Origin of the sequence: Rhizobium sp. PP-F2F-G48 (genome assembly GCF_004342335.1) — a bacterium.
Lineage (GTDB): Bacteria > Pseudomonadota > Alphaproteobacteria > Rhizobiales > Rhizobiaceae > Ferranicluibacter.
The window spans coordinates 420,063-532,851 of record NZ_SLVH01000002.1 but is presented as its reverse complement, the minus strand read 5'-3'; the positions used below and the strand labels follow the sequence as shown (position 1 = coordinate 532,851).

103 protein-coding genes, 1 pseudogene and 1 other annotated feature (1 of these 105 running past the window's edge) are annotated in these 112,789 nt (G+C 65.3%); of the genes and pseudogenes, 50 read left to right on the top strand and 54 right to left on the bottom strand.

What is annotated here, in order from left to right; genetic code table 11:
* A protein-coding gene (locus tag C8J36_RS07135; protein ID WP_132533663.1) for a type II toxin-antitoxin system ParD family antitoxin crosses the window boundary here: on the bottom strand, positions 1–261 show its 5' portion. The gene continues 15 nt to the left of window position 1, outside the view; 261 of the gene's 276 nt are visible here — the first part of the coding sequence; it begins with the start codon at positions 259–261; its stop codon lies off the left edge, out of view.
* Positions 262–357: 96 nt separating this feature from the next.
* A complete protein-coding gene (locus C8J36_RS07130) occupies positions 358–2,370 on the bottom strand; it encodes a bifunctional 2',3'-cyclic-nucleotide 2'-phosphodiesterase/3'-nucleotidase (RefSeq protein WP_132533662.1) in 2,013 nt (670 codons plus the stop codon).
* 290 nt (positions 2,371–2,660) lie between these two features.
* Between C8J36_RS07130 and rarD the strand changes: the two genes are divergently transcribed.
* On the top strand, positions 2,661–3,590 hold the full coding sequence (gene rarD, locus C8J36_RS07125) for an EamA family transporter RarD (protein ID WP_132533969.1): 930 nt from the start codon (positions 2,661–2,663) through the stop codon (positions 3,588–3,590).
* Between the two features lie 51 nt (positions 3,591–3,641).
* On the opposite strand, the gene C8J36_RS07120 is transcribed toward rarD, so the two are convergent.
* A complete protein-coding gene (locus tag C8J36_RS07120; protein ID WP_082477116.1) occupies positions 3,642–4,262 on the bottom strand; it encodes a TIGR00730 family Rossman fold protein in 621 nt (206 codons plus the stop codon).
* Between the two features lie 255 nt (positions 4,263–4,517).
* On the opposite strand from C8J36_RS07120, the gene C8J36_RS07115 reads away from it, so the two are divergent.
* Together C8J36_RS07115 and C8J36_RS07110 are read left to right on the top strand one after the other, a co-directional pair.
* The gene (locus C8J36_RS07115; protein WP_132533661.1) at positions 4,518–6,650 is read left to right on the top strand and encodes an Ig-like domain-containing protein; all 2,133 of its coding nucleotides are present in this window, start codon (positions 4,518–4,520) and stop codon (positions 6,648–6,650) included.
* A 178-nt stretch (positions 6,651–6,828) separates the two neighbouring features.
* Entirely contained in the window at positions 6,829–8,715 is a 1,887-nt protein-coding gene (locus tag C8J36_RS07110) for an ABC transporter ATP-binding protein/permease (protein ID WP_132533660.1), read from the top strand.
* 87 nt (positions 8,716–8,802) lie between these two features.
* Here the strand turns inward: C8J36_RS07110 and C8J36_RS07105 are convergent, their stop codons facing one another.
* On the bottom strand, positions 8,803–9,669 hold the full coding sequence (locus C8J36_RS07105) for a glycosyltransferase family 8 protein (RefSeq protein ID WP_132533659.1): 867 nt from the start codon (positions 9,667–9,669) through the stop codon (positions 8,803–8,805).
* A gap of 212 nt (positions 9,670–9,881) precedes the next feature.
* Between C8J36_RS07105 and C8J36_RS07100 the strand changes: the two genes are divergently transcribed.
* Together C8J36_RS07100 and pssA are read left to right on the top strand one after the other, a co-directional pair.
* Positions 9,882–10,580, top strand: coding sequence for a phosphatidylserine decarboxylase (locus C8J36_RS07100; protein ID WP_062594824.1), 699 nt, complete (start codon positions 9,882–9,884; stop codon positions 10,578–10,580).
* Positions 10,581–10,730: 150 nt separating this feature from the next.
* A complete protein-coding gene (pssA, locus tag C8J36_RS07095) occupies positions 10,731–11,579 on the top strand; it encodes a CDP-diacylglycerol--serine O-phosphatidyltransferase (RefSeq protein ID WP_062594825.1) in 849 nt (282 codons plus the stop codon).
* 46 nt (positions 11,580–11,625) lie between these two features.
* Here the strand turns inward: pssA and C8J36_RS07090 are convergent, their stop codons facing one another.
* Positions 11,626–12,549: a LysR family transcriptional regulator ArgP gene (locus C8J36_RS07090; protein WP_132533658.1), complete on the bottom strand. Its 924-nt coding sequence runs from the start codon at positions 12,547–12,549 to the stop codon at positions 11,626–11,628.
* A 102-nt stretch (positions 12,550–12,651) separates the two neighbouring features.
* On the opposite strand from C8J36_RS07090, the gene C8J36_RS07085 reads away from it, so the two are divergent.
* Positions 12,652–13,272 (top strand): LysE/ArgO family amino acid transporter, encoded by a 621-nt coding sequence (locus C8J36_RS07085; RefSeq protein ID WP_132533967.1) that lies wholly within the window; start codon positions 12,652–12,654, stop codon positions 13,270–13,272.
* A gap of 3 nt (positions 13,273–13,275) precedes the next feature.
* Here C8J36_RS07085 and C8J36_RS07080 read toward each other — a convergent pair whose 3' ends face one another.
* The 5 genes from C8J36_RS07080 to alr form a co-directional block, all read right to left on the bottom strand.
* Positions 13,276–14,022: an SDR family NAD(P)-dependent oxidoreductase gene (locus C8J36_RS07080; RefSeq protein WP_132533657.1), complete on the bottom strand. Its 747-nt coding sequence runs from the start codon at positions 14,020–14,022 to the stop codon at positions 13,276–13,278.
* A 3-nt stretch (positions 14,023–14,025) separates the two neighbouring features.
* Positions 14,026–15,543, bottom strand: a complete 1,518-nt coding sequence (gene purF, locus C8J36_RS07075) for an amidophosphoribosyltransferase (RefSeq protein WP_062594828.1) — start codon at positions 15,541–15,543, stop codon at positions 14,026–14,028.
* Between the two features lie 234 nt (positions 15,544–15,777).
* Positions 15,778–16,395 carry a CvpA family protein gene (locus tag C8J36_RS07070; protein WP_062594829.1) on the bottom strand — a complete coding sequence of 206 codons (618 nt, stop codon included), beginning with the start codon at positions 16,393–16,395 and terminating at the stop codon, positions 15,778–15,780.
* A gap of 198 nt (positions 16,396–16,593) precedes the next feature.
* Positions 16,594–17,997 carry a DNA repair protein RadA gene (radA, locus tag C8J36_RS07065; protein WP_062594830.1) on the bottom strand — a complete coding sequence of 468 codons (1,404 nt, stop codon included), beginning with the start codon at positions 17,995–17,997 and terminating at the stop codon, positions 16,594–16,596.
* 87 nt (positions 17,998–18,084) lie between these two features.
* Positions 18,085–19,230 (bottom strand): alanine racemase, encoded by a 1,146-nt coding sequence (alr, locus tag C8J36_RS07060; RefSeq protein WP_132533655.1) that lies wholly within the window; start codon positions 19,228–19,230, stop codon positions 18,085–18,087.
* A 142-nt stretch (positions 19,231–19,372) separates the two neighbouring features.
* On the opposite strand from alr, the gene C8J36_RS07055 reads away from it, so the two are divergent.
* The 3 genes from C8J36_RS07055 to C8J36_RS07045 all read left to right on the top strand — a co-directional run bounded on the left by C8J36_RS07055 (position 19,373) and on the right by C8J36_RS07045 (position 21,385).
* Positions 19,373–20,230: an AraC family transcriptional regulator gene (locus tag C8J36_RS07055; protein ID WP_132533965.1), complete on the top strand. Its 858-nt coding sequence runs from the start codon at positions 19,373–19,375 to the stop codon at positions 20,228–20,230.
* A gap of 112 nt (positions 20,231–20,342) precedes the next feature.
* Positions 20,343–21,056 (top strand): AzlC family ABC transporter permease, encoded by a 714-nt coding sequence (locus C8J36_RS07050; RefSeq protein WP_132533653.1) that lies wholly within the window; start codon positions 20,343–20,345, stop codon positions 21,054–21,056.
* On the top strand, positions 21,053–21,385 hold the full coding sequence (locus C8J36_RS07045) for an AzlD family protein (protein WP_132533651.1): 333 nt from the start codon (positions 21,053–21,055) through the stop codon (positions 21,383–21,385). Before C8J36_RS07050 ends, C8J36_RS07045 begins: the two co-directional genes overlap by 4 nt.
* A gap of 15 nt (positions 21,386–21,400) precedes the next feature.
* On the opposite strand, the gene C8J36_RS07040 is transcribed toward C8J36_RS07045, so the two are convergent.
* The gene (locus C8J36_RS07040) at positions 21,401–22,903 is read right to left on the bottom strand and encodes a replicative DNA helicase (protein WP_062600827.1); all 1,503 of its coding nucleotides are present in this window, start codon (positions 22,901–22,903) and stop codon (positions 21,401–21,403) included.
* A 311-nt stretch (positions 22,904–23,214) separates the two neighbouring features.
* Here C8J36_RS07040 and C8J36_RS07035 point away from each other — a divergent pair, with 311 nt between their 5' ends.
* The 3 genes from C8J36_RS07035 (at position 23,215) to C8J36_RS07025 (ending at position 26,467) form a co-directional block, all read left to right on the top strand.
* Complete coding sequence (locus C8J36_RS07035) at positions 23,215–23,664, top strand: MarR family transcriptional regulator (protein ID WP_132533649.1); 450 nt, start codon at positions 23,215–23,217, stop codon at positions 23,662–23,664.
* A gap of 155 nt (positions 23,665–23,819) precedes the next feature.
* Positions 23,820–25,355, top strand: a complete 1,536-nt coding sequence (locus C8J36_RS07030) for an MFS transporter (protein WP_132533963.1) — start codon at positions 23,820–23,822, stop codon at positions 25,353–25,355.
* A 44-nt stretch (positions 25,356–25,399) separates the two neighbouring features.
* Positions 25,400–26,467, top strand: a complete 1,068-nt coding sequence (locus tag C8J36_RS07025) for an HlyD family secretion protein (RefSeq protein WP_132533647.1) — start codon at positions 25,400–25,402, stop codon at positions 26,465–26,467.
* A gap of 111 nt (positions 26,468–26,578) precedes the next feature.
* Here the strand turns inward: C8J36_RS07025 and rplI are convergent, their stop codons facing one another.
* From rplI to C8J36_RS07000, 5 genes are all read right to left on the bottom strand, one after another.
* Positions 26,579–27,154 (bottom strand): 50S ribosomal protein L9, encoded by a 576-nt coding sequence (rplI, locus tag C8J36_RS07020; RefSeq protein ID WP_062594838.1) that lies wholly within the window; start codon positions 27,152–27,154, stop codon positions 26,579–26,581.
* A gap of 36 nt (positions 27,155–27,190) precedes the next feature.
* Positions 27,191–28,177, bottom strand: coding sequence for a DUF2232 domain-containing protein (locus C8J36_RS07015; protein ID WP_132533645.1), 987 nt, complete (start codon positions 28,175–28,177; stop codon positions 27,191–27,193).
* 184 nt (positions 28,178–28,361) lie between these two features.
* Positions 28,362–28,610: a 30S ribosomal protein S18 gene (rpsR, locus tag C8J36_RS07010; protein WP_062468866.1), complete on the bottom strand. Its 249-nt coding sequence runs from the start codon at positions 28,608–28,610 to the stop codon at positions 28,362–28,364.
* A gap of 21 nt (positions 28,611–28,631) precedes the next feature.
* Complete coding sequence (gene rpsF, locus C8J36_RS07005) at positions 28,632–29,072, bottom strand: 30S ribosomal protein S6 (protein WP_062468864.1); 441 nt, start codon at positions 29,070–29,072, stop codon at positions 28,632–28,634.
* A gap of 368 nt (positions 29,073–29,440) precedes the next feature.
* On the bottom strand, positions 29,441–30,484 hold the full coding sequence (locus C8J36_RS07000; protein WP_132533643.1) for an aldo/keto reductase: 1,044 nt from the start codon (positions 30,482–30,484) through the stop codon (positions 29,441–29,443).
* Between the two features lie 242 nt (positions 30,485–30,726).
* Here C8J36_RS07000 and fabD point away from each other — a divergent pair, with 242 nt between their 5' ends.
* The 7 genes from fabD (at position 30,727) to gmk (ending at position 37,984) form a co-directional block, all read left to right on the top strand.
* Positions 30,727–31,668 carry an ACP S-malonyltransferase gene (gene fabD / locus C8J36_RS06995; RefSeq protein ID WP_132533641.1) on the top strand — a complete coding sequence of 314 codons (942 nt, stop codon included), beginning with the start codon at positions 30,727–30,729 and terminating at the stop codon, positions 31,666–31,668.
* A gap of 77 nt (positions 31,669–31,745) precedes the next feature.
* Entirely contained in the window at positions 31,746–32,483 is a 738-nt protein-coding gene (gene fabG, locus C8J36_RS06990) for a 3-oxoacyl-[acyl-carrier-protein] reductase (protein ID WP_062594962.1), read from the top strand.
* Between the two features lie 346 nt (positions 32,484–32,829).
* Entirely contained in the window at positions 32,830–33,066 is a 237-nt protein-coding gene (locus C8J36_RS06985) for an acyl carrier protein (protein ID WP_062468856.1), read from the top strand.
* Positions 33,067–33,321: 255 nt separating this feature from the next.
* Entirely contained in the window at positions 33,322–34,581 is a 1,260-nt protein-coding gene (gene fabF, locus C8J36_RS06980; RefSeq protein WP_062594842.1) for a beta-ketoacyl-ACP synthase II, read from the top strand.
* 467 nt (positions 34,582–35,048) lie between these two features.
* Positions 35,049–36,251 (top strand): endolytic transglycosylase MltG, encoded by a 1,203-nt coding sequence (mltG, locus tag C8J36_RS06975; protein WP_132533639.1) that lies wholly within the window; start codon positions 35,049–35,051, stop codon positions 36,249–36,251.
* Positions 36,252–36,425: 174 nt separating this feature from the next.
* On the top strand, positions 36,426–37,313 hold the full coding sequence (locus tag C8J36_RS06970) for a YicC/YloC family endoribonuclease (RefSeq protein ID WP_132533637.1): 888 nt from the start codon (positions 36,426–36,428) through the stop codon (positions 37,311–37,313).
* A 2-nt stretch (positions 37,314–37,315) separates the two neighbouring features.
* On the top strand, positions 37,316–37,984 hold the full coding sequence (gene gmk, locus C8J36_RS06965) for a guanylate kinase (protein ID WP_132533961.1): 669 nt from the start codon (positions 37,316–37,318) through the stop codon (positions 37,982–37,984).
* On the opposite strand, the gene rsmA is transcribed toward gmk, so the two are convergent.
* The 6 genes from rsmA to lptF form a co-directional block, all read right to left on the bottom strand.
* Positions 37,981–38,820, bottom strand: a complete 840-nt coding sequence (gene rsmA / locus C8J36_RS06960; protein ID WP_132533635.1) for a 16S rRNA (adenine(1518)-N(6)/adenine(1519)-N(6))-dimethyltransferase RsmA — start codon at positions 38,818–38,820, stop codon at positions 37,981–37,983. The genes gmk and rsmA overlap by 4 nt on opposite strands.
* Positions 38,820–39,872 carry a 4-hydroxythreonine-4-phosphate dehydrogenase PdxA gene (gene pdxA, locus C8J36_RS06955; protein WP_132533633.1) on the bottom strand — a complete coding sequence of 351 codons (1,053 nt, stop codon included), beginning with the start codon at positions 39,870–39,872 and terminating at the stop codon, positions 38,820–38,822. Before pdxA ends, rsmA begins: the two co-directional genes overlap by 1 nt.
* Before the next feature lie 10 nt (positions 39,873–39,882).
* On the bottom strand, positions 39,883–40,848 hold the full coding sequence (locus tag C8J36_RS06950; RefSeq protein WP_062594848.1) for a peptidylprolyl isomerase: 966 nt from the start codon (positions 40,846–40,848) through the stop codon (positions 39,883–39,885).
* A 192-nt stretch (positions 40,849–41,040) separates the two neighbouring features.
* Positions 41,041–43,374 carry an LPS-assembly protein LptD gene (locus tag C8J36_RS06945; RefSeq protein ID WP_132533631.1) on the bottom strand — a complete coding sequence of 778 codons (2,334 nt, stop codon included), beginning with the start codon at positions 43,372–43,374 and terminating at the stop codon, positions 41,041–41,043.
* Positions 43,374–44,450: an LPS export ABC transporter permease LptG gene (gene lptG / locus C8J36_RS06940; RefSeq protein WP_062594850.1), complete on the bottom strand. Its 1,077-nt coding sequence runs from the start codon at positions 44,448–44,450 to the stop codon at positions 43,374–43,376. Before lptG ends, C8J36_RS06945 begins: the two co-directional genes overlap by 1 nt.
* 4 nt (positions 44,451–44,454) lie before the next feature.
* Positions 44,455–45,624 carry an LPS export ABC transporter permease LptF gene (gene lptF / locus C8J36_RS06935; RefSeq protein WP_132533629.1) on the bottom strand — a complete coding sequence of 390 codons (1,170 nt, stop codon included), beginning with the start codon at positions 45,622–45,624 and terminating at the stop codon, positions 44,455–44,457.
* Positions 45,625–46,024: 400 nt separating this feature from the next.
* Here lptF and C8J36_RS06930 point away from each other — a divergent pair, with 400 nt between their 5' ends.
* Genes C8J36_RS06930 through C8J36_RS06920 form a run of 3 tightly spaced genes read left to right on the top strand, consistent with a single transcriptional unit; the run spans position 46,025 to position 48,440 of the window.
* Positions 46,025–47,512, top strand: a complete 1,488-nt coding sequence (locus tag C8J36_RS06930) for a leucyl aminopeptidase (RefSeq protein WP_132533627.1) — start codon at positions 46,025–46,027, stop codon at positions 47,510–47,512.
* Between the two features lie 26 nt (positions 47,513–47,538).
* On the top strand, positions 47,539–48,000 hold the full coding sequence (locus tag C8J36_RS06925) for a DNA polymerase III subunit chi (protein ID WP_132533625.1): 462 nt from the start codon (positions 47,539–47,541) through the stop codon (positions 47,998–48,000).
* Complete coding sequence (locus C8J36_RS06920) at positions 47,997–48,440, top strand: OsmC family protein (protein WP_132533623.1); 444 nt, start codon at positions 47,997–47,999, stop codon at positions 48,438–48,440. The genes C8J36_RS06925 and C8J36_RS06920 overlap by 4 nt, the downstream gene beginning before the upstream one ends.
* A 58-nt stretch (positions 48,441–48,498) precedes the next feature.
* Here the strand turns inward: C8J36_RS06920 and C8J36_RS06915 are convergent, their stop codons facing one another.
* The gene (locus C8J36_RS06915) at positions 48,499–49,428 is read right to left on the bottom strand and encodes a Gfo/Idh/MocA family oxidoreductase (RefSeq protein WP_132533621.1); all 930 of its coding nucleotides are present in this window, start codon (positions 49,426–49,428) and stop codon (positions 48,499–48,501) included.
* A gap of 168 nt (positions 49,429–49,596) precedes the next feature.
* Here C8J36_RS06915 and C8J36_RS06910 point away from each other — a divergent pair, with 168 nt between their 5' ends.
* On the top strand, positions 49,597–50,451 hold the full coding sequence (locus tag C8J36_RS06910) for a GNAT family N-acetyltransferase (RefSeq protein WP_132533619.1): 855 nt from the start codon (positions 49,597–49,599) through the stop codon (positions 50,449–50,451).
* 6 nt (positions 50,452–50,457) lie between these two features.
* On the opposite strand, the gene C8J36_RS06905 is transcribed toward C8J36_RS06910, so the two are convergent.
* The 3 genes from C8J36_RS06905 to C8J36_RS06895 form a co-directional block, all read right to left on the bottom strand.
* Positions 50,458–52,521, bottom strand: coding sequence for a prolyl oligopeptidase family serine peptidase (locus tag C8J36_RS06905; protein WP_132533617.1), 2,064 nt, complete (start codon positions 52,519–52,521; stop codon positions 50,458–50,460).
* A 55-nt stretch (positions 52,522–52,576) separates the two neighbouring features.
* The gene (locus C8J36_RS06900) at positions 52,577–54,460 is read right to left on the bottom strand and encodes an ABC-F family ATP-binding cassette domain-containing protein (protein WP_132533615.1); all 1,884 of its coding nucleotides are present in this window, start codon (positions 54,458–54,460) and stop codon (positions 52,577–52,579) included.
* A 76-nt stretch (positions 54,461–54,536) separates the two neighbouring features.
* Positions 54,537–55,622 carry a GGDEF domain-containing protein gene (locus tag C8J36_RS06895; RefSeq protein WP_165914975.1) on the bottom strand — a complete coding sequence of 362 codons (1,086 nt, stop codon included), beginning with the start codon at positions 55,620–55,622 and terminating at the stop codon, positions 54,537–54,539.
* Between the two features lie 301 nt (positions 55,623–55,923).
* On the opposite strand from C8J36_RS06895, the gene C8J36_RS06890 reads away from it, so the two are divergent.
* Positions 55,924–56,688: a class I SAM-dependent methyltransferase gene (locus C8J36_RS06890; protein WP_132533611.1), complete on the top strand. Its 765-nt coding sequence runs from the start codon at positions 55,924–55,926 to the stop codon at positions 56,686–56,688.
* 4 nt (positions 56,689–56,692) lie between these two features.
* Here C8J36_RS06890 and C8J36_RS06885 read toward each other — a convergent pair whose 3' ends face one another.
* The gene (locus tag C8J36_RS06885; RefSeq protein ID WP_132533609.1) at positions 56,693–57,193 is read right to left on the bottom strand and encodes a DinB family protein; all 501 of its coding nucleotides are present in this window, start codon (positions 57,191–57,193) and stop codon (positions 56,693–56,695) included.
* A 155-nt stretch (positions 57,194–57,348) separates the two neighbouring features.
* Here C8J36_RS06885 and C8J36_RS06880 point away from each other — a divergent pair, with 155 nt between their 5' ends.
* Together C8J36_RS06880 and ndk are read left to right on the top strand one after the other, a co-directional pair.
* On the top strand, positions 57,349–58,056 hold the full coding sequence (locus C8J36_RS06880; protein ID WP_132533608.1) for a glutathione S-transferase family protein: 708 nt from the start codon (positions 57,349–57,351) through the stop codon (positions 58,054–58,056).
* 113 nt (positions 58,057–58,169) lie between these two features.
* Complete coding sequence (gene ndk, locus C8J36_RS06875; RefSeq protein ID WP_062594862.1) at positions 58,170–58,592, top strand: nucleoside-diphosphate kinase; 423 nt, start codon at positions 58,170–58,172, stop codon at positions 58,590–58,592.
* A gap of 107 nt (positions 58,593–58,699) precedes the next feature.
* Here the strand turns inward: ndk and C8J36_RS06870 are convergent, their stop codons facing one another.
* Positions 58,700–59,215, bottom strand: coding sequence for a hypothetical protein (locus C8J36_RS06870; protein ID WP_132533606.1), 516 nt, complete (start codon positions 59,213–59,215; stop codon positions 58,700–58,702).
* A complete protein-coding gene (locus tag C8J36_RS06865; RefSeq protein WP_132533604.1) occupies positions 59,212–59,757 on the bottom strand; it encodes a CGNR zinc finger domain-containing protein in 546 nt (181 codons plus the stop codon). Before C8J36_RS06865 ends, C8J36_RS06870 begins: the two co-directional genes overlap by 4 nt.
* 62 nt (positions 59,758–59,819) lie before the next feature.
* Between C8J36_RS06865 and C8J36_RS06860 the strand changes: the two genes are divergently transcribed.
* The gene (locus tag C8J36_RS06860) at positions 59,820–60,713 is read left to right on the top strand and encodes a branched-chain amino acid ABC transporter permease (RefSeq protein WP_132533602.1); all 894 of its coding nucleotides are present in this window, start codon (positions 59,820–59,822) and stop codon (positions 60,711–60,713) included.
* 21 nt (positions 60,714–60,734) lie between these two features.
* Here C8J36_RS06860 and C8J36_RS06855 read toward each other — a convergent pair whose 3' ends face one another.
* Genes C8J36_RS06855 through pgsA form a run of 3 tightly spaced genes read right to left on the bottom strand, consistent with a single transcriptional unit; the run spans position 60,735 to position 62,045 of the window.
* Entirely contained in the window at positions 60,735–61,193 is a 459-nt protein-coding gene (locus C8J36_RS06855; RefSeq protein ID WP_132533600.1) for a molybdenum cofactor biosynthesis protein MoaE, read from the bottom strand.
* A 4-nt stretch (positions 61,194–61,197) separates the two neighbouring features.
* Complete coding sequence (moaD, locus tag C8J36_RS06850; RefSeq protein WP_132533598.1) at positions 61,198–61,458, bottom strand: molybdopterin converting factor subunit 1; 261 nt, start codon at positions 61,456–61,458, stop codon at positions 61,198–61,200.
* Positions 61,455–62,045: a CDP-diacylglycerol--glycerol-3-phosphate 3-phosphatidyltransferase gene (gene pgsA, locus C8J36_RS06845; RefSeq protein ID WP_062468772.1), complete on the bottom strand. Its 591-nt coding sequence runs from the start codon at positions 62,043–62,045 to the stop codon at positions 61,455–61,457. Before pgsA ends, moaD begins: the two co-directional genes overlap by 4 nt.
* 292 nt (positions 62,046–62,337) lie before the next feature.
* Between pgsA and C8J36_RS06840 the strand changes: the two genes are divergently transcribed.
* Entirely contained in the window at positions 62,338–62,853 is a 516-nt protein-coding gene (locus C8J36_RS06840; RefSeq protein ID WP_132533596.1) for an acyl-CoA thioesterase, read from the top strand.
* Positions 62,854–62,869: 16 nt separating this feature from the next.
* Here the strand turns inward: C8J36_RS06840 and uvrC are convergent, their stop codons facing one another.
* Positions 62,870–64,933, bottom strand: coding sequence for an excinuclease ABC subunit UvrC (uvrC, locus tag C8J36_RS06835; RefSeq protein ID WP_132533594.1), 2,064 nt, complete (start codon positions 64,931–64,933; stop codon positions 62,870–62,872).
* Positions 64,930–65,712 carry an SDR family oxidoreductase gene (locus tag C8J36_RS06830; protein WP_132533959.1) on the bottom strand — a complete coding sequence of 261 codons (783 nt, stop codon included), beginning with the start codon at positions 65,710–65,712 and terminating at the stop codon, positions 64,930–64,932. Before C8J36_RS06830 ends, uvrC begins: the two co-directional genes overlap by 4 nt.
* 384 nt (positions 65,713–66,096) lie before the next feature.
* On the opposite strand from C8J36_RS06830, the gene C8J36_RS06825 reads away from it, so the two are divergent.
* The 7 genes from C8J36_RS06825 (at position 66,097) to C8J36_RS06795 (ending at position 74,086) form a co-directional block, all read left to right on the top strand.
* A complete protein-coding gene (locus C8J36_RS06825) occupies positions 66,097–66,735 on the top strand; it encodes an outer membrane protein (protein ID WP_132533592.1) in 639 nt (212 codons plus the stop codon).
* A gap of 141 nt (positions 66,736–66,876) precedes the next feature.
* Complete coding sequence (locus tag C8J36_RS06820) at positions 66,877–67,347, top strand: DUF1284 domain-containing protein (protein WP_132533590.1); 471 nt, start codon at positions 66,877–66,879, stop codon at positions 67,345–67,347.
* Between the two features lie 94 nt (positions 67,348–67,441).
* Positions 67,442–69,235 (top strand): sensor histidine kinase, encoded by a 1,794-nt coding sequence (locus C8J36_RS06815; protein ID WP_132533588.1) that lies wholly within the window; start codon positions 67,442–67,444, stop codon positions 69,233–69,235.
* Positions 69,235–70,602: a sigma-54 dependent transcriptional regulator gene (locus C8J36_RS06810; RefSeq protein WP_132533586.1), complete on the top strand. Its 1,368-nt coding sequence runs from the start codon at positions 69,235–69,237 to the stop codon at positions 70,600–70,602. Before C8J36_RS06815 ends, C8J36_RS06810 begins: the two co-directional genes overlap by 1 nt.
* 202 nt (positions 70,603–70,804) lie before the next feature.
* A complete protein-coding gene (locus C8J36_RS06805; RefSeq protein ID WP_062594875.1) occupies positions 70,805–71,782 on the top strand; it encodes a tripartite tricarboxylate transporter substrate-binding protein in 978 nt (325 codons plus the stop codon).
* Positions 71,783–72,106: 324 nt separating this feature from the next.
* Positions 72,107–72,568: a tripartite tricarboxylate transporter TctB family protein gene (locus tag C8J36_RS06800; RefSeq protein WP_062594876.1), complete on the top strand. Its 462-nt coding sequence runs from the start codon at positions 72,107–72,109 to the stop codon at positions 72,566–72,568.
* Between the two features lie 12 nt (positions 72,569–72,580).
* Positions 72,581–74,086, top strand: a complete 1,506-nt coding sequence (locus tag C8J36_RS06795) for a tripartite tricarboxylate transporter permease (RefSeq protein WP_132533584.1) — start codon at positions 72,581–72,583, stop codon at positions 74,084–74,086.
* Positions 74,087–74,213: 127 nt separating this feature from the next.
* On the opposite strand, the gene C8J36_RS06790 is transcribed toward C8J36_RS06795, so the two are convergent.
* The 5 genes from C8J36_RS06790 to C8J36_RS06770 all read right to left on the bottom strand — a co-directional run bounded on the left by C8J36_RS06790 (position 74,214) and on the right by C8J36_RS06770 (position 78,918).
* Positions 74,214–75,818, bottom strand: a complete 1,605-nt coding sequence (locus tag C8J36_RS06790) for a methyl-accepting chemotaxis protein (protein ID WP_132533582.1) — start codon at positions 75,816–75,818, stop codon at positions 74,214–74,216.
* On the bottom strand, positions 75,819–76,088 hold the full coding sequence (locus C8J36_RS06785; protein WP_132533580.1) for a hypothetical protein: 270 nt from the start codon (positions 76,086–76,088) through the stop codon (positions 75,819–75,821).
* A gap of 257 nt (positions 76,089–76,345) precedes the next feature.
* The gene (locus C8J36_RS06780; protein WP_062594880.1) at positions 76,346–76,936 is read right to left on the bottom strand and encodes a glutathione S-transferase; all 591 of its coding nucleotides are present in this window, start codon (positions 76,934–76,936) and stop codon (positions 76,346–76,348) included.
* 55 nt (positions 76,937–76,991) lie between these two features.
* Positions 76,992–77,795, bottom strand: a complete 804-nt coding sequence (locus C8J36_RS06775; RefSeq protein WP_245506476.1) for a ribonuclease — start codon at positions 77,793–77,795, stop codon at positions 76,992–76,994.
* A gap of 244 nt (positions 77,796–78,039) precedes the next feature.
* A complete protein-coding gene (locus C8J36_RS06770) occupies positions 78,040–78,918 on the bottom strand; it encodes a 23S rRNA (adenine(2030)-N(6))-methyltransferase RlmJ (RefSeq protein ID WP_132533578.1) in 879 nt (292 codons plus the stop codon).
* A gap of 68 nt (positions 78,919–78,986) precedes the next feature.
* On the opposite strand from C8J36_RS06770, the gene C8J36_RS06765 reads away from it, so the two are divergent.
* Both C8J36_RS06765 and C8J36_RS06760 read left to right on the top strand, forming a co-directional pair.
* Positions 78,987–81,182 carry a molybdopterin oxidoreductase family protein gene (locus C8J36_RS06765; protein ID WP_132533576.1) on the top strand — a complete coding sequence of 732 codons (2,196 nt, stop codon included), beginning with the start codon at positions 78,987–78,989 and terminating at the stop codon, positions 81,180–81,182.
* Positions 81,179–81,772: an NUDIX domain-containing protein gene (locus C8J36_RS06760; RefSeq protein WP_132533574.1), complete on the top strand. Its 594-nt coding sequence runs from the start codon at positions 81,179–81,181 to the stop codon at positions 81,770–81,772. Before C8J36_RS06765 ends, C8J36_RS06760 begins: the two co-directional genes overlap by 4 nt.
* Position 81,773: 1 nt before the next feature.
* Here the strand turns inward: C8J36_RS06760 and dcd are convergent, their stop codons facing one another.
* The 4 genes from dcd to purM form a co-directional block, all read right to left on the bottom strand.
* The gene (dcd, locus tag C8J36_RS06755; RefSeq protein WP_132533572.1) at positions 81,774–82,307 is read right to left on the bottom strand and encodes a dCTP deaminase; all 534 of its coding nucleotides are present in this window, start codon (positions 82,305–82,307) and stop codon (positions 81,774–81,776) included.
* Positions 82,308–82,328: 21 nt separating this feature from the next.
* Positions 82,329–82,583 (bottom strand): hypothetical protein, encoded by a 255-nt coding sequence (locus C8J36_RS06750; protein ID WP_132533570.1) that lies wholly within the window; start codon positions 82,581–82,583, stop codon positions 82,329–82,331.
* Positions 82,584–82,717: 134 nt separating this feature from the next.
* On the bottom strand, positions 82,718–83,335 hold the full coding sequence (purN, locus tag C8J36_RS06745; RefSeq protein WP_132533568.1) for a phosphoribosylglycinamide formyltransferase: 618 nt from the start codon (positions 83,333–83,335) through the stop codon (positions 82,718–82,720).
* Positions 83,332–84,414: a phosphoribosylformylglycinamidine cyclo-ligase gene (gene purM / locus C8J36_RS06740; protein WP_132533566.1), complete on the bottom strand. Its 1,083-nt coding sequence runs from the start codon at positions 84,412–84,414 to the stop codon at positions 83,332–83,334. The genes purN and purM overlap by 4 nt, the downstream gene beginning before the upstream one ends.
* Positions 84,415–84,720: 306 nt before the next feature.
* Here purM and C8J36_RS06735 point away from each other — a divergent pair, with 306 nt between their 5' ends.
* The 4 genes and pseudogenes from C8J36_RS06735 to ppx all read left to right on the top strand — a co-directional run bounded on the left by C8J36_RS06735 (position 84,721) and on the right by ppx (position 90,442).
* Entirely contained in the window at positions 84,721–85,851 is a 1,131-nt protein-coding gene (locus tag C8J36_RS06735) for an AI-2E family transporter (protein ID WP_132533564.1), read from the top strand.
* On the top strand, positions 85,848–86,555 hold the full coding sequence (hdaA, locus tag C8J36_RS06730) for a DnaA regulatory inactivator HdaA (RefSeq protein ID WP_132533562.1): 708 nt from the start codon (positions 85,848–85,850) through the stop codon (positions 86,553–86,555). The genes C8J36_RS06735 and hdaA overlap by 4 nt, the downstream gene beginning before the upstream one ends.
* A gap of 194 nt (positions 86,556–86,749) precedes the next feature.
* A pseudogene (locus C8J36_RS06725) lies at positions 86,750–88,909 on the top strand (RNA degradosome polyphosphate kinase); the annotation flags it as partial.
* 12 nt (positions 88,910–88,921) lie between these two features.
* Positions 88,922–90,442 (top strand): exopolyphosphatase, encoded by a 1,521-nt coding sequence (ppx, locus tag C8J36_RS06720; protein WP_062594888.1) that lies wholly within the window; start codon positions 88,922–88,924, stop codon positions 90,440–90,442.
* Between the two features lie 73 nt (positions 90,443–90,515).
* On the opposite strand, the gene C8J36_RS06715 is transcribed toward ppx, so the two are convergent.
* Together C8J36_RS06715 and C8J36_RS06710 are read right to left on the bottom strand one after the other, a co-directional pair.
* Complete coding sequence (locus C8J36_RS06715; protein WP_245506488.1) at positions 90,516–91,829, bottom strand: esterase-like activity of phytase family protein; 1,314 nt, start codon at positions 91,827–91,829, stop codon at positions 90,516–90,518.
* A gap of 229 nt (positions 91,830–92,058) precedes the next feature.
* Positions 92,059–92,952, bottom strand: a complete 894-nt coding sequence (locus C8J36_RS06710) for an AraC family transcriptional regulator (protein WP_245506474.1) — start codon at positions 92,950–92,952, stop codon at positions 92,059–92,061.
* Here C8J36_RS06710 and C8J36_RS06705 point away from each other — a divergent pair.
* A complete protein-coding gene (locus C8J36_RS06705; RefSeq protein WP_132533556.1) occupies positions 92,951–93,358 on the top strand; it encodes a DUF2000 family protein in 408 nt (135 codons plus the stop codon). The genes C8J36_RS06710 and C8J36_RS06705 overlap by 2 nt on opposite strands.
* Before the next feature lie 30 nt (positions 93,359–93,388).
* Here the strand turns inward: C8J36_RS06705 and rnd are convergent, their stop codons facing one another.
* Positions 93,389–94,534: a ribonuclease D gene (gene rnd, locus C8J36_RS06700; protein WP_132533955.1), complete on the bottom strand. Its 1,146-nt coding sequence runs from the start codon at positions 94,532–94,534 to the stop codon at positions 93,389–93,391.
* Between the two features lie 114 nt (positions 94,535–94,648).
* On the bottom strand, positions 94,649–96,067 hold the full coding sequence (locus C8J36_RS06695; protein WP_132533554.1) for a multicopper oxidase family protein: 1,419 nt from the start codon (positions 96,065–96,067) through the stop codon (positions 94,649–94,651).
* A 258-nt stretch (positions 96,068–96,325) separates the two neighbouring features.
* On the opposite strand from C8J36_RS06695, the gene aspS reads away from it, so the two are divergent.
* Complete coding sequence (aspS, locus tag C8J36_RS06690; protein WP_062594889.1) at positions 96,326–98,116, top strand: aspartate--tRNA ligase; 1,791 nt, start codon at positions 96,326–96,328, stop codon at positions 98,114–98,116.
* A gap of 156 nt (positions 98,117–98,272) precedes the next feature.
* Positions 98,273–98,330 (top strand) — a sequence feature (sul1 is cis-regulatory element that is thought to sense ions involved in sulfur or methionine metabolism; They are found in Alphaproteobacteria).
* A 74-nt stretch (positions 98,331–98,404) separates the two neighbouring features.
* A complete protein-coding gene (locus C8J36_RS06685) occupies positions 98,405–99,886 on the top strand; it encodes a SulP family inorganic anion transporter (protein ID WP_132533552.1) in 1,482 nt (493 codons plus the stop codon).
* 99 nt (positions 99,887–99,985) lie between these two features.
* Here the strand turns inward: C8J36_RS06685 and C8J36_RS06680 are convergent, their stop codons facing one another.
* Positions 99,986–101,179, bottom strand: coding sequence for a hypothetical protein (locus tag C8J36_RS06680; protein ID WP_062594891.1), 1,194 nt, complete (start codon positions 101,177–101,179; stop codon positions 99,986–99,988).
* Between the two features lie 215 nt (positions 101,180–101,394).
* Here C8J36_RS06680 and parC point away from each other — a divergent pair, with 215 nt between their 5' ends.
* Complete coding sequence (gene parC, locus C8J36_RS06675; RefSeq protein ID WP_062594892.1) at positions 101,395–103,647, top strand: DNA topoisomerase IV subunit A; 2,253 nt, start codon at positions 101,395–101,397, stop codon at positions 103,645–103,647.
* Between the two features lie 38 nt (positions 103,648–103,685).
* On the opposite strand, the gene C8J36_RS06670 is transcribed toward parC, so the two are convergent.
* The 5 genes from C8J36_RS06670 to hemB form a co-directional block, all read right to left on the bottom strand.
* A complete protein-coding gene (locus tag C8J36_RS06670) occupies positions 103,686–104,078 on the bottom strand; it encodes a type II toxin-antitoxin system death-on-curing family toxin (protein ID WP_132533550.1) in 393 nt (130 codons plus the stop codon).
* Positions 104,075–104,296: an AbrB/MazE/SpoVT family DNA-binding domain-containing protein gene (locus C8J36_RS06665; protein WP_132533548.1), complete on the bottom strand. Its 222-nt coding sequence runs from the start codon at positions 104,294–104,296 to the stop codon at positions 104,075–104,077. Before C8J36_RS06665 ends, C8J36_RS06670 begins: the two co-directional genes overlap by 4 nt.
* Positions 104,297–104,399: 103 nt before the next feature.
* On the bottom strand, positions 104,400–105,173 hold the full coding sequence (locus tag C8J36_RS06660) for an arginyltransferase (protein ID WP_132533546.1): 774 nt from the start codon (positions 105,171–105,173) through the stop codon (positions 104,400–104,402).
* A gap of 274 nt (positions 105,174–105,447) precedes the next feature.
* Complete coding sequence (locus C8J36_RS06655; protein ID WP_132533544.1) at positions 105,448–105,921, bottom strand: RDD family protein; 474 nt, start codon at positions 105,919–105,921, stop codon at positions 105,448–105,450.
* 123 nt (positions 105,922–106,044) lie between these two features.
* Positions 106,045–107,061, bottom strand: coding sequence for a porphobilinogen synthase (hemB, locus tag C8J36_RS06650; RefSeq protein ID WP_132533542.1), 1,017 nt, complete (start codon positions 107,059–107,061; stop codon positions 106,045–106,047).
* Between the two features lie 322 nt (positions 107,062–107,383).
* On the opposite strand from hemB, the gene C8J36_RS06645 reads away from it, so the two are divergent.
* Positions 107,384–107,611: a hypothetical protein gene (locus tag C8J36_RS06645; RefSeq protein WP_132533540.1), complete on the top strand. Its 228-nt coding sequence runs from the start codon at positions 107,384–107,386 to the stop codon at positions 107,609–107,611.
* Positions 107,608–107,901, top strand: a complete 294-nt coding sequence (locus tag C8J36_RS06640) for a type II toxin-antitoxin system RelE/ParE family toxin (RefSeq protein WP_132533538.1) — start codon at positions 107,608–107,610, stop codon at positions 107,899–107,901. Before C8J36_RS06645 ends, C8J36_RS06640 begins: the two co-directional genes overlap by 4 nt.
* Positions 107,902–108,283: 382 nt before the next feature.
* Here C8J36_RS06640 and C8J36_RS06635 read toward each other — a convergent pair whose 3' ends face one another.
* On the bottom strand, positions 108,284–108,706 hold the full coding sequence (locus C8J36_RS06635) for a hypothetical protein (protein ID WP_132533536.1): 423 nt from the start codon (positions 108,704–108,706) through the stop codon (positions 108,284–108,286).
* Here C8J36_RS06635 and C8J36_RS06630 point away from each other — a divergent pair.
* The 3 genes from C8J36_RS06630 (at position 108,686) to C8J36_RS06620 (ending at position 111,748) form a co-directional block, all read left to right on the top strand.
* Positions 108,686–109,123, top strand: coding sequence for a DUF6163 family protein (locus C8J36_RS06630; RefSeq protein WP_062596753.1), 438 nt, complete (start codon positions 108,686–108,688; stop codon positions 109,121–109,123). The genes C8J36_RS06635 and C8J36_RS06630 overlap by 21 nt on opposite strands.
* Before the next feature lie 130 nt (positions 109,124–109,253).
* Positions 109,254–109,790, top strand: a complete 537-nt coding sequence (locus C8J36_RS06625) for a MarR family winged helix-turn-helix transcriptional regulator (RefSeq protein ID WP_062596705.1) — start codon at positions 109,254–109,256, stop codon at positions 109,788–109,790.
* Between the two features lie 635 nt (positions 109,791–110,425).
* Positions 110,426–111,748, top strand: a complete 1,323-nt coding sequence (locus tag C8J36_RS06620; RefSeq protein ID WP_062596704.1) for a L,D-transpeptidase family protein — start codon at positions 110,426–110,428, stop codon at positions 111,746–111,748.
* Positions 111,749–112,789: the final 1,041 nt, after the last annotated feature.

Below are 112,789 nucleotides of genomic sequence, written 5' to 3'. Positions count from 1 at the left end.
AAAACTGGACCGGGCGATGTGGTCCTTGATTGCCGCCCAGGAGTCGTCTGCATTCAGCGCGCGATCTGGATTCCGCTCAAGAGCATCGACGGTCGGCAGAACCTCGTCCTGCAGCCATGTTTCGAATGCCGCATCTTGTAACGCGATGGTCATCAGGCCCTCACGGACGACATCGCTTTCGCTCGCAAATTCGCCTGAGGCAACCTTCTCCTTCACCAGGGTCGCCATGTCGTCCGGAAGCGTGATGCGAAATGCCTGCATGTTCTCGGCCTCCTGATGTTCCGATGATACTCTATCGCATGTCATCTCGAACCGGAATTGGTTTCGCGGCCGACGAGGTCTCGGATGGATTTGGCCTCACAGCACCAATCGGAATGTCGCAAACCCGTCGGCGCCATCGCCGGCATCCTCGATCTTTGCGGCCTTGACCTCGCCGAGCAGCGGCCGCGCCTTCGGCCCCGTCTCGAACAGCGCCGTCGTTCCGGGCATCGGCTTGAAACGCCAGTTGGCATCGGCCGCGGGGTTGATCGTGCCCTCCGCGTGGATGTAGCGGACGATGACGTCGCGGTTGGTGTCGGGGGCGGCGAAGACGACCTTGTCGCTGGCGATATCGGGGAATTTGCCGCCGCCGCCGGCGCGGTAATTGTTGGTGGCGACCACGAATGTCCGTGCGGGATCGATGGGTTGGCCGTCGAACGTCAGATCCGTGATCCGGTGGGCGGTTTCATCGGCGAGCTTCCCGTCCGTGTCGAATCGCGGCGGCTGGGAAAGGTCGATCTCGTAGGTCACGCCGTCGATCACGTCGAAATTATAGGATGGGAAACCGGCGCTGAGCAGCGGCTGGTCTTTGCCGCCCGGCGTCAGCCGGTTGAACATGCCGGCCGACATTTCCAGCCAGTTCTTCACCTGCGCGCCGGTGATGACCACGGCCTGCACGGTATTGGGATAGAGGTAGAGATCGGCCACGTTCTTGATGGCGATGTCGCCCGCGGGAACGTCGGTGTAGTAATCCGCGCCGCCGCGCCCGCCCGCCTTGAAGGGGGCTGCGGCGGAGAGCACGGGCAGGTCCTTCCACGCCGTCTCCTTCAGCATGCCCTTGATGTACCAGGTCTGCGCCTGGGAGACGATCTGCACGGAGGGATCGTCGGCCACCAGCGCGAAGTAGGAGTAGAGCGGCGCCGAGGTCTTGCCGACGGGGGTGCGGACATAGGCGAGCGTCGCCTCGTGCTCGTCCTTGGCGGCGGTCAGGATGTCGGCCCGATCGTTGACGTCGGCCACGACCTTCTTGTCCTCGCGGTGGTAGATCGGCCGCGCCTCGGTGGTGAAATCGACGATCTTCCAGCGCTTGCCGTCCTTTTCCAGCAGCAGATCGATCAGCCCGAGATGCGAGCCCCAGAAACCCGCCATGACCGCCGGCTTTCCTTGCAGCGTGCCCTTGACCGGATCCACGCCCGCAATGCCGTCGAAGCTTTTGGGGCCGGGGAAGACCAGATGCTGGTGCCCGGTCAGCACCGCGTCGATGCCCTCGACGCCGGCGAGATAGAGCGAGGCATTTTCCATGCGATCGGTCTGGCCTGTGCCGTCGATGCCGGAGTGCGAGAGGGCGACGATGATGTCGGCGCCGTCTTCCTTCATCACCGGCACCCAGGCGCGGGCGGCTTCCACGATGTCGCGCGTCTGCGCCTTGCCTTCGAGGTTCTTCACGTCCCAGAGCATGATCTGCGGCGGCACGAAGCCGATCAGCCCGATCTTGAGCGGGCTCGCCGCGCCGCTTCCGTCCGTCACGGTCTTTTCGATGATCGTATAGGGCTTGAAGAACAGCGCGTCCCTGGTCGGGTCCGTGGCCAGCGTTCCCTTCGTCAGGTTGGCGCAGACGTAAGGAAAGTTCGCGCCGGCCAGCGCCTTCGCCATGAAGTCGAGCCCGTAGTTGAACTCGTGATTGCCGAGCGTGCCCGCCTCGTAGCCGAGCAGGTTCATCGCCTTGATGACCGGGTGCACGTCGCCGTCCTTCAGGCCTTTCTGGTAGGCCATGAAGTCGCCCATCGGGTTGCCCTGCAGAAAGTCGCCATTGTCGACCAGGAAGGTGTTGCCCGCTTCGGCGCGGATCGCGTCGATGATCGAGGCCGTGCGCGACAGGCCCAGCGTCTCGTTCGGCTTGTCGCCGTAATAGTCGTAAGGGTAGACGTGGACGTGGATGTCGGTCGTTTCCATGATGCGCAGATGGGCCTGATTGGCGCCCGCGCGGGCGGCAAACGGATGCAGCATCACCAGCCCGGAGGCCGAGGCGAGGCCGCCGAGAAAGGCGCGCCGGGAGACGGTCAGGGCGGAAGGGCGCTGGGACGGGAGGACGGGCGCTGAGGGGGAGGACATGACGTTCCTTTCGTGCCGGATCTTCTGAAGCCGGTATCCTATACCAGATGCGGATCCTTGCGACCCTTGAGGCACGCAGGATGCCGGCTTCCTCTCGGCAGCGAACCTTGCAGGCAAAAGCGACCGTCGTGTGTCACCAGAATTCGTTGATCGTTCAGGGAAATGAATTGGAGTGGCCCTGCCTTTTCGCGTAAGCCGCAGCCATGACGTGAAGCGGGGAAACGCGCGCCCGTCAGCAGGACAAAAGGCCGGAGGAGGGCCGCGATATGGCCGACGTGACACCCAAGCCGATGGCTGCAGCCGCCGTGCCCGGCAATGGCGACAGCCCCCGCGGGTTCCTGCTTGCCACCATCGCCTATCTTTTCTGGGGCGTTCTGCCGCTCTTCATGAAGGGCATCGGGCATATTCCGGCAGCCGAAGTCGTGGCGCATCGCATCGTCTGGTCGGTGCCGCTCGTCGGCGGCTTCATCCTGTGGCTCGGCCGCACCGCGGATCTGAAACTGGCCTTGCGCTCGCCCCGCATGCTGATCATGGCGTCGCTCACGGCGACGCTCGTCACCTTCAACTGGGGCGTCTACGTCTGGGCGATCAGCGTCGGGCGGACGCTCGAGGCGGCGCTCGGCTACTATATCAACCCGCTCTTTTCGATCTTCCTCGGCGCCGTGCTCCTGAAGGAAAAGCTGAACCGGGCGCAGCTGGTCGCCATCGGCTTTGCCGTCACCGCCGTCGCCATCATCGCGGTGGATGCCGGCGGTCTGCCCTGGGTGTCGCTCGGGCTCTGCATCTCCTGGGGGTTTTACGCGTTCTTTCGCAAGACGCTGCCGGTCGGCCCGAACCAGGGCTTCTTTCTGGAGGTCATGCTGCTCTCGGTCCCGTCGCTCGCCTATATCGTCTATCTCGAGGCATCGGGGCAGGGGCATTTTACCGATACCGGCATGACCGACGTGGCCTGGCTCGTCTCGTCCGGTGTCGTCACCGCCGTGCCGCTGTTGTTCTATGCCAATGGCGCCAAGCTGCTGCGTCTCTCCACCATCGGCATCATGCAGTATATCGCGCCGAGCATGGTGTTTCTCATCGCGGTCTTCGTGTTCCATGAACCGTTCGGCATGGTGAAGCTGATGGCCTTCGGGCTGATCTGGATGGCGCTGGTGATCTATACCGGCTCGATGCTCGTGGAGAGCCGCAACGCCCGGCAGGCGGCAGCACTCCGCAATCCCTGATCCGAAGCGGCCACCCACGGCGGCCGCGCGAGATGCGGTCGAGCACTGAGCCTACATTTTGTCGATGATGCCGCTCTCGCCGTCGCGATCGACCGTGCCGGCCCAATGGTCCTTGAGCGCCGGCACGACCTCGTCCGGATTGTCGATGACGAGTGGCTGCACGAGATGCGCCGTGTGGATGAAGCCGCTATCGGCCATGTGGTGGATCAGCTTCATCAGCGGGTTCCAGAAACCGTTGATGTTGACGAGCACGATCGGCTTGCGGTGCCGCCCGAGCTGCGCCCAGGTCATGATCTCGACGATCTCCTCCAGCGTGCCGATGCCGCCCGGCAGCGTCACGAAGGCATCCGCCCGCTCGAACATCTTGTGCTTGCGCTCGTGCATATCGGCGGTGACGACCAGTTCGCTCAGCTGACCGAGCGAATGCCGGGTGGCCTCCATGTCCATCAGGAACTCTGGTATGATCCCGGTGACGCGGCCGCCATTGGAAAGCACGCCGCTGGCCACGGCCCCCATGATGCCCTTCGTGCCGCCGCCATAGACGAGATGCAGATGATGCTCGGCGATGGATTTGCCGAGCCTCCGGCCTGCATCCATGAAGTCGGGCTCACGTCCGGGCTGGGACCCGCAATAGACGCAGATGGATCGAATCGGAACAGGTTGATCGCTCATGGGCGAAGCAGACATCCGGTCCTGCACCGCGTCAAGGTACGCATCAGGTAAAATCTGTAAAAAGGCGCTTTCAAAGTCGTCAGAACATGCATCGCTGCTTGTGGAGAAGGCTGGATATCGCTAGCAATTTCAAGAGATGCGCGTTGTGCGGAGATGCAAGCGCGCAAGACGATCCGGCCTCCCGGTGAGGCCGAAAGACACGGTAAGCGTTTTCGTTGAACACGGTCAGTCGAAACGTCCGTGGTGGAGAGGTGCATGAGGAAGAATACGGCAGGTCTGGTTGCGCTCGTCGTGCTGGCAATCGCCACGCTTTTGATGATCTTCGTCGTGTTGCCCAATGTCGGTGACAAGGCAGCCCCCGATGGTGCCGAGAGTGCGGGCGCCAGGAGTGCGGGTGCCGGAAGCTCGAGCCCTGCGGACGGAGCGCCGGGCACACCGGGCGCGCTCTCGGGTTCTGGCGACACCACGACGGCCGACGCCAAGGGCAATCGCCCCGGCGCAGGCGACGTCGCAGAGCCGGCGGATGCCACAAGCCAGCCCGCACCGACGCGTGCGCCGGGCGCAGATCAGGCAGCAGCAGGTCAGCCGGACGCCTCCGCAAAGCCGATGCCCTCGGGCGAGACCGCCGCGGCCCCGACCACGACACCTGCGGCACCATCCACCACGGCCGCGCCGGCCGGCACAGCCGCGGGCACCGATGCGCCGAGCTTCGACGTGCTGCGCGTCGAGCCGGACGGCTCGACCGTGATTGCCGGCCGCGCCGCGCCGAACAGCAAGCTGGAGATCGTCAACGGCAATACCGTCGTCGGTACGGCCGACGTGGGCGGAACGGGCGATTTCGCGGCGGTGTTCGACAAGCCGCTTCCCCCTGGCGATTACCAGCTGACGCTGCGCAGCACGACGCCGTCGGGAACCGTCACCGCCTCCGACGAGGTCGCCACCGTTTCCATTCCCAAGGTCGATAACGGCCAGCTTCTCGCCATGGTGACGAAGCCCGGCGAGGCAAGCCGCATCCTGACCGCTCCCAGCGAGCTGGCGACAAGTCAGCCAACAACGGGCCAGCCAGCCACGGGCCAGCCAACAACGGGCCAAACCGGAGCATCGGCCGAAAGCACGCCGTCCGCCGCGGCGCCGACAACGGGCGATCAGGCGGCATTGCAGGCACCGGCTGCCTCCACTCACGACGCCAACGGCACGACGACCTCGACATCCGAGGGGACGCCGGCCTCGCCGGTTGCGGTGTCCGCCGTCGAGATCGAGGGTGGCAGGCTCTTCATTGCCGGCACGGCGCGTCCGGGCGCGACCGTGCGCATCTATGCCGACGACCAGCTGGTCGGCGAGGGCAAGGCGGATGCTCAGGGCCGCTTCGTCATCGATGGCAATCGCGCGCTGTCCGTCGGCCAGCACGTCATCCGCGTCGATATGCTCGGTGCCGACGGCAAGGTGCAGATGCGCGCCGCCGTTCCCTTCGAGCGTCCGGAAGGCGATCAGATTTCCGCCGTCGCCCAGACGCCGGCCAGCGGCTCCGATCCCGCCTTCGACGGCGCCATCTTCGATGCCTCGCGCATGGAAGCCGCCAAGGCCTTCGCGCTGCTGAAGGGCCTCTATGCCGATGGCAAGCTGCCCGGCCTCGACCAGCTCGCAGCGGCCCGCTCCGCCACGGAAATCGCCCTGGCGTCGCTGGCGAACGTCAAGCCGGTCGCCGGCATGCAGGCAAGCCTTGCCGATCGCGTCAACGCCACCACGAAGGCGGCGGCCGATGCGCTGGCGATCCTGAAGCCGCTGCCGCGGGATGCCGCCGCCGTCGGGGCCGTTCTCGGCCGCCTCGAAACCGCGATGGCCCGCGTGCTGGAAACGGCGCCTGCGGTGTCGGCAAACATCCCGGCCGACGCGACGACGCCCGCACCGGCAGGTCAGGCGACACCTGCTCAGCCAACGGCCTCTCAGCCCACCACGTCTCAGGCGACCACGTCTCAGGCGACCACGTCTCAGGCGACGACGAGCGAAACGACGACCACCGCTCCGGCCGGATCCGATCAACCCGTCGCCGGCGGTGCACCCGCCGCGCCGTCCGCTCCCACGACAGCCGAGCGCTCCGTCGCGCCGTCCTCGCAGACGGCCGGCAGTGAGCCGCAGACGGTGCAGCAGTCCCCGTTGCAGCAGAGCAAGAGCTCGGTGATCATCCGCCGCGGCGATACGCTGTGGCAGATCTCGCGCCGCGTCTATGGCGCAGGGGTACGCTACACCACGATCTACGTCGCCAATGAAGACCAGATCCTCGATCCCGACCGCATCCTGCCGGGCCAGGTCTTCGGCGTGCCGGACAAGGCCATGCCGGATGCGCAGTCGGAGGAAATCCATCGCCGGCATATGCGCCAGGTGCCCTGACGGCGGCAGTTCGGGCACACGGCGCAGAAAGGCATGGCACCAAGCCATTGCCGCGACAGCCGGGGAAGCCTATGTGATGATCGACGCAAACGGCGCCTCCCGCAGGGGGCGCCGTTTGCACGTTTGACCGGCATGCTTTTGTCGGCCGCAGGCCCCGCCGGCTGGAAATCGAAGAGACATGACGGACCAGAAGAAGACCGTGTCGGCCGATGCCGGCAATCCGCTGCAGACCATCCTCAACCTGTGGCCCTATATGTGGCCGAGCGACCGCGCCGACCTGAAGATGCGCGTGGTCTGGGCAACGGTGATCCTGCTCGTCGCCAAGGTCGTGCTGCTGCTCGTGCCCTATTTCTTCAAATGGGCGACGGACGCGCTGAACGGCCGTGCCGACATGACCGGCATTCTCCCGGCGGTGATGACCGGCGCCCTGATGCTGGTCATCGCCTATAATCTGGCGCGGCTGCTGCAGGCCGGCCTCAACCAGCTGCGCGATGCGCTCTTTGCGAGCGTGGGGCAGCATGCGGTCCGCCAGCTCGCCTATCGCACCTTCGTCCACATGCATCAGCTGTCGCTGCGCTTCCATCTGGAGCGCCGCACCGGCGGCCTGTCGCGCATCATCGAGCGCGGCACCAAGGGCATCGAGACGATCGTCCGCTTCACCATCCTCAACACCGTGCCGACGCTGATCGAATTCCTGCTGACCGCCGCGATCTTCTGGTGGGGCTACGGCTTCTCCTATCTCCTGGTCACCGCCGTCACGGTCGCGGTCTATATCTGGTTCACTGTGAAGGCGAGCGACTGGCGCATCGCCATCCGCCGCTCGATGAACGACAGCGACACGGACGCCAACACCAAGGCGATCGATTCGCTCCTGAATTTCGAAACCGTCAAATATTTCGGCAACGAGCAGATGGAGGCGACGCGCTTCGACCAGTCGATGGCGCGCTACGAGAAGGCGGCGACGCAGGTCTGGACCTCGCTCGGCTGGCTGAACTTCGGCCAGGCGGTGATCTTCGGACTGGGTACGGCGATCATGATGGTGATGTCGGCGCTCGCGGTGCAGCGCGGCGAGCAGACGATCGGCGATTTCGTCTTCATCAACGCCATGCTGATGCAGTTGTCGATCCCGCTCAACTTCATCGGCTTCGTCTATCGCGAAATCCGACAGGGCCTCACCGATATCGAGCAGATGTTCGATCTGCTCGAAGTCCAGGCAGAGGTGGTCGACGCGCCCGACGCCAAAGCCCTGTCGATCGACAAGGGCGCCATCGTCTTCAAGGACGTGCATTTCGCCTATGATCCCGCGCGGCCGATCCTCAAGGGCATCAGCTTCGAGGTGCCCGCCGGCAAGACCGTCGCCGTCGTCGGCCCGTCGGGTGCCGGCAAGTCCACCCTGTCGCGGTTGCTCTACAGGTTCTACGACGTCCAGCAGGGGTCGATCACCATCGACGGTCAGGATGTCCGCAGCCTGACGCAGAAGAGCCTTCGCGCGGCGATCGGCATGGTGCCGCAGGATACGGTGCTGTTCAACGACACGATCGCCTACAACATCCGCTACGGCCGCATCTCCGCCTCGCAGGCCGAGGTCGAGGCGGCGGCCGAGATCGCCCAGATCGGCGCCTTCATCAAGACGCTGCCGGAAGGCTACGACGCCATGGTCGGCGAACGCGGACTAAAACTGTCGGGCGGCGAAAAACAGCGCGTCGCCATCGCCCGCACGGTGCTGAAAAGCCCGCCGATCCTGATCCTCGACGAGGCGACCTCGGCGCTCGACACCCGCACCGAGCAGGAGATCCAGGCAGCCCTCGATATCGTCTCGCGCAACCGCACGACCCTCGTCATCGCCCACCGCCTCTCGACCGTGATCCAGGCCGACGAGATCATCGTGCTGAAGGACGGCGTCATCGCCGAACGCGGCACGCATGGCGAACTCATCGACCGCGAAGGCCTCTACGCCTCGATGTGGAGCCGCCAGCGCGAGGCGACGCAGGCCGCCGAGCAGCTGAAGAAGGTCCAGGACGAAGACGACCTCGGCATCGTCACCCGCCGCCCGCCGGCGGTCTGAGGCGGGCTGACCGGCCGGGCGTGCGGTCGAGGCACGCTCCGGCCCGGGCGCCGCTCAGGGCAGGGAGCGCGTCGCTTCGAAGCGGCGTCAGACAGCCAGCCACCTTTTCCGGATCGCCAGCCACCGTTTCCGGATCGCCAGCCACCTTTTCCGGATCGAATGGCCGATGCGCTTCCAGCGTCGCTGGCGTTTCGTGCGCAAAGGCGCGTCCGCCCAGGCCGTATCGGCACGCAACGCAAGGTATGCACTTTGCTGCGGATGGCGGCATTCTTCGGAGTTCGGCTTCGCCTTGGTGAAGTGCACGATGACCGTATCCGCACGTTCTTCCATCATCTGCGCGTTCCACCGCCCATCCAGCTGCAGCGTCCGGCCATCGGCGAGAAGATTGAGAACATCCTGGTCCGGGAAGGAAAAGGGTCTGGCGTTGAGAAGCTCGAAGCTTTTCTCGCTCATCTTCTCGCTCCGCCATTTGGCGGCATCAATGACGAGGACACCGGAATTGAAGTAGAATGCTCCGTCGCTTCGCCCGATTTCCCTGTTCATGTCGGCGAGCTTTCGTATCCCACGGGCTCGAACGCCGGCAATCAGATTGCCTTCGAGCGGCACGGTGAAGAGATAGGACATATCGCCGACGACCAGCGTGTCCGCATCAAGGTAGACGATGCGTGAATGGTTTTCGCCGACACAGTCCGGCAAGAGCAGCCGTGCATAGATCACGCGACTCCAGGCGTTCGTCGTCTTCAGGTAGCGAATTTCGCCCAGCATCGCTTCGTCGATGTCGATGAAGGTAATCGGCCGTTCGACGGATGTCCGGATCTTCTCCTTGTCGGATGCTCTGAGGCCATCGCCGAGAATGCAGAATTCGACATCGGGAATATTGCCGTTGAGATGCGCAGACCGCAGCATGACGGCCGCAAGCTCCGCATAGTTCCGGTCGATGCAACACGCCAGCATGTCAGTCCCTCTGAACTTAAGGAAAAACTGTTATACGTGTCGTTCTTGCGCGGTCAATGGCAGGGAGCGCGTGTCCGATGCGGTGCGTTTTGCGCCGTGCCACCCTCGCGTTTTGTGATCGGCGTCCCATATCCCCTGCAGACCGCTCTTGTTGCCGCCAGAGATGATTCCCTATAGGTGCAGGACCGGAGTTTAATGGAGACGCTGCCCTCATGAGCCTGATTACGTCCGTTCGCAACACGCTGGTGCCGATCAACAAGGCCGGCTACCCGTTTATTGCCGGGTTCTTCGTCGTCTCTCTTCTTCTCGGCTTTCTGTGGGAGCCGCTGCTCTGGATCGGCTTCCTTCTCACGGCCTGGTGCGCCTATTTCTTCCGCGACCCCGAACGCGTGACGCCGGTCGATGACGATCTCGTCATCAGCCCCGCCGATGGCCGCGTCTCGTCGATCGCGCACATCGTTCCCCCGGAAGAGCTCGGCCTCGGCTTCGAGCCGATGCTGCGCATCTCCGTCTTCATGAACGTCTTCAATTGCCACGTGAACCGCGCCCCCATGCGTGGCACCATCACCCGCATCGCCTATCGCGCCGGCCAGTTCGTCAATGCCGAACTCGACAAGGCCAGCAGCGAGAACGAGCGCAACGGCCTGGTCATCGAGACGGCGCACGGCGCCATCGGCACGGTGCAGATCGCCGGTCTCGTGGCCCGGCGCATCATCTGCTGGTCGTCGCAAGGCGAGCAGCTGCAGGCCGGCCAGCGTTTTGGTCTCATCCGCTTCGGCTCGCGCCTCGACGTGTTTCTGCCGGCCGGTGCGGAGCCGCGCGTCAGCCTCGGTCAGCTTGCGATCGCCGGCGAAACGGTGCTGGCGGAGTTCGGCTCCGACAAGGGACCGACCCTCGGCCGCCGCGACTGACGCGCCAGACACCGGCTCGATCGCGATCGAGCTGGTCTGATCCCGATGCGGAGCGGCTTCGCTGGAACCCGTCCGTTGCAGCGCTATATCGACCTGAAGATACCCCCGCAGGACGCAACGTCCCGCCTGTGCCCCGAGGACCCAAGCGCCATGGATACGACGCCGTTTCCCCCCTATGAGCCGAATGGGCCCCATGATGACGAGGCGCGCGGGCCGCGCCTGCGGGAGATCCCGCTGCGGCTGCTAATCCCCAACCTGATCACGGTTCTCGCGATCTGCGCAGGCCTCACCGGCGTGCGGCTGGCGTTCGAAGGCCGGTTCGAGCTGGCGGTGGCCATGGTTCTGGTGGCGGCCTTTCTCGATGGCGTGGATGGGCGCATCGCCCGACTGCTCAAGGCCACCTCGAAATTCGGCGTCCAGATGGACTCGCTCGCAGACATCGTCAATTTCGGCGTCGCCCCGGCGCTGGTCCTCTTCGCCTATGTGCTGGACGAGGCCAAGTCGATCGGCTGGATCGCCGCTTTGATCTATGTGATTGCCGCCGGCCTGCGGCTGGCGCGCTTCAACGTGATGGCGGAGCGGGACATCAAGGCCAAGTGGCAGTCGGAATATTTCGTCGGCGTGCCCGCGCCGGCCGGCGCCATGCTGGTGCTTCTTCCGGTCTATCTCGGCCTGATCGGCATCGAGCCCAGCCGCACCATGGGCCTGATCTTCTCGGCCTATACGCTGCTGATCGCCTTCCTGTTGGTCAGCCGCCTGCCGGTCTGGTCCGGCAAGTCGGAAAACCGCGTCCGCCGCGATCTTGTCCTCCCGGTCATCCTCGCCGTCGTCATCTATGTCGCGACCCTGATGAGCTTCACCTGGGAAACCATGGTCATCACCGCCATCGCCTATCTCGCCTCGCTGCCCTTCGGCGCCCGTGCGTGGAAAAAGAAGTATGGCGCCAAGTGGCCGGAGCATCCCGAGGGCGTGCGGGACGACGGTCTGCCGGGTCAGTAGATCCCGTTAACGGCCAGGATCGTGTCGGCCTGACGGGGAAGGGATATCAACTCCGTTCCGTCTGAGCGTGCCCGTGCAAGGCCTTGTGGGCCGCATCGACCACGGCCCGCGTCAGGGCCGTCAACTGGTCGGCCGCAAGCCGGTGGATCTGCCAGAACAACGGGATATCCAGCGGCGTGTCCGCAATGAGTTCGATCAGCCGGCCGCTTGCCAGATGCTCGGCGACAAGGATCTCCGGGTTCATGCCCCACCCCATTCCCAAAAGGCTCGCCTCCACAAAACTCTGCGTCGCGGGCAACCAGTGGGTCGGGCACACGGGGTCCTCGCCGAGCGTCTGGCGAAGCCATCGGCTCTGAAGCCGGTCCTTCTGGTTGAAGGTCAGCGACGGCGCCTGGGTGAAGGCGAACGGCGTCATGCCGTCGGCAAAATATAGCGCGACGAAATCCGGGCTGGCGGTCGCCCGGTACCGCAAGGCGCCGAGGGGCGTGCGGCGACAGCCGGAAATCGGCGATTCGAGCGACGTGACCGCCGCCAGCACGCGCCCCTGTTGCAGCCATTCGGCCGTGTGATCCTGATCGTCCACCGCAATGCCGAGGAGATGCGGCGCGTCGTGCGAGAAGGCCGCGGCCGCCGTCAGGAACCATGTGGCAAGACTGTCGGCATTGGTCGCGATGTGAAGCGTGACACGGGCGCCGGGTGACAGCGGATCGACAAGGGCGGGCAGGTGGGTCAAAAGCTCGCTTTCCAGCATGCCGACCGTCTCCATATGCCGGCAGAGCCATGCGCCTTTCTCGGTTGCGATGCAGGGCGAACCGCGGATGACGAGCGCCGTTCCCAGACGCTCCTCCAGGAGTTTCACGCGCTGGGACACGGCGGATGGCGTGACGTTCAGCAAACGCGCCGCCTTCTCGAAACTCCCCGTCTGCACGACGGTCGAGACCGCCCGCAGCGACACATAGTCGAGTGTCATTAGCTGTCCTTCATCGAGATTAGGATCTTTAACTATCCTAATCCTCGACCGCTCGCTATCGAAGCGCATCCGCTTCGGGAGAGTTCGATGCCACCTGCCTCCATGCTTGACGACCTGACGCTCAGCGCCTTCACGACCGGTCTCGCGATGGGCTTGACACTCATCGTCGCGATCGGTGCGCAGAACGCCTTCGTGCTGCGCCAGGGCCTGCGCAACGAGCATATCTTGGCCGTCTGCCTCGCCTGCGCTTCGTCCGATGCGGCTTTAATCGCCCTTGGTGTCACGAGCTTTCGCCAGATCGCTGAGATCCTGCCGGGGATCGATCCGGTCATGCGCTATGGCGGCGCTGCCTTCCTGTTCGTCTATGGTGCGCGCAGCCTCTGGTCGGCCATCAGGGCGTCGGGCGCACTCGACATCTCCGGGCAGACGGGCCGTGGTCTCGGCGTTACGCTCGCCACCTGCCTCGCGCTGACCTGGCTCAATCCGCATGTCTATCTCGACACGCTGGTTCTGCTCGGCACCATCTCGACGCGGTTTCCCGGTGCGCAGGCCGCTTTTGCAGCCGGTGCGATGTCCGCCTCGTTCCTGTTCTTCTTCTCGCTCGGCTACGGCGCCCGGCGCCTGCGGCCGCTGTTCGAGAAGCCGGCCGCCTGGCGTGTCCTCGAAGCGCTCATCGGCGTCGTGATGTTTTCGATCGCGGTCAGGCTCGTGATGGGACTGTAGAGGCTAGTCCGGCAGGCGGTAATCCACGAGCCGGTCTTCGCGGACCTGAAACAGCTTGCCGGTTTCGCGCTGTTCCGGCCCGACGAGCGGCAGGAGCGCCTTTGCGACCGCGGACGGATGCGGCACGCTCTCCGGGTCTTCGCCCGGCATGGCCAGCGCCCGCATCGCCGTGCGCGTGCCGCCCGGATCGACCGAGAGGATGCGCAGCGGCAGGCGCTGGGTTTCCCCGGCCCATGTCCGCGCCAAGGCCTCGACCGCCGCCTTGGAGGCGGAATAGGGTCCCCAGAAGGGCTTGCACTTATGGGCAGCCGAGGAGGACAGGATCAGCGCACGCCCGGCCTCCGAGCGGACCAGCAACGGTTCGACCGTGCGGATCAGCCGCCATGTCGCGGTGACGTTGATGGTCATCACCTTTTCGAACACCTTGGCCTCGACATGGCCGATCGGCGAGATCGTGCCGAGAATGCCGGCATTGGCGACGAGGATGTCGAGCCGGCCCCAGCGCTCGTGGATCGCCGCACCCAGCCGGTCGATCGCCTCCATATCGGCAAGGTCGAACGGCACGAGCGTCACCGGAAGCCCGCCCGCGGCCTTCACCGCATCATCCAGCTCCTCGAGACCGCCAACGGTGCGGGCGCAGGCAATCACCTGCGCGCCGGCGCGCGCCAGTTCGAGAGCTGTGAAATAGCCGATGCCCCGCGAGGCGCCGGTGACGAGCGCGATGCGCCCCTTCAGATCGATCGCATTCATGCTTCAGCCGTTGCTCGCCATGACGGACAGCTTGCGGACATTGCTGGTCCCCTCGCGGTCGAGAAGGCGGGTCGGATAATCGCCGGTGAAGTAGTGGTCGGTAAACTGCGGCGCCTTCGGATTGCGCGGCTCGCCGCCCACGGCCCGGTAGAGGCCGTCAATCGACAGGAATTCGAGCGAATCGGCGCCGATGAAGGCGCACATCGAGGCGAGGTCGGCATGCTGGTTGGCCAGAAGCTTGTCGGCGTCCGGCGTGTCGATGCCGTAGAAATCGGGATGGTAGATCATCGGGCTGGCGACGCGGATATGCACTTCGAGCGCACCGGCCTCGCGGATCATCTGGACGATCTTCAGCGACGTCGTACCGCGCACGATCGAATCGTCGATGAGAACGACGCGCTTGCCTTCGATCATCGCCCGGTTGGCGGAGTGCTTCAGTTTCACGCCGAAGGCGCGGATCGACTGCGTCGGCTCGATGAAGGTGCGCCCGACATAATGGTTGCGGATGATGCCGAGTTCGAACGGGATGCCGCTCGCCTGGGCAAAGCCGATTGCCGCCGGGGTGCCGCCATCGGGAACGGGAACGACGACATCGGCCTCGACAGGGGCTTCCTTCGCCAGGTTGATGCCCATGTTCTTGCGGGCGACATAGACGTTGCGGCCGCCGACGACCGAATCGGGCCGGGCGAAATAGACATATTCGAACAGGCAGAGCCGTTCCGGCATCGGCGTTTCCGCCTTGCGCGATTCGATGCTGATCGATCCGTCGGGCTGGATCTCGCAGATCACGACCTCGCCGTTCTCGACATCGCGAACGAATTTCGCGCCGATGATGTCGAGCGCGCAGGTTTCCGACGCGAAGATCGGCTTGCCGTCGAGCTCGCCCATCACGAGCGGGCGGATGCCGTAGGGGTCGCGCGCCGCCATCAGCTTGGTGCGGGTCACGGCGAGCATTGAGTAGCCGCCCTCGACTTGGCGGATCGCATCGACGAACCGCTCGCCGGAACCGGCATGCTTGGAACGGGCGATCAGATGCAGCACGACTTCGGTATCCGATGTCGACTGACAGATGGCGCCGTCGGCAATCAGCTGCCGGCGCAGCGTCAGGCCGTTGGTGAGGTTGCCGTTGTGCGCGATCGCGATGCCGCCGACCTCGAGTTCGGCAAACAGCGGCTGCACGTTGCGCAGCGCCACTTCGCCGGTGGTCGAATAGCGCGTGTGGCCGATGCCGATGAAGCCGGGAAGCTTGGCGAGCGTTGCCGGGTCCGTATAGTGATCGCCGACGAGGCCCATGCGCTTTTCGGTGTAGAACTGGCGGCCGTCGAAGGTGACGATGCCGGCCGCTTCCTGGCCGCGATGCTGGAGCGCATGCAGGCCGAGCGCGGTGAGCGTGGCCGCGTCCTCATGCCCGAGAATGCCGAACACGCCGCACTCTTCGTGCAGCGTGTCGCCGTCGATCTCGTCATGAATCTCACGCGCGCGCAGGGTGGCGGCAGATGCTGGGGACTGGGGCAGGGTCATCGCGGTATCACCTTTGTCTCGGCGGGTGCGGTTGGCATATCGTAGCGCGTCATCGCGGCTTCAACCAGCAATACCGGCGGAAAGATCGATGAAACGACAACAGCCCGCAAAGCGGGCAACTGCACAGCGATGGAAATCGGAATCGATTTGCAGTGCTATGCAGCAGATATAAGCGCTACAGCGCCGGGCGTCCTCTGGAACGTACGGCGCTGTCATCGGTCTGGCGCGTCTGCGTCAGTTGTTGGTCGTCGGCGCGGCAGGCGGCAGCGCCGGCGCGTCGTCGGAGGGGACCGGTTCGCTCGGTGGCGTCGTGCCGTCCAGTTCGCCCTCGGGCGTCGGCTTGCCGGTCAGGCGGTTGACCACGGTCGTTCCGACGTCCTCCGGCAGCAGCGCCACCAGCTTGGTGCCGAGATTGTCGAGCAGCGGCTTGGATTTCGCCTGGATGACCCAGCTCGGCTGCTGCTCGGGCTTCACGATCCAGTTGAAGAACAGCATGGCGACGACGATGAGCAGGACGCCGCGCGCCGCGCCGAACAGGAAGCCGAGCGTGCGGTCGAGCGCGCCGATGCGGCTGTCGATAATGAAATCGGCGATCCGCATCGTGATGAAGGAGATGATGATGAGCGCGACGAGGAAGATGACGCCGGCCGAACCGGCCGTGGCGATGGCGTCGCTCGTCGTATACTGCGCCGCATAGGGCTTGAGATAGGGGTAGAGGAAATAGGCGGCCGCGGCGGCGCCGAGCCAGCTTGCGACCGAAAGCACTTCGCGCGAGAAGCCGCGGACCATGGCAAGGACGGCCGAGAACAGCGCGACACCGATCACGATCCCGTCGAGAATGGTTATGGGCATGGTCGTCCTACTCCGTACAAGCGCCAGGCGGGATCCGCACCGGGGCATCTGCAGTCACCGCACGTTGCGCAGCCTTGCGGTCTCTCGCAAGACCGGTGGGAGCATGTATACCGAAACGGCGGTCGTGTCCCGATATGCTTTGGCCCGAAATGCTCGGGAATGGGGCGCCCGACCTGTCCGCAGTGTCCCGCTTTCAGGTCATTCGTCCACGTCCGCCTGCCGCAGGGCACCCTTGGAACCGGCGATGCGCGCGACCAGATCCGGCAGGCTCTCCATTTCGCCCCACGCCATGCCCGAGCCCTTGGGCAGGTCGGGAGAGGCGGACGGCAGGACAGCTTGCGAGAAGCCGAGTTTCTCGGACTCCTTCAGGCGCTGGGACGTATGCGCAACCGGCCGGATGGCCCCGGACAGGCTGATTTCGCCGAAATAAACGCAATCGGTGGGAAGGGCAAGACCGGCAAGCGACGAAACCAGTGCGGAAGCCACAGCAAGATCGGCCGCAGGCTCCGCGATGCGGTAGCCGCCGGCCACGTTGAGATAGACATCGTGCTGCCCGAGCCGCACGCCGCAATGCGCTTCCAGCACCGCAAGGATCATCGACAGACGCGCCGAATCCCAGCCGACGACGGCCCGGCGCGGCGTGCCGAGCGAGGTCGGCGCCACCAGCGCCTGAACTTCCACCAGCACGGGTCGGGTGCCCTCCATGCCGGCAAAGACGGCGGCGCCCGGAGATTTCGCGTTGCGCTCGCCGAGGAAAAGCTCCGACGGATTGGTCACCTCGCGCAGGCCCTTGTCCGACATCTCGAACACGCCGATCTCGTCGGTCGGGCCGAAGCGATTCTTGACGGTGCGCAGGATGCGGTAGTGATGCCCGCGGTCGCCCTCGAAATAGAGGACGGCATCGACCATGTGCTCCACCACGCGGGGGCCGGCGATCTGGCCCTCCTTGGTGACATGGCCGACGAGGACGACCGTGGCGCCGGTCTGCTTGGCGAAACGGATCATCGCCTGCACGCCGGTGCGCACCTGCGTCACGGTGCCCGGCGCCGAATCGACCACGTCGCTCCAGAGCGTCTGGATGGAATCGATGATGAAGAGATCCGGCCGCTTGCCCTCCGACACCGTGGCGAGGATGTCCTCGACATTGGTTTCAGCCGCCAGCAGCACGTCGGTATCGGCCGCACCCAGCCGCTGGGCGCGCAGCCGCACCTGCGCCACGGCCTCTTCGCCCGAGACGTAGATGATGCGGTGGCCGTTGCGCGAGAGGGCGGCCGCCGCCTGCATGAGCACCGTCGATTTGCCGATGCCGGGATCGCCGCCGATCAGCACGGCCGAGCCGCGCACGAAGCCGCCGCCCAGCGCCCTGTCGAATTCCGAAATGCCGGTGGTGATGCGCGGCGCATCCTCCGTATCGCCGGACAGCGTGGTGAGCGCCACGGGGCGCCCCTTCTTCGGCGTCTTGCCCGGCCCGCCGCCGATGCCGCCGAGCGGGTCCTCCTCGACGATGGTGTTCCACTGTCCGCAGCCCTCGCATTTTCCCACCCAGCGGGAGGTGACGGTGCCGCAGTTCTGGCAGATGAAATTGGTTCTGGCCTTGGCCATTCAGACAGTATCGCTTTCGATAAAGGGTATTGTGATCTTGTTTTGTTCTCGTTTACCCCATCTCTTCCGGCTTTCCAAGATGCCGGATCAAACTTCCGCGTCGGCCTCGATATAGGCGCGATCATAGCGGTGGCCGAGGCTCGTCAGCAGCTCGTAGCCGATCGTCCCGCCGGCCCGCGCGACATCGTCGAGCGCAATGTTGCGGCCGAAAAGCTCGATGTAATCGCCGGCCCGCACCGCATTTTCCGGCAGGTCCGTCACGTCGAACAGGCTGAGATCCATGGTGACGCGGCCGACATGCGGCACCTTGCGGCCGTGCAGGAACCCATAGGCACCCGAGGGCTGCGCCTGCCGCAGCGTCACGCCGCTGCCTGAGACCGAACGGTGGTAGCCATCGGCATAGCCGACCGAGGCGATGGCGATGCGGCTGTCGCGGGCGAAGGTGGCCGTGGCGCCGTAGCTCGCCGATCCACCCTTCTGAACCGGGCGCACCTGAATGATCCGGGCCTCAGCGGTCACCACCGGCATCATCGGATTGGCCACGCCGTTGACCGCCTCGCCGCCATAGGTGGCGATGCCGGGGCGGGTGAGGTCGAAATGATAGTCCGGCCCGAGATGCACGCCCGCGGAATTCGCAAGGCTCGCCTCGACGCCGTCGAACGCGGCGCTGATCGCGCGGAAGGCTTCGAGTTGCCGAAGGTTCAGCGGATGGGCGGGATCGTCGGCGCAGGCGAGGTGGCTCATCACCAGCATGGGCGAAAAGCTTGCCGGGCGCGCCGGATCGGATGCCAGCGCCATCGCCTCGTCCAGGGACAGGCCAAGCCGGTTCATGCCGGTGTCCACATGCAGAACGCAGGGGTGTTCGCCATGCTCGGAGAGCGCCGCCATGAAGAAGGCGAGCTGCTCCTCGGAATTGATGACCGGCACCAGTCCGTTCTCGAAGAACAGCGGCTCGATGCCGGGCCAGAGGCCGGCGAGCACATAGATGCGGCCCTCGGGCACCAGCGGCCGCAGGTTCACGCCTTCCTCGGCATTTGCCACGAAGAAATCGCGGGCGCCGGCCCGATAGAGCGTCTCGGCCGCCGCCTCGATGCCGATCCCATAAGCGTCCGCCTTCAGCACCGCCGCCGCGCGCGCGCGTCCTGAACGGGCCTTCATCTGGCGCCAGTTGTCGGCCAGAGCCTGCAGATCGATGGTCAGGCGGTTCGCCGCCGCGGAAAAGACGTCGTCCATGGTGCCTCGGTCGTCATGTTGGCGCTGGAAACCAGATAGTCCCGACAACGCGCCAGGGCAAGCGGAAGGAAATGGCAAGCAGAAGTGCCGGCGCGTCACTTTTGTTCAAGATCGGGCGATGATCCTGCGCTATTCTCTGCCCATGCAGAACGTTTCTCAGGAACAGGCCGCGGAGGTGATGCCGCTTTCGCTGGTCGAGCGGACCGTCTTCTGGCGCGAGCCGAGCCTGATGGGCATGGAATGCCTCAGCGCGACCTTCGTAACGCATGCCTTCGCGCCGCACGCGCATGACACATTCAGCATCGGCGCGATCGAGAACGGCAGCCAGATCGCGACGATCCGCGGACGGCGCGAAGCCTCCGGTCCGGGCGACCTCTATCTGATCAACCCCGGCGAGTTTCACGACGGCGTGCCGGGCAGCGAGGGCTATCGATACCGGATGATCTATCCCGACGCCGGCCTGCTGCGCGAGATCCTCGAGGACGTGACCGGCCGTGCGCTTCACCCGTCACCCGCCTTTTCGCGACAGATCCTCCACGATGCGCCGCTGGCGGCAGCCTTTCACCACGCGCACCGCACGCTCGAAAGGCGCGTCGGCGCGCTGGAGGCCGACGAGAGCATCTATACGGTGCTCGCCGCCATGTTCCTGCGCCATGGAAGCCTTATTCTTCAGCCGATCGACACGCAGGAGGCGACGGCCGTCGCGCGGGCGCGCGATTATCTCCGGGCGCATTTCCGGCAGGATGTCGGGCTGGTCGAGCTGGCGCGGATCGCCGGTCTCAGCCGGGCCCATCTCATCCGCGCCTTTCGTCGGGCCTATCACGTCACGCCGCATGCCTATCTCACCGATTGCCGCATCCGGGAAGCGCGCCGGCTGCTCCGCCTCGGGGCCACGCCGTCGGCTGTCGCCTTCGATTGCGGCTTTGCCGACCAGGCGCATTTCACGCGGCACTTCAAGGCGCGCAGCGGCCTGACGCCGGGGCAGTTCCGCGCCCGCTGATGCCTCGTCCTGCCACCTGCCCAACCGGCCGCTCGCTCGCCATGTCACTTTCGTTCAAGACGACGCCGCGCCCGGCACCCTAAGACGCGTCCAGGATGATGGAGGTGCCCAGATGATGCGCGCGACGAGACCACGAGACGACGACGGCTTTCTGGACGGCATGCGGACGATCACGCCGCTGATCGTCGCCGTCCTGCCGATCGGCATGGTGTTCGGATCGGTGGCCGCCACCAAGGGCCTGTCGCCGCTCGAGGCGACATTGATGAGCGCTTTCGTCTTTGCCGGCGGGTCGCAATTCGTCGCCATGGATATCTGGACCGATCCCGCGTCCTGGAGCGCGGTCGGGGTTGCGGCGTTGCTCGTCAATATCCGGCATGTGCTGATGAGCGCGTCCCTCGGCCGCCGGTTGCAGCGGTTTTCGCCCGCCGCCCGCGGGGTCGCCATGCTGTTCCTGGCCGATGAGATCTGGGCGATGGCCGAGGCCCGCAGCCGGCTTGCGCCGCTGACCGTGCGCTGGTTTGCCGGCCTCGTCGTTCCCTTCTATGCCGCCTGGGTGCTGTCCACGCTGCTGGGTGCGACGCTCGGCGCGTTTCTCGGCGATCCGAAAGCGGTCGGGCTCGACTTCGCGTTTCCCGCCGTCTTCGTCGTTCTGGTCATGGGGTTCTGGAAAGACCGCCAGACCGGCGTCGTGCTCGCGGCGAGTGCCGTCGCCGCCTTGGTCGTGCAGAGGCTCGTTCCCGGCGTCTGGTACATCGCGGCCGGTGCTGCGGCCGGTCTGGTCGTCTCGGCCTTTCAGACGACAGGCGAGGAGGCCCTGGCATCATGACGCTTGCGCTCGATACCGTGCCCTTCTTTGCGCTCAGTGCGCCGACGGTCCTCGCCATCGCCGCCATGGCGGTTGCCACCGTGCTGACGCGACTGGCGGGCCTCGTCCTGATCCGCCACGTCGCGCTCGGCCCCCGCATGCGGCGCGCCCTCAACGCCATTCCGCCGGCCGTTCTCATGGCGGTGATCGCGCCGACGGCGCTGGCGACGGGCCCCGCCGAAACGGCGGCAACCATGGTCACCGCCCTTGCCGCGACGCGGCTGCCGCTTCTGGCCGCGGTCGCAACCGGCGTCCTGACCGTCGCCCTTCTGCGGGCAGGCGGGATCTAGAGCGCCGGCCCCCGATCAATGCTCCTCGTACTGCGTGAACGAGGGGTCGGCGAGGTCGGTGAAGCGGGTATATTCCGACTGGAAGGCGAGCTTTACGGTGCCGGTGGGTCCGTGGCGCTGCTTGGCGATGATCACGTCGGCGGTGCCCTTCACCTTTTCGAAGGTCTGCTTCCATTCCTCGTATTTCGGATCGAACTCGTCGCGCGGCTCCATGTTCTTCACGTAATACTCCTCGCGGAACACGAAGAGCACCACGTCGGCGTCCTGCTCGATCGAGCCGGATTCGCGAAGGTCGGAGAGCTGCGGGCGCTTGTCCTCGCGGCTTTCCACCGCACGCGAAAGCTGCGACAGCGCGATGATCGGGACGTTCAGCTCCTTGCCGAGCGCTTTGAGGCCCGTGGTGATCTGGGTGATTTCCTGCACGCGGTTCTCGCCGGATTTTCCGGCGCCGGTCATCAGCTGGATATAGTCCACCACCAGGCAGTCGAGCCCCCGCTGGCGCTTCAGGCGACGGGCGCGGGCGGAAAGCTGGGCGATGGAGATACCGCCGGTCTGGTCGATATAGAGCGGCACCTTCTGCATCATCTGGGCGCAGGCGACGAGCTTTTCGAAGTCGTGCTCGGTGATCTCGCCGCGGCGGATCTTGGAGGAGGAGACTTCCGTCTGCTCGGAAATGATACGCGTCGCCAGCTGCTCGGAGGACATTTCGAGCGAGTAGAACCCGACGACGCCGCCGTTCTTGGCCTTGTAGGAGCCGTCCGCCTGGATTTCCGGCTCGTAAGAGGCTGCGATGTTGTAGGCGATGTTGGTGGCAAGCGAGGTCTTGCCCATGCCCGGGCGTCCGGCAAGCACGATCAGGTCGGAGCGCTGCAGGCCGCCCATCTTGCCGTCGAGCGAGTGGATGCCGGTCGAGATGCCGGAGAGGTGTCCGTCGCGCTCGAAGGCCTGGCCGGCCATGTCGATCGCCAGCGCCACGGCATCGTTGAACGCCTGGAAGCCGCCGTCGTAGCGGCCGGTTTCGGCCAGTTCGAACAGGCGCCGTTCGGCGTCCTCGATCTGCCCTTGCGGCGGCATGTCGAGCGGCGCGTCGAAGGCGATGTTGACCATGTCCTCGCCGATGGTGATCAGCGAGCGGCGCAGGGCCAGATCGTAGATCGCCCGGCCGTAATCCTCGGCATTGATGATGGTCACGGCATTGGCGGCAAGCTGCGCCAGATATTGCGAGATCGTCATGTCGCCGACCTTCTGGTCGGGCGCGAGGAACGTCTTGACGGTCACGGGATGGGCGGTCTTGCCCATGCGGATGATGTCGCCCGCGACCTCGTAGATCTTGCGGTGCAGCGGCTCGTGCAGGTGAACCGGCTTCAGGAAGTCCGAGACGCGGTAGAAGGCATCGTTGTTGACGAGGATCGCGCCGAGCAGGGCCTGTTCCGCCTCGATATTGCTCGGAGCCTCCCGGTACTGGGGTTCCATCGGCTGCTGGTTCATCGCCGCCACTCTGCGCGCTGCTTCATTCATCGTCATCTCTCGTCTTGGCCGCTTGAGGGTCCTGTGATTGGCTGACCGAGGCACCGAGTCAAGCGATGGAGCGGCCTGTTACCGCTCTCCACAGCCGCAGGTACGGTCCGGTGGAAATCCGCCCCGTCTGCGCCATCTCTGCTTGACCGGCCACCGGATCTGTCACGGCAGCGAATCGTTTTGCCAGGATACGCGAAACACCGGCGGCAGGAAACGCGTGCGCAGTCGGAGCGACGGGTTGAAATGACCGACGATCTGTATTACGTCGAACACATATAGTTAGCATACTACTATTATGGAAAGAGTAGCAGTTGAGCGATCTCGCAAATCGGGCCCTGTTCGACGCCCTGCAATCCGTCAACCGGAAGCTGCGCGCTGTCTTCGATGCCAAGGTCAAGGAACGCGGCCTCACGCTGTCGCGGGCCCGGGCGCTCTTCGCCCTGTCGCGCCGGGACGGCCAGAACCAGCGCGAGCTTGCCGAGGAGCTGGCGATCGAGACGCCGACGATCGTCCGGCTTCTCGACGGTATGGAGGCACAGGGCTTCATCGAGCGTCGGGTGGAAAAGTCCGACCGGCGCGCCAAGCAGATCCACCTGACGCCGAAGGGGCGGGCGCTGGCGCGGGAGATCGAGGTCATTGCGACCGGCATCCGCGCCGAGCTCCTGTCCGGCGTCAGCCTTGCCGACAAGGAAACCGCGCTGTCGGTCATGACGACCATGGCGGACAACATGATGCAGATCGGCCGGGAGAGCGTCTCGTGACAAACAGCTTCACGCGATCGATCGAAGAGCAGACGGCGTCCGAGTCCCGGTTGCCGGCACCGGTGCCGGAAACTGTGCCCGCACCGGCGCCGACCCTACCGGCAACCGTGCCCCAGCCGGCCGTCCACATCTCGCGCGGGCGCGCCTCGCTCTATATGTTCACCTCGGTGCTGATGTTCCTGACGCAGGGCCTCGGCATGAACCTGCTGAACGCCAATCTCTACCAGCTGCAGGGCGCCTTCTCGGCCACCGTCAACGAGCTCGCCTGGCTGTCGGCCGCCTATATGGCACCCTATGCCAGCCTGTCCGTGGCGCTCTTCAAGATCCGCACGCAATATGGGCTCCGCCGGTTCGCCGAACTCGGCATTCTCTGCTTCGTCTTCGCCGCCTTCGCCAATCTCTTCGTCTCCGACCTGCATTCCGCGCTGATCATCCGCTTCGTCAACGGCGTCGCCGCCGCGCCGCTTTCCACCATCGGCATCCTCTACATGCTGGAAGCGTTTCCGCCGGAAAAGAAGCTGTCGATGGGACTCAGCCTTGCCGTCACCAACACGCTGCTGTCGGCGCCGCTCGCCCGCATCCTTTCGCCGGCGCTGATGGAGTTTGGCGGCTGGCGCGCGCTCTACACGTTCGAGGTGGCGCTGGCGTTGATCGCGCTGCCCTTCATCTATCTCCTGCCGCTCACCGCGCCGCCGCGCGCCAAGGTCATCCAGACGCTCGACATCTTCAGCTATCTCATCCTCGCCGGCGGCTTCGGCTGTCTCGCGATCATCCTGTCGCTCGGCCGCTTCTACTGGTGGTTCGAAGCGCCCTGGCTAGGCGTGCTGCTGGCCTGCGCGGTCGGCCTTCTCTCGGTGTTCGTCGCCATCGAAATCAACCGCTCCCAGCCGATGCTCGACCTGCGCTGGATCTTTTCCTGGCCGAACATCCACATGGCCGGCGTCCTCATCCTGTTCCGCACGGTTTCGTCCGAGCAGTCGGCGACCGTGTCCGGCTTCTACCAGCAGATCGGCCTTCAGAACGACCAGACGATGACGCTCTACGCGATCGTGCTTGCCGCCTCGATCGCCGGCGGGCTGTTCTGCACCTTCCTCATGGTCAGGAAGCAGCTCGATCTCGCCCATGTCATCGCGCTGATCCTGATCGGTGCCGGCGCCTGGCTCGACAGCCAGTCGACCAACCTCACGCGGCCGGAACAGATGTTTCTGAGCCAGGCCCTGGTGGGGGCGGGCGCCGCGATGTTCCTGCCGCCGGTCATGACGACCGGCTTCGGCGCAGCGCTCGCCAAGGGGCCGATCTACGTGGTCAATTTCATCGTCATCTTCCTCTTCACCCAGAGCCTCGGCAGCCTGATGGCCTCGGCCGCCCTCGGCACCTTCGTCACCATTCGCGAGAAATTCCACTCCAACCTGCTCGCCGAACAGATCATGCTGTCGGACCCGCTGGTCGCAAACCGCGTGACCCAGCTCGCAGGCTCCTACGGCAAGGTCATCACCGACAAGACGCTCCTCAATGCGGAGGGGCTGCAGCTCCTGACGCAGCAGGTCAGCCGCGAGTCCTATGTCCTTGCCTATAATGATGCTTTCTTCGTCATCTTCATCGGCTGCGCGGTCTCGCTCGCCATCCTCGTCGGCCACCTGATCTGGCGCCGTCTGGTGGCGCCTCCCGACCCGGCAGCCCTCCCGGCCTGATGTCGCCAACCCTTCACTGAAGCCGTCTTCCAGCAGAGTCCGCCATGTCCAAGCTTACCCGCTCTCCCGTCACCATCCTCGTCCTCATCGCCGGCGCCGTCGGCGTCCTGCTCGTGCTCTATGCCTGGCGCCTGCCGCCCTTCGTCACCGCCGTGGAAACCACCGACAATGCCTATGTCAAAGGCTATGTCACCATCATGAGCCCGCAGGTGGCGGGTTATGTGGTGGAGGTGCCGGTCCGCGACTATCAGGCGGTGAAGGAAGGCGACGTGCTCGCCCGTATCGACGAGCGCATCTACCAGCAGAAGGTTGCGCAGGCACGGGCGACGCTCGCGGGGCAGAAGGCCGCACTCGACAATTCCCGCCAGCAGGAAGCCTCCGCCAAGGCCAGCATCGCTTCCAGCGACGCGCAGGTGCTTGGCGCCAAGGCTGCCCTGCGCCGGGCGGAACTGGCCTCCGAGCGCGTCAGCCAGCTCGCCGCCCGCAGCGTCGCCTCCACCAGCGAGGTCGAGGCGGCACAGGCGACCTTCGAGCAGGCCAAGGCCGCAGAGGCACAGGCCGAAGCCGCCGTCGAGGTCAACCGGCAGGCGCTCGCCACCATCATCGTCAACCGTGGCTCGTTGCAGGCCGCCGTGGCCGGCGCCGAGGCCGCTGTGGAGCTTGCCGAAATCGATCTCGCCAACACGGCGATCCGCGCGCCGCGCGAAGGGCATCTCGGCGAAGTCGGCGTTCGCCTCGGGCAATATGTCACGGCCGGCACGCAGCTGATGTCGGTCGTTCCGAGCGAACTCTGGGTGGTCGCCAACTACAAGGAAACCCAGCTCGACGGCATGAAGGTCGGCCAGCCCGTCACCTTCACGGTGGATGCCCTGGAGCACCAAAAACTGACCGGCCATGTCCAGCGCTTCTCGCCGGCCACCGGCTCCGAATTCAGCGTCATCCGTCCCGACAATGCCACGGGGAATTTTACCAAGATCGCCCAGCGCGTCGGCGTCCGGATCTCGATCGATCCGGGACAGGCAGCGGCCGAACGGCTGGCGCCGGGCTTATCCGTCGTGGTGCGCATCGACATATCGCTCGATCCCGATGCGAAGATCGCCGATGCGGAATGACAGCTTGATACGGCTGGTCTGATACGGCTGGGCTGAAACGGCGGGGCTGAAACGAAAAGGGCCCCGGAGCGGCGAACGCTCCGGGGCCCTTTTGCGATTGATTGCGAAGGCTTATTCGTCTTCGTTTTCGAATTCGGCTTCCGGGTTGAAGAAGTCTTCCGGACGCAGGGCATCTTCGTCGACGCCGTAGATGGCATCGGCGGAGTTGAGGTTTTCACCCTTGGCCTGACGTTCGGCTTCGTCGGCCGAACGGGCGACGTTCATCGTGACCGTGATCTCGACTTCGGCATGCAGGTGGATCTTCACCGCGTGCAGGCCGATGGACTTGATCGGGTTGTTGAGGTCGACCTGGTTGCGGCCGACGTTGAAGCCTTCGGCAGCAAGCACTTCGGCAACGTCGCGGGCTGCGACCGAACCGTAGAGCTGGCCGGTTTCGCCGGCGGAGCGGACGACGTTGAAGCTCTTGCCGTCGAGCTGTTCGGCAACCGTCTGGGCTTCCGACTTGCGCTCGAGGTTGCGGGCTTCGAGCGTTGCGCGCTCGCTTTCGAAACGGGCCTTGTTGGCGGCGTTGGCGCGCAGCGCCTTTCCGAGCGGCAGCAGGTAGTTACGGGCAAAGCCGTCCTTGACCTTGACCGTTTCGCCCATCTGGCCGAGCTTGGCGACGCGTTCGAGAAGAATGACATTCATGGTAGTATCCTTTCAGGTGTCTGTGTCTGGAATGGTTTAGTCAGGCGTCTTTCCCGTCGGTGTCTCGCCCGTTTTTTTCTGGGTCGGAGACAGCGCGATCGCTCGGCGTGTATCCATGAGGCCCGACAGGAGGAAGAAGAAAGCGGGGATGGTGAAGAGCAGCACCGAGAGGTAGCCGAGCCACAGCACCGGAAGCCGCCAGGATTTGCCGCGGGTGCGGAAGTGGAAGACGGCAAAGCCCGAAAGCAGGAAGCCGGCGCCGAACGTGCCGCAGACGAGCGCGCCGACGGCGCCCGCAGCGCCGCCCGCAAAGGTCAGCACCAGCCCGCCGAGAAAGGCGAAGATGGCGAAGCGATGCATCCGCAGCGTCGAGGGAATATCCTCGCGCGGACGCAGGCTGCGACCGGACATCTGGACGATACGGGTGGCCGTGTAGTAGGCCGCAAACAGCATCAGCACCCAGAGCGCGCCCTGGACCATCGGCAGCGCCACGCTGAACACGGCCTTGATCTGCGCGAGCGCGGCGGGATCCGGATTGTAGGTCGGCTCCTGGCTCTTCAGCGCTTCGATGACGATGTCGACCATGCCGGCGGCGGTTTCCGTGCTGTAGCCGAGCACCACGCCGATGATCAGCATGCCCGCGGTCACGAGGCCTGCAAGATGCGTGAGGATGTCGGACAGCGGATACCAGGCCATGGCATCGTCCGGCCCGCCGATTTCGCTCGCCGGACGCGCCAGATTGGCCAGATGCGACAGCCAGGCGGCGGGGATGAGCGTGACGACGAGGATCAGCAGCGCGAAATAGGGCGAGACGGCAACGGCGGCGAGAAAGCCCGCAACGACGACGGCGACGATGGCAGCCCTGTTGCCCCAGCCGAGCCCTGCGATCAGGACCGGCAGCGCGGAGGCGGCATAGAGAACGATGGCGAGAGACGACGGCGTGGTGGCGCCGAACGACAGGAACGCGGCGGTCACGCCGGCCAGAATGCCGGTCAGCAACGATGTCCTGTTGATGGCTGTCACGTGTCGCTGTCCTGCTCACTGGCAGTTAGAGGACGGTCGAAGCCGTCCCCAACATGGGTTTGATCGCTGAAAAGCGACCGTTCCGATCCACGCCCATCGTGGAAGGGAGAAGGCGGCCGATCGAAAACCGGCCGCCCCACTCGATCAAAGCCTGGCAATCAAAACCTGGCAACGAAACCCTGACTTACGACAGGACGTAGGGCAGGAGGCCGAGGAAGCGGGCGCGCTTGATGGCCTGGGCCAGTTCGCGCTGCTTCTTCTGGGAAACGGCGGTGATGCGCGAGGGTACGATCTTGCCGCGCTCGGAAATGTAGCGCTGCAGGAGACGGACGTCCTTGTAATCGATCCGCGGAGCGTTTGCGCCCGAGAAGGGGCAGGTCTTGCGGCGGCGATGGAAGGGGCGGCGTGCCGGAGCGGAGGAGATGTCAGCCATTGTCTATAATCCCTTCAAACTTCAAGCGCGGTCTTCGCGCGGACGGCGCGGGCGATCTTCACGGTCGCCATCGCGACGCGGACGGTCGCCGAAGCCACGGTCCGGACGGTCGCCGTCACGGCGCGGACGGTCGTCGCGGTCGCGCTTCTGCATCATGGCGGACGGGCCGTCTTCATGCTTTTCGACAGCGATGGTCATGTAGCGAAGAACGTCTTCGTTGATGCGCATCTGGCGCTCGACTTCGTGAACGGCCGGTGCCGGAGCATCGATGTCCATGAGGACGTAGTGAGCCTTGCGGTTCTTGGCGATGCGGTAGGTGAGGGACTTGAGGCCCCAGTTTTCCACCCGGCCGACCTTGCCGCCATTGGCTTCGATCACACCCTTGTACTGTTCGACGAGGGCTTCGACCTGCTGTGCGGACACGTCCTGGCGGGCCAGGAACACATGTTCATAGAGAGCCATGATTGGCTTACCTTTCTTGCGTTTAACGTCACCCGGCAACGGCGCTAAGCCTCAACGACTGTTCTTAAGGACGCGCAGGGCATCGGCAAGAAAGTGTTGTTTCGAGACGGTCGAGAGCGGAGACACGGGAGGCTGGATCCCTTCAGGATCCCGACAGGCACCACAAGAGCGCCGGCCCTCCGTTCAGCCACCAGCCAGAAGACCGGGTGTTTCGAACACGGCGGCTTATACGCGGATTCCCGGAGAATGCAAGACTCCGATTGCAAGACTGCAGGGCGCGAAACATTGGGGGGCCGCGAAACCCGCTTTCAGCCTGTGCGAAAAGCGGGCTTCCCAAGTCTTGGATCGGCGCGCGCGCCCGATATCGGTCAGATCGGCATTGGATAGAGGCGGTGGATCCGGCGGATGCCGTTGAGCAGTTCCGGCGTCAGCACGAGGTCGGCCGCGCCGAGATTGATGTCGAGCTGCTCCGTCGTCGTCGCGCCGATGATGGCCGACCTGGTGAAGGGGCGCGACAGCACGAAGGCGAGCGCCAGCTGCGATGGGTCGATGCCATGATCGCGCGCCAGCGCGACATAGGCTTCGACCGCCGGCTCCTGATGCGGCGTGAAGCGACCGCCGAGATCGCCGTTGATCGACAGACGGCTGCCATCCGGCCGCGCGCCGCCGATATATTTGCCGGAGAGAAGCCCGGCCGCAAGCGGCGAATAGGCAAGCAGCCCGACCGATTCGTGATGCGACAGCTCGGCGAAGTCGAGATCGTGCGGGCGATAGAGAAGATTGTACTCGTTCTGGACCGAGGCCACGCGCGTCAGGCCGTGACGATCGGCGAGGTCGAGCAGCTTCTGCGTGCCCCACACCGTGTCGTTGGAGAGGCCGATGGCGCGGATCTTGCCGGCCTTCACCTGGGTATCCAGCGCGTGCAGCAGCGCGCCGAGATCCTCGACCACCTTGTTGGTGTCCTGCTTGGTCGGGTCGTAGCTCCAGGCATTGCGGAAGTGATAATGGCCACGGTTCGGCCAGTGCAGCTGGTAGAGGTCGATATGGTCCGTCTGGAGCCGCGCGAGGCTCGCGTCGAGCGCCGTCACGATGCTGTCGGCCGTCATCGGCCCGCCGCCGCGAATATAGTTGCGGCCGGAGCCGGCGATCTTGGTCGCGAGCACGATCCGGTCGCGGTTGCCGCGCTCGGCCATCCAGTTGCCGATGATCCGCTCGGTTCCGCCATAGGTCGCCTCCGACAGCGGCGTCGTCGGATAGAGTTCCGCCGTGTCGATGAAATTGACCCCCGCCTCGACCGAGGCGTCGAGCTGGGCGAAAGCCTCGTCCTGCGTGTTCTGCGATCCCCAGGTCATGGTCCCCAGGCAAATGGTGGAGACCTCGATGCCGGTGCGGCCGAGTTGTTTGTACTGCATGAAGGATTGACCTTGTCGTACGAGACCGGAGACCCGGCCCCTGTGATCCGCGAAAAGAGACGGGCGTCCCTGCTGCGACGCAACATAATCGGCATGGGGACAAGGTCAAGCGCTTGGCATTTGCCGCCATCGAAGGCCGTGAGGATTATCCGGCCACGGTTTCTCGCCAGCCCATTTCCCTTCGCGCCTTGACTTACCCGGCCCGAGTGTGAATGGAGATGCCAAAACAGAGGAGATGCTTCATGGCGATCGCGTTTACGTTTCCGGGGCAGGGTAGCCAGGCTGTTGGCATGGGGCGGGATCTGGCGGAAGCCTTTCCGGAAGCCTCCGCCGTTTTTGCCGAGGTGGACGATGCGCTCGGCGAAAAGCTGTCCGACGTCATGTGGAACGGACCGGAAGATCGGCTGACGTTGACGGCGAATGCGCAGCCGGCGCTGATGGCCGTCTCTCTTGCGGCGATCCGGGTTCTGGAAGCGCGCGGCCTCGATCTCTTGAAGCATGTCGATTTCGTAGCCGGCCACTCGCTCGGGGAATATTCGGCGCTCTGCGCCGCCGGCACGTTCTCGCTCGCCGATACCGCGCGGCTTCTGCGCATCCGCGGCAATGCCATGCAGGCGGCCGTGCCCGTCGGCCAGGGCGCCATGGCGGCGATCATCGGGCTCGATCACGAGGCCGTGCAGGCTCTCTGCGCCGAAATGTCGGAGATCGGCCCGTGCCAGATCGCCAACGACAATGGCGGCGGACAGCTCGTCATTTCCGGCGACAGACAAGCCGTGGAGAAAGCCGCCAAACAGGCAAGCGACAGCGGCGCCAAGCGCGCGATCATCCTGCCCGTCTCCGCGCCGTTCCACTCCGCCCTGATGGCGCCGGCGGCCGACGCCATGCGCGAGGCGCTGGCGACGGTTAAGCGTCGCGATCCGGTCGTGCCGCTTATTGCAAATGTCCGCGCGACGCCGGTCACCTCGGCCGACGAGATCGTCGATCTCCTGGTCGAGCAGGTGACGGGTCAGGTCCGCTGGCGCGAAACCGTGGAATGGTTCGGCGCAAACGGCGTGACGACGCTTTATGAGGTCGGTTCCGGCAAGGTGCTGACCGGACTGGCCCGCCGCATCGACAAATCCGTGACGGGACTTGCGGTCAATGCGCCGGCCGATATCGAGGCCGTCCTCGCCGCTCTGCTTTAAACCCCCGCGGTGCAGACACCAGATCCCGAGGACCGGCCCGGTGCCGGCTCGGGAAACGAAGATAAAGGAAGATGATCATGCTCGACCTGACAGGCCGCAAAGCCCTGGTAACCGGCGCCTCCGGCGGCATCGGCGAAGAGATTGCCCGTATCCTCCACGCCCAGGGCGCGACCGTCGGGCTGCATGGCACCCGCGTCGAGAAGCTGGAAGAACTCGGCAATGCGCTCGGCGAGCGCGTGCATCTATTCCCGGCCAATCTTTCGGATCGCGACGCGGTGAAAGCGCTCGGCGAAAAGGCCGAGAGCGAGCTGGGTGGCGTCGACATCCTCGTCAACAATGCCGGCATCACCAAGGACGGCCTGTTCGTCCGTATGAGCGACGCCGACTGGGACGCGGTGCTCGAGGTCAACCTGACCGCCGTCTTCCGCCTGACCCGCGAACTGACCCATCCGATGATGCGCCGCCGCCATGGCCGCATCATCAACATCACCTCCATCGTCGGCGTCACCGGCAATCCGGGCCAGGCGAACTACTGCGCCGCCAAGGCCGGCATGATCGGCTTCTCCAAGTCGCTCGCCCAGGAGATCGCCACCCGCAACGTCACGGTCAACTGCGTCGCGCCGGGCTTCATCGAAAGCGCCATGACCGGCAAGCTCAACGACAAGCAGAAGGACGCGATCATGGGCGCGATCCCGATGAAGCGCATGGGCACCGGTGCCGAGGTGGCAAGCGCCGTCGCCTATCTCGCCTCCAACGAGGCGGCCTATGTCACGGGCCAGACGATCCACGTCAACGGCGGCATGGCGATGATCTGAGTCGGGTGCGGGACGGGTCGATCCCGGGCGCTTGAATTGCCCGTAAATGCTTGTTGAGCAAGGATTGGCGTCCCAAATTCGGACTTTGCGCCGCCGTTAAACCGTGTTAATCGGGCCGTGGTGGTCCGGACGGTGCGGGGTCTTTTCCCCTGCCGGACGGTCCGAACGGATCACGGAGACGATGCGGATGCCGGCACGCTGGCGCCCGGTCTTGCTTCAGGTTTGAAGGCGGGGCTCTCCCGGTTTGAAGGATTGCCGGTTGAACCGCAGTGGTTTAACAGGCTTTAGCAAGGGAGCGCCTTCGGGCGTTCCTGATAAAGAGAAAACGAAGGTCGAGGAATCCGACATGAGCGACATCGCAGAACGCGTAAAGAAAATTGTCATTGATCATCTTGGCGTCGATGCCGAAAAGGTAACTGAAGGCGCAAGCTTCATCGACGATCTCGGCGCGGATTCGCTCGACACGGTCGAACTGGTCATGGCCTTCGAAGAAGAATTCGGCGTTGAAATTCCTGACGACGCTGCAGATTCGATCCTGACCGTCGGCGATGCCGTCAAGTTCATCGAAAAGGCCCAGGCTTAATCGCCAGGCACGATCGAACGGGTTGCGGCGGGCGCGAAAGCAGCCCGCCCGCTCACGCCCCGTGATGCCGCTTCTCGCCCTGTACCCAGGGCCGGCCGCATCATCCGGGCTCGGAAACGCTCTCCAGCGGCGCCATCCGGACCGCGATAGCCGAGGGTAGATGCGACGAGGTCCCGCCACGGGACCGGCTCCATCGACCGGCCGCGATCCTCCGCGCCGGAGCATATCGAGACTTACGAGGATGGATCGCGGTTCATGAGACGTGTCGTTATCACCGGTACCGGCATGGTATCGCCGCTCGGTTGCGGAACGGAAGCCAGCTGGGCGAGACTGATCGCCGGCGACAACGCAGCCCGCACCGTCACGGAATTCGACGTTTCCGATCTCCCGGCCAAGATCGCCTGTCGCATCCCCTTCGGCGATGGTTCCAACGGCACGTTCAATGCCGATGACTGGATGGAACCGAAGGAACAGCGCAAGGTCGATCCCTTCATCATCTATGCCATGGCCGCGGCCGAAATGGCGCTGAACGACGCGGGCTGGCACCCGAAGACCGACGAGGACCAGATCGCCACCGGCGTGATGATCGGATCCGGCATCGGTGGCCTCGAAGGCATCGTCGAAGGCGGCTACACGCTGCGCGACAAGGGCCCCCGCCGCGTTTCCCCCTTCTTCATTCCCGGCCGGTTGATCAATCTTGCGTCGGGCCAGGTCTCCATCCGTCACAAGCTGCGCGGCCCCAATCACTCCGTCGTGACCGCCTGTTCGACCGGTGCGCATGCCATCGGCGATGCCGCGCGGCTGATCGCGCTGGGCGATGCCGACGTCATGGTGGCCGGCGGCACGGAATCGCCGATCTCGCGCATCGCGCTGGCCGGCTTTGCCGCCTGCAAGGCGCTCTCGACACAGCATAACGACGATCCGACCAAGGCCTCGCGCCCGTATGACAAGGACCGCGACGGCTTCGTCATGGGCGAGGGCGCCGGCATCGTCGTCGTGGAAGAGCTGGAGCACGCCAAGGCCCGCGGCGCGAAGATCTACGCGGAAATCGTCGGCTACGGCTTATCGGGCGATGCCTTCCACATCACCGCGCCGTCCGAGGACGGAGACGGTGCCTATCGCTGCATGAAGATGGCACTGAAGCGCGCCGGCCTGCAGCCCTCCGACATCGACTATATCAACGCCCATGGCACATCGACCATGGCCGACACGATCGAGCTCGGTGCGGTCGAGCGCGTCGTCGGCGAGCACGCGTCCAGCATCGCCATGTCCTCGACCAAGTCGGCGATCGGCCACCTTCTGGGGGCTGCCGGTTCCGTCGAGACGATCTTCTGCGCGCTCGCCATTCGCGACAACATCGCGCCGCCGACGCTCAATCTCGACAATCCCTCGGTCGAAACCGCGATCGATCTCGTGCCGCACACGGCCCGCAAGAAGACGATCGACGTCGCCCTGTCGAACTCCTTCGGCTTCGGCGGCACCAATGCGACGCTGATCATCCAGCGCTACGCCTGAGGCGTCGCGCGCAGGCGAACGCGCGCCCGGTGCACGGCATCGGGCGATAATGTCCGGTGCGCCGCATCCGATCCTGTTTTCGCCGCATTGCTCGTTACAAAACAGCTGTCTGATCCATCGCCGTCGATCTTTCAAACGCGATGTCGGCAGCGTGAGATTGCGGAATCCCGTCGCCGGCGGTCGGTGTCGTCTTTCGGCGAGAGACATGCTACTGCAGACGTCCCTGCGTCGGAGACGATCCGGGGACAGGATCCTGGTGGGAGCGCTAAGCCGCACGCGCGTGCGCCGTTCGGCCAGGGCTGGTGTCGTCGGGGTTGCCGCGCTTGCGCATGGCGATCCCTTCACGCGGGCGGCGCCTTCGTTGAGGCAGGCCGTCTCGTTCAATTTTTCGCTGTCCCGAACCTCTTCCGGAGTTCGCATCGGGGAAGCGGGGCGTGCAAGATGCGAACTCCGGATGCAGGACAGGCGTGAGCGACGGACAAGAAAACAGCACGGCTCCGAGCGGCCGGAAAGACGGCGGCACCAAGGGGCCGATCATTCCGAAATCGCCGATCGAGGCCTTGCGCCCGGAAAAGGTTCCGCAGCCGCCCAAGCGCTCCCGCAAGGCGCGCAGCCAGGTCGTGATCTTCCTCAACTTCCTGATGACGGTGATCGTCGTGCTGACGCTGGCCGCAGCCGGCATGGCCTATTACGCCATGACGGCCTACGAGGCGCGCGGGCCCCTGTCGGCCAATTCCAATTTCATTGTCCGCAACGGCGCCGGCATCGCCGAGATCGCTTCGAGCCTCGAGCGCAACCAGATCGTCTCCGACGGCCGCGTCTTCCGCTTCATGTCCGAAGCCTATCTCGATGACGAGACCCTGAAGGCCGGCGAGTACGAGATCAAGGCCGGCGCCTCGATGCAGGAGATCATGGAACTCCTGAAGTCGGGCAAGTCGATCCTCTATTCGGCCTCGCTTCCCGAAGGCCTGACCGTCAAGCAGATGTTCCGCAAGCTGCAGGACGACGCCGTTCTCGAAGGCGATCTGCCCGCGACCCTTCCCGCCGAAGGCACGCTGCGGCCGGATACCTACAAGTTCTCGCGCGGCACCAAGCGCGCCGAGATCGTCGCCCAGGCCATGGCCGCGCAGAAGACGATCGTCGACCAGATCTGGGCGAAGCGCGATCCAAAACTTCCGATCAAGACGCGCGACGAGTTCGTCACGCTTGCCTCCATCGTCGAGAAGGAAACCGGCATTGCCGACGAGCGGTCGCGTGTCGCCTCCGTCTTCCTCAATCGCCTCGATAAGGGCATGCGTCTCCAGTCCGATCCCACGATCATCTACGGGATCTTCGGCGGCGAGGGGAAGCCGGCGGATCGCCCGATCCTGCGCTCCGATCTCGAGAAGAAGACGCCCTACAACACCTATGTCATCAAGGGCCTGCCCCCGACGCCGATCGCCAATCCCGGGCGTGCCGCGCTGGAAGCCGTGGCCAATCCGTCGCGCACCGCCGATCTCTATTTCGTGGCGGACGGCACGGGCGGCCATGTGTTCGCAACCACGCTCGACGATCACAACGCGAATGTCCGCCGCTGGCGCAAGCACGAGGCGGAGAAGGCGAGCGCTGCCAAGGCGGCCGGCGCAACCGGTCCGCAGGTGGACGCCGAGGAGACGCCTGTCCAGAACTGAGCAGCGGTGCGGGCGAGGACAGGCAGAGGCCGTCGCCGGCCCCTTGCGGCCCGTCGCCTTGTGGATGACGCGCCGGGGCCGGGCCGGCCGGTGCAATAGGCCTTGCAGGCACGGTCGTTGCGGCCTTAAACAGGATGCTCGCTCGTCCCTGCGGCATTTCCCCGAGGAGTTCCCATGCCCTTGCAGTCCATGACCGGATTTGCCCGCCGGGAGGGTACGTCCGGGAAAAGCCGCTGGGCCTGGGAATTGCGCTCGGTCAACGGCAAGGGCCTCGACGTCAAGCTGCGCCTGCCCGGCGGGCTGGAGGCGCTCGATGCCGAGGTGCGCCGGCGGATCGCCGCCTGTTTCTCGCGCGGCAACATGCAGGTCGGTCTCAGCCTCAATGCCGGGGAAACCCAGATCCAGACGACGATCAACCAGACGGCACTCGCCTCCGTCCTGTCGCTGCGCGAGCAGCTGTCCGACGTGATCGATCCCGCGCCGCTGAAGCTCGATACCCTGCTCGCCATCCGCGGCGTCATCGATTTCAAGGAGCCGGAGGAGAGCGAGGCCGACAAAGCGGCGCGCGAATTCGCTGTTCTCACCGGCCTCGATCTCGCACTCGCCGATCTCGCCGCCATGCGCGAGAGCGAAGGGGCGGCCCTTGAACAGGTGCTGCTCCGTCAGATCGACGAGATGGAGATGCTGCTGACGACGATTGAGGCCGACCCGTCGCGCACGCCGTCGGCGATTGCGGCAAGGCTGGTCCAGCAGATCGATTGGCTGACGAGCCATGCCGCCACGCTCGACCGTGATCGCCTTCATGCGGAAACGGCGCTTCTGGCGGCAAAGGCCGATGTACGCGAGGAGATCGACCGGCTGCGGGCCCATATCGTCGCCGCCCGCGCGCTTCTGTCGAAGGGCGGGCCGATCGGCCGCAAGCTCGACTTCCTCTGCCAGGAATTCAACCGCGAAACCAACACGATCTGCTCGAAATCGACCTCCGCCGCCGTAACGGCCGCAGGCGTCGATCTCAAGGTCGTCATCGACCAGTTCCGCGAACAGGTCCAGAATCTGGAGTAATGATGCGCCCCGCCGAAACACCGAAAAAGGCCTCCGACATTTCCCGCCGTGGCCTGATGCTCGTCATTTCCTCGCCTTCGGGCGCAGGCAAGTCCACGATCGCGCGCAATCTGCTGGAAGCCGATCCGGAGATGAGCATCTCCGTCAGCGTCACCACGCGCAAGCGTCGCCCGAGCGAGATCGACGGTCGTCACTATCATTTCAAGACGATCCGCGAATTCGAAGGCCTGCGCCAGACGGAGGCCCTGCTCGAATGGGCCGAGGTGCACGGCAATTTCTACGGCACGCCGCGCGATGCTGTGGAGGAGGCGATGTCGGCCGGCCGCGACATGCTCTTCGACATCGACTGGCAGGGCGCCCAGCAGTTGCAGGAGAAGATGGGGGGCGACGTCGTCTCGATCTTCATCCTGCCGCCGACCATGGGCGAACTCCAGTCGCGGCTGCACCGCCGGGCCGAGGACACCGAGGAGGTCATCGCCACCCGCCTCGCCAATTCCCGCGCCGAGATCGAGCACTGGGTCGAATACGACTACATCGTCGTGAACGAGGATCTGGACACGGCCTTTGCCGCCGTCCGCGCGATCGTCGAAGCCGAGCGCCTGCGCCGCGACCGCCGCCCGGGCCTGTTCGAATTCGTCAAGGATTTGCTCACGGAAACGCCGAAACTCTAGAGCCAGTTCGCCAAGCGGCAGAACTCTTCCACCGACAACGTTTCCGCCCGGCGCTGCGGGTCGATCTCCGCCTTGGCGAGAAGGGTCTCGCCGCCGAGCGATTTGACGCTCTGGCGCAGCATCTTGCGCCTCTGGCCGAAGGCGGCGTGCGTCACGCGTTCCAGGGCGGACAGGGAGCAGGGGATCGGGTTTTCGCGCGGCTCCAGATGCACCACGGTCGAGGTGACCTTGGGGGGCGGCGTGAAGGCCTGCGGGGGCACGTCGAAGGCCATGCGCGCCTCGGTGCGCCAGCCCGCGAGAACGCCGAGCCGGCCGTAATGGTCGTTCGTTTCGTCGGCCACGATGCGCAGGCCCACCTCGCGCTGGAACATCAGCGTCATCGAGGCGTAGAAGGGCGGCCACGTCTCGGCCGTCAGCCAGTTGACCAGAAGCTGCGTGCCGACATTGTAGGGCAGGTTGGCGATGATGCGGATCGGTCCTTCAGCGCCGGACTGGCGCGCCAGTTCCGCAAAATCCACTTTCAGCGCATCGCCCTCGATCACCTCAAGGCGGCCCGGATAATGGTCGGAAATATCGGCGAGCGCCGGCAGGCAGCGACTGTCGCGCTCGATGGCGATCAGCTTGCGCGCGCCGAGCGACAGGATCGCGCGTGTCAGGCCGCCGGGTCCGGGGCCCACCTCGATCACCGTCGCGTCTTCGAGGGAGCCGGCCGTGCGGGCGATCTTCTGCGTCAGGTTGAGATCGAGAAGGAAGTTCTGGCCGAGTGCTTTCTTGGCATCCAGCCCATGGCGCTGGATGACGTCGCGCAGCGGCGGCAGTCCGTCGATGGCGGCCATCAGGAGGCGCTCTCGAGCGCGGCGCGCTCGGTATCGGCGAGTTCCCGCGCCATGCGAAGCGCCGCGACCAGACTGTCCGCCCGCGCGACGGTGCGCCCGTCCGCCCTCTGTCCGGCAATGCCGAAGGCCGTACCGTGGTCCGGCGAGGTGCGGATGAAAGGCAAGCCGAGCGTTACATTGACGCTGTCGTCGAAGCCCAGCGCCTTCGCCGGGATCAGCGCCTGATCGTGATACATGCAGAGTGCGGCGTCGTAGGTCGCGCGCGCCCGGTCGTGGAACATCGTATCGGCCGGCAGCGGGCCGACGGCATCGATTCCCTCCGCCCGCAGCCGCTCGACGACCGGCCGGATCACCGCATCGTCCTCGAGCCCCAGCGCACCGCTCTCGCCGGCATGCGGGTTCAGCCCGGCGATCGCAAGGCGCGGCGCGGCGATGCCGAAGCGGGCCTTCAGATCGGCAGCGGTGATGACGGCCGTGCGGTAGATGAGGTCGCCCGTGAGAAGCGCGGGCACGTCCTTGAGCGGGATATGAATCGTGACGGGCACGGCCTTCAGCTTCGGCCCCGCCAGCATCATGATCGGCAGCAGCGGCCTGTTGCGCGCGACGCTGCCAAGCTCGGCCAGAAACTCCGTGTGTCCCGGAAAGCGGAAGCCTGCGGCATAGAGCACGGATTTGGCGATCGGATTGGTGACGACGGCGGCGGTCTGCGACGCCAGCGTCATCTGCACCGCCGTCTCGATGGCACCGATGATGGCCGGCGCATTGGCGCTGTCGGCCGCACCGGCGATCACGGGCGCCGGGCAGCGTATCGGGAACACGGGAAGGCTGTGGGCGAAGAGCTCCGCGGCCGAGCGGTGGTCCGCCTCCGACAACGACACGTCGATGCCGAGCAGGCGCGCGCGTGCGGCGAGCGCCTCGGGGTCGCCGATGAACAGGAAAGGAGCAAGCCCAAGCTCCTCGCGGCGTGCCCAGGCGTCCAGCGTCACATCGAGCCCGATGCCCGCCGGATCGCCCATGGTCAGGGCAAGCGGCGCCCGGGTCTCGTCTGTCATGATGGTCCGGTTACTTCGTGACGATCTGCGCGCGCTTGCGCAGTTCTTCCATGTATTTCACACTGTTGGGGTCTTCGCCGCCCTTCTGCTTGCCGAGATCCTCGGCGCGGAAGACGACTTCGGCAGCCAGATCGTCGGAGACCTGGCGCTTCTTGCAGATGCCGAGATATTCGACGCCCTTTTCGGTGACGCGGGTCGTGGTCGTCTTGCCGTCACCGGCCTTCTCGACCAGCGGACGCCAGTCCTCGGGAATTTCCTGCACCATCATGCGGCCGAGATTGCGGATGGAGACATCGCGCATCGTCGCGGCGAAGGTTTTTGCATCGTCGCAGCCCGGATAGGACGCGCGCGAGGCATTGGCCTCAGCCTGCCGCTTGCCGATGATGGCGTTACGCTTGGCCGCGGGCACCACGAAGATCACCTGCTGCAGGAAGTATTCGGTGGTCACCGGCTTGGTGCCGCCATTTTCCTGCATGCGGCGCACCAGTTCCTCATTCGACAGGCGTCCGCCGCCGCTGCCGAAGCGCACGCGGACCGCGCGCGGCCAGCTCATGGACACCGCAACGAAACCCTTGAAATGGTCGAGGCCGACGCCGGCCTGCGAGAGAACCTGGGACAGCTGGGCGATGGTCAGCTTGTTGCCCGCGGCAAATCGCTGAACCGCGGCATCGACTTCATCGGTGCTGACGGACTGCTGGAGACGCAGCACTTCGGCGCGCTTCAGCGCTTCGTCGATCATCTGCTCGCGCGCCGTGCTCGGGTTCTGGCGCTGCAGCTTCAGGAAGGCCGCGCGCTTGGCGATATCCCCGGTCGTGATCACGGTTCCGTTGACGACGACGGCCACCGCCGTGCCCGAACCCGCTGCGGCAGCGGGCAGGGTGGTCGGAAGGCAGAGCGCACCGGCAAGCAGACCCGCCCGCAGGATACCGGCCACCATTCGCACTGACGATCGCTTTTCGACGGTTCTGTTGCCCATCAGACATCCCCTTCAGAGCGAGCCGCACGGTGAGGGGACTCGCAACGCTCCATGAAGCGCCCTGCCAGCGGCCGCGCTTGTTTCCCGCTGGATGCATAAACCATGCGGCCGAATGATGACAAGCCCGCAATATGGCGGGAATGCCGCCGCCATGGCGGCCGCATCCCCGTTGACGTCGCACGCCCGCTGCCGTCAGTCCAGCGCGTTGAACGAGCTGTCGCCCACATTGATGTCGCCGAGCGTGCGGAACGAGATCCGCGCACCGATCGACCAGTCATTGGCCAGCGCCTGGTCCGGGTCGCGCTCGTTCTTGTAGACGAGCGAGAACAGCGTGTCCTGGTCGTCATAGGTGATGCCGAGGCCGTTGCGGGTGACGAGGCTGTTGTTGATGTCGTAGGTGACCGAGCCGAACACCGACCAGTACTCGCGGAAGCGCCAGGCGGCCGCCGTTTGGATTTCATCCTGGTCGAAGGGCGAGCCGTAGGTCGGCTGTGCCTTGATGCTGGTATAGGTGATGGCCGACTGCCAGGAGATGCCCTCGTAGCCGACGGCAAAGTCCGTCCGGCGCAGATCGAGGCTCTTCTCGTCCAGCCGTCCGCTCAGGCTTGCCGTGAAGCCGGAGGGCGCGTCGATGCCGAACATGCCGACATAATCGGACCGGTCCGTCTCGAGGCCGCTGTCAGCCCCTACCTTCACCAGATCGTCGGTCGCAAACGAGTTGACGCCGCCGAGGTGGAAGGACTGGCCGACGATGCTGCGAACGCCGTAGCCATTGCCGAGCGTTCCCGTGTAGCGCATGCCGAGATTGGCGCGCGAGCCGCCCTCGATGCGGTCGAAGCCCGAGAACTTGTCGCGCTCGAACAGGTTGGTCGCGTCGAACACGAAGCTCTGCGCGTCCTCGTTCGGAAGGCTGCCCGGATTGCTCTCGTCCGGACGGACATAGACCTGCGCGATCGGCTCGAAAATGTGGCTGCTGTTGGCGGTCGCCATCAGGATCGGATAGCGCGCCTCCAGCCCGGCCGTCACCATGCCGCGCGTCGAGGCGTCGTCGCCATTGTAGTCGCCGGTATAGGTCGGGCCGGGATTGTTCATCGTCAGGCCGAGGATATCGCCCCGCGCCGCCAGAAGCGGCGTCAGCGACAGGCCGCCGGGCACGATGAAGGTCTTCTTCCACTCGGCTTCCGCCGACAGGCGATGCGCCGTGCCTTCGAGGCCGCGGAACCGGTCGACGCCGAACACGTCGACGGAGTCTTCCCGGTTGCGATTGACGTTCGTCAGGTTGACCGTGGCCGACAATTCGCCGCCGGCAACCGCCTGGGGCGCCGTGTAGTCGTAATCGAGAACCTGGGCATAGGCCTGCTCCCGCTCGGCCACGCTGTCCGGATCGGCATCCTGGATGTCGAAATAGAAGGCGCGCAGGTCGAAGTAATTGCGCGCGCCAAGGCCGGTCAGATAGGCCTGGTTCGTATGCGTCGTGCCATCGAAGGTCGAGAGCTCGTAGGTCTTGGCAAAATTGTTGTCGGTCTGGACGAGCACGTCCCAGCCGAACGACCAGCGCGGATTGATCTTGAAATCGCCACGCGAGCCGACGAGGCCGCGCTCCGTTTCCAGCGCATCCACGGTTCCTTCCGTGAACGAGCCGCGGTTCATCTGGCTGATGCCCGCCATGCGCAGCACATGCTGCCCGGTTTCGAACTGCTGGCGGAATTCACCCTCCAGCAGAAAACCCTGCCGCGAAAGGCCCGTCGCCGTCACGGTCGCATCCATGGTGGGCGAGATCGCCCAGTAATAGGGAACGCTGACGCCGGCGCCGAGCTTCTGGGTATAGCGGAATTTCGGGAACAGGAAGCCGCTCTTGCGCTTCACGGTGCCGTCGGGAACCTCCAGAACCGGCAGGTACAGGATCGGCTTGCCGAACAGCTCGAAGCGCGCGTTTTCCAGCCGCACCGTGTGCGTCTTGCCGTTCTGGATGATGCGCTGCGCCTTGATGTGCCAGAGCGAGCGATAGTCCGGATTGGTCGCGCAGGGCGTGCAGGCGGTGTAGACCGCCTGGTTGAGGATGATCTCGTCGCCATTGCGTCGCTCGCCGTTCACGGCGGCAAGCTTGGTCAGGTCGGTCGTCTCGACGCGCATGGTCTCGATGAAGCCATCGGCGAAATTGTCCGTGACGTCCATCTTCTCGGCATAGATCTTGTTGCCGCTCGGCTCGATCAGCTCGATCTGGCCGGTCGCGACGATACGGCCGGTCTTCTGGCTGTATTCGACCTGCTGGGCGACCATCTGGTAGCCGCCATAATTGATCTGCACGCCGCCGCGCACGATGACGCGCTCGGCATCGCGATTGTACACGAGATCGTTCGCCGACAGCACCATCTTGGCATCGTCGGGCAGCTTGGGTGCAAGCGTCGTCGGCGCGGACTGGGCCCAGGCCGAGCCGGATGCGACGGGGGATACGGAAAGGCATGCAACGCTGGAAAGCAGTACGGCCGCCAGTAGCCTTGTATGATTGCGGTCACAGCCCGCCACTAGCCATCCTCCTGATGCAACAAAATCGTGGACCCCAGCGCCATCGCGACAACAACCGGCAACCAGGCTGCAACGAACGGAGGCAAGATGCCGCTGCTCCCAAATGCTCTGACCAGTACGGTCACGACATAAAGCACGAAGCCTGCCAGGATTCCACCGAGAATTACCGAACGCGACTGGTGGAAGCGGCTGAATTTCAGCGACACGCTTGCAGCGATCAGCGTCATGGCGACGAGAAGGAGCGGCAGCGACAGCAGCGAGTGAAGCTGGGTCTGCATGCCATAGGTCGGAAACCCGAAGGATTTCGCGATCGAAATTTTATGTGGCAATTCGAAAAACGGAATGGATTCAACTTTATCAAGCGATTCCTGAACGAATTCCGCCTTCAGATTGGTCGGCAGTCGTGCCGTTTCGTAACGCTTCGGCAGCACACCGTTGCGCGTTTCGGTCACGCCGTTAAGCAACCAGTAACCGTCTTCGAGTTTTGCCGTGCGCGCATCCTGTCGGAAGACGATGCGGCCCTGCTTGTCGAGATGGATCACCGTGACCGTCACGAGCGTCCGGCCCTGGTCCTCGACGGCCCGCGCGCCGATGATGCTGTCGTCGTCGCCATAGATCTGGCGCAGCCACGGGATGGTCTTCGACCCGCGGGAGGACGAGCTGCCCCAGTTCGTTTCCAGAAGCTCGGCGCTGCGCGAGCCCCAGGCGGCGATGGGGTTGAGGATCGCGACCGAGAGCGCGCCGAAGAGCAGGGCGCCGATCACGAAGGGCTGCAGGAACTGCCAGGCGGAAATGCCCGCGGCCCGCGTCACCACCAGCTCGTAGCGCCGGTTCAGCGCGATCAGCGTCACCATGCCGGCAAACAGCGCGATGAACGGCACCGTCTGCTGCATGATCATGGGAATGCGCATGGCCGTCATGAGCAGCGCGCCGGCGAGCGAATAGCCCGGCAGGTTGGACATGCGGTTGGAAAGCTCGCTGAAATCGATGATGAAGACCAGCGAGAACACGCCGATGAGGAACCAGCCGATCGTCACCATGAAGCGGCGAAAGAAGTAGATCTTGAGCGTGCTCATCGGATCAGCGCGCCTCCCGGTCGGAATTGCCGAAACGCAGCAGGCGAATCCGGCCGGTCAGGTCGGCAAACTTCTCCTGGAAGGTTTTGGGAATCACAAGCCGCTTGTTGCTGGAGAGCTGGCGAATGCACAGGATCGTGGTGATCGCGGGGATGATGTACATCAACGGCACGAACAGTCCGGTATCCTCCGCCCCGTTTGCCGCATAGAAGGTCATCCAGCGGAACAGCAGCATCAGCAGCAAAGCGGTCGCCGTCGGGTGCAGGCGGGCCTCGCGGTGCGAGCGCGCGTCGCTGCTGACGACGAGGGCAATCAGCGCGAAGATGATCGGGAAGGTCCACTCCGTCAGCCGGCGGTGCAGCTCGGCGACATAGGTCTGCGGACGGCGCTGATAGTTGCTGTCGGCGGGGTCGGGATGCAGAAGCGTGAAGAGATCCTGGTCCTGGGCGCGCAGGGTGGCCGCGCCGACCTTGCGGGTCATCTCGGTCAGGTCGAAGGCGTAGCTGTCGAACTTGATGATGGAAACGCCGCCGTCCGGCAGCTTCCGGTGAACTTCGCCGTCCTTCATGACCAGGGCGGAACTCGCCTCGTCGATGGCGCCCTCGCGGGCATAATAGACGAACTCGACATTGGGGTCGCGCGCATCGCCGACGAAGATGCCGGTGAGAACGCCGCCGCCGCGCCGCCCGCCGATCTGGATGTAGAGGCCGTCCGCGATCTTGCGGAACGTGTTTTCCTGCACCACCGACGAGAGCAGGTCGGCATTGGCGCTCGCGATCATCTGGCGCACCTCCTGGCGCACCACCGGCTCCACGAAGTTGTCGACGGTGAAGGAGATCGCGCTCACGGCAAGAGCCAGGCCGAGAATCGGTCGCAGGATGATGCCGCGGCTGCCGCCGGCTGATTCGATCACCGTCAGTTCCGAATCGCTGTTCATCGTCGCGAGCGCCTGGGTGATGCCGATGGCGAGCGCGAAGGGGAGGACGAGCGGAATGACGGTCGGAAGAATGAGGGTCGCGAGCTGGACGAACGCACCGATCGACTGGCCGGTATCGGTCACCAGATTGATGCGCTGCAGCGCCTGCGTGGTCCAGATGATGCCGAGAACCGGCAGCAATGCCGACAGGAACATCTGCACGACACGGCGGAAGATATAGCTTTGGAGAATGGTCATCGCAGCCTGTTCCGGGCGCAGGCCGGCGCGGACGGGTCCGTCCGGCGGGCTGCTCTGGCGCATGAGCGCTGTTGGGCTTTGATCATCATCGATATCGCAGTAGCCAAGTTACTGAGGGCCCGCAACGCTCACACCGTCATCGACGCCTAGATTTTCCCATTTGGTGTCTTTTTGGTGACGCCTCGACCCGCGCCGGCCACGTTGTCGAACGGGCGCGTTTCGGGGCATTGGCAACGGCGGAGGCAAACGGTCTGCGGGTTTCGCTTGGCCTTTGCGTTCCGTCACGCTACGTCGGTAGCGAAGACGCGATGAACGGTTGCCGACGTCGTGCCTGTGGAAAATCTTACCTTTGGGACGGTGCCCGGCTGAACGTCTGGGCTGCGGGAGAATCGGAGCGAAAATGGCCGGAATGTTCGAGATTGTCTTCAAGGAGCAGCGCAAGAAGACGGAAGGCACGGTCCTGTGCCTCATCGCTGCCGAGCACGAGGCGGCGGGTGCCGCGACCGTCGATCCCGCCGGCATCATCCCGCGCGCCGCCAAGGCCGGGAAGTTCAAGGCGCGCGCTCTCTCCACGCTCGACATTCTCGCACCCGAAGGCTCGCCGGCAGACCGGATCCTGCTTCTCGGGCTTGGCGATCCGCAGAAGCAGACGGCGCACGACTGGCTGAAACTCGGCGGCACGGCGTCCTCCAAGCTGCGCGGCGCGGGCGAGGCCACGGTGTTCCTGGATGCGCCCGGCGTCGAGATCACGCCGAAGGCGGCCGCCGACTTCGCGCTCGGCATGGAGTTGAACGCCTACCGCTTCGACAACTACAAGACGACGAAGAAGCCCGACGAGGAACCGACGCCGCAGCGCACCAAGGTAACGATCGTCACCGCGATCGCCGACGTGGCCAAGAAGGGCCTGTCCCTGTCCGAGGCCGTCTCGGACGGCGTCTTCATCGCCCGCGACCTCGTCAACGAGCCGCCGAATGCGCTCGGCCCGATCGAGTTCGCCGCCAAGGCCAAGACGCTCGAGGAGCTCGGCGTCGAGGTGGAGATCCTCGGCGAAAGCGAGATGAAACATCTCGGCATGGGCGCTCTTCTCGGCGTCGCGCAGGGCTCCGTGCGTCCGCCGCGGCTCGTCGTCATGCGCTGGAACGGCGGCACGAAAAAGGAAAAGCCGGTCGCCTTCATCGGCAAGGGCGTCGTGTTCGATTCGGGCGGCATCTCCATCAAGCCGGGTGCCGGCATGGAGGACATGAAGGGCGACATGGGCGGTGCCGCCGCCGTCACCGGCCTCATGCACGTGCTGGCCGCCCGCAAGGCGAAGGCGAACGTCGTCGGCATCATCGGCCTGGTCGAGAACATGCCGGACGGCAACGCGCAGCGCCCGGGCGATATCGTCACCTCGATGTCGGGGCAGACCATCGAGATCATCAACACCGATGCCGAAGGCCGGCTCGTGCTCTGCGATGCGCTCTGGTACTGCAACGAGCGCTTCCAGCCGCGCTTCATGATCAATCTCGCCACGCTGACGGGCGCCATCATGGTCGCGCTCGGCAGCCATCATGCCGGCCTCTTCTGCAACGACGACGCGCTGGCCGCCGAGATCACGCAGGCGGGTCTCGCGACGCAGGAGCGGGTCTGGCGCATGCCGCTCGGCCCGGAATACGACAAGATGATCGACAGCAAGTTCGCCGACATGAAGAACACCGGCGGGCGCTATGGCGGCTCGATCACCGCGGCGCAGTTCCTCAAGCGCTTCGTCAAGGAAACGCCCTGGGCGCATCTCGATATCGCCGGCACGGCCATGGGCTCGCCGAACGACGAGATCAACCCGTCCTGGGCCTCCGGTTACGGCGTGCGCCTGCTGAACGAACTGGTGCGCGCGAACTACGAGAGCTGAGCAAACCTGGAAGGCATGAGCCCGACGTGACGGACATCCTGTTCTATCACCTGACCGAATCGAAGCTGGAAGATGCCCTGCCGCCGCTGGTCGACAAAAGTGTCGAGCGCGGCTGGCGGGTCGTCGTCCAGACGGCGGACGAGGAACGGCGCGACAGGCTGGACGAACAGCTCTGGACCTTTCGGGAGGACAGTTTTCTCCCGCATGCCACCGATGAGGGCCCGCATGCCGCCGTGTCGCCGGCAGACCAGCCGGTGCTGCTGACGACCGGCGACGGCAATGCCAACAAGGCGACCGTCCGCTTTCTGGTGGACGGCGCCGTGCCCCCGGATCTCGCCGCCTACGACCGCGTCGTCTTCATGTTCGACGGCTACGACCAGCCGCAGCTGGAAGGCGCGCGCGCGCAGTGGAAACGGCTGAAGGGCGAAGGCCACGCGCTGACCTACTGGCAGCAGACCAGCGAGGGACGGTGGGAGAAGAAGGCGTGAGCGACGCGCCGGAAACGCCGCCGCTCAAGGCCCGTATCCGCCCGACGGGCGTCACCGCAAGCGTCGGCCGCACCGGCTTTCCGCATCTGACCAGCTTGACCGGCGGTACGCTCGATATCGTCACCGGCGCCTCCCAGCCCGGCTTCAATCCCATCGATCTTCTCTACGCCTCGCTCTCCGCCTGCCTCGTGCTGAGCGCCCGCATCGCCGCGAGCCGCATGGGCATTCTCGGTGCGATCACCGAGATCAGGGCGGAGGTCACGGGCGAAAAGACGAAGGACGAGCCAAGCCGCATCGCCCGCTTCGACGTGGTGTTCACGTTTTCGGGCGATCTGGATGCAGCCACCCGCCATCGACTGGCGGACGCCGCGGAGGAGATCTGCACCGTCAGCAACACGTTGCGGCGCGATACCGCCTTCGACATCCGCCTGACGGATTGAGCGCAGGGCAAGGGCGGCCGGTTGATCGCAATCGACCGGCCGCGCCGCCCGGCCGATCTCAATCGTGAAACGCTTCGACCGTCTTGCGGCTGCCGAGCATGAAGATGTCGGCGATATGGCGCAGCGGTGCGACATCGACCTCGGAACGGCCCGAGCGGACAAGATCGTGGAAGCGGGCATAGAGCGTCGGATATTCTGTCTCTTGCTCGTCGGCGCGCATGACGCCATCGACCGAAAGCCGCGCGCCGCCATTGCCGAGAATCATCGTTCCCGCATCGGTCTCGACGATGATGTCCCAGCGATCGTCGCTCGACTGGCGGCGCCAGTCCATGTCGGCGGTCACGGGAATGCCGGAGGCGCTCTGGAAATCGATCTGGGCGGCGATCGGCGCATCGCGGTTTTCGGGGATTTCGAGCGTCGAGCGGATGACGAAGACCGGCATCGGCAGGATATGCGTCATGATCGAGAGGGCATTGATGCCGGGATCGAACACGCCGAGGCCGCCGGCTTCCCAGATCCAGTCCTGGTTCGGGTGCCAGCGCCGCACGTCCTCGTTCCAGAGGATATCGACGCGCGAGATGGTCTTGTCGGCGAGAAACGCCCGGGCCGGCTCGACCGCGGGTCCGAAGCGCGAATGCCAGCTGGTAAACAGCGTGACGTTCTTCTCCTTCGCCAGCGCTTCGAGGATCGCGACCTCGCTCAGCGTCGCACCCGGCGGCTTTTCCAGGAACACGTGCTTGCCCGCATCCAGCGCCTTGTGCGCGGCATCGAACCGGACCCGCGGCGGCATGCAGAGCGAAACCGCCTCGATCTCCGGCATGGCCGCCAGCATGTCTTCGATCGAGGTGAAATTCTCGACGCCATCGACGCTGCCGTGCCGGCTTGCAGCGGCAACCAGCCGGTATCCGGGATTGTTGTGAATGGACGGCAGATGCTGATCGCGTGCGATCTTGCCAACGCCGACGACAGCAATAGAGATGGGGTTCATGGTGTTCCGCCAGATTGTATGACTTATGTCCGGCTTTGTACCAGAAAGGCCGGGGCGGGCAAGGCGCTCCGGCTGTTCGATACGGACGCTTTTCGCGCCACGTCCCGAAAGGCGACGCCGGACCGGACCGGCCCGATCAACGCTTGCAGAACAGACAGAGGAGATCGCATGGCCCCGACGATACGCACCGCCACCCGACCGGAGATCGACCAGATCATCGAATGGGCCGCGCGCGAAGGCTGGAACCCCGGTCTCGACGATGCAGGCGCCTTCCACGCGGCCGATCCGGACGGTTTCTGGGTGGCGGAGGAGGGCGGTGCGCTTGCCGCCGCGATTTCGGTCGTTCGATTCGGGCCCGATTACGCCTTCCTCGGCTTCTACATGGCCCATCCCGACTTTCGCGGACAGGGGCTCGGCTATGCCCTGTGGCAGGCGGCCTTGTCCGCGCAGGGGTCGCGCATCGTCGGCCTCGACGGCGTCGTCGCCCAGCAGGCGAGCTACCAGCGTTCGGGCTTCGTCTATGCGCATGCCAACATGCGCTATGGCGGCACGCCGCAGGTCACCCCGCCGCCCGGCACGGATCTGGTCGAGGTCGCGCCGGTGCATCTGCCGCTGCTGGTCGCGTACGACGCCCGCTTTTCGCCCGCGCGTCGCGACGTCTTCCTCGGCCAGTGGCTGAAGGCGCAGCCGACCCGCCAGAGCGTGGCGCTGCTGCGCGGCACCGAGATCCAGGGCTATGGGACGATTCGCACCTGCCGCGAGGGCCAGAAGATCGGCCCTCTGTTTGCGGATACGGAGACCGGCGCCGATCTGCTCTTCCGCAAGCTGGTCGCGACCGGCCTGGAGATGGGCGGCGACGGTCAGATCTTCCTCGATATCCCCGAGCCGAACGGGGCCGCAAAGGCGCTCTGCGACCGCTACAATCTCAAACCCGTGTTCGAGACGGCCCGGATGTATCGCGGCGCGGTGCCCGATCTGCCGCTCGCCCGCATCTTCGGCATCACGACCTTCGAACTCGGATAGGCTGCGTCACGCCTCCGGCGTCATGATCGTCTGCCGCAGGAAGCTGTAGCCGGTCGCGACGCGGGCGGCGGAGGCCGCCGTGTCGCCTTCGCCGCCATGGCCGCCGGAGGTGAACTCGTGGAAGACGGGATCGTGGCCGAGCTCTCGAAGCTGCGCGGCAAAGCGGCGGGCATGCGAGGGATGCACCCGGTCGTCATTGCTGGAGCTTTCGATATAGATCGGGGGATAGGCAACCTCCGCGGCCGGGCGCACCGCCTGCAGCGGCGAATAGGCCAGCATCGCCTCGCGGTCCTGCGCATTGTCGGGATCGCCATATTCGTCCATCCAGGCGCGCCCGGCCGGAAACGTGTGGAAGCGCAGCATGTCGAGCACCGGCACCTGGCACCAGACCGCGCCGAAGAGCGCAGGGTACCGCGTCAGCATGACCCCGGTCAGAAGCCCGCCATTGCTGCCGCCATTGCAGGCGATGTGCCGGGGCTTGCTATAGCCGCGGGCGACGAGATCCCTGGCGATCGCCGCAAAATCCGCAAAGGCCCGGTGCCGCCCTTCGCGCTTGGCCGCGCGGTGCCATTCCGCCCCGAATTCCCCGCCGCCGCGGATATAGGCCTGCACATAGGCGCCGCCCTGGGCCAGCCAGCGCCCGGTCACGCCGGAGTAATAGGGCTGCAGCGGCACTTCGAAGCCGCCATAGCCATAGAGGAGCACGGGGAGGGCGCCCATCTCGAACGTTGCGGGCAAGACGAGCCGATACGGCACCGCCGTCCCGTCCTCGGACGTCGCTTCCAGCAGCAGGCTCGACATGCCGCTCGCATCGAAATAGCTCGGCGAGGCCGCGATGGGCTGAAGCACCAGCGGCCTCGTCCGGTCGGAAAGCGCGAGCCTGTAGAGCGTCGGCGGACGAAGGAAGCCCTGTCCGGACACGATCAGCGTGTCGTCGCCCAGATGCAGGTCGGAATAGAGCGGATAGTAGGACAGCGTCTCCACGCCGTCGGGCAGTGCCAATTCGAACGGCTCGGCCTCCGCATTGCCGAGATCGAGCAGAAACAGGCGCGGCGTCATGGTGTCGGCGATGGTGAAGACGCACCAGTCGCGCAGCAGCGCGAAATCGGTGCAGAACCGGCGGTCCGACGGCGTGAACAGCACGCGCGCCGGGGATGGCGGACGGTCGCTGCCGAGGCGAACAGGCAATTCCTGCAGCACCAGTGAGCCGCTCGGAACGCGCTCGTCCGTCTTTGCCCGCCACAGGCAGAAGCGATGGTTGAAGCCGGCATCGCTCTCGCGCGGGATATCGACCGGCACCGGCGGTGCGGCGTTTTTCGTGACCACATGGCTCGCCGTGCCGATCGTGTGGACCGCCGTGAAGATCGCCAGCCGGTCGTCTGCCGAGAGGCCGTCGCTCTGCCCGGCCATCTCGGAGCCGTAGACCGTCGCATACGCGGTCACGTCGCTGTCATCGGCGGCAAAGACCGTCTCGGCCGACGCCACATCCTGCCCCCGCGCCACGCGCCGGCCGACCCGCGGCCAGCTCGACTGGGTGGCCGACGCCCGGTCGATCGAGCCGAAATAGAGGATGCTGTCGAGGCTTTCCCAGCTGGCGTGCGAACGCGCAAGCGGGGTCTCGAATCCACCCGTGACGAAGGAGAGGCTCTTGCAGTCGAATTCGCGAAAGAGGCGCAGGTCCGATCCGCCGTCCGAGAGCGACAGGAGAACGCGCGAGGGCTCCCACGGGCAGGTGACGGCGCCGCGCCAGATCCAGGTCCGCCCGGCCGTGGCGTTATAGGCGTCGAGATCGAACATCGTCTCCCACGCCGCTTCCGGCACGGGGGCCTGGTCTGCCGGCAGCCTCTGCCAGACGCCCATCGGGTTGCGTGCGGTCTTGCGAAACGTCGTCAGCCAGTCGCCGCGCCGGGTGAAGTGGATCAGCTTGTCTTCCCGCTCCATCATCGCCTTGAAGGCCGCGGCATCGGCCGCAAAGGCCTCGGTCTTCAAAGCCGCGTCCGAGCGTGCGTTCTCGCGCGCCACGAAGTCGAGCGTGCGGGCATCGTCGTCGGTCTCGAGGTAAAGGTGCATGGGGGTCTGCCTTTCCGTGGAAGCCGGTCTCAAGGTATGAAAAGAAGGCGGACCGTCAGCCGGCCATCGCCTCCTCATATTGTGCGGACAGGTCCAGCCATTGCTCCTCGGCCGAGCCCAGCTTCGCCGCCGTCTCGCCGCGCTGCTTCACCTTCTCGGCGGCCTTGGCGGGAAACTTCTCGTAGAGCACCGGGTCCGCAAGTTCTGCATCAAGCGCCTGAATCTGCTTCTCAAGCTTTGCCGTCAAGGACTCGAGATCATTGATCTTCTTGCGCAGCGGCGCGAGCGTTGCCCGCTTCTCCGCATTCGCCTTGCGCTGCTCCGCCTTCGACGTCGCGTCCTCGATCACCTCAGGTTTTTCGTCTTTTTTTTTGCCCGAGGAGACGATGAGGCTGCGATATTCCTCCATATCGCCGTCGAAATTGGTCACCGTGCCGTTGTTGACCAGCCACAGCCGGTCGACGGTCGCCTCGATCAGGTGCCGGTCGTGCGAGATCAGGATGACGGCGCCGTCGTAATCGTTCAGCGCCTCGATCAGCGCGCGGCGGCTGTCGATGTCGAGATGGTTGGTCGGCTCGTCGAGGATCAGGAGGTTGGGGTGATGAAAGGCCGCAAGCCCCATCAGCAGGCGCGCCTTTTCGCCGCCGGAAAGGTCCTTGGCCGCCGTCGACATCTTCTCGGTCGCAAGGCCCATCTGCGCCACGCGGGCACGGACCTTCGCCTCGGCAATGCCCGGCATCAGCCGGCGGACATGCTCGACCGGCGAGTCCGCCGGCACGAGATCGTCCATCTGGTGCTGCGCGAAGAAGCCGATCTTCAGGTTCGGCGCCAGCTTGATCTCGCCGCCATCCGCATCGAGCCGGCCGGAGACGAACTTCGCGAAGGTCGATTTGCCGTTGCCGTTCGAGCCGAGCAGCGCGATGCGGTCGTCATTGTCGATCCGCAGCGTGATGTTCTTCAGGATCGGCTTGCCCGTGACATAGCCGACGGAGGCGTTCTGCAGCTGGATGATCGGCGAAGCCGGCTGCTTCTCGGGAACCGGAAAGGTGATCGGCTGGACATGGTCCTCGATCACGGAGGCGACGGTGCCCATGCGCTCCAGCGCCTTGACGCGACTTTGCGCCTGCCGGGCCTTCGACGCCTTGGCCTTGAAGCGGTCGATGAAGGATTGCAGGTGCTTGCGCGCCGCATCGTTCTTCACCTTGGCCTTCGCCTGCAACTCGTTCGCCTCGGCGCGCTGGCGCTCGAACTGGTCGTAGGAACCGCGATAGAAGGTCAGCTTCTGCTGGTCGAGATGGATGATGGCGTTGACGGCGGTGTTCAGCAGGTCGCGGTCGTGGCTGATGATGATGACGGTGTGGGGATAGCGGCGGATGTAATCCTCCAGCCACAGCGTGCCTTCGAGGTCGAGATAGTTGGTCGGCTCGTCGAGCAGCAGCAGGTCCGGCTCCGAGAACAGCACGGCGGCCAGCGCCACGCGCATGCGCCACCCGCCCGAAAAGGACGAGGCCGGACGCAATTGCGCCTCGTGGTCGAAGCCGAGGCCGGCGAGGATCGACGCGGCGCGCGCTTCGGCCGAATGCGACTGGATATCGGCGAGCCGCATCTGGATATCGGCGATCCGGTGGGGGTCGATCGCCGTCTCGGCTTCGGCGAGCAGCGCTTCGCGCTCCTTGTCGGCCTTCAGCACGATCTCGATCAGCGGCTCTTCGGTCCCCGGGGCTTCCTGCGCCACCTGACCCATGCGGGCATTCTTGGGAATGGAGATCGATCCGCTCTCGCTTTCCATCTGCCCGGTGAGGATGCGAAACAGCGTCGATTTGCCGGCGCCGTTGCGCCCCACGAGGCCGGCCTTCGTGCCCTCGGGCAGCGAAATATTGGCGTGGTCGATCAGGAGGCGTCCGGCGATGCGGGCCGAGAGATTGGATATCGTAATCATGCCGGCGTTTTGGCCGATGTGGGGCCGGAAGGCAAGAGAAGCCGCCGGCCGGATATGCCGGCCGGGCAGGCGGCCTTCACGCCTCCTGCAGACCGGCGATCTGCGCGCACATCATCGGTGTGCAGCGCAGGATGCCCTGCCGCCCGTCCGTCCGCACCATGGTCAAGGCCATCTCCGCATGACGCATGAGGTCCCGCGGCCCGCCGACCGTGGCGGTCGTCGCGATACCGGCCGAAAGCGACAGCGTCTGGCCGGCGAATTCGCGGCTGGGAAGACGGATCTGCAGCGACTGAATGGCATCGCGGATGCGTGTGGCGATGGCCTGTGCGTTCTGTTCGCTGACATCGTGCAGCAGGAAGCCGAACGTGTCGTAGCCGATCCGGGCGACGACATCGCTCTTCTTCACCGACTTGCGGAAGATGGCGGCGCATTTCTTCACGGCCTTGGCGCCGACCTCCGGCCCGTGCCGCTCGGCCAGCGCCCGCAAATGCTCGACGCTGACGAGAACCAGCGCGGCCGGCTTCGTCGTCACGTCCTGCTCGTCGAACAAGGCGGCGATCGTCATCGACAGCGCGGCGCCGTTCGGCAACCCGGACAGGCCGTCGCGAAGCGCGGCCCGCTGGTCGGCCGCGATCTGCGTCTGCGCATCACCGAGCGTCGCCGCCGTCGTCTTGACGGCGTCCGCCAGACGCTTTTCGCAGGTGCGCAGATGCGCCAGCGTCTGTTGAAGCGTCCGCGCCTCGGCGGCAAAATCCGACATCGACATCACCGGATCCGTGTCGAGCCTCTGGAGGAAAGCGTCCAGCGAGGCGAGTGCGTCCGTCATCGGCCGGCTTTCCCGCGAGATCGCCGACGTCATGGTGTGGATCGCCGCGATGGCCATCTGCTGGGCCGCGCCCAATTCCTGGGCCAGATATCCCGGCAGCTTGCGCTTGAGGCCGATCGCATCGAGCGCCTTTTGCGAGGGGGCGTTGCCGAGCGCCGCGAGATCGCTGGAAAGCGTGGCGGGACTTCCCGAGAACGCGGCGTGAAACAGCTCGTAATTGCGCGGCAAGGGCTCGACGCCACGTTGCGCCATGGCCTGCGCAATCCGCTGGGCAGTGCCGTGGGGCTGTTCGGGGAAATGTCTCTCAAGTTTCGACGCCATGCCGCTGTAACTCATCTGTTCTTTCATCGCCGAGCCCCACCCCCTCCTGCGTTGCCATACCCGATACACATAATAGCGAAAGCATTCAAAAATGCTTAAGTGGCATTCAACCTCTGGATGTTTGTCCGATCCTGACAGTTTTCGCGTCGGTCGATGCTCGCCGTGCTCCGCTCAGTGTAAATCCAGCGACCCCCCCCCTCGTGAAAACGCAAGAACCTGCGATAGCTGGTCCGACAGGCCGTTCTCCTGCGAATCAGGTGCCGCAACGGCGCCGCGCGCGGGGATCTGTGCCGAACGAGAGGAAAGGAACTCCGCCATGAGCGTCCTGCGCAACCAGATCGTGCCCTGGATCAAGGTTCTCGCCTGCCAGGCGCTGGTTCTCGCGATCGTTCTTTTGCTGTCGGGCTCTCTCACGCCGGGCTCGTTGACGCCGGGCACGCTTCCCGTTCTGCTCGGGCAGGGTGCAGCCGCTGCCGGCCTCGGGCTGCTCCTGCGGATGCCGCGCATCTGGCTTCTGGTCCAGTTTCTGCTGCCGGTCGCGGTCGTCTATGGCGATGCGGTGCCGGCCTGGGCCTATCTCGCGGCCTTCGTGCTCTGCGCGCTCGTCTACTGGAACAGTGCCTCCGAGCAGGTGCCGCTCTACCTTACCAACCGGCGGACCTGGCAGGCACTGGCCGACCTCGTCGCCGCCTCGCAGGCCGGGCGCGTGGTCGATCTCGGCAGCGGCATGGGCGGCGTCGTCACCTTCCTCGCCCGCGCCCATCCGGCCGTCGAGGTGAGCGGCCTGGAAACGGCGCCGCTGGTCGTGGCCGCCTCCAAGCTCCGCGTCGCCTTCAGCCGCCTTCCCAATGCCCGCATCGTCTATCGCAGCCTGTGGGATGCGGATCTCGGCACCTACGACGTCGTCTATTGCTTCCTCTCGCCGGTGCCGATGGCCCGCCTGTTCGAAAAGTCCCGGCGCGAGATGCGTCCGGGCACGCTCTTCGTCAGCAACAGTTTCACCGTGCCGGGCCGTGCAGCCGACCGCATCCTCGATGTCGACGATGCCCGCCACACCCAGCTCCACATCTACACGCTCTGACGCATCAGGCCCGATCGCTGCGGAGGAAGAAGGCGAGATCCAGCACCACGCTCGGCTGTCCAAGAGTGGTCAGGATCATGTGGCACTGGCCGCGATGATGGGTCTGGTGGTTGAAGAGGTGCGCGAGGCAGGGGCTGAGCCTCTGGCTGATCGGCTCGGGAATGCTGATCGGCGTGTAGGTGAAGACGCCGGCGAGATCGTCCGGGGTGAGGCTGTCGATCCAGCGGGCGATCCTCCGGTCCTCCGCCACCCGCGCTTCCGTCAGGTCCGCGAAATCATCGAACAGCACGGCATCGAGCGTGGTCGGTGCCTCGCCCTGTCCGGTAAAGCGTTTCATCCAGATCCGGTCGGTGGCCGGCAGGTGGTTCAGGGTTGCGTGCAGCGAGCCGAAGGCCGCACCCGTCTCCCGGTGGCGACCCTCCGCGCCGAGCGCCTGCGCCGCGGCATAGATGCGACCGTTGGCCCAGCTGTTATAGGCGGCAAACATGCGGAAATGGTCGATCATGGCGGCTCCTGTGCATTGGAAAGCCCGATCTTATCTCGCCATGAGTTCAACAGGCATGATGCCATCCATGAAATTTGCTGATTTGCTTTCCCGCCTTTCCCGCGCTCAGATGGCCCGGCTGAGATGACCGCGACACCGGATACGGGAGACCTGCGATGACGAGACTGCTCTACGGGCTGTGCGGCGAAGACCGGGCGCGGCGTTTTTCGCCGCATGTCTGGAAGGTCGAGATGGCGCTTGCCCATAAGGGCCTCGATTGTCGCGTGGTGCCGCTCGGCTTCACGGACATTCCCAAGGTGGAAGGCGGCGCGACGAAGATGGTGCCGTATCTCATCGATGGCGATCAGGCGGTCGTCGACAGCTTCGCCATCGCCCAGTATCTGGATGCGACCTATCCGGACCGGCCGACGCTCTTTGCAGGCGAGGGCGGACGCGCCACGGCACGCTTTGTCGAAGCCTTCTCGCAGACGGTTCTGCATCCGGCCATCACCCGGATGATCCTGCTCGATATCCACGACCGGCTCGGCCCGGAGGATCGCGCCTATTTCCGCAAAAGCCGCGAGGCCGCGTTCGGCAAGAGCCTCGAAGATGTCGCGGCCGCAGCCCCGGCGGAGCGGGCGGCCTTCGCCGACAAGCTCAATCCGCTGCGCTACCTGCTTAAAAAGCAGCCCTTCATCGGCGGGGAGACGCCGCTCTTTGCCGACTACATCGTCTTCGGCGCCCTGCAATGGGCCCGCATCGTCTCGCCGCAACCGCTGCTGGAGCCGGACGATGCCGTCTCCGGCTGGTTCGAGCGCTGCCTCGATCTTCACGACGGTCTCGGCCGCGCGATCCCATCCGCCGGAACCGCCGAGGCGGCCTGATCGCAGCCTTGCCGTTTTCGAAATCGGGCCATGCGGCGCATTCCCCTTGTCTTGCGTGCGGCGTCTCGCTAAGGAACCGTCCAAACGAACGCAACTCCTAGGGATTTGACACCATGGCGATTGAACGCACCTTTTCGATGATCAAGCCGGACGCAACGAAGCGCAATCTGACCGGCGCGATCACCAAGATGATCGAAGACGCCGGCCTGCGCGTCATCGCCTCCAAGCGCGTCTGGATGAGCCAGCGCGAAGCCGAAGGCTTTTACGCCGTTCACAAGGATCGCCCCTTCTTCGGCGAACTGGTTCAGGGCATGACCTCCGGCCCGACCATCGTTCAGGTTCTCGAAGGCGAGAACGCCATCCTGAAGAACCGCGAAATCATGGGCGCCACCAACCCGGCCAATGCCGACGAAGGCACGATCCGCAAGACGCACGCTCTGTCGATCGGCGAAAACTCCGTCCACGGCTCCGACGCCCCGGAAACCGCTGCCGAAGAAATCACCTACTGGTTCTCGGCCACCGAAATCGTCGGCTGATACCGCGTCAACGAACTGACAACACAAAAGGCCGGAGCAGCGATGCTCCGGCCTTTTGTGTTGTCGCCGGTCTGGCTTGCGGTATCTCGGCAGACGCGGCGCGGCCATCAGATCGGACACCCCGTTTCCGGCGCATAGTCCACGCTGCCGTCTTCCCGCAGGATATCCGGGTTGATGGCGTAGCCGGGGCCGACCACCAGCGGCTTTGCCGTGAGGACGGTCTGGTCGACCGTCGAGATTGCGGTGGTCTCGATCGCTTGCACGACCTTGCCCGCACCGTCGAGGATGCGGATGCCGACCGTGTAGGGTCGGTCCTTCCGGACGCAGTGGATCGGCGGGCTTTCCAGCACGATCGTTTCCCAGAACGGGAAGATCTTCGTCCGCGTCACGAGCGGCGCTCCGCCGCGCGGGTCCTCGAAGGTCGCGACGGCCACGGCCGGGTCGGGCAGGACGCCGGTGCGGCGCAGGGTGATCATATAGTGCGCCCGGGCGATGCGGTAGTTGAAGACGAAGAGGCGCCCGGATACCTCCGTCGGTCCCGATCCGGTCTCGCGCTGGCATCCGGCCGAAAGAGCTGCGGCAAGCAGGCCGAGCACGACGATGGCGCATCGAGGACTTTTCACGCCGCGCCTCCATCCTTCGCGCGGCGATAGTGCCGGCTGGCCTTGCGCCGGTTGCCGCAGACGGTCATGTCGCACCAGGCCCGGCTCCGGTTCTTGCTCCGGTCGAAGAACAGCCAGCCGCAATTCGCGCAGATCTTCAGCCGCCCGTCATCCGCGCGCGCGGCAAGCCGAAGTGCGGAGCGTGCCGTCGATGCGCCGAGATCGGCCCCGTTCGGCGACAGCCGCAGCGTCCGCGCCGCCGCGTCGAGCAGGTCGGCCAGCAGGCCGGCGTCATCCGCGCCCTCGACGCGTTGCCGGAAATACCGGTCGATCGCCTCGCGCAAGGCGAGGAACGCTGCCCGGTCTGCCGGTGGCATCAGGAGGCGCGTCGGCAGCGGCTCGGCGCAGAGCGTGGTCGCCGCTGACGCGAAGGCAGCGATCGCATCGGCGTGTTCAAACCGGTCGATCGATCGCTCCGGCGTCGCACGCAGGATGACGCTGTTGGCCACGTCGAGGGCGAGGAGGCCGCCGGAAAAGCGATGCGGGGTCCAGAGGAAGTCCATGATCAAATATAACTGGTAAAAGCCATTTCACCAGTTATATTTTATCGGGAGGAGGGCGGCGCATGTATCTGCTGCAACAGCTTGCCAATGCCCTGCCGGTCGCAGCCCTCTATGCCGTCCTCGCCTTCGGCTATGCGATCGCCTTCGGCGTCACCAGGCGTGTGGACCTCACCTATGGCGCGCTGTTCGCCTTTGCGGGGCAGATCTTCGTGCTGTTTGCCGATGTCGGCTGGAACCGCCTCTGGCTGGTGCTGCCGGCCTGTCTTGCGCTCGGGGCTGCCTGTTCTCTTGCCTACACCGCCGGTGCCGGCCTCCTCGTCGGCCGCGTCGTGATGGCGCCGCTGCTGCGCGTATCGCCCAACGCCGTCATCGTCGCGGGCCTCGGCGTGTCGCTCGTGCTGATGGAGACGGCACGGCTTGCCGCGAAGACGCGCAGCCTCTGGCTGCCGCCGTTCCTCAACACGCCGGTCGCGCTCTGGTCGGAGGGGGCCGCCGATGTCAGCCTCACGCTGATCCAGCTCGGCAATATCGCGGTGATGCTGGCGATCGTCGGCCTTGGCGCGCTTGTTCTGCGCTTCGGAAGGGCCGGCCGCCTGTGGCGCGCCGTTCACGACGATCCGCGCGCCGCCGAACTCTGCGGGGTCGATGCCCGCAGCGTCTTCCTCGGCGCCTATCTCGTGGCCACCCTGATCGCCTGCGTCAGCGGCATTCTCGCCACGTCCTATTACGGCAACATGGATTTCGGCGCGGGCCTGCTGTTCGGGCTGAAGGTGGTGATGATCGCCGGCATCGGCGGCGCCGGGCATCCGCTCCGCGCGGCGGCGGGTGCTGCGCTGCTCGGGCTGGCGGAAACGCTCTGGAGCGCCTTCGGGCCCATGGCCTGGCGCGATCCTTTCGTGTTGACGCTGCTGATCGTCATCGTCGTCGCCGGCGGGCGAGATCGGCCCGTTCCCTGAAAGGGTGGCCGTCGCAGATCGTCAGGACCAGCGATCCCGCGCCGTATCGTCGGCGTCTTTCGCCGAGACCCAGCCACGGGCGGTGCCGTCCTTCAGGTGCTCCTTCTTCCAGAAGGGCGCGGCGGTCTTCAGATAGTCCATGATGAAGGACGCGCCGTCAAAGGCCGCCTGACGGTGCGTGGAGGCCGCGATCACGAGGACGATGCGGGCACCGGGATCGATCCGGCCGAACCGGTGGATGGCGGTCGCCCCCTGCAGGTCGAAACGCGCAACGGCCTCCTCGCAGATCCGTCGGATTTCGGCCTCTGCCATGCCCGGATAATGCTCCAGCTCCAGCGCGGAGAGCAGGCCCTTTTCCTCCCGGCAGAGGCCGGAGAAGGTGACCACCGCGCCGATATCGGTGCGTCCGGCCGAAAGCGCCTCGATCTCGGCCGCCGTGTCGAAATCCTCGGCCTGCACGCGAACGGTAACGGACGCCATGCCCTCAGCCGCCCGTCATCGGCGGAAAGAGGGCGATCTCGCGCGGCGAACCGAGCGGCTCGTCATGATCGACATGCTCCTGGTCGATGGCGACGCGAATGACGTTCTCGTGCTCCAGCGCCGCAGCATAGTCCTCGCCACGGTTTTTGAGAAACGCGATGAGATCGCCGGCCGTGACCACGTCGTCCGGCAGGGAGACGATTTCGTCGCCAAGGCCGATCCGCTCGCGCACCCAGGCGAAGTAGACGAGGCGGACCTCTCTCATTCGTCCACCAGATGCTTCAGCCCGGCGCGGAAATAGTCGTAACCGGTGTAGAGCGTGATGGCGGCGGCGATCCACAGCAAGGCGATGCCCATCTCGGTCGTATAGGGCAGAACCTTGTCGCCCGCCGGACCCGCCAGCAGAAAGGCGATCGCCACCATCTGGATCGTCGTCTTCCACTTGGCGATTCGCGTCACGGGCACGCTGACCTTCAGCGCCGCCAGATATTCGCGCAGGCCGGACACCAGGATCTCGCGGCAGAGGATGATGATCGCAGCCCAGATCGACCAGCCGGCAATGGTGCCGTCGGCCGCCACCAGCAGCAGCACCGAGGCGACCAGCAGCTTGTCGGCGATCGGGTCGAGCATGCGGCCGATATTGGAGGTCTGCTTCCAGATCCGCGCGAGATAGCCGTCGAAGAAGTCGGTGATCGAGGCCACCGCGAACAGGCCGAGCGCCGTCCAGCGGGCGATATCGGAGCTTTGCAGCTTGCCCTCGATGAAGAAGCAGAGAACGATCAGCGGAACCGCGAGGATGCGCCCGTAGGTGAGGAGATTGGGAATATTGTAGGCGACGGGCACGGTTCGCATGTCAACTCGGTCTCTGGACTTCGTACGCAATTCGTACAGGCGGGATGAAAGACGTCGTGACCCGGAGGTCAACCGGTTTTTGATGATTGAGCGGCAATTGTGGCGGAATTCCTCTGAACAGGCCGTGAACCACCGCGACATGCCCACCCTGATCTGCGACCTTTCGCCGGAAAACCGCATGCCAGTGATGACGGGTGACCGCGGATCACGTGTTGCGGAAGCGTCCGGGCGCTGTAGTGTCTGTCTCTAATAGGCAGATGCACTCGCCTGGCAACCGGGGAAAGGACGCGCGATGGACGGAACGCAGGAGACGCATGAGAAGGGCGAATTGGAGATGGTCGTGCTAATGACGCCCGACATGGCGAATTTCTCCGGCAAGGTCCATGGCGGCGCCTTGCTCAACCTTCTCGACCGCGTCGCCTTTTCCTGCGCCTCGCGCTATTCGCAGCGCTATGCCGTGACGCTGTCGGTCGATCAGGTCGTGTTTCGCCAGCCGATTCTCGTCGGCGAACTCGTGACCTTCCGCGCCTCGGTCAACCAGACCGGCCGCACCTCCATGGAGGTCGGCATTCGAGTCGAGGCCGAGGACATCCGCTCCGGTGTCCGCCGCCATACGAATTCCTGTTACTTCACCATGGTCGCGGTGGACGAGGACGGCCGTCCGGCCGCCATTCCCTCGCTCGCGCCGCGCGATGCCGCCGGCCGGCGCCGCCAGAAGGCCGCCGACATCCGACGCACCCTGCGGCGCGAGTTCGAGGCCCGCTTCGATGCCGCCAAGGAAGAGGGCGACGACGTCGTAACCGGATAAAGCGACGGGTGAAGCTCTAACCGCGCGACGCGGCCGCGCTGTCCTCGTGGAAATGGTCGTAGACGAGCTTCGCCACGGCTTCCGAAATGCCGTCGACGGCGACGAGATCGGTCATGCCGGCGCGCGAGACGGCCTTGGCCGTGCCGAAATGGTGAAGCAGAGCCCGCTTGCGCGTCGGGCCGATGCCGGCGATTTCATCGAGCGGGTTCTTCACCATCTCGCGCTTGCGCCGCGCCCTGTGGCTGCCGATCGCGAAACGGTGCGCCTCGTCCCGCAGCCGCTGGATGAAGTAGAGCACGGGATCGCGCGGCGGCAGGGTGAACCCGTCCCGCCCGACCGTCAGGCCACCCTCCGTCTTGACCGGCGGAAAGAACCGCTCGCGGCCCGCTTCTCGATCGACGCCCTTGGCGACGCCGATCGCGATGACGCAGTCCTCGATGTCGAGCTCCTTCAGGATCGCCCGCACCGCCGTCATCTGTCCCTGTCCGCCGTCGATCAGGATCACGTCCGGCCAGGCGGGAAAGCCGGCATCCTCGCCGGGCTCCACGCTCCGGTCCGGCTTGCCCTCTTCCTTCAGAAGTCGGGTAAAGCGCCGCGTCATCACCTCGCGCATCATGCCGAAGTCGTCGCCGGGGGTGATGTCGGTCGATTTGATGTTGAACTTGCGATACTGGCCCTTCACGAAGCCTTCCGGTCCCGCCACCACCATGCCGCCCACGGCATTGGTGCCCATGATGTGCGAGTTGTCGTAGATCTCGATGCGTCGCGGCACGCGGTCGAGCTTGAAGGTCTGCATGAAGCCTTCGAGCAGGCGGCCCTGCGAAGCCGTCTCCGCCAGCTTGCGGCCATGCGCTTCGCGCGCGTTGGTCATGGCGTGATCGACCAGATCCTTCTTTTCGCCCCGCTGCGGCGCGAGTATCGTCACCTTGAATCCGGATTTCTCCGACAGCGCCTGGCCGAGCAGTTCCTGTTCGGCCACGGTCTCGCAGAGCAGAATCTGCTTCGGGCAGGGCTTGTCGTCGTAGAACTGCGCCAGAAACGCCGCCAGCACCTCGGCGGGAGCGAGCGACGGGTCCGCCTTGGGGAAATAGGCGCGGTTGCCCCAGTTCTGCCCGGTGCGGAAGAAGAACACCTGGATGCAGGAGACGCCGCCTTCGTGGTGGATGGCGAAAACGTCGGCTTCGTCGACGCCCGAGGGGTTGATGCCCTGATGGCTCTGGACATGCGACAGCGCCGCCAGCCGGTCGCGGTAGAGCGCGGCACGTTCGAAGTCGAGATTGTCGGAGGCCTCGCTCATGGCCGAGGCGATCGTCGCCTTTACCGCCTGGCTCTTGCCCGACAGGAAGTCCTTGGCTTCCGTGACCAGCTCCGCATAGTCCTCGTCGCTGACCTCGCGGGTGCAGGGGCCGGAACAGCGCTTGATCTGGTGCAGCAGGCAGGGTCGGGTCCGGCTTTCGAACACGCTGTCGGTGCAGGTGCGCAGCAGAAAGGCACGCTGCAGCGAATTGATCGTGCGCCCCACCGCACCGGCCGAGGCGAAGGGGCCAAAATACTGGCCCTTTCGGCTGCGCGCGCCGCGATGCTTGTAGAGCGCCGGCGCCCGGCTGTCGCCGGTCACGAGAATATAGGGGAACGACTTGTCGTCGCGCAGAAGCACGTTGTAGCGCGGCCGCAGCCGCTTGATCAGGTTGGCTTCGAGCAGCAGCGCCTCGATCTCGGTGCGCGTCGTCACGAACTCCATGTTCGCCGTCTGGCGGATCATCTGGGAGATGCGGTTGGAATGGCCGCGCCCCTGGGCATAGTTGCTCACGCGCTTCTTCAGGCTGCGCGCCTTGCCGACATAGAGAACGTCGCCGGCCTCGTTGAACATGCGGTAGACGCCGGGGCTGTTGGGCAAAAGCTTGACGAAGGCCTGGATCAGTTCGGCCCCGCGCAGGCCGTCGGGCACGGCGGAGGTTTCCGCCCAGTCGATATCGGCGACGGGCGAGGGCGCCTCGACCGTTTCGATCGCATCCTCGTCATCGTCGTTTGCCGTCTCGTCGTACAAGATGCCGCCATCCTGCGGCGTCCGTCCGTTCATTCCACGATCTCCATTTGATCCGGCGTCTGCCAGGCCAGATGCTGGCCGCCGTCGAGCGCGATCATTTGCCCGGTCATCGACGGCGTGTCGAACATATACCGGATGGTGCGCCCGAAATCTTCGAGCCCGGGGCCGACCTTCAGCATCACCGAGTCCACCTGCGCCCGGAAGTCGGCCTCGTTCTGCCGGTCGTTCGGCAGGGTCGGGCCCGGCCCGATGCCGTTGACGCGGATGGCCGGCGCCAGCGATTGCGCCATCGTCACCGTCGCCGTCAAGAGCGACGACTTCGACAACATATAGGAATAAAATCGCGGGTTGGGAGACCAGACGCGCTGGTCGATCATGTTGACGATCAGCCCGGTCGCCTCCGCCGGCAACTGGGCGGCGAAATGGCCGGCGAGAACCGAGGGGGCCTTGACGTGCAGCGCGAAGTGCCGGTCCCAGACGGCCTCGTCGAAAGTCTCCAGCGTGTCCTTGGCAAAGACCGACGCATTGTTGACGAGGAGGCCGAGCGGGCCGATGGCCGCGGACGCCTCCCGCACCAGCCGGCCGAGATCGGAGGCATCCGTGAGATCGGCCTGGACGACCGCCGCCGTCGCGCCCTCGGCCGCAAGGCTTGCGCGGAGCGCATGCGCCTCGTCGAGCGAGCCATTGGCATGAATGGCGACGGCAAAGCCGTGCCGGGCCAGATCCTCGACGATCGCACGACCGATCCGCTTTGCGCCGCCCGTCACCAGTGCCGTCTTCAGGGCCAGTGCTTTTTGCGGGGCCAGAGCCATTTTCGAGGAATCTCTCACGCGTATCGGTCCTTCACGATTCTGATCGGCGTCGGAGCCAGATCATAAAAGAACAGCTTACGCACGCCAAAACCGCCGGATCATTCGTTAATCCAAGGTGAACCAAAAAGGGTGATTTCGATGAAAATTGCACGGAACAAAGTAGTCGCGGCAGTATAGTGCGCACATGGTTAATCAAATCCCTGTTGCATTCAAACAACATCGTTTTTCAGCCACGCCGTTGCCTCAATCATTTCACAATTCGGCTCTTGGAATTCCGCATTTGGACATCAATTTCACCTCAACCGAGCGGGGTTGAACGAAATTACCGGCGCCGCATCGGACACAGGAAATCGGTCCAGCGCCGGTCTGATAAGGAGATCTAGTATGCGTACTCTCATCACCACTCTCATGGCGTCCGCCATGTCTCTCGTCGCTTTCTCGGCCGTCAACGCAGCCGACGCCATCGACGAAGTTCCCGCAGCACCTGCCGCAGACTACACGGCTCCGGCCGTCAAGAACTGGGCAGGCGCCTATGTCGGTGGTACCGCGAACTGGGGCCACGGCAAGTTCAACGGCACCGGCGATCGCAGTGCAGCCGGCTTCGGCGGCGGTCTCTACGGCGGCTACAACATGCAGGACGGCCCGATCGTCTACGGTGCTGAAGCCGACGTCAACTACGGCGACAACGATGCGAGCCGTCCGGGCCGCAGCATGGAACAGGGCGTCAACGGCTCGATCCGCGGCCGTCTCGGCTACGATCTGAACCCCGTCCTCCTCTACGGCACGGCCGGTGTTGCCGCGTCGAGCCTGAAGGCCAACCAGTTCGGCGGCTCCGACAAGAAGACCGCCATCGGCTGGACGGCCGGTGCCGGTGCCGAAGCCTTCGTCACCGACAACGTCACGGCCCGCGTCGAATATCGCTACACCGACTACGGCAAGGAAAGCTTCGACGTTCCCGGCAACAACTTCTCCTCCGGCTACGACGAACACAGCGTCAAGGTTGGTATGGGCGTGAAGTTCTGATCGACCGATCCGGCCGCAAGGTCGAATTCGGGACTATCGAGACCGCTTGCAGCTTTCGCTGCAGGCGGTTTTTTCGTAGGAGCCTTTGGTGACGTGCCGCCTCCGGTAAGGCGATGCCGCCCGCCGGTGGGGAGCCGCCCGATGACCATCCGCCTGCGACCGCATCATCTCCTCTGCATGCTGACCTATATCGGCAAGGGCTACAGCCCCGATTTCACCCGCAACTACGATGCGATCGCCGCGCGGATCGGCGCGGGCGAGGCGCTCGAGGTGGTGGACGGTCCCGACGATATCTGTCGGCCGCTGCTGGCAACGCCGAACCCGCATTGTTACAACGACAGCGTCGTTGAACGCGACCGACAGGCGGCAGCGGACGTGGCGGCGTTGCTCGGCCGGACGATCGAGGCCGGCGTGACCCTGCTGCTCGACGCGACCGAGATCACGCGTCTGCGGACGCAGTTCGCCACCGGCAGCATTCGAACGGCCTGTGCGGGCTGTGAATGGAAAAGCCTCTGCGACGGCATCGCGGCGGGCGGTTTTCGCGACGTGCGCGTCGCCTCGCGCGAGCCGCACCGTGAGCAACCCCTTGGAAACCCGCCCCCGGGTCTATAGGCTGCCCATGACAGGGAGAGGGCCTGCGCAGGAGCCTTGAACCTCTCCGGTCGGCCAAGGTGAGGGGAGCCGCATTGGGGAGGACTGCGAGGAGATGCTGAGGAGCCTGCGCCGCGGTCTGCTCGTTCCGGTTATCCTGGTCGTCATCGCGGCCACGGGTCTTGCCGTCTGGAGCAATGCCTATGCCACCCGCCGCTTCATGGCCGAGGCGTCGCTGCAGGCGGGAACGGCGCTGCGCCTTGCCGTGTCCGCGCTCTCCGGCCATCTCCGGCGCTACGAGGCCCTGCCGGCCCTGATTGCCGATCACGACGATATCCGCCGGCTCGTCGCCAATCCGCGGGATCAGGCGCTCCGCGACAGCGCCAACCGCTATCTGAAGGCGATCAACGGCCTGCTGCGCTCCTCCGACATCTATGTCATGACCCGCGACGGGGCGACCATCGCCGCCAGCAATTACGACCGGGCGACGAGCTTCGTCGGCGAGAATTTCAGCTATCGGCCCTATTTCCGGCAGGCGGCGGAGGGCAAGCGCTCGCGCTTCTATGCCCGCGGCACGACATCGTTCAAGCGCGGCTACTTCTTCGCGGCCCCGATCGACGTCGATGGCAAGGTCGCCGGCGTCATCGTCTTCAAGGTCGATATCGATATGATCGAGTCCTCCTGGCGCGGCGGCGAGTACGAGATCTTCGTCTCCGATCCAGAAGGCGTGATCTTCATGACCAGCAATCCGGAATGGCTGTTCTCCAGCATCCTGCCGCTGACGCCCGAGCGCCTGCGCCGCACCGAAGCCTCGCGCCGCTATGCCGAGGCCGACCTGAAAGACCTCGGCGTCGTCAGGTCCCGGCTCGGCGAACACACCCTGATGGCGATCCCGACGAACGGCGTCACGCGCGATTATCTCGTGCTCTCCGAATATGTCAGCGATGCCGACTGGACGGTCCGGGTGCTGATGGACATGAGCTGGGTGCGCTCGCAGACCCATGTCGCGGTCGCCGCCGTGTTCCTGTTCCTCTGCCTTGCCGGCCTGATCCTCGCCGTGCTGCTGCAGCGGCACGAGCGCCGCAACGAGCGCATGCAGATGCAGGTCGAGGCGAAGGCCGAGCTGGAACGGCGCGTCGAGGAGCGCACGGCCGACCTTGCCGATCTCAACGCCCAGCTGCGCAGCACGCAGGCCGATCTCGTGCAGGCGGGCAAGCTTGCCGGCCTGGGGCAGATGTCGGCCGCCCTCAGCCACGAATTCAACCAGCCGCTCGCCGCTGCCCGGACCTATGCCGAGAGCGCCTCGCTGCTGATCGAGCGCAACCGGATCGACGAGGCCAAGGACAATCTCCAGCGGATCGCCAAGCTGATCGACCGCATGGCGTCGATCAGCCGCCATCTGCGCAATTTCGCGCGCAAGCCCAACGAAAAGCTCGGACCGGTGGCGCTGGACGACGTGCTGCGCGACACGCTGGAGATCGTCTCGGCCCGGATTGCCTCCGCGGATGCGGAGCTGGTCGTCGCGCTCGGTGATCCCGCGCCGCTCGTGCGCGCCGGCTCCGTCCGCCTGCAACAGGTGCTGGTCAACATCATCTCCAATGCGGCCGACGCCGTGGAAGGCCTCGACGACCGGCGTATTTTCCTGACCGCGACGACGACCGCCGACCGCGTCGCGATCACCGTGCGCGATGCCGGGCCGGGCATTCCCAACGCGATTGCCGAGCGTATCTTCGATCCGTTCTTCACCACCAAGGGCGTGGGAAAGGGGCTTGGTCTGGGGCTCTCGATTTCTTACAACATCGTCAAGGATTTCGGCGGCCGCCTTTCGGCGGACAATCATACCGGCGGCGGTGCGACCTTCCGCATCGAGCTCGACCGCATGGACGACAGACGCGAGGCAGCAGAGTGATGAGTGACGTCGCCACCGTTCTCCTGGTCGATGACGAGGAGGAGCTGCGCCGCTCGACGGCGCAGGCGCTGGAGCTTCAGGACCTGACGGTGGAAACCTTCGCCGCCGCCGAGGATGTGCTCGCCCGCGTCGGCTACGGCTTTGCCGGCGTCGTCGTCAGCGATATCCGCATGCGCGGCATGGACGGCATGACGCTGCTGCAGCGCATCCGCGAGATCGACCATGAGATTCCCGTGATTCTCGTCACCGGCCACGGCGACGTCCAGCTCGCCGTGAAAGCCATGCGGGAAGGGGCCTACGACTTCCTGGAGAAGCCGTTCGGCGTGCAGGCGCTGGCCGGGATCATCCGTCGCGCCCACGACCGGCGCGGCCTCGTGCTCGAAAACCGGCGCCTGCGCGCGGTGGCCGGCAAGCGCGACGACATCGAGGCCCGCATGCCCGGGCGCACGCCCGTCATGGTCGACCTGCGCTACCGGTTGCGCGCCATCGGCGCCACCGATGCGGACACGCTGATCATCGGCGAGACCGGCGTCGGCAAGGAGGTCGCCGCCCGCGCCCTGCACGATATCAGCGCCCGGGCCAACCGGCCCTTCATCGCCATCAACTGCGCCGCTCTGCCCGAAACGCTGATCGAGAGCGAGCTTTTCGGCCATGAGGCAGGCGCCTTTCCCGGCGCGATCCGCGCCCGCTACGGCAAGTTCGAGCATGCCCGCGGCGGCACCATCCTGCTCGACGAAATCGGCTCCATGCCGGTCGAGCTCCAGGCGAAGTTCCTGCGCGTCCTGCAGGAGCGCACCATCACCCGCCTCGGCTCCAACGAGACGGTGCCGCTCGATGTCCGCTTCATCGCCACCAGCAAGGTCGATCTGGAGGCGGAAGTCGCGGCCGGCCGCTTTCGGGCGGATCTGTTCTACCGCCTGAATGTCGTGACGCTGCATGTGCCGTCGCTCGCCCAGCGCGCGGCCGATATTCCGCTGCTCTTTCTCCAGCTCGTGCGCGAAGCTTCGGCCCGTTACGGCCGCGACGACATGGACGTGCCGCCCGCCGTGGTCTCCGAAGTCGCCCACCGGCGCTGGCCGGGCAATGTCCGCGAACTGCGCAATGCCGCCGACCGGCTCGTGCTCGGGCTCGACGCCCGCGGCCTCGATACGGTGGGAGAAGACCGCGAGGAGGAAAGCCGGCTCGCGCCCCGCGTCGCCGCCTTCGAGCGCGGCCTGATCGCCCGCACGCTGGCCGCTTATGGCGGCGCACTCCGTCCGGTCTATGAGGAGCTCGGAATCTCCCGCAAGACGCTCTACGAGAAGATGCAGAAATACGGCCTCGACAAGCGTTCGACCTTCGACGACGGGCCGCCCTTCCCGGAGTGAGCCCGCTTTGGGTATGTTTCCACCCATCGACAGGGGCGAGGGGGCCGTTTCCACCCATGATGCACCGCAAAAGCGTCATCGAGTCCGGTAAAGGCCGCACTATCCGGTTGCACGCCTGCCCGCGAACGCGAGACTGACGCTCATTCCATGACCGGTGGGGGAGGAGCCCTGCCGGCATGACGATCACACTCGGGAGGACTTCATGACGCGTTTCACGTCGCTTCTGGCAGCCACAGCGCTTGCCGCAACCGTTTTTGCCGGCGCCGCACAGGCGGAATATCCGGAACGCACCATCACCATGGTCGTGCCGTTCTCGGCCGGCGGACCGACGGACACCGTGGCGCGCCTCGTGGCCGAATCGATGTCGAAGGATCTCGGCCAGCAGGTCATCGTGGAAAATGTCGGTGGGGCCGGCGGCACGCTCGGTGCCGGCCGCGTGGCGAGCGCCGAGGCCGACGGCTACACGGTGCTGCTGCACCATATCGGCATGGCCACCAGCGCCACGCTCTACCGCAAGCTCGCCTACGACACGCTGAACGCCTTCGATTATGTCGGCCTCGTCACCGAAGTGCCGATGACCATCGTCGCCCGCAAGGATCTGGAAGCGACCGACCTCAAGGGCCTCGTGGACTATGCCAAGGCCAACAAGGACACGGTCACGGTCGCCAATGCCGGCATCGGCGCGGCCTCCCACCTCTGCGGCATGCTGTTCATGAGCGCCATCGAGACGCCGCTCGTCACCGTGCCCTACAAGGGCACCGGCCCGGCGATGACCGATCTTCTGGGCGGCCAGGTCGATATCATGTGCGACCAGACGACCAACACGACGAAGCAGATCCAGGGCGGCACGATCAAGGCCTATGCCGTGACCTCGCCGGCCCGCCTCGACATCTTCCCGGACATTCCGACCGCCGTCGAAGGCGGTCTGCCGGGCTTCGAAGTCGGCATCTGGCACGGCGTCTACACCCCCAAGGGCACGCCGCCGGAAGCCATCGCCAAGCTCGAGGGCTCGCTGCAGAAGGCCTTGAAGGACGAGAACGTCGTCGCCCGCTTCGCCGAACTGGGCACCAAGCCCTCCTCGGATGCCGACGCGACGCCGGCCGCCCTCAAGGCCAAGCTCGAAAGCGAAATCGCCCGCTGGAAGCCGATCATCGAGAAGGCCGGCCAGTACGCCGACTGATCCTCAGCGGCCGTCTTCGACCGAATGCACGCTGCCCTTGCCGGCAGCCCAACACCCACCTGCCGCCACGCTCCGCCATCAAGAGGCCGGGCGTGGCGGCAGGCACCTGCTCAGGCAGGAAGCCCGGGCAGGCAGCGGGGGCGGCCCTCTTAGGGGCCCGTCGGGAGGCCGCGGCATCCGGGAGATGGCAGGGGGCGTCGAGGGGATCGCGCGCCCAGCCAGCACTAAGGCATTGCCAGCACCAAGCATCGCCAGCCAACACAAGCATCGCCGGCCGCATCCCGCCGCAAGGCCGTCCGCGGTTCGGCTCATTGGGGAACGATCATGAAACCACTCAGTCTCGACCGGACGAATGCCCTTTGCGGCATTCTGTTCATCGCCCTCGGCCTCTTCTTCGTGGCGCAGTCGCTGTCGCTCGACCTCGGAACGACGTTCCGCATGGGCCCGGGCTATTTCCCGCTGGTCCTCGCGCTGTTCCTGACCGCGCTCGGCCTCGTCATCCTCGTGCAGGCGACCCGCACGCAGAGCGATCCGATCGAGCCGCTGGCCTGGCGCGGCATGCTCTTCATTCTCTCGGCACCCATCGTCTTCGGCCTCACGGTCCGGGGGCTCGGTTTCGTGCCCTCGCTGTTTCTCGCCGCCTTCATCGCCTGCTTCGCCTCGCAGCGCATGAAACCGGTCGGCGCGATCGTCCTGTCGATCGCCATCACGCTCTTTTCCGTCGCCGTCTTCAGCTACGCGCTGGGCCTTCCGTTTGAACGCTTCGGCCCCTGGCTGCGGTTTTAAGGATCTTCGACCATGGATCTCTTCAGCAATCTCGCGCTGGGTTTCGCGACCGCCGGCACGCCGGAAAACCTGCTCTTCTGCCTCATCGGCGTTCTCCTCGGCACGCTGATCGGCGTTCTCCCGGGCATCGGCGCCACCGCCACCATCGCCATGCTGCTGCCGATTACCTTCCAGCTCGAGCCGGTCTCGTCGCTGATCATGCTGGCCGGCATCTATTACGGCGCCCAATATGGCGGCTCCACCACCGCCATCCTCATCAACATGCCGGGCGAATCCTCCTCCGCCGTCACCGCCATCGACGGCTACCAGATGGCGCGCAAGGGCAGGGCGGGTGCGGCCCTCGCCATCGCGGCGCTCGGCTCCTTCTTCGCCGGCACCGTGTCCACCTTCCTCGTCGCCATCTTCGCCCCGCCGCTGACGGCCGTCGCGCTGCAGTTCGGCGCGGCCGAATATTTCTCGCTGATGGTGGTCGGCCTCGTCTCCTCGATCGCGCTCGCTCACGGCTCCATCGTCAAGGCGCTGGCCATGGTCTCGCTCGGCCTTCTGCTCGGCCTCGTCGGCACGGACATCTACACCGGAACGCCGCGCTTCACGCTCGGTATCCGCGAATATGCCGACGGGCTGAACTTCGTGGCCGTCGCGGTCGGCGTCTTCGGCGTCGCCGAAATCCTGCGCAATCTCGAAGGCGAGATGACGCGCACCGTGCTGATCAGCAAGGTCACCGGCCTGCTGCCGACGAAGGACGATTTCCGCCAGATGGTCGGCCCGGTCCTGCGCGGCACCGGCATCGGCTCGGCGCTCGGCATCCTGCCCGGCGGCGGCGCCATCCTGGCGGCCTTTGCCTCCTACACGGTGGAAAAGCGCCTCTCCAAGCATCCGGAAGAGTTCGGCAAGGGCGCCATCGCCGGCGTCGCCGGTCCGGAATCGGCCAACAATGCCGGTGCCCAGACCTCGTTCATCCCGCTCCTGACCTTGGGGATTCCGGCCAATCCGGTCATGGCCTTGATGGTCGGCGCGATGATCATCCAGGGCATCGTCCCCGGTCCGAACGTCGCGGTCGAGCAGCCGGCGCTGTTCTGGGGCATCATCGCCTCCATGTGGATCGGCAATCTGATGCTGGTGGTGCTCAACCTGCCGCTGATCGGCCTCTGGGTGAAGCTGCTGACGGTGCCCTACTACGTGCTGTTCCCGATCATCATGGCCTTCTGCGCCATCGGGGTCTACAGCGTCAACGCCAACGTCTACGACCTCTATGCCGTCGCCTTCTTCGGCATCGCCGGCTATCTCCTCGTCAAGCTGCGCTGCGAACCTGCACCCCTGCTGCTCGGCTTCGTGCTCGGCCCGCTGCTCGAGGAAAACCTGCGGCGCGCCATGATCCTCTCGCGCGGCGATCCCTCCACCTTCGTCACGCGGCCGATCAGCGCCGGCCTCCTGCTGCTGGCCGCTGCCGTCCTCGTCGTGGTCTTCCTGCCCAGCATCAAGGCCAAGCGCGAAGCGGTGTTCCAGGAGGAAAGCTGATCCGCGCCCATCGCGCCTCGAAACAGGCCGTGTCGACACAGAAAAAGGCGCCATCCTCGCGGGTGGCGCCTTTTTCGTTGAAGCCTGTTCGGAGACGGCGGACCCGACGTCCCCGATCCGCCGAACGCTAGGCGGCGCGGCGGCCGACCATCGTCGCGACGTTTCCGGGGGCCTTGCCGAGATGGAACTGCGACAGCAGGTCCTCCAGCTTGGAGGCCTCGCCGGCCAGCGAGTGGACGGCGGCCGTGGCTTCCTCGACCATCGCGGCATTGCGCTGCGTTTCCTGGTCGATCGTATTGATCGCCGAGTTGATGTGGCCGAGGCCGGCCGACTGGTCGGAGGCCGCGTTGGAGATGAGGCCGATCTGGTCGGCGATGTGGCGGACCTCCTCTTCGATCGTGCGCAGCGCCTTGCCCGTCTCGCCGACGAGGAGGACGCCGTGCTGGACCTGGGCCGCCGAGGTGCCGATCAGGCCCTTGATCTCCTTGGCGGCGTTGGCGGACCGCTGGGCGAGTTCGCGCACCTCCTGCGCCACGACCGCAAAGCCCTTGCCGGCCTCGCCGGCGCGGGCGGCTTCGATGCCGGCATTGAGCGCAAGCAGGTTGGTCTGGAAGGCGATCTCGTCGATGACGCCGATGATCTGGCTGATCTGCTGCGACGATTCCTCGATCCGGCCCATGGCGGACACGGCCTCGGTCACCGCGGCGGCGGATTTCTCGGCACCGGATTTCGCCGTGTCGACCAGCCGGCCGACATCGGCGGCGAGCGAGGCCGTGCTCTCGACGGCGGAGAGCGCTTCGGCGAGAGCCCCCGAGGTCTCCTCGACGGAAGCGGCCTGGCGCTCGGTGCGCCGCGACAGCTCGTCGTTCGATCCGCCGAGCGCGACGGCGTCGCCCCGGACCGCGGATGCGACGACGCCGACATGGGTCATCGCCGTTTCCAGCTTGCTGACCGATTCGTTGAAGGACACGCGCAGTTCGTCCACCTCTTCATGGAGCTGCTCCTCGATCCGGAAGTGCAGGTCCCCGGACGACAGCGCCCGCAGCGCGCCGGCAATCACGCGCACGGCTTTTTCGGTCTCGCGGGCGACACACTGCCGCTCGGCTTCGAAGCCGGCGCGCTGGCGTGCCGCGGTCTCGCTGGCCTGATGTGCCTCGGCGGACAGGGCGGCCGCCTCTTCATGCGCCGCGATCGATTCGGCGGACGCCGCCGCGGCAGCGGTGAAGGACCGCACGACCGCGCTGGTCAGACCGATCAGCGCTCCGGCCTGGAGAACGAGGATAACGGCGTGCAGGACGACGCGGCTGAAATCGGATTGACCGGGGAACACGGCCGTCGGCATGACGACGTAGAGCGAGAGGTGATGGACGGCCACCACGGCGGCATAGGCGACGATCGCGCGCCAGTCGATCCACACGGCGCACATGGCAAGCGTCGCGAAGAAATACATGTGCATGTCGATCTGGTAGGCCGAGCCGGCCGAGACGAAGACGAGCATGCCCACCTGGGCGGCCAGCGCCATCGCGTTCACCACGCGGGTGGTCGGCCCCGCCTTGCTGCCGAGCCAGAAACCGGTGGAAACGGCGGCGATCAGGGCGGCGGCGGCAAGGCTTCCGGTCGAGAGACCGCCGGCGCTCAAGCTGCTCCCGAGCCCGATCAGAACCACATTGAGCCACAGCAGAGCCGTCGTCCCGTAGGATGCCCTGATGCGAAGACTGTCTAGCGCGTTCATTCAATTTTCCTTTGAGCATCCCACGGCGAGCGCGTGGTCGAGAACAAGCATGGCGCCTTCGGTCATCAGCCTTGAGGAAAGACCCGGAGCGTCGGAATAGACGACGGCGAGCCAGCTCTGGCCGCCGCGCTCGACGAAACTGCCATTCGCGGCAGCGACGATCTGCATCATCCGCGCTTCGGAGGTCCCCGGATATCCCACAACGAGAACGGTATTCCCCTTGGGGATCGCGATGCCCGCAAGCATCAGAACGAGAAACGTAAGGAACACGCTCCCGACAATCCTGAGATCGACCGCATCCGACACCGTGATAATTCCAGCTAAATTAGGTAAGGCTTGAAATAAATATCCGTGGACGATTAAATTCCCGTAAATCGCCGCGTGCGTTACAAATTTTTCGCATCACGTCATAAAACAACGGCCCGCAGATGCGGGCCGGGTCGGTCGGTCTGGACAGAAGGGGAAGTGCCGGAGCCTCGCCCGGCGCAATTGTCCGGCGCAGTTGCCCGGCGCGTCTGGCGCGAGTCTCAGGCCTTGAAGAGCTTGTAGTCCGGAAAATGCTTTTCGAATTTCTCCGGCCAGCTTTTGAGCTTCGGGCGGCCCTTCTGCCATTCCCCGGCAAAGCGCAGTTCGATGTAGCGCAGCGTGGCGGCGAGCGCGAAATGGCCGGCATGGAGTTTCGCGCCGGTCTTCGGCAGGTTGGCGTCCAGATGGTCCAGCGCCCGCTCGACCTTTTCCCACTGGCGCTCGATCCAGGGCTCGTGAACCTTCTCCGGCGGGTGGAAGCGCTTTTCGTAGACGATGGCGAGCAGGCTGTCGCAGATCCCGTCGCAGAGCGCTTCCAGCACCTCGGCCTGCACCCGCTTTTCCGGGTTGCGCGGATAGAGCGTGCCCTTCGTCTCGCGGTCGATGAAATGCATGATGACGCTGCTGTCGAAAATGGCCTGGCCGCTGTCGAGCACCAGCGTCGGGATCTTGCCGAGCGGGTTGCTGGCGATCAGGTCCGGCGGGTTCGAATTGGTGTCGGTGAGCACGCTCTCGGCCGGCAGGCCGGCATAATGCGCGGCCATGCGCACCTTGGTGGAATAGGGGGAGGCGGGGGAATAGAGGATCTTCATCTGTGCACCATGGGTCTTCTGAGGAGGATTGGGGAGATGATGGTGGTCGCGCCCGTCATCGGCGGGACGCGGAGGGAATGGTCAGGTCGCGCGCCCGGCAGCCGCCGCGATCCACTTCCGTGCAGGCCCGGAAGGCAAGGTCGCGGGTGAGGCAGATGCGGATCTCGTCCAGCCGGTCGTCGCCGCAGGTCACCGCGACGCCCTGCGGGCTCATGCCGGGATTGGCCTCGGCCATCGCCATCTCGATCGCGGCCGGGCTCATCCGCCGGCGCGCGTCGGCAGTCTCGAGGGTCGAGGGAATGCGCACCCGCTCGCGGGCCGCCCGCAGCACGGCGAAGTAATCGCGCTGGCCGAGGCCCGAGCAGGTGCCGTGCTTGCGCCACTGATGGCCGATCAGACCCATGGAGGGAATGATGTCGAACAGGCCGCGCCCGAGCGCGTCGGGCACCCGGTCGCCGTCGCGCGACGGGCAGAAGGCGGGAAAGCCGCGCTCGTTCTGGGGCCAGAGGCCGTGGACGATGAAGCGATAATCGCGCTGGCCATTGCACTGCGCCGTCTTGCCCGCCCGGTCGTTTTCCGCGCACCAGCTCGGCGACCAGGAGAGCGAGAGGACGTAGAAATCGAAGCCGCTGCCGATCGGGACATTTCGGGCGACCTCGGGACGTTTTTTTGTCGGCGCTCTCTCTTCAGGGGCCCGCCTGTCGGGCATCGGCGACGCAGGGCGGGAAGACGGTTCTGCCGAACGCTCGGGCACCGTCTGCAGGATGGGGGGCGTGGCCGTCGCCGGGCCGCGCGTCTGCTCTGCCGAAGGCTCGTCGCCGCAGCCGGACAACAGGAGCGTGGCGAGGAGCGCCGCCATCGTCAAAAGGGGAGCCGGCCGGCCTGTCACACTGCAAACCCGCAGGCCGGACCGCAGGGCGCATGACGGCTGCGGAGAGGGAGAACCTTCGTCATCGTCGTCTCCCGTCTCGGCCACCGGGCGCTTCGTTGCGCCGCGAGAGATTGCGTCGCTGAGGTGCATCGCGTCAACCCGCGGCGAAATTTTTCGCCGCCGCGCGAAATTTTTCGCCGCCGCGCGAAATTTTTCGCCGCCTCCACTCGGCTCAGACGTCGTCGTCGGCCGCCACGTCGCGTTCCTCGCCGCGAAGCCAGAGGGCGCGGGCGGAGGCGAAGCGGTCCTGCTTCAGGCGGTCTTTCAGGAAGGGCAGCAGCACGTCGAGCTCGCCCTTCAGCGTGAAGGGCGGATTGACGATGATGAGGCCGGTGCCGGTCAGCCCGGTCGTACCGCGGTCGCTCTTTACCGTCAGCTCGCAGCAGAGCATCTTCGGAATGTTCAGCGCCGCCAGCTTTTCATGGAATTCGGCGATCGGCGCGCCCTGCTTCAGCGGATACCAGAGGCAGAAGGTGCCGCCGGGAAAGCGGCGATAGGCCTTGGCGAGACCCTTTTCCAGCCGCTCGTATTCACCCGCCTCCTCAAACGGCGGATCGACCAGCACCAGCCCGCGCTTTTCCTTCGGCGGCAGATGCGCGCCGAGCGCCAGCCAGCCGTCGAGTTCGGTGATGCGGCTCTGATAGTCGCCGTCGAACAGGCGGTTCAGTGTCTCGTAGTCGTCGGGGTGCAGCTCCATCGCCGACAGCCGGTCCTGCGGCCGCATCAGGAGACGCGTCAGCTTCGGCGAGCCCGGATACTGCGCAAGCCCGCCCTCCGGGTTGAGCGCCGCGATCGCCTCCAGATAGGGCGCGAGAATCGGCTGGACGGCGGGCGGCACCGGGTCTGCCAGCAGCCGGCCGATGCCGTCGCGCCACTCGCCGGTCTTCTGCGCTTCCTCGCTGGACAGGTCGTAGAGCCCGATGCCGGCATGGGTATCCAGCACGCGGAACGCCTTGTCCTTCTGCTTGAGATACGTGACGAGACGGGCGAGCACCGCATGCTTCAGCACGTCGGCAAAATTGCCCGCATGATAGATGTGCCGATAATTCATGATCTCTGGTGATCGCCTTGATGAAATGTTGAGATGCGACGGGCAAAGCGCTTTGTGCCGCTTTGGCGATGTCCTATAGAAAACCCATGAACCTTGCGACCCCCATCAAAGCGGAAAACCCCGTCCAAGCGGAAAACACGATCGGACATTCCGTCTGTCCGCATGACTGTCCCTCGGCCTGCGCGCTGGAGGTGGACCTGACGCCGGACGGCCGGATCGGCCGGCTGCGCGGCGCGTCCGCCAATAGCTACACCGCCGGCGTCATCTGCGCCAAGGTGGCGCGCTATTCCGAGCGCATCTACCATCCCGGCCGCCTGCTGGTGCCGCAGCGCCGCGTGGGCGGCAAGGGCGAGGGCGGTTTTCAGGAGATCGCCTGGGAGGCCGCACTCGACGAGATCGCCGAAGCCTTCCTGAAAGCGGAAGCACGGCACGGCTCGGAGGCCGTCTGGCCGTATTTCTATGCCGGCACGATGGGGCAGGTGCATCGCGACAGCATCGAGCGTCTGCGCCACGCCAAGCGCTATTCCGGCTTCTTCGGCTCGATCTGCACCAATCCCGCCTGGACCGGCTTCACCATGGGAACCGGTGCCTTGCGCGGTCCCGATCCGCGCGAAATGGCGCTGTCGGATTGCGTCGTCATCTGGGGCACCAATGCGGTCTCGACCCAGGTCAACGTGATGACCCACGCCATCCGCGCCCGCAAGGAGCGCAAGGCGAAGATCGTCGTCATCGACATCTACGACAACCCGACCATGAAACAGGCCGACATGGCGCTGACCGTGCGCCCCGGCACGGATGCGGCGCTCGCCTGCGCCGTCATGCACATCGCCTTTCGCGACGGCTATGCCGACCGCGCCTATCTCGCCACCCATTCCGACGATCCGGAAGGTCTGGAAGCGCATCTGAAAAGCCGCGACCCGGCCTGGGCGTCCGCGATCACGGGCCTCTCCGTCGAGGAGATCGAGGCCTTCGCCCGTCTGGTCGGCACGACGCCGAAGAGCTATTTCCGCCTCGGCTACGGTTTCACCCGCCAGCGCAACGGCGCGGTGGCGATCCACGCCGCGGCGAGCATCGCGACGGTGCTCGGCGCTTGGAAGCACGAGGGCGGCGGCGCGTTCCACTCCAACAACGACATCTTCCGCTTCGACAAGCGCGAACTGACGGGCACCGCCATGGTGGACCCGGACATCCGCATGCTCGACCAGTCGCAGATCGGCCGCGTCTTGACCGGCGATGCCGAGGCCCTGCGCCATCGCGGACCCGTGACGGCGCTCCTCATCCAGAACACCAACCCGGTCAATGTCGCGCCGGAGCAGCGGCTGGTGAAACGCGGCTTCCTGCGCGACGACCTCTTCGTCGCGGTGCACGAGCAGTTCATGACCGACACGGCCAAGCTCGCCGATATCGTGCTGCCGGCCACCATGTTCCTGGAGCATGACGACCTCTACCGTGGCGGCGGCCACCAGCACATCCTGCTCGGGCCGAAGCTCGTCGAGCCGCCATCGACGGTGCGCACCAATCTCTTCGTCATCGAGGAACTGGCAAAACGCCTCGGCATCGCCGATCGCCCCGGCTTCGGCCGCAGCGAGCGCGATCATATCGACCGCATCCTCGTCAACTACGACAGTGGCTACGATCACCTGAAGGCGGCGAAGTGGCTCGATGTCCAGCCGGATTTCGCCACCGCCCATTTCATCGAAGGCTTTGGCCATGCCGACGGCCGCTTCCGCTTCCGTGCCGACTGGACCGGCACGCCCGCGCCCAATCGCCCGCCGGCCGCCATGGGCATGCTCGGCCCGGTCGAAGGCCTGCCGGTCTACCCCGACCATGCCGACCTGATCGAGGCCACCGACGCCGATCACCCGTTTCGCCTCGCGACCTCGCCCGCGCGCTCCTTCCTCAATTCGAGCTTTGCCGAAACGCCGGGCTCGGTGCAGAAGGAAGGCCGTCCCGAGGTCATGATCCATGCCGAGGACGCCGCCCGGCTTGCCATTCTCGAGGGCGATATCGTCCGGCTCGGCAATGTCAGGGGCGAGATCCGTCTCCACGCCCGCCTTGGCGGGGGAACGCGTCCCGGCGTCGTGATCGCCGAGGGCCTCTGGCCGAACGGCGCCCATCTCGACGGCGAGGGCATCAACGTGCTCACCGGTGCCGACAGCGTCGCGCCCTATGGCGGCGCCGCCTTCCACGACAACCGCATCTGGCTGAAGCGCGACGGGACCGCGATTGAGAGCACGACCACGCTGACGAGAAAGCCTGCATGACCAAGTTCGAGACCGCGCAGATCGAGATCCTCAAGGACGAGACGCTTTCTAAAAACTGGTACCACCTGCGCAACATCACCTTCCGCTACACGGACGCGGAGGGCCGCGCCAAGGTGCTGAAGCGCGAGACCTATGATCGCGGCAATGGCGCGACGATCCTGCTCTACGATCCGCGGCGCGATCTCGTGGTGCTCGTGCGCCAGTTCCGCGTGCCGACCTATGTCAATGGCGGCACTGGCTGGATGCTGGAAACGCCGGCCGGGTTGCTCGACGGCGATGCGCCCGAGGATGCGATCCGCCGCGAGGCGATGGAGGAAACCGGCTACCGCGTCGGTGCCGTCCGCTCGCTGTTCAAGGCCTATATGTCGCCCGGCGCCGTCACCGAAATCGTCCACTGCTTCGCCGCCGTCATCGACATCGAGGATCGCGTGGAAGAGGGCGGCGGTCTCGCCTCCGAAGACGAGGACATCGAGGTCGTGGAACTCGGCCTCGACGCCGCCATGGCCATGATCGCCTCCGGCGACATCTGCGACGGCAAGACGATCATGCTGCTGCAATGGGCGGTGATGAACCGGGAGAGCCTGCGATAGCTTATTCGGACTGTCCGGCAAAAATACCGGAGTATCCACGCTCCGGCGTTCCTGTCGTCATTTCGAAAACGAGTTGGCAGACATACATGTCGGGAGTGAGTTCGATCTCGTAGGGCCCGAAATTGTACATTTCCAGCTGTATCTGCCCGATGAAGCCGGAATGTATGATGGGCGCCGTCACGTGAATACTGATGCCAAGGCGAGCAAGCGAACTCTTGCCTTCGACACGCGCAGCAAGCCGGGATTTGAAGGGAATTGAAACCTTCTCCCGAGTCCAAGCGAGCACGAATTCGTTGGGTGCGAGCTTGAACGACCCGGTGTGCGATTCTTGAAGCTGCGAAAACTGGGTATAGCTATACCCGGCCTTGCCGGGAGATATCGTGGTTCCCGGCAGCTTCTTCCACGTCTTGAACGTATCGGATAGTTTTAGATCAATACTCGTGGACGAAACGGCCACATCAAGGTCTGGAAGCGGAGTGATCTCCACATATTTGTCGGCTAAGGCAATACGGATTTCGCGATCGATCAGAATCATCAAAATATGCCTTTAACAAAGTTACGCGGCGACGGAGTCCTTTGCGACGGCGTCATCACCGATCCAGGCCCGCATGCGTCCCGAACTGGCTTCACGCGGCAATTCGATCAGAAACTGGCCATCGCGTTGCGATATGACGGAACCGACGTCGATTGCGCCATCCTTGAGAATGGAGGCATCGACGATGATTTCTTCTGTTCCTTCGACGGTCTGGACCTCGATGACGACCTCCGAGGGACCGGGTCCTTCCATGATCTTTTTGAAGCGTATCCGCATAAGGCGCTCTCCTCGGTGCTTTCGGATTGAGTCTTTCCACGCTCATCATGAGCGGCAATCGTCAAACGCGCCAGTCTGAAGTGCGTTCAAACATGTGTCCTACAGAGAATCTTGAAGCCGGGGTTTGATCGGCCTCAGCCGCCCATCCTGACCGCGCCGCCCGCGACCATCCGCAGGGCCTGCGCATAGGTGCGATGCTCCACCGTCAGCACGCGGGCCGCCAGTGTTTCCGCGGTATCGCCGTCAAGCACGGGCACGCGCGTCTGCAGGATCACGGGGCCTTCGTCCATGCCCTCGGTGACGAAATGCACGGTGCAGCCGGCCTCTGTTCGGCCGGCGTCGAGCGCGCGCCGATGCGTGTCGAGGCCGGGGAAATCGGGCAGGAGGGAGGGGTGGATGTTGAGGATGCGGCCCTTGTAGCGGTTTATGAAGGCGCCGCTCAGAAGCCGCATATAGCCGGCCAGGCACAGGAGATCGGGCTTCAGCGTTTCCACATGATCGAGAATGGCGGCTTCGTGGGCTGCCTTGTCGGCGTAGTCGCGCCGCTCGAAGGCAGCCGTGGGAATGCCGCGGGCCTCGGCCTTTGCCAGTCCGCCGGCGCTCGCGCGATCCGACACCACGCCGACGATCTCGGCGGGATAATCGTCCGCGGCGCAGGCGTGGCTCAGCGCCAGCATATTGGAGCCGCCGCCGGAGATGAACACGACGACGCGTTTGCGCGGCGCCGTTCCGCTCACGAGCGTCTCGCTCACAGCGCCAGCGTTCCCTGGTAGACCACGCCCGCCGCGCCCTCGTCGCGGGCGATCATCCGGCCGAGGCGGAACACCGTCTCGCCCTCGGCGGACAGCGCCGCCGCCACGCTGTCGGCGACATCGGCCGGGACGACGGCGATCATGCCGACGCCGCAGTTGAAGGTGCGCAGCATCTCGGTCGCCGCCACGCCGCCGGTGCGGGCCAGCCAGGCGAACACGGGAGGCGCCTTGACGGCGGAAAGATCGATCTCGGCCGCGAGATGCTTGGGCAGCACGCGCGGGATGTTTTCCGGAAAGCCGCCGCCGGTGATGTGGGCGAGCGCCTTGATGCCGCCGGTCTCGCGGATGACCTTCAGCAACGGCTTCACATAGATGCGCGTCGGCGTCATCAGCACGTCGGCAAGCGTCGCACCGTGCGTGCCGGCGTCGAAGGGGGCGGGCGCGTCCCAGGCGAGGCCCGAGAGCCCGACGATCTTGCGCACCAGCGAATAGCCGTTGGAGTGGACGCCGGAGGAGGCGAGGCCGAGGATGACGTCGCCTTCCGCGATATCGCCCGCCGGCAGCAGCTGTCCGCGCTCGGCAGCGCCCACGGCAAAGCCCGCGAGATCGTAGTCGCCGCCCGAATACATGCCCGGCATTTCCGCCGTCTCGCCGCCGATCAGCGCGCAGCCGGCATCCCGGCAGCCCGCGGCGATGCCCGCGACGATCGCCGCACCCTGGTCGGGGTCGAGCTTGCCGGTCGCGAAATAGTCGAGGAAGAACAGCGGCTCGGCGCCCTGCACCACGAGATCGTTGACGCACATGGCCACAAGATCGATGCCGACGGTGTCGTGCTTGTCGGCGTCGATGGCGATCTTCAGCTTGGTGCCGACGCCGTCATTGGCCGCGACGAGAACCGGATCGGTGAAGCCCGCGGCCTTCAGGTCGAACAGGCCGCCGAAGCCGCCGATTTCGCCATCGGCGCCCGGCCTGCGGGTGGAGCGGACATGCGGCTTGATCTTCTCGACCATCAGGTTTCCGGCATCGATATCGACGCCCGCATCGCTGTAGGTCAGACCGTTCTTTCCCGACTGGCTCATGTTTGGCTCTCCACGCACCCGTTCAAGCCCTGCGATTGGCATGTGGTGCGGGCAAGTGCAAGCGCACAAGGGGCGCCACGGGGCTTTTTCCCGCACGGATCGCGTCCCGATGCGGCCTCACGGACCGGTCGTCTCGCGTTCACGCCGCGGGGATAGCCAGTCGCGGGCGCTTGACCGGCTGCCTTGCACCGTCCTATCTCCAGCCTATCTCATTGCAGGAAGACCCCGGGCCCCAAGAGAACCCGGGTGAAGCGAGCCCCGGGCCCCCGTGGGGCCACTGCGGTGTCAACAGGATCGGAGCGTCAGATGGCCACCATTTTCAGCGGCAAGGGACTTCGCCGCCAGGCCGTCTTCTGGGCGGCCTTCTTCGTCCTCTTCATCGCCTTCCTGTTCGTGTTCTCCTCCATCCTCCTGCCGTTCCTGGCCGGCATGGCGCTCGCCTATTTCCTCGATCCGATCGCCGATCGGCTGGAGAAATGGGGCCTGAGCCGGATGATGGCGACCATCGTCATTCTCGTCGGCTTCATCGTCGTCTTCGCGCTTTCGCTGGTGCTGATCATCCCGATCATCTTCACGCAGGCCTCCGAATTCATCGCCAAGATCCCGGACTATGTCGCGAGCTTCCAGGACTTTCTGGCAAGCCCCCATGCCGAAATCCTGCCGGACTGGCTGCAGAGCCAGTTGCCGGCGATCCGTCAGAATTCGGCGCGCCTGCTGGCCCAGGGCGCAAGTTTCCTCGGCACGCTGGTGCAGCAGCTCTGGAACTCCGGCGTTGCGCTGCTCGACATCATCTCGCTGTTCGTCGTCACCCCCGTCGTCGCCTTCTACCTGCTGCTCGACTGGGATCGCATGGTCGCCAAGGTCGACAGCTGGATCCCGCGCGGCCAGCTCTCCACCGTCCGCCAGATCGCGTCCGACATGGACAGTTCGATCGCCGGCTTCGTGCGCGGGCAGGGCTCGCTCTGCATCATTCTCGGCCTCTATTACGGCATCCTGCTCACCGTCGCCGGCCTCAACTTCGGCCTGCTCATCGGCTTCTTCGCGGGCATCATCAGCTTCATTCCCTATGTCGGCTCCATGGTCGGCCTGGTGCTGGCGGTCGGCGTGGCGCTGGTGCAGTTCTGGCCGGATTATTTCTGGGTCATCGTCGTCGCCTGCATCTTCTTCTCGGGGCAGTTCCTCGAAGGCAACATTCTGCAGCCGAAACTCGTCGGCAGCAGCGTCGGCCTGCACCCGGTGTGGCTGATGTTCGCGCTGCTCGCCTTCGGCTCGCTGTTCGGCTTCGTCGGGCTGCTCGTGGCCGTGCCCGCGGCTGCCGCGCTCGGCGTCCTCGTGCGCTTCGCTCTGGCGCGCTACCTCGAAAGCGACGTCTACCACAGCCCGCCGACGCACACGACCATCGAGGCCCAGCCGAACGTGCCGCACAGCCTGACATGAACCGCCGCGACGACCAGTTGCCGCTGCCTCTGGGGCATGCGCCGCAGATCAGCCGCGACGACCTGCTCATCTCGCCCTCGCTGGAGGCGGCGGTGGCGATCGTCGATCATTGGCCGCAATGGCCGTCGCCCGTGGTGGTGCTGGTCGGGCCGCCGGGGTCCGGCAAGTCGCACCTCGCCGCCATCTGGGCCGGCGCGAGCGGCGCGACCGCGATCGATCTCCAGCCCGGAACCGAGGCGCCCGAGATCGCCGCCAAGGGCCCCGTGCTCTTCGAGGACGCCGACCGGCGCGGCTTCGACGAGACCGCTCTGTTCCACGTCATCAACAGCGTGCGCGAAAACGGCACCTGTCTGATGGTCACCGCCCGCAGCCGGCCCGCCGCCTGGGGCGTGCGCCTGCCGGATCTCGCCTCGCGCCTGAAGGCGGTCACGGTCGTGGAGACCAGCGAGCCGGACGACGATCTTCTCGGCCAGGTTCTGATGAAGCTCTTTGCCGATCGCCAGCTCTTCCCCGACGAAAGGCTGATCGCCTATCTCGTCGCCCGCATGGAGCGCTCGCTCGAAACCGCCCATCGCGCGGTGGCCGAGATGGACCGGCTGGCGCTCGCCCGCCAGACGCGGATCAACCGCGCACTGGCTGCCGAAGTGCTTGAAAAAATTGGTAATGCAGGGGATACTCAGGAAATCCCGGACGCGGACGATTGACTGTCACAGTTCTGTCGTCAAACTCGTCTAGCAGCTTTTGAGAAAAGCGTATGAGGGAGCGGGACATGGACACGACGACAGCTGCGGCAAAGACGAGTACCGCGCCGGCCAACCCGAACGACAAGACCGCGACCGCCAAAGCGCCCGCCGATAAGACCTCGGCCGAAAAAGCGGGCGCCTCGAAAAGCGCGACGGCGAAGGACAACGTCGAGGACGGCATCGACCTCCTGAACAGCCCGGAACGCTTCATCAACCGCGAATTCTCCTGGCTGCAGTTCAATCGCCGCGTGCTGGAGGAAACCCTCAACACCGCCCATCCGCTGCTCGAACGCGTCCGCTTCCTGTCGATTTCGGCCGCCAACCTCGACGAGTTCTTCATGGTCCGCGTCGCCGGTCTCGAGGCGCAGGTGCGCCAGAGCGTCGTCGTGCGCAGTCCGGACGGCAAGACGCCGGCCGAACAGCTGGGCGACATCCTGAAAGAGATCAACACGCTGCAGATGGAGCAGCAGGCCTCGCTCGCCGTGCTGCAGCAGTATCTCGCCAAGGAGGATATCCTCATCGTGCGGCCGGTCTCGCTCTCGGCCGATGACCGGGCCTGGCTGGAGACGACCTTCGACCAGTCGATGTTCCCGGTCCTCACCCCGCTCTCCATCGATCCGGCGCATCCGTTCCCCTTCATTCCCAATCTCGGCTTCACCATGGGCCTGCAGCTCGTCAGCCGCTCCGGCCGCGAGCCGATGACGGCGCTGCTGCGCCTGCCCGTGGCGCTCGATCGTTTCGTGCGCCTGCCGGACGTGCATTCGACCATTCGCTACATCACGCTGGAAGACGTGGTGGGCATGTTCATCAGCCGCCTGTTCCCCGGCTACGACGTCAAGGGCGCCGGCACGTTCCGCATCATTCGCGACAGCGATATCGAGGTCGAGGAAGAGGCGGAAGACCTGGTGCGCTTCTTCGAGACCGCGCTGAAACGCCGCCGTCGCGGCTCGGTCATCCGCATCGAGATCGATTCGGAAATGCCGCTGGAGCTGCGCCGCTTCGTCATCTCGGAGCTTGCCGTGCCGGAAAACCGCGTGGCCGTTCTGCCCGGCCTGCTGGCGCTGAACACGCTGTCGGAAATCACCAAGGCGCCGCGGGAGGACCTGCGCTTCGCGCCCTACAATGCGCGATTTCCCGAGCGAGTCCGAGAGCACATGGGAGACTGCTTCGCCGCCATCCGCGAAAAAGACATGGTGGTTCACCACCCCTATGAGAGCTTCGACGTCGTTGTCCAGTTCCTCCATCAGGCTGCGCGCGATCCTGACGTCCTTGCGATAAAGCAGACGCTCTACCGCACCTCCAACGACAGCCCGATCGTGCGTGCGCTGATCGACGCGGCCGACGCCGGCAAATCGGTGACGGCGCTGGTCGAGCTCAAGGCCCGCTTCGACGAGGAGGCCAACATCCGCTGGGCGCGGGACCTCGAGCGCGCCGGCGTGCAGGTCGTCTTCGGCTTCATCGAGCTGAAGACCCATGCCAAGATGTCGATGGTCGTGCGGCGCGAGGAGGGCAAGCTGCGCACCTATTGCCACCTCGGCACCGGCAACTACCACCCCGTCACCGCCAAGATCTACACCGACCTGTCCTTCTTCACCTGCTCGCCCGTGATCGGCCACGACATGGCGAACATCTTCAACTTCATCACCGGCTATGGCGAGCCCGAGGCGGGCATGAAGCTGGCGATCTCGCCGCACACGCTGCGTCCGCGCATCCTCCAGCATATCGAGGAGGAGATCGTCCATGCCGGTGCCGGTCGCCCGGCGTCGATCTGGATGAAGATGAATTCGCTGGTCGATCCCGAGATCATCGATGCGCTCTACCGGGCAAGCCGCGCCGGCGTCGAGGTCGAGCTGATCGTGCGCGGCATCTGCTGCCTGCGTCCGCAGGTGCCCGGCCTGTCGGACAATATCCGCGTCAAGTCGATCGTCGGACGGTTTCTGGAGCACAGCCGCATCTTCTGTTTCGGCAACGGCCACGCTCTTCCCTCCGAGCATGCGCTTGTGTATATCGGCTCGGCGGACATGATGCCGCGCAACCTGGACCGGCGTGTCGAGACCCTCGTACCTCTCGTCAACCGGACCGTGCACGAACAGGTCCTGTCGCAGATCATGCTGGCAAATCTCATCGATAACCAGCAGAGCTACGAAATTCTCGAGGACGGCACCTCGCGACGGATCTCGGTGTCCAAGGACAGCGAGCCGTTCAATGCGCAAGTCTATTTCATGACCAATCCCAGCCTGTCGGGCCGGGGCGAGGCCCTGAAGTCGAGTGCGCCCAAGGTTATCGCCGGCTGGGACAGCGACCGCAGAAAGTAAAGCTGGACCCGTATGGTAGAATCCGAAGCTCAGGGGCGCTTGCCTGGCATCGCTCCTGTTTCCGTCGTCGATATCGGCTCCAACTCGATCCGGCTCGTGATCTATGAGGGGCTCAACCGTTCGCCGGCCGTGCTCTTTAACGAAAAGGTCATGTGCGGTCTTGGCAAGGGCATCGATGCCACGGGCCAGATGGATGCCGAAAGCGTCGAGCGGGCGCTGAAGGCGCTGCACCGCTTCAAGGCGCTGGCGACCCAGGCGCGCGCCTCCACCGGCTTCGTGCTGGCGACGGCGGCGGCCCGCGATGCCTCCAACGGTCCCGATTTCATCCGCCGCGCCGAGCTGATCCTCGGCCAGAAGATCCGCGTCCTCTCCGGCGAGGAAGAGGCCTATTTCTCCGCGCTCGGCATCGTCAGCGGCTATCATGATCCGGACGGCGTCGTCGGCGATCTCGGCGGCGGCTCGCTGGAGCTGGTCGATGTCGTCGGCCGCACCATCGGCACCGGCATCACCCTGCCGCTCGGCGGCATCCGCCTGTCGGAACATGCCGGGGGATCGCTGGAGCGGGCCCGCGCCTATGTCCGGAAGACGGTGAAGAACGTCGAGGTGCTGAAACGCGGCGCCGGGCGCAATTTCTACGCCGTCGGCGGCACATGGCGCTCCATCGCCAAGCTGCATATGGAACTCAGCGACTATCCGCTGCACATGATGCAGGGCTACGAGATGAGCTATGACGAGGCGATGAGCTTCCTGCCGGAGGTCATCGAGCCGAAGGACATCAAGATCCCGGCCTTCGCGGCGATTTCCCGCAGCCGCCGCAATCTTCTGCCCTATGGCGCGATCGCGCTGCAGGAGACGATCGCGCTGCTGAAGCCCGCCCGCATCTCGTTCTCCGCGCTCGGCGTGCGCGAGGGCTACCTGTTCTCGCTGCTGTCCGAACAGGCCCGCAATGCCGATCCGCTGCTCACCGCCGCCTCCGAACTCGCGATCCTGCGCGCCCGTTCGCCCGAACATGCCCGCGAGCTGGCACAGTGGACGGGCCGGGTGCTGCCGGCCTTCGGCGTCGAGGAGACCGAGGAAGAGGCCCGCTACCGGCAGGCCGCCTGCCTGCTCGCCGACATTTCCTGGCGCGCGCATCCCGATTATCGCGGCCTGCAGGCGCTCAATATCATCGCCCATTCCACCTTTTCCGGCATCACCCATGCCGGCCGCGCCTATATCGCGCTCGCCAACTACTACCGGCATGACGGCCTCAACGACACCGGCGCCACCAGCCCGCTGTCGGCCATCACCCCGGCGCGCATGCTGGAACTGGCGAAGATCCTCGGTGCGCTGCTGCGCGTCGCCTATCTCTTCTCCGCCTCCATGCCGGGCGTCGTCCGCAACCTCACCATCAAGCCGTCCGCCGCTGCAAATACCGATCTCGATTTCGTGGTGCCCGCGGCCTACAGCGAATTTGCCGGCGAACGCCTGGAAGGCCGCCTGCAGCAGTTGGCCAAGCAGACCGGCAAGCGGATCGCGTTCCGGTTCGAATAGGGGATCGTCTCAGACACAAAGGGGAGGACGGTGCAGCACCGTCCTCCCCTTGTTTTCGAGACCGGTGGAGACCCTATTCGGCCTTGAGGAATTCGGCCACGTCGAGCAGCACGAACTCGTTGTCGTCGGCCTTGTCGAGCGCGCGACCGGCCGAGAAGGGCAGGTTGTTGTCGTTGCCGACGACGATATGGGTCTCGTCGATCCGGTCGACATTCTCGATCGTGACGAACGGCATGCCGTAGACGCCCTTGGTGCCGCCCTGCCGGTTCTTGCCGTCGGGATCGGCGATGTTCAACAGATCGATATAGCCGATCTTGCGCACGGCCTTGCCGACATTCGCCGCGCTCATCTCGATCTTGTAGACGCGCTTCACCTTGGCCGGGGTGGCAAAGCAGTCGGGCTTCGGCGCCTTGGGGTCGGCGCAGGCCTTGTCGGGCGTGCCCGCGCCATTGTCGCGCTCGATCACCAGCGCGGTCTTGTCGTCCAGCATGTTGAAATCGCCGATCGCCTCGCCGCCGGCGGCGAGCGGATAGAGCCAGCTGCGACCCGTCCAGGCCTTGCTGGCGGCGTCGAGTTCCAGGATGCGCAGGGCCGGGTGGCCGTCCGCCTGCTCGACGGTCGCCTTGTCTGTCCAGATCGGGCCTTCGAGCAGGCCGTAAAACTTCGTGCCGTCCGGCGACAGGGCGAGGCCCTCGAAGCCGCCGGAGCGCTTGAGGTTGAAGGCCGGCATCGGCTTCGACGGATCGGCCGGCACTGTCAGGACCGGATTGTCCGGCGACGTCACCGGCGTCGCCTCGGAGACCGTTGGCACCACGTCGGTCAGGTGTCCGTCGCGGGTAAATTTCAGCACCCAGGGGCCGAATTCCTCGCCGATGACGAATCCGTCGGCCACCGGCTGGATCGATTCGATGTCGAAATCGGCACCGGTGAGATAGCGCTTCGCGGCGCCCTCCAGGACGATCGGGAAGGGGGCCTTCCGGTCGGGATCGGACAGGAACACCGTTTCGAGCGGCGTGACCGTGCCGTCGGCCCAGTCGATGCGGATATGGTGGAGCATGAGCATGGCGTCGCTCGAATTGAGCTTGGAGCCGAAACCGTTGTCCGACAGCGTCCAGAACGTGCCGTCGCCGACCGACTTGATGCCGGAAAAGCCCTGCATCGGCTGGCCGTCGAACGGTAGCGACAGCCCGGTCGGCCGAACGCCGTCCTTGCCGGGAACCGTTGCGAGCGCCGTGGCGCGCTTGCGATCCGCGGTGGTGAACTTGCCGGAGGTCTGCAGATGCTCCGGCGCATCGGCTGGCGCCTTGATGATGGTGTCGGCCGGCAGCACGGCCTGTCCGGCAAGCTTAGCCGGAAATGGACGGTCGTCCGCCCGGGCCGTCGCCATCTGGGCCGTGGAGGCCAGCAGGAGTGCCAGTGTCGCGGTGGCTAGGAATTGCATCGTGGTGCCCTCGGTCATGAAATCAACGGGACAGCGAGTACGTGGGCCGGATGATGTTGGCGCGACGGTTTGGTGACAGATGCGTGACGCCCCGATCCGGGCAAGCGCAGGGCAAGCGCAGGGCAAGCGCGGGGAAAGCGCAGGGACGCGCTTCGCCATCGCGGCGATCGAGGCCTCACCCCCGCGACAGGGCGGCCCAGCGGCCGGGCGTCAGTCCATGCGCCGTCTTGAAGTGCCGGGTGAAATGCGCCTGATCGGCAAAGCCGGTCGCAAGCGCGATGTCGGCGAGCGGACGCCCCTTTCGGATGAGCGCGCGCGCCTGCTCCAGCCGGCGCATGATCAGGTAGCGATGCGGGCTCGTGCCGAGACAGGCGCGGAACTGGCGGGCGAGGGCGAAGCGGTCGAGCCCGGTCACGGCTTCCAGATCCGCCGAGGTGACCGGCCGGTCGTGCGCGCCGTGGAGAAAGTCGCAGGCCCGCCGCACGGCCGCCGCGTCGATCCGCACGCCCGCGGCGGTCCCCCGCCGCGCATGCCGCGACAGGCCGTCGGCGACCGCGCTGAGCAGTTCGGCGCAGTGGAGGTCGTCGAGTTCGCCATCGAGATCGCGCATCGCATCCGCAAGGCTTGCCGCAAGCGACGGGTCGGACAACACGGGCGAGGCCACGAAGGGAAGATCCCGGCTGCCGAGCGCATCGATCAGCCGTTCCGGCGGCAGATACAGCATCCGGTAGCGCAGCCCGTCCTCCGTCGCTGCCCCGCCATCATGCACCTCGTCGGGATGCAGCACGATGATGTTGCCCGGCGCGCTGTAGCGCACCTCGCCGCGATAGCGGAACGTCTGGACGCCGTGCAGCGTCAGGCCCAGCGCATAGGTGTCGTGCCTGTGCGGCGCAAAGGCATTGCCGCGAAAGGCGGCCTCGATGCGCTCGATGCCGGTGCCCTCCGCGATCCGGATGCGGTCCGTCACCGGCGATCCGCACGAACGTTCAAGATCGCCGCCCGCGCGATCGGCTAGAGACGCATCGGGTGCATCCGGCGCCCTATAGCCGAGAATGGAGTTCGCCGTCATGTTCGATACCAAATTCGTCATCGTGTTGCGCGAGGATCTCGCCGTCTGGCAGAAGCTGAACGTGACCGCGTTTCTGACAAGCGGCATCGTCGGCGCAAAGCCCGATCTGATCGGCGAAGCCTACCGCGATGCGGCCGGCAACGTCTACAACGCGTTGAGCGTCCAGCCGGTCATCGTCCTGTCGGCGGGGCCGGACCTGCTGCGCACGATTCTCGCCCGCACGCTGCAACGCGAGGTCCGCACGTCGCTCTATATCGAGGAGATGTTTGCCACCGGGCACGACGCCGCCAACCGGGCGGTGTTTGCGGATTTCGCACCGGATACCGCCAATATCGTCGGTCTCGCTTTGCATGCCGACAAGAAGATCGCCGACAAGATCATCAAGGGCGCAAAGCTGCATTCGTAAGGCCGTCCTGCCCGGCGCGGGCGGCTGCGATCAGAGTTCGACGGTCTCGATCTTGCGGTCCACGAAGCGCAGCGCCACGTCGCCATTGATCAGCTTCAGCGCGATCTCGCCGAACAGCTCGCGCCGCCAGCCCTTCAGCGCGCCGACATCGGCCTTCTCGCCTTCGGACGCGATGCGTTCGATGTCCTCGCTGTTGGCGATGATCTTGGCGGCGACGCCCTGTTTCTCGGCGACGAGCTTCAAAAGGACCTTGAGCAGTTCGATCGCCGCGGCGGCACCTTCGCTCGTCTGGTTCTGGCGGGGCAGGCGGGGCATGTCGGCCTTGGGCAGAGCCAGCGCCTCGTTGACCGCCTCGATGATGGCGCCGCCGGCGCTGGAGCGTTCCCAGCCCTTGGGCACCGTGCGCAGCCGCGACATGGCCTCGGCGTCCTTCGGCTGCTGCTGGGCGATCTCGTAGAGGGCGTCGTCCTTCAGCACCCGGCCGCGCGGCACGTTGCGGGACCGTGCCTCGCGTTCGCGCCAGGCGGCGATCCGCTGCAGCACGGCAAGCTCGATCGGCTTCTTCAGCCGCATCTTCAGCCGCTGCCACGCATCGTCCGGATGCATGTCGTAGGTCTCGCGCGATTCGAGCACCGCCATCTCCTCCGTCAGCCACAGCGAGCGGCCTTCGCGCTCCAGCTCGGCTTTCAGGTGGTGGTAGACGTCGCGCAGATGGGTGACGTCGGCCAGCGCATAATCGAGCTGCTTGTCCGTCAGCGGCCGGCGGCTCCAGTCGGTGAAGCGCGAGGACTTGTCGATATGCTCGCCCTTGATGCGGCTGACGAGCTGGTCGTAGGAAACGCTGTCGCCGAAACCGCAGACCATCGCCGCGACCTGCGTGTCGAAGATCGGGTGCGGGATGAGGCCGCCGAGATGGAAGATGATTTCGATGTCCTGCCGCGCGGCATGGAAGACCTTGATGATGTCGGGATTGGCCATCAGCGCGAAGAACGGGGCGAGGTCGAGGCCCTTGGCGAGCGGATCGACGATCACGGCGATGTCGGGGCCGGCCATCTGGATCAGGCAGAGCTGCGGCCAGAACGTCGTCTCGCGCAGAAACTCGGTGTCGATCGTCAGATAAGGTGCCGTCGCCAGCGTGTCGCAGGCTGCCTGCAGCGCCGCAGTCGTATCGATAATGTCCATCGGATCTCCGGGGATATGGAGGCGGGTTTTCTTCTCTTCTCTTTTGGTGCGGGGATGTCAACCGAGCGACACGAAAAAGCCGCGATTCCGCACCGGCCCCGATCCGTCTCAGACGACCCTGAGATAGGAGGACATGCCCGTTTTCTGGTGCTCGATGATGTGGCAGTGGAGCATCCAGTCGCCGGGATTGTCGGCGACGAGCGCCAGTTCCGCCTGCTCGTCCGGCTGCAGCAGGATCGTGTCCGTCGGCGGCGGCAGCACGCTGCGCTTGTTGGACGAGAGGACGTGGAACGTCAGCCCGTGCAGGTGGATCGGATGCGCATGCGGGGTGCGGTTGGCGATCTGGAACACGTAGCTCTGCCCGAGCTTCAGCTCCGCCAGCGGCGCGATCGGGTCCGGCGTGTCGCCCGGCCATGGCACTTTGTTGATCGCCCAGAACGTATAGCCGAGCGAGCCGCAGAGGCTTGTTCCCGCCTTGTGCTCGGCGGTGGCCGTGACATCGAGCGGGATGCGCCGGGCGCCCGCAATGTCCGGCTGCGCGATCGGATTGGCGGCGAGCGGCCCGGCCTCGCGCAGGTCGCGTTTCAGCGAGGAGCCGCGCGCGACCAGCGTTGCGATGGTCCAGGGATTGGAGCCGCGCAGATTGCCGAGCGTGACGATCGCGCCCTCGCCATCCGGCATGCGCACCACGATGTCGGCCCGCTGCCCCGGCCCGAGATCGAGCGTCTCCAGCGCCGAGGGAAGCGTGAGCGCATTCGAATCGAGCGCGAGGACCGCGGCGGGCGCGTCGATGCCGACCGTATAGAGGCGCGTGACGTCGGTGGCCGCGATCCGCAGCCGCACCAGCCCGCCGGCCGGCGCCTCGAACTGCGGGGCGCGCTGCCAGTTGGCGGTGCGCACCGTGCCATAGGTGCCGCCACGGGCCGCATCGCGCGGCTTGAACGGCGCGAGGAAGCCGCCGTCCGTGCCGAGCCGCCAGTCGCGCAGGTTCAGCACGATCTCGGCATCGAAGACCGGATCGGCGGGATTTTCCACGACGATGACGCCGGTCATGCCGTGGCCCATCTGGGTCAGCGTGTTGCAATGGGGATGATACCAGAACGTGCCGGCATCGGGCGGGGTAAAGGCATAGTCGAAGCCATCGCCGGGATAGACGTAAGGCTGCGTCATCTCCGGCACGCCGTCCATGGCATTGGGAATGCGCAGCCCGTGCCAGTGCACGGTGGTCGGCTCGTCGAGGCTGTTCGAAAGCTTTGCCGCGAACGGCTGGCCCTGTTTCATCCGCAGGATCGGCGGTGCGCCGGATGCCGAAGGCGCGTCGCCGGATGCCGAAGGCGCGTCACTGAGCGCCCAGGTCATGACCCGTGTCTCCGCGCCGCCTTCGACAAGCCTTGCGGCACCGAACCGGGCGTCGAGCGTCAAAGGTGCGGCGGTGCCCGCACGCGCGGCAAGGCCGGCGCCGAGCGCGAAGGAGGCCGCCGTTGCGGCACTGGCTTTGAGGAGCGTTCGGCGGGTGAGGGCGGGCATGATGTCGTCCGGAAGCGAGGAGGACCCCTCCATAAACTTGATCGGCCCGTTCAGCAATTGCGGCGTCCATCTTTCCCGCCTGCTTTGCGAGCCGTCGGGGGGTGTCGCAGGTCCGGTCGCGGTGCAAGATCGGGCCTTCCGGGCAGGCTCCGCCTTGACAAATCGGACCCGTCATGCGCTTTTCCGCGCGATTTCGACGCCGCCGGGACAAGGAAACGTTCTCCCGCGTGCGGCATTTGCCAGTTCCAGGACACGCCCATGCACCGTTACCGCAGTCACACTTGCGCCGCCCTTCGCCAGACCGATGTCGGCCAGAACGTCCGTCTTTCCGGCTGGGTGCATCGTGTCCGCGACCATGGCGGCGTGCTGTTCATCGACCTGCGCGACCATTACGGCCTGACCCAGGTCGTGGTCGATCCCGACAGCCCGGCCTTCAAGGCGGCGGAAGCCGTGCGCGGCGAATGGGTCATCTGCATCGACGGCCGGGTCAAGGCCCGCACCGCCGAGACGGTCAACAAGACCATGCCGACCGGCGAGATCGAGCTCTATGCCGAAGGCATCGAGGTGCTCTCCGCCGCCAAGGAACTGCCGCTGCCGATTTTCGGCGAGCCGGATTATCCCGAGGACGTGCGGCTCAAGTACCGCTTCCTCGACCTGCGCCGCGAGACGCTTCACCGCAACATCGTCAAGCGCACGCAGATCGTCGCCGACATGCGCAACCGCATGAACGCCGAGGGCTTCGCCGAATACACGACGCCGATTCTCACCGCGTCCTCGCCGGAAGGCGCGCGCGACTTCCTCGTGCCGTCGCGCATCCATCCCGGCACCTTCTTCGCGCTGCCGCAGGCGCCGCAGCAGTACAAGCAGCTGCTGATGGTCGCCGGCTTCGACCGCTATTTCCAGATCGCGCCCTGCTTCCGCGACGAAGACCCGCGCGCCGACCGCCTGCCGGGCGAATTCTACCAGCTCGACATGGAAATGAGCTTCGTCGAGCAGGAAGACGTCTGGGACACGATGGCGCCGGTCATATCAGGCGTGTTCGAAAAGTTCGCCGAGGGCAAGCCGGTCACGAAGGACTGGCCGCGCATTCCCTATGACGTCGCGATCCGCAAATACGGCTCCGACAAGCCGGACCTGCGCAACCCGATCGAGATGCAGGCCGTGACCGAGCATTTCGCCGGTTCCGGCTTCAAGGTCTTCGCCAACATGATCGCCTCCAACCCCAAGGTCGAGGTCTGGGCGATCCCGGCCAAGACCGGCGGCAGCCGCGCCTTCTGCGACCGGATGAACGCCTGGGCGCAGTCCACCGGCCAGCCGGGCCTCGGCTATATTTTCTGGCGCGCCGAGGGCGAGACGGTCGAAGGCTCCGGCCCGCTGGCCAAGAACATCGGCCCCGAGCGCACCGAGGCGCTGCGCGTCCAGCTCGGCCTCGAGGCGGGCGATGCCTGCTTCTTCGTGGCCGGCGATCCCGCCAAGTTCTACAAGTTCGCCGGCGAAGCCCGCACGCGGGCCGGCGAGGAGCTGAACCTCGTCGATCGCGACCGGTTCGAGCTCTGCTGGATCGTGGACTTCCCCTTCTACGAATGGAGCGAGGAAGAGAAGAAGGTCGACTTCGCCCACAATCCCTTCTCCATGCCGCAGGGCGGGCTCGAGGCGCTGGAAACCCAGGACCCGCTGACGATCAAGGCCTATCAGTACGACGCCGTCTGCAACGGCTTCGAGATCGCGTCGGGCTCCATCCGGAACCAGTCGCCGGAGCTGATGGTCAAGGCGTTCGAGCTGGTCGGCCTGTCCAAGCAGGACGTGGAAGACCGCTTCGGCGGCATGTACCGCGCCTTCCAGTACGGCGCCCCCCCGCACGGCGGCTGCGCCTTCGGCGTCGACCGCGTGGTCATGCTGCTCGTCGGCGCCAAGAACCTGCGCGAAATCTCGCTGTTCCCGATGAACCAGCAGGCCCAGGACCTCCTGATGAACGCCCCCAGCGAAGCCTCCCCGACGCAGCTGCGCGAACTCGCCCTCCGCGTCGTACCGCAGCCGAAAAAGGATTGATCCGCGTCAGGCGGATCGGGATCTGAGACGATGAAGGGCGGCCATGTGCCGCCCTTTTCCGTTCGCTGCCGCAGCCGTCACCCTCGCCGGTTTCAAGGACGCGGGGGGAGTTCGGCATTGCGTTGCGGGCCTTTGCGGGCTAAGAAACGCCATCACAACGGACCCGGGTGTGATCCCCGGGTGGCTCTTCCGGCCGCCGATCCGCCGGACAACGCACAGCATCAGCCCTGATAACCGCTTCGGACCTCGTCCCGGCTGGTGCGTTCCTGTTTGCGAAACGTACCCTCCATGATCTCACTGTCCACCTATCGTCGCGAATGGTTTTCCAACATTCGCGGCGACATTCTCTCCGGCATCGTCGTGGCGCTGGCGCTCATTCCCGAGGCCATCGGCTTTTCGGTCATCGCCGGCGTCGATCCGAAGGTGGGGCTGTTCGCCTCCTTCGCCATCGCCTGCGTCGCCGCCTTTACCGGCGGCCGGCCCGGCATGATCTCGGCGGCAACCGCCGCCACCGCCGTCGTCATGGTCAGCCTCGTGCGCGACCATGGCCTGCAATATCTTTTCGCCGCCACCATCCTCATGGGCATCCTGCAGATCGCGGGCGGCTTCCTGAAGCTCGGGCGGCTGATGCGCTTCGTGTCGCGCTCGGTCATCACCGGCTTCGTCAATGCGCTGGCGATCCTCATCTTCATGGCGCAGCTGCCGGAACTCATCGGCGTGCCCGCTCTGACCTATGGGATGATCGCGATCGGGCTCGGCATCATCTACCTCTTTCCCTACGTGACCAAGGCCATCCCGTCGCCGCTCGTCGCCATCGCGGTGCTGACCGCGGTCGCCGTCTTCGGCGGGCTCGACCTGCGCACCGTCGGCGATCTCGGCGAGCTGCCCTCCAGCCTGCCGGTCTTCGGCCTGCCGGACGTGCCGCTGACCTGGGAAACGCTGCGGATCATCTTTCCCTATTCCGTGACGCTGGCGGCGGTCGGGCTGCTCGAATCGCTGCTGACGGCGCAGATCGTCGACGACATGACGGATACGCCGAGCAACAAGAGCCAGGAATGCGTCGGCCAGGGCGCCGGCAACATCGCCTCCGCGCTGATCGGCGGCATGGGCGGCTGCGCCATGATCGGCCAATCGGTCATCAACGTCTCCTCCGGCGGCCGCGGGCGGCTTTCCACCTTCGTGGCCGGCGCCTTCCTCCTGTTCCTCATCCTCGTTCTCGACGATATCGTCCGCATCATCCCGATGGCGGCGCTGGTCGCGGTGATGATCATGGTCTCGATCGGCACCTTCTCCTGGCGGTCGATCCTCGATCTGCGCACGAACCCGCTGCCATCCTCCGTCGTCATGCTGGCGACGGTCGTGACCGTGGTTGCGACCCACGATCTCGCCAAGGGCGTCATCGTCGGCGTGCTGCTGTCGGGCGTATTCTTCGCCGGCAAGGTGGCGAAGCTCTTCCGCGTGGTGCCCTCGGGCGATGCGAGCGGGCGGATCTACCGCGTCGAGGGACAGCTGTTCTTCGCCTCGGCCGACAGCTTCATCGCCGCCTTCGACTTCGCCGAAACGCCCGCAAGCGTGACGATCGACGTCTCCGCCGCGCATTTCTGGGACATCACCGCCGTCGGCGCGCTCGACAAGGTGGTGCTCAAATTCCGCCGCTCCGGCGTGCCCGTCGAGGTGATCGGCCTCAACGCCGCAAGTGCGACGATGCTCGACCGCTTCGCCGTGCACGACAAGCCGGACGCCCCGGCGCTGCCGCACGTCTCGCACTGATCGCGGCCTCGCAGCACCCGGCATTAGACATGAAAAAGCCCGCCGGTCGTCTCGCAAGGAGACCGGCGGGCTTGGTGTTTCAGAGGGCCGAGGATGGCCTTAGTCGTTGGCGGTGACCTTGACGCCCAGCACGCTCGGCAGCGTGTTCGGCGCGCCCATGCCGGCACCCATGATCATCGGGAAGGGGACGGGCTTTTCCGGCTCGGCCGTGATCGTCAGGTTCTTCGGCGCGTCGAGGTAGGTGTTGATCGCCGCCGTCAGCTCGTTCTGCAGGTCGGGAAGGTTGAGCTGCGCGATCATGATCGGGGCAAGGCCCTTGATCGACTGCGCCAGCTGCTCGCCGGTCACGCCCTGCTCCGCACCGAAATAGTCGAGCAGGCGCTTGGTGATCGAGGCATCCTCGAAGCGGATCGAGGCCGAGGTGAAGCTGAGCTGCTGCATGAGGCCCATGGCCGACAGGCCGAGCGCCTGGTTGGCGGCCTCCTTGTTCGGATTGGCCTCGGCGGCCTTGAAGGCCTCCTGGAAGCTATTCAGGAGCTGGAGCGTGTAGCCCGAAACATTGAGGCCGATCGACAGGCGGCCGACATTGTCGACATTGAACGAGTTGTCGCGAATGTCGAACACGCCCGAGGCCAGATCCCAGCTGCCTTCCATGGTGAACTCGCCGGTCGGGTTCTGCAGGCCGAGCTTGTCGATCGCCATCTTCGCCTTGGCGTCCTTGACCTCGGACAGGTCCGCCTTGACGCCGCTGACGATGCCGTCGAAATCGATGCCCTTGTCGCCATCCTGGCGGCTCAGATTGCTTTCCGACTTCTCGATCGAGAACACGGTCTTGCCGCCCATCTCCACCGTCACGGGGCCGGTTCCGGCCGATTCGTAGTAGAGCAGGTCGTCGATGCCGCCCGTTCCGGCCTTGGCGGGAATGCGCAGGCCGGCAATCGAGATGTCCTTGGCGGTGAGCCGGGCGCCGTCGGCCGTCCTGTCGATATCGGGGAACGCCACGGTCTCGACCGTATAGCCGCCATCCGACAGTTCCTCGACGCCATCGAAGGTGAGGTCGCCGATCTTCAGCTCGTCCGCCTTCTCCATCGTGCTCTTGATGCTGGCGCCCTTCAGGACCACGCTGTCGTCGTTGACATCGACCGCTTCATAGGCAAGCGTCGCGCCGTTGATCGCGTAGGCCGCGTTCAGCTTGGCAGCGAAATCCGTGCCGTCGAGCGCGAAGGCGGGAGAGGCGAGGGCGGTAAAGGCGACGCCTGCCAGCAGGAAGCGAAGTCGTGGAAACTGCATCATCATTGGGTCCTTGCAAAGCCTGTGATATCGGGGTCGATGTCTCCAGGGCGATTGGGGCGGAAATATATGCGGGCGTCAGGGAAATGTCAGGTCGGTACCCCGCATTATTTCGCGGCAGGCTTAATTCGCGCCTTCGCCCGCTCATCGGCGGATTGCTGGGGATAGCGCCGGCGAGACAACTTGATGTTCACGGTTTGTTGAGGTAGCTACGACCCATGGGACAGAGCCTTTTGCCGCCGTCTGGCGGGGACGATCACATTCAACCCGTCGATCTCAAGGCGGCCCTGGAAGAGCGCTACCTTGCCTATGCGCTGTCCACCATCATGCACCGCGCGCTTCCGGACGTCCGCGACGGCCTGAAGCCGGTGCATCGCCGCATCATCCATGCGATGAGCGAGATGGGCATTCGCCCCAACACCGCCTTCAAGAAATGCGCCCGCATCGTCGGCGACGTCATCGGTAAGTTCCACCCGCATGGCGACCAGTCGGTCTACGACGCGCTGGTGCGGCTCGCCCAGGATTTCTCGCAGCGCTATCCGCTGGTCGACGGGCAGGGCAATTTCGGCAATATCGACGGCGATAATGCCGCCGCCTACCGTTACACCGAAGCCCGCATGACCGAGGTCGCGGCGCTGCTTCTGGAAGGCATCGACCAGGATGCCGTCGATTTCCGCGCCACCTATAACGAGGAGGACGAGGAACCGGTGGTCATGCCGGGTGCCTTCCCCAACCTGCTCGCCAACGGCTCGTCCGGCATCGCGGTCGGCATGGCCACCTCCATTCCGCCGCACAACGCGCACGAGCTGTGCGACGCGGCGCTGCTGCTGATCCGCAAGCCGGACGCGTCGATCGAGGAGCTGGTGGAGCTGGTGCCCGGCCCGGATTTTCCGACCGGCGGCATCATCATCGACAACACGGCGAGCATCACCGAGGCCTACCGGACCGGCCGCGGCGGTTTTCGCGTGCGGGCCAAATGGGCGGTCGAGGATCTCGGCCGCGGCGTCTGGCAGATCGTCGTCACGGAAATCCCCTATCAGGTGCAGAAATCGCGGCTGATCGAAAAGATCGCCGAACTGCTGATCGCCCGCAAGCTTCCGCTGCTGGAAGACGTGCGCGACGAATCGGCCGAGGACGTGCGCGTCGTGCTGGTGCCGAAGAGCCGCAGCGTCGATCCCACCATCATGATGGAATCGCTCTTCCGGCTGACGGATCTCGAAAACCGCTTTCCGCTGAACATGAACGTCCTGTCCATGGGCCGCGTGCCCCGCGTCATGTCGATCTTCGATATCCTGACCGAGTGGCTGCAGCACCGCCGCGAGGTTCTGCAGCGCCGGTCGCGCTTCCGGCTTGCGGCCATCGAGCGGCGGCTGGAAATTCTCGGCGGCTATCTGATCGCCTATCTCAATCTCGACGAGGTGATCCGCATCATCCGCGAGGAGGACGAGCCGAAGCCGGCTCTGATGACGCGCTTCACGCTGACCGATCTTCAGGCCGAATCGATCCTCAACATGCGCCTGCGCTCGCTGCGCAAGCTCGAGGAATTCGAGATCCGCACCGAATTCGCCGGCCTGACGGCGGAAAAGGCCGAGATCGACGCGCTGCTCGCCTCCGACGAAAAGCAGTGGCAGACGGTGGCCTGGGAAATCGGCGAGGTGAAGAAAAAATTCGCCAAGGCGACCGCGCTCGGCCGCCGCCGCACGCTGTTTGCCGATGCGCCGGACACCGACGACGAGGCCATCCAGCAGGCGATGATCGAGAAGGAGCCGATCACGGTCGTTCTCTCGCAGAAGGGCTGGATCCGGGCGCTCAAAGGGCACATTTCCGATACCGCCACGCTGCAGTTCAAGGAGGGCGATGCGCTGAAATTCGCCTTCCCGGCCTCGACCACGGACCGGATCCTGATCGTAACGACGGGCGGCAAGGCCTATACGCTCGGCGGCGACAAGCTGCCCGGCGGGCGCGGCCATGGCGAGCCGCTGCGCATCATGGTGGATATGGAAAACGATCAGGACGTGCTGACGGCCTTCGTCCACGATCCCGCCCGCAAGGTGCTGCTCGCCTCGGCCGCCGGCAACGGCTTCGTCATCGCCGAGAGCGAGATGGTCGCCAATACCCGCAAGGGCAAGCAGATCCTCAACGTCGCCATGCCGGACGAGGCCAAGATGGTCGTGACCGCGAAGGGCGACCAGGTCGCGATCATCGGCGAAAACCGCAAGATGCTCGTCTTCCCGCTCACGCAGATCCCGGAAATGACGCGCGGCAAGGGCGTGCGCCTGCAGCGCTACAAGGACGGCGGCGTGTCCGACATCCGCTGCTTCACGCTCGCCGACGGCCTCACCTGGAGCGACAGCGCCGGCCGCAGCTTCACCAAGACGCCGGCCGAACTCGCCGAATGGATCGCCGATCGCGGCACGGCCGGCCGCGTGGTTCCCAAGGGCTTTCCGCGGAGCGGGAAGTTCGGGGGGTGAGGGGTGTGATGGGGGCGACGCGCTCCCGACCTGATCGGTCAGGCGGGGAGGGTCTCGCAATAATCCTTGAGGAACCTTGCGGCCCCATCTTCCGCGATATCTCCTGAGGCCACACCGAGGACGAGTTCTACGGCCATGGCTTCCTCGGTTTTCAACAGCTGTCCATTGATGAACAGGAACGTAAAGGCAGCGAGGAAGCCCGTTCTCTTGTTGCCGTCTGAAAAGGGGTGGTTCCGGGTAACGCCATACAGATAGGCGGCGGCGAGGACGAACATATCGTCTTCGCCATAGGCGTGCTTATGCAGCGGACGCGCCAGCGCGGCTTCCAGGGCGTTCTCATCCTTCAAGCCGGCCAACCCGCCATGTTCGGCGATTTGCTCGTCGTGTATGGCCTCGATAGCCTCACGGGAGAGCCATTTGTAATCCGTCACTTGGCCAGTTCTCTGAGCGCATTCCTGTATTTTTCCATGCCGATCCGGGCCGCTTTCAACTGCTCCGAAAAGGACGCCGTTTCCGGAGTGAGCTCCAGTTTGTTATCCGTCACGCGGATGGTCAGCGTGTCTCCGGCCTTCACGCCCATGCGATCCAGCACGTCCTTCGGCAGGATGACGCCTTCGGAATTACCGATCTTGCGAATGGTGACGTTCATGGAAACCTCCTTGTTATAACAATCGTTATAACAAAAAGCAGGATCGCATACAAGAAGCAGGGCGAGAGGCCGTCGGCGATCCGCCGTCGGACGCCGACCCGCCTTAGCCCGCCATATCCTCGCCGTCCGGCCCGGCATAGCGTTCCCAGCCGCGGGCCATCAGATGCTCCTGCGGCAGGAACTTGGTCTTGTAGTCCATCTTGCGCGAGCCCTTGACCCAGTAGCCGAGATAGACATGCGGCAGGCCGCGGTCCTGGGCCTTGCGGATGTGATCGAGGATCATGAAGGTGCCGAGGGAGCGGTCGGAAAAGGCGGGGTCGAAATAGGAATAGACCATCGACAGGCCGTCGCCCATCTTGTCGGTCAGGGCGGCACCGATCAGCGGGCCGTTCGCCCGGCCGGCAATGCCGTCGCCCTCGACGCGCAGGCGGTATTCGATGATCTTGGTGTTCACATGCGTGTCCTCGACCATCATCGCATAGTCGAGCACCGACATGTCCGACATGCCGCCCTTCTGGTGGCGGTGGTCGAGATAGCGGCGGAAGAGGGCATATTGCTCGCTCGACGGCTCGGCCGGATATTCGGTGGAGACGATATCGGTGTTCTCGGCCAGCACGCGCTTCATCGAGCGGGTCGGCTTGAACTCGCCGGCGACGATGCGCACGGAAACGCAGGCCCGGCAGCTTTCGCAGGCGGGGCGATAGGCGATGTTCTGCGAGCGGCGAAAACCGCCCTGGGTCAGGAGGTCGTTCAGTTCCGGCGCCCGCTCGCCCACCATATGGGTGAACACCTTCCGCTCCATCTCATGCGGCAGGTAGGGGCAAGCCGCCGGTGCCGTGAGGTAGAACTGCGGAGACGGGGCGGTGTGGGTGTTCATGTTCATCTGGGGCGGCGATCACACTTCATGACCAATAGGATCGCGCGACAGCGCCGCGCGTCCTGTATGACGCACTCCGGTTCGCTGTAGCACTTTTAGACCTGCGGCGTAACCTCATCCTGAAATCGACTCCGATTTGAGGGACCATGCAGTAGCATGGCTCAAGAATGAAAAAGGTCAACCGGCCGTTAACGCGGCCGGTCGAAAACATCTCGGAATGTGCTGCGGTGTGTCCGCAAGAGCGCTGTCGGCGCCAGCTCAGCGCCGAGGGTCTTCAGCGCAGGGGATAGCTGTCGCGGCGCACGGTGACGGTGCCGATCAGGAAGTCATGCAGCAGGCGGCCGCGATCGGTGAACAGGCCGATCAGCACGATGAAAGGCGTCAGGAACGCATTGGCGATCCAGAAGATCACCAGATGGACGATGGCCGTCATGAAATCCATCGGCCGGCCGTCGGTGCGCGCGATCGCGAGCCCCATCATGGCCATGCCGGGCGAGGCCTGCGCGCGGCCGCCAACGGTGATGCCGAAATAGAGCATGGCGACGATGGCAAACAGCGCGGGATAGAGCAGGAAGCCGAAGCCGAGCGTCAGGATGCCAAGAAAAAACACGACCACGGCCGCAGGGATCCAGAGCAGGGCGACGAACAGATAATCGACGCAGAACGCAATGACCCGACGGCTGAGAACGCCGCGATAGGCGCGCCAGTCGGTACTGGGAAAGCGAACGTCATCATGGCTTATGGTCATCTCGGTCTCCAATTCGATATCCTGAATATGGGAATGAGCGTTTCTCTCTGCAATGGGAATGCATAGGCTTCGGCTTCGCGCTCGTAAAAGGACAGGGTGGGGTCGGGCGCGTCCGTCATGGGCCTATCCCTTGCGGGCCAGCAGTCGGGCCACGTCGAGCGCGAAATAGCTGAGGATGCCGTCGCAGCCGGCGCGTTTGAAGGCGAGCAGGGTTTCCATCATGACGCGCTCCTCGTCGATCCAGCCATTGGCGCCGGCGGCCTTGATCATCGCATACTCGCCGGAGACCTGATAGGCAAAGACCGGCAGGCCGAAGGCCTCCTTCATGCGCCAGCAGATGTCGATATAGGGCAGGCCGGGCTTGACCATCATCATGTCGGCGCCTTCCTCCACGTCGAGGGCGGCATCGCGCAGGGCTTCGGTGCCGTTGGCGGGGTCGATGTAATAGGTCTTCTTGTCGCCCTTCAGGAGCCCGCTGGTGCCGATGGCTTCGCGGTAGGGACCGTAAAAGGCCGAGGCGAACTTGGTGGCATAGGCCATGATGCCGACATTCTGGTGGCCGGCCGCATCGAGCGCCTGGCGGATAACGCCGATGCGGCCGTCCATCATGTCGGAGGGCGCGATGATATCGGCGCCGGCATCGGCCTGCATCACCGCCGCGCGGGCGATCTGGGACACGGTCTCGTCGTTGACGATTTCGCCCTGGCGCAGGATGCCGTCATGGCCGTGGCTGGTGAAGGGATCGAGCGCCACGTCGGTGATGAGACCGATGCCGGGCACCGCCGCCTTGATGGCCTTGGTCGCCAGGTTGATCAGATTGTTGGCCTCGAGGCTGTTGGAGCCGGTGTCGTCGCGCAGCGCAATCTCGACATTGGGAAAGGTGGCGAGCGCGGGTATGCCGAGATCGGCCGCTTCGCGCGCCGCCTCCACCGCCTTGTCGACGCTGAGGCGCATGACGCCCGGCATGGCGGCGATCGGCTCCACGACATTGGTGCCGGGCACGAGGAAGATCGGCCAGATCAGGTCGTCCACCGTCACCTGGTTCTCCCGCACCATCCGCCGCGTCCAGTCCGCCTTGCGATTGCGGCGCATGCGGCGATGTCCGGTGACGAGGTCCACGATGTCGGTCTTGTCGGTCATGAGAGGGATCTTTCGGAAAGGAAATCGCGCTTGCGCACGAGGCATAAGGAAATCGCGCATGCGCACGAGGCATAAGGAATTCGCGCTTGCGCGCGGGGAGCCGTCGGGGACATTTATCACGATGCGACGGACAGGCAAAATATCCCGGGTGCGACGTCTCGTCCCGGCTCCGCGGATCCGTCCCCCCTTGGCGCAACTAGCAAAGCCAGCATTTGGCAACCCGACGATCGGTCACCGCTCTGTGATCCCCGACGCCTCCGCAGGAGACCTGACATCAGGACGAGCCGGCTTTTCCGCGCCGGAATTTCCTGCATAATGGGGCATGACCGAACTTCTGGAAAAAGCCGTCGAGGCCGCCCGCGCTCTTCCTGCCGTCTTGCAGGACGAGATCGCGCGGACGATGCTGCTTCTCGCCCGCGAGGAGTCGGAGCCTGTCCCTCTGAGCGTGGAGGAGCGGGCCGCGATCGCTGCCTCCAAGAGCGCAGCCGCCCGCGGCGCGTTCGCCACGGATGAAGAGATCCGTCTCGTCTGGGCGGCCCACGGCCTGTGAGGCTTCGCTACACCAGACCGGCGATGATCGACCTCGAACAGGTCGCCGCGTATATCGGCATGCGGTCACCGCAAGGTGCCCGTCGCGTCATGCTGCGGATCAAGAGCCTGATCGAGCAGCTTCCGGATCAGCCCTTTGCCGGCGCGCGGACGGAAGATCCGACGATCCGGCGTCTGATCGCCTTGCCCTATCCCTATCTCGTTTTCTACGAGGTCACCGAGACCGAAATCATCATCCATGCCGTGCGGCATGGCTCCCGCGATCCCGCCGCCATGCCGGGTCCGACGTGACGGCCGATCGCCTTGCGACAGGCCCCGACTCGTCCGGCCGAGCAGGTCCGGCAATCGCGTGCTTGGTCGCTGCCCTGTCCAATGGTCCTGCACCTGTCTGAAAGGGTCGGTGACGGAGACGCTGCTCGGTGTCTTCCCTCGAGGTCGTCGCGATCCGCCCCGACGCGCCGAGAGCCACGCACGCGGGACGCGCCGTGGGGAGAAGTCGTTCGGACGAGGCGCTGGAAGCTGCCGCGTGGAGTAGAAGTTGGAAGATGACATCTTCCAGCGCCTCGTTCGGTGGTTTTTCCCGCAGCCCGGCCGTCTCGAAGAGGATTCCCTCGGCTTCACCCGAGAGCGCGTCCGGCAGTCACGGCGCGGCTTGCCGCCGCCTTGCCAGGTTTCACAGGACGATCGCGGTTTCAACGATCGCCGCCTCTTTGTATGACATCGCCACACCGCAGGCCTTTATGAAAGGTCCCAAGGCGGACGGCCTCTTCGCGAGCCCGACGATGAGGATGTGCGTCATCCCCTCACAATCGGCACCGGCCCCGCCTCGCCGGAACGCCTTCCGGTGCATCCGATAACGGGACGAGGCCAGTATGATGCGTGGAAAATGGCGCGGGGAAAAGAAAGCGGCTCTTTTTTCGAACGGACGGCTGGAAAGCCTTTGCGGCCGGCTTTCGGACATCGGCCTGCGGTCGCTCGAGGCTTTCGAATTCCCCGCTCGCAGAACCTCCTCTGCCAAGACCTGCGGCAGCACCACCTCTGGCAGTTGCCGGCATCCGCGCTTATGGTCGCCGGCATGTCCGATGATTCTGTTCATGTTCCCAAGATCTCCGTGACGGAGACGTTGTTCGGCGTCTTCCTGCGGCTCGTGGCGATCTCGTGCTTCTGGTTCGGCCTGAACTACTGGGCGCTGCTGATCGGCTACTCCTTCAACGGGTCCGGCCGCTTCGATCTATTGACCGTGCCCTGGCGCGTCGCCGCGACCACGCTGGCGGTCGCCTATCCCGTGGCGGCCCTGGGGCTCTGGCTGCTGGTATCCTGGGGGCCGGTCATCTGGGTGGTGGCGGCGGCGACCGAAATCGTCATGTTCGGCTTCTATCCCGAGCTCTTCGGCGCCAAGCCGCTGATCCTCATCCTGCATGCCAGCGCAGCCCTGATCTTCGTCACGTTCCGCGGCATTATCCTCTATCAGCGTATGCGCAAGGGGCGAATTGCAAGGTTTGATTCACCCTGACACAGGTGTCGTCAATGGTAAGCTCATGTTAAGGCTGCGGTTTAAGTAGAATTTTATACGTATTCGATAGTGTCTCCCTCAAGGCGGGAAAACATAACCACCGCCACCCAAACAGAGAGAGACCGCCATCATGAACAGCAAGCTCAAGGCACACGCCTCCGCCAACACCGCCGGCAACCCGATCCTCAACAAGGACCCGCAGGAAGACGCGATCCGCTCGCTCTACATGGAATCCCTGCACCTCGTCGAACGCCTGCACCGTCGCCTGCTCGACGTCATCAAGGACGAATTCGACCGGCAGGGCCGCAGCGACGTCAACGCCGTCCAGGCACTGCTCCTGTTCAACATCGGCAATTCCGAACTGACGGCCGGCGAACTGCGGTCGCGGGGTTACTATCTCGGCTCCAACGTCTCCTATAACGTCAAGAAGCTCGTCGACCTCGGCTTCATCAACCACCAGCGCTCGCGCATCGACCGTCGCTCGGTCCGCATCAGCCTGACGGAAGACGGTCAGGCCATCGCCGAAACGGTCGCCAAGCTCTATGAGCGCCACATCGGCTCGATCCACAAGGTCGGCGGCATCGGCACGGACGAATTCAGCCAGATGAACAAGCTGCTGCAGCGCCTCGACCGCTTCTGGAACGACTCGATCGCCTATCGCATGTAAGGTTCGGGCAAGACGATTTTTGGGAACGGTCCTCTCGAAAAGGCCGGGCGCGGGATGGCGCCCGGCCTTTCGCGTTGCCAACCGGAGGCGGGACTGACACGGCAGCCGCAGCGGGATGGCGCGGGTGCAGCGCGCGCGGGACGGCACACGATGACGGCACACGATCTTGTCAACGGTCGTGATCCCGCTGGAATGCGACGCGTCTGCCTCTCCGCGACGCCCGCGCGGGCCGCGGGAAACGCGGCTGTGTGGCTGTTGCAGGAAGGACGCAGTGCCTTGTTTCCCGGCCTGTCGGCGCGCTTGCCCTCTGGTTGTGTGACACCGTTTGGCCATATTGATATGGGACGTAAAACGCTGAAAAACCGGCCTGTCAACGAGGGTCGGTCATACGGTTTTGACGCCGGAATCTGTGCGCCGGAGGCTTTCGCCAGATGACGTGCCTTGGGCCGGAAGCGTGCCGATGTGCATGCCGGTCCGGTTGGTGGCCTGTCTGGTCGGGGCCGTTCCGGTTGGGGCAGGATGCGAACCGGCTCCGCCGGGGTGCAGCGCCCGCCGCGCGCGGGTTTGGCTTTGTTAACCGTAATCGTGATAGCGCTGAGGGCGGAATTGCCTCGCAGCATCTGATGGTAGGGATCATGTCGAAGAAAAACGGAATCGATGCTCATAGCCGCCGCGCCTTCCTGCGCTCCGCCGCCACGCTCGGCGCTGTCGCCTGGGCCGGTGGCGCGTTCGCGCAGGACGCCCTGGGGGATATCATCAATGCGCCCCGCCGCGGCGTCTGGGACGATCAGTTCGACGCGCAGGCCTCGCGCACGGCGCTCGCCGTTTCGTCCAACACGCCGATCTTCAGCATGGAAACCATCTACAACACGCAGACGGCGATCGGCCAGTATCAGCAGATCGTGTCGTCCGGCGGCTGGCCCGAGGTCAATCCCTCGCAGCGCCTGGAACTCGGCGTCTCCGACCCCTCCGTGCGGGCGCTGCGCCAGCACCTGATCGCCGCCGGCGACCTCGAACAGTCCGCCGGCCTCTCCGACAATTTCGACAGCTATGTCGATGGCGCGGTCAAGCGCTTCCAGGCCCGCCACGGCCTGCCGCCGGATGGCGTTCTCGGCGAATATTCGCTGAAGGCGCTGAACATCTCGGCGAATGTGCGCCTGCAGCAGCTGAACACCAACCTCGTGCGCCTGCAGTCCATGTCGGGCGATCTCGGCATGCGCCATGTCGTCGTCAACATCCCCGCAGCCTATATCGAGGCGGTGGACAACGGCCGCGTCGTGCAGCGCCACACCGCGATCGTCGGCCGTCTGTCGCGCCCGACGCACATCATCAATTCCAAGATCTACGAGGTCATCCTCAACCCGTACTGGACGGCGCCGCGCTCGATCGTCGAGAAGGACATCGTGCCTTTGATGCGCAAGGATCCGGAATATCTGAAGAAGAACGCCATTCGCCTGATCGACGGTCAGGGCAACGAGGTCTCGCCGGAAACGATCGACTGGAACGCCGAAAAGGCCCCGAACCTGACGTTCCGCCAGGACCCGGGCAAGATCAACGCCATGGCATCGACCAAGATCAACTTCCACAACCCGAACAACGAATACATGCACGACACCCCGTCGCAGGGCCTGTTCAACAAGCTGGCGCGCTTTGAAAGCTCCGGCTGCGTGCGCGTCCAGAACGTGCGCGACCTGACGACCTGGCTGCTGAAGGACACCCCCGGTTGGACCCGCCAGCAGATCGAGGCGACCATCCGCTCGGGCCAGAACAACCCGATCAAGCTTGCGGTCGAAGTGCCGGTCTATTTCAAGTACATCACCGCCTGGGCGGCCAAGGACGGCGTCGTGCAGTTCCGCGACGACATCTACCAGATGGACGGCGAACAGGAACTGGCCCTCCAGACCACCGCCGGCATCGAACCCGTCACCGGCGGCCTCGACGGCGGCGTGGCGCAGTAACACGTCAAGGACGCGAGACTTTCGACGGCCGCATCCGGACAGGGTGCGGCCGTTTTTGTTTGTGGGTGGTGGCGTTTGCACGCGTTGCCGCCCCTCATCCGGCTGCCGCCACCTCTCCACACCTGCGGGGCGAAGGAACGTGTGGCACGGCTTCCACGCACATCGAAACGCCGCGTAGGGCACGTCCCCTCTCCCCGCCTGCGGGGAGAGGGCTAGGGTGAGGGGCTATTCGCAACGGTCGTGGTTCTCGCAAGCGTCCGCCCCTCATCTGCCTGCCGGCATCTTCTCCCCGTTTGGACGGGTAGAAGAGACGCGGGGCGCCGGTTGCGTTTTCTTCGGGAGCGAGGCAGTCTCGTCCGCTCTTCCCGATCCAGACAGGGTGCGGCCGTTTTTGTTTGTGGGTGGTGGCGTTTGCACGCGTTGCCGCGCCTCATCCGGCTGCCGCCATCTCTCCACTCCTGCGGGGCGAAGGAACCTGTGGCACGGCTTCCACGCACATCGAAACGCCGCGTCGGGCACGTCCCCTCTCCCCGCCTGCGGGGAGAGGGCTAGGGTGAGGGGCTGTTCGCAACGGTCGTGGTTTTCGCGAGCGTCCGCCCCTCATCTGCCTGCCGGCATCTTCTCCCCGTTTGGACGGGGAGAAGAGACGCGCGGCGCCGGTTGCGTTTTCTTCAGGAGCGAGGCAGTCTCGTCCGCTCTTCCCGATCCGGACAGGGTGCGACCGTTTTTGTTGGTGGGTGGTGGCGTCTGCACGCGTTGCTGCCCCTCATCCGGCTGCCGCCACCTCTCCACCCCTGCGGGGCGAAGGAACGTGTGGCACGGCTTCCACGCACATCGAAACGCCGCGTCGGGCACGTCCCCTCTCCCCGCCTGCGGGGAGAGGGCTAGGGTGAGGGGCTAGTCGCAACGGTTGTGGTTCTCGCAAGCGTCCGCCCCTCATCTGCCTGCCGGCATCTTCTCCCCGTTTGGACGGGTAGAAGAGACGCGGGGCGCCGGTTGCGTTTTCTTCGGGAGCGAGGCAGTCTCGTCCGCTCTTCCCGC

Excerpts from the sequence above, each read along its gene's own strand:
- C8J36_RS07130 (WP_132533662.1), bottom strand. The coding sequence starts at position 2,370 with ATGTCCTCCCCCTCAGCGCCCGTCCTCCCGTCCCAGCGCCCTTCCGCC.
- rarD (WP_132533969.1), top strand. The coding sequence starts at position 2,661 with ATGGCTGCAGCCGCCGTGCCCGGCAATGGCGACAGCCCCCGCGGGTTC.
- C8J36_RS07120 (WP_082477116.1), bottom strand. The coding sequence starts at position 4,262 with ATGAGCGATCAACCTGTTCCGATTCGATCCATCTGCGTCTATTGCGGG.
- C8J36_RS07115 (WP_132533661.1), top strand. The coding sequence starts at position 4,518 with ATGAGGAAGAATACGGCAGGTCTGGTTGCGCTCGTCGTGCTGGCAATC.
- C8J36_RS07110 (WP_132533660.1), top strand. The coding sequence starts at position 6,829 with ATGACGGACCAGAAGAAGACCGTGTCGGCCGATGCCGGCAATCCGCTG.
- C8J36_RS07105 (WP_132533659.1), bottom strand. The coding sequence starts at position 9,669 with ATGCTGGCGTGTTGCATCGACCGGAACTATGCGGAGCTTGCGGCCGTC.
- C8J36_RS07100 (WP_062594824.1), top strand. The coding sequence starts at position 9,882 with ATGAGCCTGATTACGTCCGTTCGCAACACGCTGGTGCCGATCAACAAG.
- pssA (WP_062594825.1), top strand. The coding sequence starts at position 10,731 with ATGGATACGACGCCGTTTCCCCCCTATGAGCCGAATGGGCCCCATGAT.
- C8J36_RS07090 (WP_132533658.1), bottom strand. The coding sequence starts at position 12,549 with ATGACACTCGACTATGTGTCGCTGCGGGCGGTCTCGACCGTCGTGCAG.
- C8J36_RS07085 (WP_132533967.1), top strand. The coding sequence starts at position 12,652 with ATGCTTGACGACCTGACGCTCAGCGCCTTCACGACCGGTCTCGCGATG.
- C8J36_RS07080 (WP_132533657.1), bottom strand. The coding sequence starts at position 14,022 with ATGAATGCGATCGATCTGAAGGGGCGCATCGCGCTCGTCACCGGCGCC.
- purF (WP_062594828.1), bottom strand. The coding sequence starts at position 15,543 with ATGACCCTGCCCCAGTCCCCAGCATCTGCCGCCACCCTGCGCGCGCGT.
- C8J36_RS07070 (WP_062594829.1), bottom strand. The coding sequence starts at position 16,395 with ATGCCCATAACCATTCTCGACGGGATCGTGATCGGTGTCGCGCTGTTC.
- radA (WP_062594830.1), bottom strand. The coding sequence starts at position 17,997 with ATGGCCAAGGCCAGAACCAATTTCATCTGCCAGAACTGCGGCACCGTC.
- alr (WP_132533655.1), bottom strand. The coding sequence starts at position 19,230 with ATGGACGACGTCTTTTCCGCGGCGGCGAACCGCCTGACCATCGATCTG.
- C8J36_RS07055 (WP_132533965.1), top strand. The coding sequence starts at position 19,373 with ATGCAGAACGTTTCTCAGGAACAGGCCGCGGAGGTGATGCCGCTTTCG.
- C8J36_RS07050 (WP_132533653.1), top strand. The coding sequence starts at position 20,343 with ATGATGCGCGCGACGAGACCACGAGACGACGACGGCTTTCTGGACGGC.
- C8J36_RS07045 (WP_132533651.1), top strand. The coding sequence starts at position 21,053 with ATGACGCTTGCGCTCGATACCGTGCCCTTCTTTGCGCTCAGTGCGCCG.
- C8J36_RS07040 (WP_062600827.1), bottom strand. The coding sequence starts at position 22,903 with ATGAATGAAGCAGCGCGCAGAGTGGCGGCGATGAACCAGCAGCCGATG.
- C8J36_RS07030 (WP_132533963.1), top strand. The coding sequence starts at position 23,820 with ATGTTCACCTCGGTGCTGATGTTCCTGACGCAGGGCCTCGGCATGAAC.
- C8J36_RS07025 (WP_132533647.1), top strand. The coding sequence starts at position 25,400 with ATGTCCAAGCTTACCCGCTCTCCCGTCACCATCCTCGTCCTCATCGCC.
- rplI (WP_062594838.1), bottom strand. The coding sequence starts at position 27,154 with ATGAATGTCATTCTTCTCGAACGCGTCGCCAAGCTCGGCCAGATGGGC.
- rpsR (WP_062468866.1), bottom strand. The coding sequence starts at position 28,610 with ATGGCTGACATCTCCTCCGCTCCGGCACGCCGCCCCTTCCATCGCCGC.
- rpsF (WP_062468864.1), bottom strand. The coding sequence starts at position 29,072 with ATGGCTCTCTATGAACATGTGTTCCTGGCCCGCCAGGACGTGTCCGCA.
- C8J36_RS07000 (WP_132533643.1), bottom strand. The coding sequence starts at position 30,484 with ATGCAGTACAAACAACTCGGCCGCACCGGCATCGAGGTCTCCACCATT.
- fabD (WP_132533641.1), top strand. The coding sequence starts at position 30,727 with ATGGCGATCGCGTTTACGTTTCCGGGGCAGGGTAGCCAGGCTGTTGGC.
- fabG (WP_062594962.1), top strand. The coding sequence starts at position 31,746 with ATGCTCGACCTGACAGGCCGCAAAGCCCTGGTAACCGGCGCCTCCGGC.
- C8J36_RS06985 (WP_062468856.1), top strand. The coding sequence starts at position 32,830 with ATGAGCGACATCGCAGAACGCGTAAAGAAAATTGTCATTGATCATCTT.
- fabF (WP_062594842.1), top strand. The coding sequence starts at position 33,322 with ATGAGACGTGTCGTTATCACCGGTACCGGCATGGTATCGCCGCTCGGT.
- C8J36_RS06970 (WP_132533637.1), top strand. The coding sequence starts at position 36,426 with ATGCCCTTGCAGTCCATGACCGGATTTGCCCGCCGGGAGGGTACGTCC.
- gmk (WP_132533961.1), top strand. The coding sequence starts at position 37,316 with ATGCGCCCCGCCGAAACACCGAAAAAGGCCTCCGACATTTCCCGCCGT.
- rsmA (WP_132533635.1), bottom strand. The coding sequence starts at position 38,820 with ATGGCCGCCATCGACGGACTGCCGCCGCTGCGCGACGTCATCCAGCGC.
- pdxA (WP_132533633.1), bottom strand. The coding sequence starts at position 39,872 with ATGACAGACGAGACCCGGGCGCCGCTTGCCCTGACCATGGGCGATCCG.
- C8J36_RS06950 (WP_062594848.1), bottom strand. The coding sequence starts at position 40,848 with ATGGGCAACAGAACCGTCGAAAAGCGATCGTCAGTGCGAATGGTGGCC.
- lptG (WP_062594850.1), bottom strand. The coding sequence starts at position 44,450 with ATGAGCACGCTCAAGATCTACTTCTTTCGCCGCTTCATGGTGACGATC.
- lptF (WP_132533629.1), bottom strand. The coding sequence starts at position 45,624 with ATGACCATTCTCCAAAGCTATATCTTCCGCCGTGTCGTGCAGATGTTC.
- C8J36_RS06930 (WP_132533627.1), top strand. The coding sequence starts at position 46,025 with ATGGCCGGAATGTTCGAGATTGTCTTCAAGGAGCAGCGCAAGAAGACG.
- C8J36_RS06915 (WP_132533621.1), bottom strand. The coding sequence starts at position 49,428 with ATGAACCCCATCTCTATTGCTGTCGTCGGCGTTGGCAAGATCGCACGC.
- C8J36_RS06910 (WP_132533619.1), top strand. The coding sequence starts at position 49,597 with ATGGCCCCGACGATACGCACCGCCACCCGACCGGAGATCGACCAGATC.
- C8J36_RS06905 (WP_132533617.1), bottom strand. The coding sequence starts at position 52,521 with ATGCACCTTTACCTCGAGACCGACGACGATGCCCGCACGCTCGACTTC.
- C8J36_RS06900 (WP_132533615.1), bottom strand. The coding sequence starts at position 54,460 with ATGATTACGATATCCAATCTCTCGGCCCGCATCGCCGGACGCCTCCTG.
- C8J36_RS06895 (WP_165914975.1), bottom strand. The coding sequence starts at position 55,622 with ATGAGTTACAGCGGCATGGCGTCGAAACTTGAGAGACATTTCCCCGAA.
- C8J36_RS06890 (WP_132533611.1), top strand. The coding sequence starts at position 55,924 with ATGAGCGTCCTGCGCAACCAGATCGTGCCCTGGATCAAGGTTCTCGCC.
- C8J36_RS06885 (WP_132533609.1), bottom strand. The coding sequence starts at position 57,193 with ATGATCGACCATTTCCGCATGTTTGCCGCCTATAACAGCTGGGCCAAC.
- C8J36_RS06880 (WP_132533608.1), top strand. The coding sequence starts at position 57,349 with ATGACGAGACTGCTCTACGGGCTGTGCGGCGAAGACCGGGCGCGGCGT.
- ndk (WP_062594862.1), top strand. The coding sequence starts at position 58,170 with ATGGCGATTGAACGCACCTTTTCGATGATCAAGCCGGACGCAACGAAG.
- C8J36_RS06865 (WP_132533604.1), bottom strand. The coding sequence starts at position 59,757 with ATGGACTTCCTCTGGACCCCGCATCGCTTTTCCGGCGGCCTCCTCGCC.
- C8J36_RS06860 (WP_132533602.1), top strand. The coding sequence starts at position 59,820 with ATGTATCTGCTGCAACAGCTTGCCAATGCCCTGCCGGTCGCAGCCCTC.
- C8J36_RS06855 (WP_132533600.1), bottom strand. The coding sequence starts at position 61,193 with ATGGCGTCCGTTACCGTTCGCGTGCAGGCCGAGGATTTCGACACGGCG.
- moaD (WP_132533598.1), bottom strand. The coding sequence starts at position 61,458 with ATGAGAGAGGTCCGCCTCGTCTACTTCGCCTGGGTGCGCGAGCGGATC.
- pgsA (WP_062468772.1), bottom strand. The coding sequence starts at position 62,045 with ATGCGAACCGTGCCCGTCGCCTACAATATTCCCAATCTCCTCACCTAC.
- C8J36_RS06840 (WP_132533596.1), top strand. The coding sequence starts at position 62,338 with ATGGACGGAACGCAGGAGACGCATGAGAAGGGCGAATTGGAGATGGTC.
- uvrC (WP_132533594.1), bottom strand. The coding sequence starts at position 64,933 with ATGAACGGACGGACGCCGCAGGATGGCGGCATCTTGTACGACGAGACG.
- C8J36_RS06830 (WP_132533959.1), bottom strand. The coding sequence starts at position 65,712 with ATGGCTCTGGCCCCGCAAAAAGCACTGGCCCTGAAGACGGCACTGGTG.
- C8J36_RS06825 (WP_132533592.1), top strand. The coding sequence starts at position 66,097 with ATGCGTACTCTCATCACCACTCTCATGGCGTCCGCCATGTCTCTCGTC.
- C8J36_RS06820 (WP_132533590.1), top strand. The coding sequence starts at position 66,877 with ATGACCATCCGCCTGCGACCGCATCATCTCCTCTGCATGCTGACCTAT.
- C8J36_RS06815 (WP_132533588.1), top strand. The coding sequence starts at position 67,442 with ATGCTGAGGAGCCTGCGCCGCGGTCTGCTCGTTCCGGTTATCCTGGTC.
- C8J36_RS06810 (WP_132533586.1), top strand. The coding sequence starts at position 69,235 with ATGAGTGACGTCGCCACCGTTCTCCTGGTCGATGACGAGGAGGAGCTG.
- C8J36_RS06805 (WP_062594875.1), top strand. The coding sequence starts at position 70,805 with ATGACGCGTTTCACGTCGCTTCTGGCAGCCACAGCGCTTGCCGCAACC.
- C8J36_RS06800 (WP_062594876.1), top strand. The coding sequence starts at position 72,107 with ATGAAACCACTCAGTCTCGACCGGACGAATGCCCTTTGCGGCATTCTG.
- C8J36_RS06795 (WP_132533584.1), top strand. The coding sequence starts at position 72,581 with ATGGATCTCTTCAGCAATCTCGCGCTGGGTTTCGCGACCGCCGGCACG.
- C8J36_RS06790 (WP_132533582.1), bottom strand. The coding sequence starts at position 75,818 with ATGAACGCGCTAGACAGTCTTCGCATCAGGGCATCCTACGGGACGACG.
- C8J36_RS06780 (WP_062594880.1), bottom strand. The coding sequence starts at position 76,936 with ATGAAGATCCTCTATTCCCCCGCCTCCCCCTATTCCACCAAGGTGCGC.
- C8J36_RS06775 (WP_245506476.1), bottom strand. The coding sequence starts at position 77,795 with ATGGCGGCGCTCCTCGCCACGCTCCTGTTGTCCGGCTGCGGCGACGAG.
- C8J36_RS06770 (WP_132533578.1), bottom strand. The coding sequence starts at position 78,918 with ATGAATTATCGGCACATCTATCATGCGGGCAATTTTGCCGACGTGCTG.
- C8J36_RS06765 (WP_132533576.1), top strand. The coding sequence starts at position 78,987 with ATGTCCTATAGAAAACCCATGAACCTTGCGACCCCCATCAAAGCGGAA.
- C8J36_RS06760 (WP_132533574.1), top strand. The coding sequence starts at position 81,179 with ATGACCAAGTTCGAGACCGCGCAGATCGAGATCCTCAAGGACGAGACG.
- dcd (WP_132533572.1), bottom strand. The coding sequence starts at position 82,307 with ATGATTCTGATCGATCGCGAAATCCGTATTGCCTTAGCCGACAAATAT.
- C8J36_RS06750 (WP_132533570.1), bottom strand. The coding sequence starts at position 82,583 with ATGCGGATACGCTTCAAAAAGATCATGGAAGGACCCGGTCCCTCGGAG.
- purM (WP_132533566.1), bottom strand. The coding sequence starts at position 84,414 with ATGAGCCAGTCGGGAAAGAACGGTCTGACCTACAGCGATGCGGGCGTC.
- C8J36_RS06735 (WP_132533564.1), top strand. The coding sequence starts at position 84,721 with ATGGCCACCATTTTCAGCGGCAAGGGACTTCGCCGCCAGGCCGTCTTC.
- hdaA (WP_132533562.1), top strand. The coding sequence starts at position 85,848 with ATGAACCGCCGCGACGACCAGTTGCCGCTGCCTCTGGGGCATGCGCCG.
- ppx (WP_062594888.1), top strand. The coding sequence starts at position 88,922 with ATGGTAGAATCCGAAGCTCAGGGGCGCTTGCCTGGCATCGCTCCTGTT.
- C8J36_RS06715 (WP_245506488.1), bottom strand. The coding sequence starts at position 91,829 with ATGGCGACGGCCCGGGCGGACGACCGTCCATTTCCGGCTAAGCTTGCC.
- C8J36_RS06705 (WP_132533556.1), top strand. The coding sequence starts at position 92,951 with ATGTTCGATACCAAATTCGTCATCGTGTTGCGCGAGGATCTCGCCGTC.
- C8J36_RS06710 (WP_245506474.1), bottom strand. The coding sequence starts at position 92,952 with ATGACGGCGAACTCCATTCTCGGCTATAGGGCGCCGGATGCACCCGAT.
- C8J36_RS06695 (WP_132533554.1), bottom strand. The coding sequence starts at position 96,067 with ATGCCCGCCCTCACCCGCCGAACGCTCCTCAAAGCCAGTGCCGCAACG.
- aspS (WP_062594889.1), top strand. The coding sequence starts at position 96,326 with ATGCACCGTTACCGCAGTCACACTTGCGCCGCCCTTCGCCAGACCGAT.
- C8J36_RS06685 (WP_132533552.1), top strand. The coding sequence starts at position 98,405 with ATGATCTCACTGTCCACCTATCGTCGCGAATGGTTTTCCAACATTCGC.
- C8J36_RS06680 (WP_062594891.1), bottom strand. The coding sequence starts at position 101,179 with ATGATGCAGTTTCCACGACTTCGCTTCCTGCTGGCAGGCGTCGCCTTT.
- parC (WP_062594892.1), top strand. The coding sequence starts at position 101,395 with ATGGGACAGAGCCTTTTGCCGCCGTCTGGCGGGGACGATCACATTCAA.
- C8J36_RS06665 (WP_132533548.1), bottom strand. The coding sequence starts at position 104,296 with ATGAACGTCACCATTCGCAAGATCGGTAATTCCGAAGGCGTCATCCTG.
- C8J36_RS06660 (WP_132533546.1), bottom strand. The coding sequence starts at position 105,173 with ATGAACACCCACACCGCCCCGTCTCCGCAGTTCTACCTCACGGCACCG.
- C8J36_RS06655 (WP_132533544.1), bottom strand. The coding sequence starts at position 105,921 with ATGACCATAAGCCATGATGACGTTCGCTTTCCCAGTACCGACTGGCGC.
- hemB (WP_132533542.1), bottom strand. The coding sequence starts at position 107,061 with ATGACCGACAAGACCGACATCGTGGACCTCGTCACCGGACATCGCCGC.
- C8J36_RS06645 (WP_132533540.1), top strand. The coding sequence starts at position 107,384 with ATGACCGAACTTCTGGAAAAAGCCGTCGAGGCCGCCCGCGCTCTTCCT.
- C8J36_RS06630 (WP_062596753.1), top strand. The coding sequence starts at position 108,686 with ATGTCCGATGATTCTGTTCATGTTCCCAAGATCTCCGTGACGGAGACG.
- C8J36_RS06635 (WP_132533536.1), bottom strand. The coding sequence starts at position 108,706 with ATGAACAGAATCATCGGACATGCCGGCGACCATAAGCGCGGATGCCGG.
- C8J36_RS06625 (WP_062596705.1), top strand. The coding sequence starts at position 109,254 with ATGAACAGCAAGCTCAAGGCACACGCCTCCGCCAACACCGCCGGCAAC.
- C8J36_RS06620 (WP_062596704.1), top strand. The coding sequence starts at position 110,426 with ATGTCGAAGAAAAACGGAATCGATGCTCATAGCCGCCGCGCCTTCCTG.